Below are 113542 nucleotides of genomic sequence, written 5' to 3' on the forward strand. Positions count from 1 at the left end.
CACCCGGTGGATCGAGACCGAGTGGGACAACCAGGTGCCGCCGTACTCGGCCGCGCCGGCCGAGGGGGATGAGCCGCAGGAGCGGCAGACCGTCGTCGTCGAGGTCGGCGGGCGCCGGCTCGAGGTCTCCCTGCCCGCGGGCCTCGCCCTGGGTGGTGGCGCTCCGGCCCCGGCCGGTGGTGGCGCGAAGCCGCGCAAGCGCGGCGGCGGGCACGGCGGCTCGGCTGCGTCGGGCGACTCCCTCACCTCGCCGATGCAGGGCACGATCGTGAAGGTGGCGGTCGAGGACGGCGCGACCGTCGAGGCCGGCGACCTGGTCGTCGTCCTCGAGGCCATGAAGATGGAGCAGCCGATCACCGCCCACAAGGCGGGCACGGTCACCGGCCTGTCTGCGGAGGTCGGCGCCTCCGTCACCAGCGGCGCGGTCCTCTGCACCATCACCGACGCCGAGTAGCTCCCCGCACGCACGAGGGCCCGCCACCGATCGCGGTGGCGGGCCCTCGTGCGTCCGCGTCGGTCAGACGACCAGGCGGCCGCCCTGGAAGTCCTGGGAGCACTGGCGCGAGCAGACCATGGGGCGCACCGGGTAACCCAGCGTCCCGGCCTCCCATCCCTGCGCCGCCCAGCGGCTCCGGATGCCGCCGTAGACGGCGTTCGTCCCGCTGCTCGGCGCCCAGTACACCGAGCCGCCCTGGAAGTGCTGCGCGCAGCCGCCCTGGGCCAGGCCACACACCATCGGGAGCACGGGGTAGCCCAGCGGCCCGGTGTGCCCGCCGGTCGAGGCCCACAGCCCCCGCACCGCACCGCTGGTCCCGAACGCCCCGGACGACGGCGACCAGAACACCGACCCGCCCTGGAAGTGCTGCCCGCAGCCACCCCGAGCCAGACCGCACACCATCGGCGTCGTCGGGTAGCCCAGCCACCCCTCGTGCCCGCCGGTCGAGGCCCACAGCCCCCGCACCGCACCGCTGGTCGCGACGGCCCCGGACGACGGCGACCAGAACACCGACCCGCCCTGGAAGTGCTGCCCGCAGCCACCCCGAGCCAGACCGCACACCATCGGCGTCGTCGGGTAGCCCAGCCACCCCTCGTGGCCACCGGTCGAGGCCCACAGCCCCCGCACCGCGCCACTGGTGCCCACGACACCACTCGAGGGGGACCAGAACACCGACCCGCCCTGGAAGTGCTGTCCGCAGCCACCCTGAGCCAGACCGCACACCATCGGTGTGGTCGGGTAGCCCAGCCAGCCGGTCTCCCAGCCCGTCCCCGCCCACAGCCCGCGGATCCCACCACCGGTCGCGACCGCCCCCGTGGCGGGCGTCCAGTGCACCGAGCCCCACTGGAACAGCTGCCCGCAACCGCCCTGGGCCAGTCCGCACACCACGCCACCCAGCGGGTTCCCGAGGGATCCACCGGCCCCGCCCGAGGCCTGCCAGGCGGCGTCGATCGCGGTGGGCCCGAGGGAACCGAGCCGGGCGACGGTCACCGCCGCGGTCCCGCCGACGCTGGTGACCGTGACCTGGAAGGTCCCCCCGACGACCAGGGAGGAGCCGGCGGGCACCGGCTGCGTGCGGTCCGACGCCCAGCCGGAGGAGGGTGTCGGCGTGGCGTCGACGAGCAGCGAGCTGTCGTCGCCGTCTCCGGGGACCGAGCGGTGCAGGAGCACACCGGGCGTGAGACCGAACGGGCTCCCCGCCAGCCAGGCGTCCCGGCCGGTGGCGGGGCGGTACTCGAGCCAGTAGTCCGCGCCGCCCGGCATCGGCAGGCGCACCGCGCGGGTGCCGGTGGTGCCGGAGACCGGGGAGAGCTGCAGGTCCGCCCGGGGGGTGCCGGCGTCCATGGTCCAGGTCGCCCCTGCCAGGAGCCCCAGCCGGGACGCCTGGGTCACGTTGAGCGTGCCGACGTCGCCCCAGGAGGCGCCCATGACGTCGTACAGGTCCTGGTAGGCCACCGTCCGGCACGACCCGGCGTCCGGGCCGGCGTCGCACTGCCGCAGGGAGGAGTGCCCCAGCCCGAGGTTGTGACCGAATTCGTGGGCGATCACCGAGGTGGCGGTGTCCCGCACGTAGGCCCGGCCGCCGGACCCCAGGCCGTTGCCGATGGTGCCCAGGCCGTAGGAGCAGCCGGGCGAGCCGTCGGGGACGTAGACGAGCAGGTGCTTGCCCGCTCCGGCGGTCCACCCGGCGCGCGTCGCGGCCTCCTGCCACAGCCCGAAGGGGTCGTTGCAGCCGATCGACGAGGTCTGGGCCGGCCAGTCGGTCCCGGCGACCGTGCCGAAGCGGACCGCGCCGGCGGTCTGCTCGTCCCAGAAGTCTGCGACCGGCCCGTCCACCGCGGCGCGGACGTCGGCGAGGGTGGTGCCGTCCTGCACGCTCCCGGCCGGAAGCGCCATGACGACGGTGACGGCGTGGTTCACCGGGCCGGAGGCGGGCGCGGGCGCCGGCTCGGCCGGGACGACCACCTGGGCGTCCAGCGCCTCGCGCGCCGGCTCGACCCCCTGTTCGGCGGCCTCGTCCCGCACGGTGTCGCCCAGCTCGACCTCGACCGTGGCGCCGGCCTCGACGTCGGCGAGGTCCTCCGTCGGCACCCGGACCGTCTCCCCCGGCGCCGTCTCGATCCAGCTGAGCAGTCCGCTGTCCTCGTGCGCCGGATGCCCCCCGGTGTCCGGCTCCGGGTCGGCGAAGCCCTGCACCAGCTCGCCGACGACCGTGTCACCCGCAGCGGGCGCACCCTCCTGGTCGGCGAGCGCGGGGGGCGCGACGAGGACCGCCAGCGCCACGGCGGCGACGACGGGGAGAACGGGCGACCGCAGGGGCCGCGACCGGAGCACGGTGCGCACGGGAACTCCAGGGGAAGGGATCGTCCTGTGCATCGGCGGGCGCGCCGCGATGTTGAGCAGAGGGCGGCGTCAGCCGCGGGCGGCGCGGCGCCGGAGCACGGCCCGTCCCGCGACGAGGGCCGTCCCGGTGACGACGAGTCCGGTCAGCAGCGGCCACAGCGTCGAGCTGCTCCGCGCCTGCGTCTCCAGCGCCGGGGCGGGGTCCGCCGGTACGGCAGCGCCGGAGGGCCCAGGGGCGTCAGCGGGAGCGGCGACGACCGCCGGGGTGACGGGGTCGGGCGTGGACGGCGGGGTGCCGGGCTGGACACGCGGAGCGGGACCGGCGCCCGTCCCGGCAGCCGGCGCCGGGGCGGGGACGGCGACCGGCTGCACGAGCACGGTGGCGCCGGCCGGGGTGACCGCCTGCACGGTGACGGTGAAGCTGCCCCCGACCGGGACGGCGCCGCCCACCGGGAGGGCGGCCCGCAGGTCGGCGTCCCACCCGGCGGCCGCGCTGGGCGTCCCGTCGAGCAGCAGCGACGTGTCGGTGTGCTCGCCGGCCCGGCGCAGCAGGACCCCGGAGTCCAGGCCGAAGCGGTTGGTCGCGCCGGCCAACCAGCCGTCCTGCCCACCGGCCGCGCGGTACTCCAGCCAGTAGGTGGCGCCGTCGGCGGCGGTCAGCCGCAGCGCCCGGGGGCCGGCGGTCCCGCCGAGCGGTGCCAGCGCGACGGTCGCCGGCGCAGCCCCGGCGGCGATCTGCTGCTGAGCGCTCGCCGGCAGGACCCCGAGCCGGGCGGCCTGCGCGGCGTTGAGCGAGCCGAGCTGCTCCCAGGAGGCGCCCATGACGTCGTAGTAGTCGCGGTAGCCGGCGGTCCGGCAGGTGCCGGTCTCGACCGCCGCGTCGCACTGGCGGCCGGAGGAGTGCCCGAGGCCGAGGTTGTGCCCCAGCTCGTGGGCGACGAGGGCGGGCAGCAGCGAACGGACGTAGGCCCGGCCACCGGCGCCGGGGCCGGCCCCGACCTCGCCGAGCGCGACGGCGCAGCCGGGGAGGTCCGCGGGCAGGCTGCTGACGTGGACGAGCAGGTGCCGGCCGGGCCCGGGCTGGAACCCGGCAGCGGCCGCGGCCTCGTCCCACATGCCCGCGGGGTCGTCGCAACCGGCGCGCGTGTGCACCACGTCGGGCACCGAGGCGGTGACCCCGAAGCGCAGGGCGCCGCCGGTCTGATCGGCCCAGAACCGGGCCACCGGACCGTCGACCACGTCGGCCAGTGCTGCGATGGTGGTGCCGTCCTCCTGGCCTCCCGCCGGGACGACGCGGACGACGGTCACGCCGTTGCTCGGAGTGGCCGCCGCGGCGGGAGCGGCCGCGCGGACCTCGCCGTCCAGGACCCACCGGGTCTCACCGTGGCCGGCGGCGACGTCGTCCTCGGCGTGCCCGGGCTCCGGATCGCCGACGGGCGCGCCCAGGGTGAGCTCGACGGTGGCACCCACGGGGAGCCCGGCGACGCCCTCGGTCGCGACCGGCACGACGTCGCCCGCGGCCGTCTCCACCCAGGTCAGCGGCTGCTCGTCTGCGCCGTGCGCGTGCGCACCGGCCAACCCGGTCTCCGGCCACGCCTGGACGAGCTGGCCGACGACGGTCTCGGCGACGGCGTCGTCCGCGGCCGCGGCAGCCGGCAGCACGAACGGCGCCAGGACGGCGGCCGCGACCGCGAGCAGCGGGCGCAGACGTCGCGGGCGGGAACCGGCGGCGGGGAGAGGAGGCATCCCCTGCTCCATCGGCGGTCCGCGCGCGCGTCGGCACCGGATCGGCGGTGTTGAGCCGAATCCGCCGTCACACGGGACGCACTGGACGACCTGGACCCCGGTGGCCCCTCTGCAGGGCCCGCCGCGAGCTCGCGAGCGGTGGGGGGCAGAGAGGGGTCCTTCGTCAGGCCAGCGCGTCGGCCCCCATCAGCCGCCGGCCGGCCTCGGTGATCGAGCCGGACAGCGACGGGTAGATCGCGAAGGTCTGCGCGAGGTCGGAGACGGTCAGCCCGTGCGTGACCGCCAGGGCGATCGGCAGCACCAGCTCCGAGGCGCCCGGAGCAACGACCACGCCACCGACGACGACGCCGGTGGACTTCCGCGCGAACAGCTTCACGAAGCCGTCCTGCATGTCGGCCATCTTGGCGCGGGCGTTGGTGGCCAGCGGCAGGCGGACGACGTCGATCGGCGCACCCTCCGGCAGCGACCCCTCCTGGATGCCGACGGTGGCGATCTCGGGGTGGGTGAAGACGTTGGCGGCGACGGTCTTGAGCCGGATCGGCTGCACGGCCTCCCCCAGCGCGTGCCACATGGCGATCCGGCCCTGCATCGCCGCCACGCTGGCGAGCTGGAAGACGCCGGTCACGTCGCCGGCGGCGTAGATGCCGGGCACCGAGGTCCGCGACACCCGGTCCACGACGACGTGCCCGCTCTCGGCCAGCCGGACCCCGCACTGCTCCAGGTTGAGCCCGGCGGTGTTCGGCACGGTGCCGACGGTCATCAGCGCGTGCGACCCCTCCACGGTCCGCCCGTCGGTGAGCGTGACCAGCACACCCTTCTCGGTGCGCTCCACGGTGGCGGCGCGGCCGCGCTGGGTGATCCGCCCACCACGGGACTGGAACACCTGCTCGAGGACCTCGGCGGCGTCGGCGTCCTCCCCGGGCAGCACGCGGTCGCGGGAGGAGACCAGCGTGACCGGCACCCCGGCCTCCAGGTAGCCGGAGGCGAACTCCGCACCGGTGACGCCCGAGCCGACGACGACGAGGTGCTCGGGCATCTCCTCGAGCTCGTAGACGTCGCGCCAGTCGAGGATCCGATCGTGGTCCGGCTCGGCACCGGGGATGACCCGCGGGTCGGCGCCGGTGGCGATGAGGACGACGTCGCACTCGAGCACCTCGGCGACCTCACCGGCACGGTCGAGGACCTCGACCCGGTGCTCGACCAGACCGCGGACGTCGTCGGCCAGGCGCCCCTGCCCACCCACGATCCGGACGCCCTCCGCGCTGAGCCGGGCGTGGATGTCGGCCGACTGGGCGACCGCCAGGCCCTTCACCCGGTGGTTGACCGCGGCGAGGTCCATGCCGGCGGCGCGCAGGTCGCTGCCCAGCACCCCGAGGGCCGCGGAGTCGCGCACGCTCGTCATCGCCCCGGCCGAGGCGATGAACGCCTTCGAGGGCACGCAGTCCGTGAGGACGCTGGCCCCGCCGACGCCGTCCCGCTCGACGACGGTGACCTCCGCACCCAGGGAGGCGCCGACCAGGGCGGCCTCGTAGCCGGCCGGGCCACCGCCGATGATGACGATGCGGGTCATGGGTGCGCTCCTGTGCGTTGCTCGTGGACGTGCCGGGGCCATTGTCCCCGCTGGGGCGCGCGGGTGTCGGCATCCTCACGGGTCGGGCCCGCCACAGCCGCCGTAGGCTCGGCGGCGATGGGCCTCTACGCGGCGTACGGCTCCAACATGGACCCGGCGCAGATGCTGCGCCGCTGCCCCTCCTCCCCGCACACCGGCACCGGCTGGATCCGCGGCTGGCGGCTGACCTTCGGCGCGGAGGAGCTGGGCTGGGAGGGGGCGCTGGCCACCCTGGTCCCGGCCGACGACCGGGAGGCGCCCGGCGTCTTCGTGGCCCTCTACGACCTCACCGAGGCCGACGAGGCGGCGCTGGACGCCTGGGAGGGCGCGGACCTCGGGCTGTACCGCAAGCTCAACCTGCGGGTGCACACGCTGGCCGGTGACGTGGTGGCCTACGTCTACGCCCTCGACGCCTTCGAGGGCGGCCTGCCGTCGGCGCGGTACCTCGGCGTCCTGGCCGACGGCGCGCAGGCCGCGGGCGCCCCCGACGACTACGTCGCCGAGTTGCGTGCCCGGGAGTGCCGCTCCACGGGGGTCTGAGCCCACACGGTCCGGCGCGCGCGCAGCCAGAGCGCCGCCGCTCCGGCGGCGACGAGCACGACCAGCACGAGGGCGTCGGCCAGCGGGCGTCCCAGCCGCTGCAGGGTCGCCTGGCCGCCGGGCAGCACGAGGAACGACCCCGCCGCGGACGCGACGATGGCCAGCCAGCGGTCCACGCGGATGCCGGTGAGGGCGAGCAGGAGGACCGGCCACATCAGGTACCACGGCCACACGGCGCTGCCGGTCAGCACGATGGTCACGAGGATCCAGGCCGTCGGCCGCAGCACGCCCCACTGCGGCACGCGGGTGAGCAAGGCCAGGCAGACGAGCGCCCCCACGGCGAGCGCCGCCGTCCGCACCGGGTCCAGCGGCGGGTCGTCGGCGTCGATCAACACGGCGAGCGCCGTCGGCGGGGACAGCGGCTCGATGGCCAGGCCGGGCACGTCGATGTTGCCCACCCATGCCCAGCCCAGTCCGCACGCCGACGCGGCGGCCACGAAGACCGCCAGGCCCGTGCCCCCGACCTGCACGAGGACCCGGATCCGGTCCGCGAGGCGGGCGTGCCGCCAGGCGGCGTCGACCGCGATGACGGCGACCCCGGCCAGCGCCATCACCTTCACCCCCGCCCCGAGCGCGCAGAGCGCCACCGCCAGGTAGGGCCGGCGCAGCAGCGCCAGCCAGACGCCGGCGAGCAGGAAGACCAGCATGAGCACGTCGTTGTGGACGCCGGAGACGCCGTGCAGCAGGAAGAGGGGGTTGGCGACGACCAGCCACAGCGTGCGCGCCGGGTCGAAGCCGGACAACCGCGCGATCCGCACCACGAGGACCGCCAGCCCGATCCAGGCCAGGACGGTCAGCACCCGCAGGGCGACCACGATCGCGCGCACGTCCTCGTCGAACACCCGGGCGAGCAGGTCGAGGAGGCGCAGGAACGGCGGGCTGTACGGCGAGGGGTTCTCGAGCCAGATCTCCTCGCCGCCCCGGATGCCGGGGACGTCGCCGGCCGCCTGGGCGCCCTCGGTGTACGGGTCCACGCCGTGCTGCATGCTCACGCCGACCGCCGTGTAGATGTAGGCGTCGGGGCTGAACAGCGGGATGCCGATCGTCAGCGGCAGCGACCAGAGCCCACCCAGCACCGCGACGGCCCGCGTCCCGGCGCCGTGCCGCACGGCCCAGCCGAGGCACAGCCAGGCACCGGTCAGCAGCACCAGCGCGACGCCGAGCAGCAGCAGCGCCGGGCGCCCGCCCAGCTCGCTGCGGGTGATCGCCTCCACCTGGAAGAACCACAGGTCGCGGGCCGCGACGTTGCGACCCACGCCCGTGCCCGCCAGGGCCAGGTAGGTCGTGGCCAGCGTCCCGGCCACCGCGGCGCCGACCAGGGCGCGGGTCCGCTGTCGCGGGTCGACCGCGACCGGCGCCTCCCCGCCCTCGACCAGGGTCCACAGGCGGCGTGCCGCGCTCCGCACGTCCGGCGTCATCGGGACTCGGGGTCGGTGAGGAAGAGGTCGAGGAGCTCCCGTGCCGCCAGCGCCGGGGTGACCTCGCCGGCGAGCACCGCCCGCTCGAGCTCCGGCGCCCGCTCCCGCACCCCGGGGTGGGCCCGCAGCCGGTGCTCCAGCCCGCTGCGCACCAGCTGCCAGGTCCAGCGGACCTGCTGGGTGCGCCGGCGCTCGTCGAAGGCGCCCGAGGCCCTCGCCCGCTCCTGGTGCTCGACGAGCTTCGTCCACACCTCGTCGAGGCCCTCGCCGGTGAGCCCGGCGCAGGTGAGCACCGGGACGTCCCAGTCCTCGTCGTGACCGCGCAGCATCCGGATCGCGCCGGCCAGCTCGCGGGCGGCCTTGCGCGCCTCCGCGGCGCCGGGGCCGTCGGCCTTGTTCACGGCGATGACGTCGGCGATCTCGAGGATGCCGCGCTTGATGCCCTGCAGCTGGTCGCCGGTGCGGGCGAGGGTGAGGAAGAGGAAGGAGTCGACCATCTCCGCGACGGTCACCTCGGACTGACCCACGCCGACCGTCTCGACCAGGACGACGTCGTAGCCCGCGGCCTCGACGACGACCATCGACTCGCGCGTCGCCTGGGCCACGCCGCCGAGGGTGCCTGCCGTCGGCGAGGGCCGCACGAAGGCGCGCGGATCGACCGACAGCCGCTGCATCCGGGTCTTGTCGCCGAGGATCGAGCCGCCCGAGCGCGCCGAGGACGGGTCGACGGCCAGGACGGCGACCCGGGACCCGGCGCCGGTGAGGGTCACCCCGAGCTGGTCGATGAAGGTGGACTTGCCGACCCCCGGGACGCCGCTGATCCCGATCCGGCGGGCGTTCCCCGCGTGCGGCAGCAGCTCGACCAGCAGCTCCTGTGCGCGATCGCGGTGGTCGGCCCGCCGGGACTCGACCAGCGTGATGGCGCGCGCCATCGACCGCCGGTCGCCGGCGAGGACCCCCTCGGCGAGCGCCGGGACGTCGGGCCCGCCGCTCAATGACCCAGGCGCGAGGACAGCGTCCGCAGCAGACCCTGGGCCGCCTCGGCGATGACCGTGCCGGGGAGGAAGACCTCGGCGGCGCCCATGTCCTTGAGCGTGGGGACGTCGTCGGGCGGGATCACGCCGCCGACGACGATGACGACGTCGTCGGCCCCGAGCTCGGCCAGCGCCTCCTTGAGCGCGGGCACCAGGGTGAGGTGGCCGGCGGCCAGCGACGAGACGCCGACGACGTGCACGTCGGCCTCGACCGCCTGCCGGGCGACCTCCTCGGGCGTCTGGAACAGCGGGCCGACGTCGACGTCGAAGCCGAGGTCGGCGAACGCGGTCGCGATGACCTTCTGGCCGCGGTCGTGGCCGTCCTGGCCCATCTTGGCGACGAGGATGCGGGGGCGGCGGCCCTCGGCCTCCTCGAACGCCTCGGCCATGCGGCGGGTCTCCTCCACGGGCCCGGAACTCCCTGCCTCGTCGCGGTAGACGCCGGAGATGGTGCGGATCTGCGCCTGGTGCCGGCCGTAGACGGCCTCGAGCGCGTCGGAGATCTCCCCCACCGTGGCCTGGGCGCGGGCGGCGTCGATCGACAGCTTGAGCAGGTTCGAGTCGAGGTCGTTGCCCCGTCGTCCCTCCGCGGCGGCGCGGGCGGCGTCGGTGAGCCGGGACAGCGCCTCGCGGGTGGCCGACTCGTCGCGCTCGGCGCGGAGGCGCTCCAGCTTGGCGGTCTGCTCGGCCAGCACCTGGGCGTTGTCGACCCGCAGCACCTCGATCGCCTCGTCGGCGTCGACCCGGTACTTGTTCACGCCGATCACCGGCTGGCGGCCGGAGTCGATGCGGGCCTGCGTGCGCGCGGCGGCCTCCTCGATGCGCATCTTCGGGATGCCGTCGTCGATGGCCCGGGTCATGCCGCCGTGCTCGCGGACCTCCTCGATGTGCGCCCAGGCGCGGCGGGCGAGGTCGTAGGTCAGCTTCTCGACGTAGGCCGAGCCGCCCCACGGGTCGGCGACGCGCGTGGTGCCCGACTCCTGCTGGAGCACCAGCTGGGTGTTGCGGGCGATGCGGGCGGAGAAGTCGGTGGGCAGCGCCAGCGCCTCGTCCAGGGCGTTGGTGTGCAGCGACTGGGTGTGGCCCTGGGTGGCGGCCATCGCCTCCAGGCAGGTGCGGACGACGTTGTTGTAGACGTCCTGCGCGGTCAGCGACCAGCCCGAGGTCTGGGAGTGGGTGCGCAGCGACAGCGACTTGGGGTTGGTGCCGCCGGCCTGCTTCACGAGCTTGGCCCAGAGCAGGCGCCCGGCCCGCATCTTGGCGACCTCCATGAAGAAGTTCATGCCGATCGCCCAGAAGAAGCTCAGCCGCGGGGCGAACGTGTCGACGTCCATCCCGGCGTCCTGGCCGGCCTTCAGGTACTCCACGCCGTCGGCCAGCGTGTAGGCGAGCTCCAGGTCGGCCGTCGCCCCGGCCTCCTGGATGTGGTAGCCGGAGATCGAGATGGAGTTGAACCGCGGCATCCGCTGCGCGGTGAAGGCGAAGATGTCGCTGATGATCTGCAGCGACGGCGCCGGCGGGTAGATGTAGGTGTTGCGGACCATGAACTCCTTGAGGATGTCGTTCTGGATGGTCCCCGCCAGCTGCTCCGGGCTCACCCCCTGCTCCTCGGCGGCGACGACGTAGAGCGCCAGCACGGGCAGCACCGCGCCGTTCATGGTCATCGAGACCGACATCCTGTCCAGCGGGATGCCGTCGAACAGCTGCCGCATGTCCAGGATCGAGTCGATCGCGACACCGGCCATGCCGACGTCGCCCTTCACCCGCGGGTGGTCGGAGTCGTAGCCGCGGTGGGTGGCCAGGTCGAACGCGACCGACAGGCCCTTCTGCCCCGCGGCGAGGTTGCGCCGGTAGAAGGCGTTGGACTCCGCGGCGGTGGAGAAGCCCGCGTACTGGCGGATCGTCCAGGGCTGCGTCGTGTACATCGTCGGGTAGGGCCCGCGCAGGAACGGCGGGACGCCCGGATACGTCTCGAGGAAGTCCACCCCGGCGAGATCCGCGGGGGTGAACAGCGGCGGGACGTCGATGCCCTCGGGCGTGTGCCACGTGGCGTCGGCGACGGTGCGGCCGGTGACCTCCTCGTAGCGCTTGGCCCAGTCGTCGGCCGACCCCTGCGCGGCCGGCCGGCCGAGCTCCGCGGAGCCGAAGTCGGGGATCGTGCTCATGCCGACACTCCCAGCTGCTCGTGGGCGGTGCGCAGGGTCTCCAGCGCGTCGCACCCGGCGTACACGTACCCGTCGACGCCGTCCACATCGAGGGACGGCTTGCCGGCCAGCCACACCGCGGTGGCCCCGGCGGCGCGCAGGTCGGCGGCGAGTGCGGCGGCCGACTCGGCGTAGTCCTTGTCGGTGCCGCAGATGCAGGCGACCGTCGTCCCCGCCTCGGCGAGCCCGGAGGCGCCGTCGGCGGCCGGGGTCTCCAGGCCGCCGGCCTGGAACAGGTTCGCCGCGAAGGAGGCCCGCGCGGTGTGCCGCGCCTCGGGCCCGATGGTGGCCAGGTAGACCCGCGGCCGGGTGGCCCCACCCGACTGCGCGGCGTCGGCGCGGTCGCGCAGCTCCTCGAAGTCCTGCGCGGCGCGCACCCGCGGCAGCCCGCCCGGACCGCTCGGCAGGACGTCGGCGGCGGGCCTGCGCTGCGGGAGCTTCTCGGTGAGGTTCGGGAACTCGCTGACACCGGTGATCGCGTCGGAGCGCTTCGCCAGGCGCTTCCGCCGGTCCTCCCACGCGGCGGACAGCCGGTCGCGGACCAGGCCGTCGGCCAGCGCCCGGACGATCCCGCCCGCCCGCTCGATCTCGGTGAACCACGCCCAGGCGGCCTGCGCGAGCTCCTCGGTGAGCGACTCGACGTACCAGGATCCGCCGGCCGGGTCGAGGACACGGGCCAGCGACCCCTCCTCGACCAGCAGGCTCTGCGTGTTGCGCGCGATGCGCCGTGAGAACGCGTCGGGCAGGCCCAGCGCGGCGTCGAACGGCTGCACGGTGACGACGTCGGCGCCGCCGACGCCCGCGGCGAAGCACGCGACCGTCGTCCGCAGCATGTTCACCCACGGGTCGCGGCGGGTCGTCATCACCGAGGAGGTGACGGCGTGCTGACGCTGGGCGCGGACCTCGGGCGAGGCGCCGGAGAGCTCACCGACGCGGTCCCACAGCCGGCGGGCGGCGCGCAGCGCGGCGATGGTCGTGAACTGGTCGGCGGTGGCGGCGTAGCGGAACTCCAGCTGGCCGAACGCCTCGTCGACCGAGAGCCCGCCGTCCGTGAGCGCACGCAGGTACGCCGCACCCGCGGCGAGCGAGCAGCCGAGCTCCTCGACGGCGCTGCCACCGGCGTCGGAGAAGACGGTGCCGTCGACGACGACGGTGCGCAGGCCGGTGTGCGCGACCGCGCGGCGGACGACGTCGGCGAGGCCCGACAGGTCCTGCTCCTCCCCCGTCGCCGCCTGCACGCCGATCGGGTCGAGGCCGAGCGAGCCGCCGGGGGCGATGTCGTCGCGGCCCTCGACCAGGTCGAGGAACGCGGTCGCGGCCGGCACGCCCCCCTGCACGGTGACCGGCGCGAGGTCGAGGTAGACGTCGGCGAGGACCTCGCCGAGCGACTCCACCGGGATCGCGCCCTCGCCGACCACCAGCCACAGCGAGGAGACGCCGTTCTCCAGGTCCGCGGCGATCGCCTCGCGGGTGCCGGCGACGTCGGGGTCGGCGTGCCGCTGCCGCACGTCCCAGCCGCCGGGCACGTCGCTGTCGGCGCCGCCGGCCGCGGTCTCCCCCGCCGCGCCGGCGCGGGCGCCGCGCACGAACGGCGGGACGCCCGGGACGCCGACCGCGGTCGGGAGGTCCCCGGCGTCCTCGGCGGTGTAGAGCGGCGCGACGGAGACCCCCGTGGCGACCGCGCGGCGCAGCGCGTCCTCGGCGTGCTCGGGCAGGTCCTCGCGACCGGCCTTGCGCAGCACGCCGGCGACGAGGTCGCGCCACTGCTCGCGGGTGGCCGCGGGGAACTCGCCCGCCAGCACGAGGTCCTCGGGGACCTCGTGCTCCTCGGGGACGTCGGCGTCCGCGGGGGCGGGCTGAGCGGGGTGGTCCATCAGGCGGGCTCCGGTGCTTCAGGCCTCCGGAGAGGCGGTGCGCTGGGCAGTTTCTACCGGCGGTCGCGCGGTGCCGGACGCCCGGGGGCCGGGGACCGCCCTTCCGAGGGAGTCCCGACGTCGGCGACCAGGGCGTGCAGCGCGGTGCGGGCCAGGAGCCGCACCCCCACGCCGATCGCCCTCTCGTCCACGTCGAAGGTGCCGCGGTGCAGGTCCAGCGGCGGGCCGCCCCCGTGGGTGCCCAACCGGGCCAGGGCGATCGGCAGGACGTCGGCGAACCAGCCGAAGTCCTCCCCGCCCATGCTCTGCGGTGACAGCCGGACGCCGTCGGCACCGACGGTCTCCATCGCCGCCGAGCGCAGCAGGGCCACCGCCCGCGGGTCGTTGACCACCGGGGGCACGCCGCGCACGTAGTCGACCTCGACCCCGGCGCCGGTCGGGGCCACGACCTTGCCGACCAGCGAGCGCAGCAGCTCCTCGGCCGACTGCCAGGCGTCGCGGTCCAGCACCCGTACCGTGCCGCGGAGCTGACCGCGCTGCGGGATCGCGTTGGCCGCCACCCCGGCGTTGACCGCACCCCACACCACGGACATGCCGGCGCGGGGGTCGACCTGGCGGGAGAGCAGCCCGGGCAGGTCGGTGATGAGCCGGCCGAGGGCGTCGACCAGGTCGACGGTCATCTGCGGTCGCGCGGTGTGCCCGCCGGGCCCGGTGAGGACGACGTCCATGCGGTCGCAGGCCGCGGTGATCGCGCCGGTCCGCAGCCCGACGGTGCCCACCGGGATCGACGGGTCGCAGTGCAGCGCGAACGCGCGCGAGGCGCCGTCGAGGACGCCCGCGGCGACCACCTCGGTGGCACCGCCGGGCACCGTCTCCTCGGCGGGCTGGAAGACGACGCGCACGCTGCCGGGCAGGTCGTCGAGCTCGGCGAGCGCCAGGGCCGCCCCCAGGACGACGGTCGTGTGTACGTCGTGTCCGCACGCGTGGCACATGCCCTCGCGGGTCGAGGCGTAGGGGACGTCCTTGAGGTCCGACAGCGGCAGGGCGTCGATGTCCCCGCGGAGCACGACCGTCGGCCCACGACCCGAGCCGACCTCGACCACCAGGCCGGTCCCCGCGGGCAGCCGCTTGGGCGCCAGGCCCGCGTCGCGCAGCTTCTGCTCCAGGAAGGAGGTGGTCTCGAACTCGGCGTAGGCCAGCTCGGGGTGGGCGTGCAGGTGCCGGCGGACGGCGACGAGGCGGTCGGCCTTCGCCGCCGTCCACGCGTCGACCGCCGCGCCGGACCGCTCGACGAGCGAGGTCACGGGCGCAGCCCGTCGCGGAACTCGGCCACCAGGGAGTCGACGACGGCGCGCAGGTCCCCGTCGGAGGCGGCGGCCACCGCGCGCTGGCGCTGGTAGGAGGCGCCCGCGGCGAGCACCCGCTCGACGTCGGCGAGCTGCTCGGCGCAGTCCAACCGGCGCGCGGTCGGCTCGAGCTCCTCCGCCAGGTCGAGGAGGGCCTGGCGGACCGGCCGGACGGAGCCCTTCTCGTCCACGACGATGTCGGCGTCCAGCCCGTGGCGGGCGGCCCGCCACTTGTTCTCCCGCAGCACCCAGCTGGGCGGCGTCGGCAGGGTGTAGCCGCGGTCGAGCTGGGTGTCCAGCTGCTCGACCAGGCACTGCGAGAGGGCGGCGACGACGCCGATCTCGTCGAGGGTCGGCAGACCGTCGCAGATCCGCAGCTCCACGGTCCCGAAGTCCGGGTGCGGGCGGATGTCCCACCACACCTCGCGGACGCTCTCGATCGCGCCGGTCGAGATGGAGGTCTCCATGTAGGCCTCGAACTCCGGCCAGCCCGAGAGCTGGTACGGCAGCCCGGCGGTGGGGAGCCCCTCGAAGACCTTGCTGCGGGCCGACGCCAGCCCGGTGTCGGCCCCCTTCCAGTACGGCGAGGAGGCCGACAGCGCGAGGAAGTGCGGCACGTACTGGGTGAGCGCGTTGACGATCGGCATCACCTTCTCCGGCGCCCGGACGCCGACGTGCACGTGGACGCCGAAGATCTGCATCCGGCGGGCCAGCCACTGCATGTTCTCGACCAGCTGGGCGTACCGCTCCTTGGGCGAGATCCGCTGCGTCTGCCAGTCGGTGAACGGGTGCGTGCCGGCGCACATGAGGTCCAGCCCGCGCCGGTCGGCGGCGGCGACGACCTCGGCGACGGTGCCGGCGAGGTCGGCCTGCGCCTCGGCGACGCTCGTGCAGACGCCGGTGATCACCTCCACGGTCGACTGGAGCAGCTCGTGCTTGGCCTTGGCCGGCTCCTCGGCCCCCTCGGGCGTCAGCTCCTGGAGGATCTCGATCGCGCCGGCGGTCAGCTCGCGGGTGTCGCGGTCGATCAGTTGCAGCTCCCACTCGACGCCCAGGCTGGCGCGCTCGGAGGAGTTGAAGGGGATCTGCACCCCGGAAGCCTACGAACGATCACGCTCCCCCACCTTCCGAGCCTCAGGCGGGGGCCTCCTGGAAGGCGCGCACCTCGATCCGGGCCCCGAGGGCCTTCGACGCCTTCGCCGCCCAGTCGACCGCGGCCGCGCTGTCCGGGGCCTCGATCACCCACAGGCCGCCGAGGTACTCCGGCGCCCGCGTGTACGGCTCGTCGCGCAGCACCAGCTCACCGCCGGTGTGGTCGACCGTGACCGCCGTCGACGGCGGGTGCAGCCCGCCCGCGAAGACCAGCGCGCCGGAGGCGGTCAGCTCCTCGATGAAGGCGCCGGCCGCCGCCATGGCGGCCTCCAGCTCCGCGGGGTCCATCGTCGCCATCGTGGGCTCCTCCGCCGAGTCGTGCGGCATGGAGAGCAGGTACTGGGTCATGGGTCCTCCCGGGTCGTCGCGGCACCGTCCGGCCGCAGTCGGAGTGGAGACGAACGGGGTCGCCGGATCTGATCGGTGATCAGGGGCCATGCTCCGCGTCAACCGGCGAGCGAGACCTGTGGACAGGCGCCTGAGCTGGGGATTCGCCGCCGTACTCGGGACTTGCGGCGGTAGAAATCGCACATGTGTTCGAGTTGTGCCGGTGGTGATCCGCACGCGCTGAGCGACGTCGCGCTGCTGGCCGAGGTCGCGGAGCTGGTGGCGGAGCGGAACCGGGTCGAGGCTCGGCTGACCGCTGCCGTGCGGGCCGCGGATGCGCGGTCGGCGTGCGAGGCCGACGGGCTGAAGACGATGCAGTCGTGGCTGCGCACCCACGGCGGACTGCGGCCGTCCTCGGCGGCGGCGCCGGTGCACCGCGGGCGGGCGCTGGACCTGCTGCCGGCCACCGCGGCGGCGTTCGCCGCCGGCGCGATCGGGGTCGACCACGTGACCGAGATCGGCAAGGTCGCCGCCCCGCACCGGGTCGCGGCCGCGGCCGACCAGCGTCGACCTGAGCCAGGTCGACACGGCGCTGGCCACCATCGCCGCCGCACACACCTTCCAGCGCCTGGCCGAGGCGGTGCAGCACTACTTCGCCCGGCTCGACCCCGACGGCCGCGAACCGGCACCGACCGACCAGCGGTCGCTGACCATCACCACCCACCCCGACGGCACGGTGACCGTCCGCGCCGAACTGGACGCCGTGGGCGGGGAGAAGGTCAAAGCCGTGCTCGAGCCGATCGCCGCCACATCGCGCACCGCCGGTGACGAGCACAGCCCCGCCCACATCCGCGGGGATGCGCTGGTGCAGTGGGCCGACAACACCCTCGCCGCCGGGGCGGTGCCGGTCCAGCGGACCCGCGAGCCCGGCATCGCCGCCGTGATCGACGTCGCCGCTGGCCCCGTCCAGGGCACCGCCCTGAGCGTGCGAAGGGTGGGGAGGACGGGGTTCTTCAACCGCCGCCCGCGCCCGGTGGCTGGCCTGCGACGCCACCGTCGCCCGCATCGTGATCGGCCCCGACGGGCAGCCGATCGACCGCGGCCGCGAGGTCCGCATCGTGCCGCCGGCGCTGCGACACCTGCTGGACCTGCGCGACGGCGGCACCGAGATCCTCCTGACCCGACCCGACCTCCTCGTCCCCGTCTGACGGTCGGCCCGGACCGCACCCCGCCCTCCCGGAGCGGGGTGGTTCGGCGTGCTTGTGACGCGGCGCGCTGCGTTACCGTCGCGCGGGTGAGCGACGTGTCCACCGGTCCTGATCCCGCAACCCTGGCCCGGCTGGCCGCCGAGGACCTCGACGCTGCGTTCGGCGGGTCCCACGACGTCGCCGTCGTCATGGGCTCCGGCTGGGCGCCCGCCGGGGAGGCCTTCGGGCGCCCCGAGTCCACCGTCGCCATCGAGGAGCTGCGGGGCTTCGCCGCGCCGACCGTCGCCGGGCACGGCGGCGAGGTGCGCTCGGTGCGCGTCGGCTCCCGCCGCGTGCTGGTCTTCCTGGGCCGCACCCACCTCTACGAGGGCCGTGGCGTCGCCTCCGTCGTCCACGGCGTGCGGGCCGCGGCCGCGCTGGGCGTCCGCACCGTGGTCCTCACCAACGCCGCCGGCGGGCTGGCGCCCGAGCACCGCGTCGGCCAGCCGGTGCTGATCAGCGACCACATCAACCTGACCGCGCGGTCGCCACTGGTCGGCCCGACGTTCGTGGACCTCACCGACCTGTACTCGGCGCGGCTGCGCGAGCTCGCCCGGCAGATCGACCCCTCGCTGACCGAGGGCGTCTACGCAGCGCTGCCCGGTCCGCACTTCGAGACGCCCGCCGAGATCCGCATGCTGCGCACGCTGGGCGCCGACCTCGTCGGCATGTCCACCGCGCTGGAGGCGATCGCCGCGCGGGCGGCCGGCATGGAGGTGTTCGGCCTGTCGCTGGTGACCAACGCCGCGGCCGGGATCACCGGCGAGGCCCTGAACCACCAGGAGGTGCTCGCCGCCGGCCGGGAGGCCGCCGGTCGGATGGGCCACTTCCTGGTCGAGCTGGTGAGCCGGCTGCCGTGAGCCTGCTGGACGACGCGCGGGCCTGGGCAGCGGCCGACCCGCACCCGGGCGACCGCGCCGAGATCGAGGCCCTGGTCGCCGCGGACGACGGCGTCGAGCTCGCCCGCCGCTTCGCCGGCCCGCTCACCTTCGGCACCGCCGGGCTCCGCGGCCCGCTGCGCGCCGGACCGGCCGGGATGAACGCCGCCGTCGTCACCCGCGCCGCCGCGGGGCTCGGCCGGTACCTGCGCGACGCCGGCTCCTCCGGCGGCGGGATCGTGATCGGCTTCGACGCCCGCCGCCGCTCCGACGAGTTCGCCCGCATCTCGGCGGCGGTGCTCTCCGGCGCCGGGTTCGCGGTCCAGGTGCTGCCGCGGCCGCTGCCCACGCCGGTGCTGGCCTTCGCGGTCCGGCACCTCGGGTGCGTCGCCGGGATCATGGTGACCGCCAGCCACAACCCGCCCGACGACAACGGCTACAAGGTCTACCTGGGCGACGGCGCCCAGCTGGTCCCGCCGGCCGACCGGCAGATCGAGGCCGCGATCACCGCGGTGGGCGCCGCGAACGAGGTCCCGCTCTCCGACGACTGGCTCACCTTGGACGACGACGTCGAGGCCGACTACGTCACCGCCCTGCTGGGTGCCCTCCGGCCCGACCGCGTGCCCGCCGCCGACCGCGCCGCACTGCGGATCGCCTACACGGCCATGCACGGCGTCGGCTCGGCCACCACCCGCACCCTCTTCGCCGCAGCCGGGTTCGCCCCTGCCGCCGCCGTGCCCGAGCAGGACAGGCCGGACCCGCGCTTCCCGACCGTCGCCTTCCCCAACCCCGAGGAACCCGGCGCCGTCGACCTCCTGCTCGCCCTCGCCGAGCGCACCGACGCCGACGTCGCCATCGCGCAGGACCCCGACGCCGACCGCTGCTCGGTGGTCTGCGGCGGCCGGCAGCTGACCGGCGACGAGGTGGGCGGACTGCTCGCCGACTGGCTGCTGCGCCGCGGCGTGCGGGGCACCTACGCCGCCTCGCTGGTCAGCGGCTCCCTGCTGCACGCGCTGGCCACCGCCCACGGGGTCCCCGTGGCCGAGACCCCCACCGGCTTCAAGTGGATCATCCGGGCCGGCGACGCCGGGGCTCCGCTGGTCTTCGGCTACGAGGAGGCGCTGGGGTACGCGGTCGCCCCGGACGTCGTCCGCGACAAGGACGGCATCTCCGCCGCCCTCGCGGTGGCGCTGCTGGCCGCCGAGCTGAAGGCCTCGGGACGCACCCTGCTCGACCGGCTCGACGAGCTGGCCCGCGAGCACGGGCTGTTCGCCACCGGCCAGTTGTCGGTGCGGGTGGAGGACCTCACGCTCATCTCCGACGCGATGGCCCGGCTGCGCGCCCGACCCCCGGCCACGCTCCTCGGCCGCCCGGTCACCGCGACCGACCTCGCGCACGAGGACCCGCCGGTCGACGCGGTCCGGCTGCTCGGCGACGGCGTCCGCGTGGTGGTCCGGCCCAGCGGGACCGAGCCGAAGCTCAAGGCCTACCTGGAGACCGTCGTCCCCGTGCACGACGACGCCGGGGTGATCGCCGCCCGCGGCCGGGGTGCCGACGAGCTCGACGCGCTGCGTGCGGAGATGTCCGCCGCACTGGACCTGTGATGGAGGACGTCGCAGCGCTGGTGTTCGACGTCTTCGGCACGGTCGTCGACTGGCGCTCCGGCGTCGCGCGCGAGGTGACCCGGCTGCTCGGCGACCGCGTGGACGCCGAGCGGTTCGCCGACGACTGGCGCAGCCGCTACTCACCCTCGATGGACGAGGTGCGCAGCGGGCGCCGTCCCTACGTGACGCTCGACGTGCTGCACCGCGAGTCGGTCGACGACGTGCTCGCCGCGCAGGGCGCCGACGACGTCCCGGCGGAGCTGCGCGACGAGCTGGTGCTGGCCTGGCACCGGCTCGACCCCTGGCCCGACGTCGTCCCCGGGCTGCGGCGGCTGTCGGCGCGGTACGTGCTCGCCCCGCTCTCCAACGGCGGCGTCGCGCTGCAGGTCGCGCTGGCGCGGCGGTCGGGGCTGCCGTGGGACGCCGTGCTGGGCGCCGAGGTCGTCGGCCACTACAAACCCGACGCCGAGGTGTACGACTCCGCGCCGCGGCTGCTCGGGCTGGAGCCGGCGCAGGTGCTCATGGTCGCGGCGCACACCTCCGACCTCGCCGCGGCCCGCCAGCGCGGGCTGCGCACCGCCTACGTGCACCGGCCGGCGGAGTCCGGCGGTCGCCGCACGCCGCCGGCCACCGATCCGGCCGCGGACCTGACCGTGACCTCGTTCGGCGAGCTGGCCGACCGGCTGGGCGCGACGTGACGGCACCGGAGGCGGCCGGCGGCCGGCGGGGGCTCGTCCAGCAGCTGGTGCGCTTCGCCGCGGTCGGCCTCGTCGGCGCGGTCGTGGACCTGAGCGTCTACAGCCTGGCCCTGCACCTCGGCGGAGGGACGACGGCCTCCCGGGCGCTCAGCTTCATCGCCGGCACCACGACGGCCTACGTCCTCAACCGCCGGTGGGCGTTCCAGGTGGAGGGTGGCGCGCGGCGGGCGACCGGCTTCGCGCTGCTCTACGGGACGACGTTCTTCGTGATCCTCGGCGTCAACGCCCTCGCCCTGGCCGTGCTGCCCGAGAGCAGCTGGCGGGTGACGCTGGCGTGGGCGGTGTCCCAGGGCTTCGGCACCGCCGTGAACTTCGTGATGCTGCGGCTCGTCGTCTTCCGATCGTGAGGGAGCGCGGGACGTGGTTCCGCGCCGCCGTCCTGGCGGTCCTCCTGGGGATCGGCGTGGTGCTCGTCGCGACGGTGGACCTGCCCGCCGTCGACTCGGCCCGGGACTGGCTCGACCGCAGTGGGCCGGCCGGGCCGGTACTGCTCTCCGTCGGGATCGGGGTCGCCCTGCTCGGGCCGGTCCCCCGCACCGCCCTGTCGGTGCTGGCCGGACTCGTCGCCGGCTTCTGGGGCGGCCTGGTGGTCTCGCTGGCCGGCGGGCTGCTCGGCGGGATCGGTGCGTTCGCCCTGGGGAGGGCGCTGGGACGTCCGGCGGTCGCCGCGCTGGCCGGGCCGCGGATCGCGGCGGCCGACCGGGTCCTGGATGCCCGCGGCTTCGGTGCCGTGCTCGCCCTGCGGCTCTTCCCGGCCGCGCCGTTCGCGGTGGTCAGCTACGGCGCGGGGCTGTCCGCCGTCCGTCCGGGCCCGTACCTGGCCGCGACGGCGCTGGGGCTGGTGCCCAGCACCGTGCTGCAGGTGGGGGCCGGGGCGTCGGTGGAGCACCTCGACCGCTGGGCCGAGCTGCTGACCACACCGGCGGCGACAGCGGTCGCGGTCGTCGTCCTGCTGGCGGCCGGTGGGCTGGCGCTGGCGTGGCGCCGGCGCCGCTGACCGGTCAGCTCCCGACGGTCTCCCGGCACCCGGTCGCCAGGGACCGCTCCGCAGCGGCGAGGACGGCGACGACGTCGCGCCCGAAGTGGACGTCGAGCGGGTGGTCCGCGCCGGTCAGCGCGGCGGCTCGCAGCTCGTCGACGGCGACCCCGAAGGCCTCGACCCCGGTCCCCCGCTCGGGCAGCAGCACCAGCCGGCCCGCGTCGCCGTGCACGAAGAACTCCACGCCGGCCGACAACTCCGCCACGGTGTGCGAGACGGTGACCGTGCTGGCGACCCCGCCGCCGTGGTGGAGCACCAGGTGCACGGTGTCCTTGAGGCCCGCGCCCGCCTGCACGGCCACCACCGGTCCGAGCGCGGGCACGAGCAGGGAGAGGGGGTGGGGCCCGACGTCCCACAGCGCTCCGTGCTCCTGCCGCCAGGGCGAGGCGGCCAGGACCGAGGGCGAGGCCGAGCCCAGCCAGCTGCCCGCGCCGCCCGCGAGGCGCATGCGGGCGGCCTGGGTCAGCCAGGTCGCCGTCCCGTCGGTGAAGCGGAAGACGAAGAAGACGACCGAGGCGACCCCGGCCTGGCGCACCACCGCGGCCAGCCGGTCGGCGACGGGGAGGCTCAACCCGGTCGGCTTCTCCAGGAGCAGGTGCTTGCCCGCAGCGGCAGCGCGCTCGGCGAGCGGCGCCTGCACGTCGGGCGGCAGCGCGATCGAGACCGCGTCGACGTCGTCGAGCACCGCGTCGAGGTCGTCGGTGCCCGGCACCTCGAACTCGGCGCCGACCTCGGCGGCCTTGCGACGGTCCCGCCCCCAGACGGCGACCAGCTCGGCGTCGGGGTGTGCGGCCAGCGCGGTGGCGTGCACGCTGCGAGCCCAGGGACCGGTGCCGAGGACGGCGAAACGCACGGTCAGACCGCCCCGAACTGGCGATCCCCGGCGTCGCCGAGCCCCGGCACGATGTAGGCGTGCTCGTTGAGCCCCTCGTCGACGCTGGTGGTGAACACCCGCAGCGGCAGCCCGCTCTCCTCGAGCCGGCGGATGCCCTCGGGGGCGGCCAGCACGCACAGCACCGTGATCTCGGTGGCGCCGCGCTCGGTGAGCAGGCCGCAGCAGTGCACCAGCGAGCCGCCGGTGGCCAGCATCGGGTCGAGCACGAACACGTGCCGGTCGACCAGCGTCTCCGGCAGCGAGGCCATGTACGCCTCGGGCTGGAAGGTCGTCTCGTTGCGGGCCAGGCCGACGAAGCCCATCTGCGACTCGGGCAGCATCCGGTGCGCCTCGTCGGCCATGCCGAGACCCGCACGCAGGACCGGCACGATCAGCGGCGGCGCGGCGATCCGGTAGCCGGTCGTCTCCGTGACAGGGGTCCGGATCGGCTCCTCGGCGACGGCGAGGTCGCGGGTGGCCTCGTAGACCAGGATCTGCGTGAGGTCCTGCAGCGCCGCCCGGAAAGCCGCGTTGTCGGTGCGCTCGTCCCGCATGCGGGAGAGGCGGGCGCGGGCGAGCGGGTGGTCGACGACGGTCAGCTGCACGGCCGCCACCGTAGCGGCCCGGTCCGCCGCGTGATCCCGGCCGCAGGACGGCCCTGCGGCCTGACCCGGTCGGGTGGGCGCGGTCCGGTCGCACCGCCCGCGCAGGGGATGATGACCGCATGACGCACGTGCTCGACCCGGACGCCCTGACGGCGGACACCCCGCCGCGGCGCGAACCGCCGTCGCCGTACGCGGACGTGACCCGTTCCGAGTCGGCCTTCCGCGCCTTCCTGCACGGCCTCCCCGGGGTCGACCAGGTCGGCGCCTCGTCCCGCGTCGCGATGCTCGGCACGCGGTCGATCAAGACGACGTCGAAGGCGTGGGCGATCGACACGGCCATCTCGATGGTCGACCTGACCACGCTCGAGGGCGCCGACACCCCCGGCAAGGTGCGGTCGCTGGCCGCCAAGGCCCGCCGTCCCGACCCCAGCGACCCCGGCTGCCCGCCGGTCGCGGCGGTCTGCGTGTACGGCGACCTCGCCGGCATCGCGAAGGAGGCCCTGACCGGCACCGGCATCAACGTCGCCGCCGTCGCCACCGCGTTCCCGAGCGGCCGGGCGAGCCTGGCCGTCAAGCTGGCCGACGTCCGCGAGGCCGTCGCCAACGGCGCCGACGAGATCGACATGGTCATCGACCGCGGCGCGTTCCTCTCCGGCCGCTACCTCGACGTCTACGACGAGATCGTCGCGGTCAAGGAGGCCTGCGGGGACGCGCACCTCAAGGTCATCCTCGAGACCGGCGAACTGGTCACCCTCGACGCCGTCCGCCGCGCCTCCTGGCTGGCGATGCTGGCCGGCGGCGACTTCATCAAGACCTCCACCGGCAAGGTCTCCCCCGCCGCCACGCTGCCCGTCTGCCTGGTGATGCTCGAGGCGGTCCGCGACTTCCGCGCCGCCACCGGCCGCCAGGTGGGCGTGAAGCCCGCCGGCGGCATCCGGACGACGAAGGACGCGATCAAGCACCTCGTGCTGGTCAACGAGACCGCCGGCCCGGACTGGCTGACCCCCGACTGGTTCCGGCTCGGCGCCTCCAGCCTGCTCAACGACCTGCTCCTGCAGCGCCAGAAGCTCCGCACCGGCCACTACTCCGGCCCCGACCACGTCTCGGTGGACTGACGATGACCCTCACTCCGCCCAGCCCGGCCCAGCCCGCCGCTGTCTTCGAATACGCCCCCGCCCCCGAGTCGCGGTCCATCGTCGACATCGCGCCCAGCTACGGCCTGTTCATCGACGGCGAGTTCGTCGACGGGTCCGGCGAGGCCATGAAGACGGTCAACCCGGCGACCGAGGAGGTCCTCAGCGAGGTCGCGGTCGGGACCGACGCCGACGTCGACCGCGCCGTGAAGGCCGCCCGCCGCGCGTTCACCCGCGTCTGGGGCCCGATGCGCCCGGCCGACCGCGGCAAGTACCTGTTCCGCATCGCCCGGCTGCTGCAGGAGCGCGCGCGGGAGTTCGCCGTCCTGGAGTCGCTGGACAACGGCAAGCCGATCCGGGAGTCCCGCGACGTCGACGTCCCGCTGGCCGCGGCGCACTTCTTCTACCACGCGGGCTGGGCCGACAAGCTGGAGCATGCGGGCCTCGGTCCGGCCCCCCGGCCCCTCGGCGTGGCCGGCCAGGTCATCCCGTGGAACTTCCCGCTGCTGATGCTGGCGTGGAAGGTCGCGCCGGCGCTCGCCACCGGCAACACCGTCGTCCTCAAGCCGGCCGAGACGACCCCCCTGACGGCGCTGCTGTTCGCCGAGGTCTGCCGGCAGGCCGACCTCCCGCCGGGCGTGGTGAACATCGTGACCGGCGCCGGCGACACCGGGCGCGCGGTCGTCGAGCACGACGACGTCGACAAGGTGGCCTTCACCGGCTCCACCGAGGTCGGCCGGTCCATCGCCCGCGCGGTGGCCGGCACCCGGAAGAAGCTGACCCTGGAGCTGGGCGGCAAGGCCGCGAACATCGTCTTCGACGACGCCCCGATCGACCAGGCCGTCGAGGGGATCGTGCAGGGCATCTTCTTCAACCAGGGCCACGTCTGCTGCGCGGGTTCCCGGCTGCTGGTGCAGGAGAACGTCCACGACGAGGTGATCGCGGCCCTGCAGCGCCGGTTGGGCACGCTGCGCGTCGGCGACCCGCTGGACAAGAACACCGACCTCGGCGCGATCAACTCCGCCGAGCAGTTGGCCCGCATCCGCGAGCTCTCCGACATCGGCGAGGCCGAGGGCGCGACCCGGTGGCAGCCGTCGTGCGAGCTGCCCGACCGCGGCTTCTGGTTCCCGCCGACGGTCTTCACCGGCGTCTCCGCCGCCCACCGCATCGCCCGCGACGAGGTCTTCGGCCCGGTGCTGTCGGTGCTCACCTTCCGCACCCCGGACGAGGCGATCGCCAAGGCGAACAACTCCACGTACGGGCTGTCGGCCGGCATCTGGTCGGAGAAGGGTTCCCGGATCCTGGCCATCGCCGACAAGCTGCGCGCCGGCGTGGTGTGGGCCAACACCTTCAACCAGTTCGACCCGACGTCGCCGTTCGGCGGCTACAAGCAGTCCGGCTACGGCCGTGAGGGCGGCCGGCACGGGCTGGCGGCGTACCTGAGGAGCGAGGACCAGTGATCGGCAACGAGCGGCTCGCGGTCCGCAAGACCTACAAGCTGTACCTGGGCGGGGCGTTCCCCCGCTCGGAGTCCGGGCGCACCTACGAGGTGACCGACAGCAAGGGCGCCTTCCTCGCCAACGCCGCGTGGGCCTCCCGCAAGGACGCCCGGGACGCCGTCGTCGCCGCCCGTGGCGCGTTCGCGAAGTGGTCGGGCGCCACCGCCTACAACCGCGGCCAGGTGCTCTACCGGGTCGCCGAGGTGATGGAGGGCCGGCACGTCCAGTTCTGCGAGGAGGTCGCCGCCGGCGAGGGCCTGTCGCAGTCGAAGGCCCGGGCCGCCGTCGACGCCGCCATCGACCGCTGGGTCTGGTACGCGGGGTGGACCGACAAGCTGGCCGCCGTCCTCGGCAGCGCCAACCCGGTCGCCGGTCCGTACTTCGACTTCTCGCTGCCGGAGCCGACGGGCGTCGTCGCGGTGCTCGCGCCGCAGCGCTCGTCGCTGCTCGGCCTGGTGAGCGTGCTGGCGCCGGTGCTCGCGAGCGGCAACACCGCCGTCGTCGTCACCTCCAAGGAGCGGCCGCTGCCGGCGGTGACCCTGGGCGAGGTGCTGGCCACGAGCGACGTCCCCGGCGGCGTGGTCAACCTGCTCACCGGCGACGCCGGCGAGCTCGGGCCGTGGCTGGCCGAGCACGACGACGTCGACGCCATCGACCTGACCGGCGCCCCGCCGGCGCGGGCCATGGAGTTCGAGCGCGAGGCCGCCGGCAGCATCAAGCGGGTCCTCCGCCCGCCGGCCACCGAGCCCGACTGGTCCGCCGACCCCGGTCTCACCCGGATGCGGGCGTTCCTCGAGACCAAGACGGTGTGGCACCCGAAGGGGTTCTAGAACCGGGCAGCGGGCTCCCAGGCGCACCGGGCAGGATGGGCGCGTGGCCAGGCCAAGCATCGTGCCCATCGCGCTCACCCTCGACGACCGGACGGGCTACACCCTCTGGGCTCCTCCGTGGGAGGAGGACGGCGAGGAGTGGCAGGCGTTCCTCGGCACCACGGAGGGCGACACGGCCCGCGTGCACCTCTTCCCCACCCCCGCCGCCCTCGCCTCGTTCTGCCGCACCGCCACCGACCACGACCTGGCCGACCACCCGGTCTGGCCGGTCGTCACCGGGCTCGGCCCGGCCGACCTGACGCCGGACGACGACCACCGCTACGACCTCGACGGCGTGTACGACATCGCCGCGGAGAACCCGGACCGCTGGGCCGTCGAGGAGCTCGCCGCGACGATCGACATCGTCAGCCGGCTGGCCGAGTGCCTGGACACCGCGGACGAGGACGACGACCTCGACGACGACCTGGCCGCCGACGACGAGGACGACGACCGCGGTGTCGACCCGGACGTGGAGCTCGAGACCCGCTCGTCCGGCGCCGACGCCGACCGCGGTGGCGAGTTCGAGGCGCTGGCCGAGCTGGTCGCCCGCCCCGAGGTCGGCTCCCTGGGACTCGGCGTCGACGCGTTCGCCGGCCGGGCCGGTGAGGACGCCTGGGTCGGCATGGGTTCGGCCCTGGACGAGCTGTGGGAGGACGTCGTCGAGGAGCTGTCGGCCCACCTCGACTGGACCGGCGCGGGCACCGTCCGCATCGAGGACTACCCCTCGGCCGCCGAGTCGGTCGAGGAGGACGACCTGATCGACGACGGGGACGACGAACCGGAGGACGAGGACGCCGACGAGGCCCCGGCCGCGGTCGCCGCCGTCCCCGCCACCACCCCCGGCACCAGCACCATCCGCGGCGGCACGCGCGTGGCGGCCGGCCCCGCCGCGGTGGCCGCGGCGGCGGAGTTCTGGGAGGCCGTCGGCATCCTCCCGGTGGAGCTCGTCGTGCCCGAGGGCGCGGGGCTCACCCTGCGCTGCTACGTCGAGGACGAGGCGCGCTTCCTCGGCCGCGACGGGGAGGTCTACCTGTTCCCCAGCCCCGCGGAGCTGTCCCGCTACTGCGCCGGCGACGAGGAGCACGACCTGACCGGGATCGCCTCCTGGCCCGAGGTCGCGGCCACCGACACGGAGCCGCTGCCGGCCGAGCAGGACCGCTACGACCTCACCGAGCTGGCCGAGGTCCTCGCCGAGGTCGCCGACGGCGCCGCCGGCCTGGTGACCCACGAGGCGCTGCTGCAGCCGGTGAAGGGCGTGCGCGACGTCGCCGAGTACGCCGGCCTCACCCGGGTCGCCGAGCTGCTCGCGCCGACGGCACCGCTGGGCCGCGCGGTGGCCCGGGCCGACCGCGAGCCCGCGGCGACGCTGCGCGCCGAGGACGCCGCCGCGCTGCGGACCGACTGGGACGAGGTCGTCCGCCAGGTCGGCGGAGCCCTGGTCTTCCGCGACTGAGCCGACCCGGCGCGGACGCCGGCCGGCCATCTCGGCCCGACCGCGGCCGATAGTGGAGCGTCTGCTCTACTATGGGCCGCAGTCGACGAGTGGTGGAGGACGACGGCCATGCCGCGACCACGCGTGCACGACCCGGACGCGATCCTCGCTGCGGCGGAGGAGCTGCTGGTCGAGCGCGGCCGCGGCCCGCTGACGGTCCGGGCCCTCACCGAGCGGTCCGGCGCCTCGAACGGCACCGTCTACCACGCGTTCGGCTCGCTGGAGACGGTCGTCGCGACCGCCTGGCTGCGCCGCGCACGGCAGTTCCTGACCCTCCAGCGCGACGCCGTGGAGCAGGCGATGGCCGCCGGTGGGCCCCGGCGCGCGGTGCAGGCCGCGGCCGACGCGCCGGCCCGGCTGGCGGAGGCCGACCTGCCCGCGGCCCGGTTGCTGGTCTCCCTGCAGCGCGACGACGTGCTCGGCGACGCCGTCGCCCCCGCCGTCGCCGTGGACCTGCGTGCCCTCGATGCCGCCCTCGCCGGCACGCTCCGCGACCTCGCCCAGGCCCTGTGGGACCGCGGCGACGCCGCCGCGGTCGACGTCGTCACCCTCTGCGTGGTGCGCCTGCCGGCCGCCCTGCTGTTCGACGCGATCCGCGCCGGGCAGGTGCCCGCGCATCCCCGCGCCCAGCTCGCCGCCGCCGTCGGCGCCGTCCTCGACTGCGGCCCGACGCCCTGAACCCCGTCCCACCACCCGGAGGAGCCCCATGCCCACCCTCGAGCGTTCCGGCGACGTCTTCGTCCTCGACCTCGGCGACACCGAGAACCGTTTCTCCCCCGACTGGCTGGCCGCGGTCGGCGCGGCCCTCGACGAGGTGGAGAGCGCCGACGGCCCCCGCGCCCTCGTCACCACCGCCACCGGGAAGTTCTTCTCCAACGGCCTGGACCTGGACTGGCTGGGCGCCCACCCGGACCGGCACGAGGGCTACGTGGCCGACGTCCACGGGCTGTTCGCCCGCGTGCTGGCGCTCCCGCTGATCACCGTGGCCGCGCTCCAGGGCCACACCTTCGCCGCCGGCGCCATGCTCTCCCTCGCCCACGACTTCCGGGTGATGCGCGCCGACCGCGGCTTCTGGTGCCTGCCCGAGGCCGACATCGGCATCCCCTTCACCCGGGGCATGTCCGCGCTGATCCAGGCCCGGCTGGCCCCGCAGACAGCTCACGAGGCGATGACCACCGCCCGGCGCTACGGCGGCGAGGACGCGAGGGCCGCCGGGATCGTCGGCTCCGCGGTCGGCGAGGACGCCGTCCGCTCCACCGCGCAGGACCTCGCGGCCGGGCTGGTCGGCAAGGCCGGCCCCACGCTCGGCACCATCAAGACCCGCATGTACGCGCCGGTCCTCGACCTGCTCGCCGACCGGACCGATCCGCGCGGCTGAGGTCCCTCAGGCCCGAGCGGCGAGCGCCAGGTAGGGACGCCTGTCCCCCTCCTGCGCCCGCTGCAGGCGGTCGACCTCGGCGAGGCCCGTCCGCGCCAGCCGGCGGGCCACCTCCTCCACTGGCCACCGGTACGCCGTCAGCACCTTGTGCTCGAACGGCTCGACCGCGGCGCCCTCGAACATCCCGACCACGAGGACGCCGCCCGGCGTCAGGAGCCGCCGGACCGCGGCCAGGGCGTCGTCCAGCGCGTCGGGCTCGAGGTGGATGAGGGAGAACCAGGCCAGGACCCCGGCCACCGACGCGTCCGGCCGGTCGACGTCCAGCAGGGAGCCGACCTCGAAGCGGGGACCGGGGTGCGTGGCGCGGGCGTGCGCGACGAACTCCGGCACGAGGTCGATCCCGGCGACGTCGACGCCCCGGGAGTGCAGGAAGGCCGTCAGGTGCCCCGGGCCGCAACCCAGGTCGAGCACCGGTCCCGGCACCCCGCCGAGGTGCCCCTCCACGAACGCCAGGTCGCCCGGGTGCACGGCCCCCAGCGAGCCGAGCACCTCGATGTAGACGTCCGCGAGCCCTGAATAGGCACCGCGCACCTTGTCCGACGTCACGCCCGGAGCCTAGGGAACGCCGAACGGCCGGCCCCCGAGGGGACCGGCCGTTCGCGGCCCCGTCCAGAGGCTCGCGCTGAGCCTGCGAGGCGTGAGGGGGACGGGGTCCTTCACCTACTCCGCGACGTGCGAGCCGGGGCGGCGGCCCTGGCCGCGGTAGGAGCTCGACCGGCGCTCGCCGCCGTACGGGCGGTCACCCGAGGGGCGCTCGCCGTAGGGGCGCTCGGAGCGCTGGCCGTAGGGCCGCTCCGACCGCTCGCCCGACGACCGCTCGCCGTAGGGACGACGGGGACGGTCACCGTCGCGACGGGGACGGTCGCCGTCCCGGCGCGGACGACGGCCACCGGGGCCACCGTGCCCGCCGGCGGGCCGGCGGGACTCGCGGACCGGACGCTCGACGGGCTCGACGTGCACGCCCGTGGCGACCAGCTCGGCGATCGGCTCGTCACCGGGGCGGACCCGGCTGACGACCGGGTCGACCTTGGCCGACCGGAAGCGACGCTTGGACTGGCCGACCTGGTCGGGCAGCAGCAGCGAGACCACGACGCCCGCGGCACCGGCGCGCGCGGTGCGGCCGGAGCGGTGCAGGTAGGTCTTGTGGTCGGCCGGCGGGTCGTAGTGGATGACCAGCGAGACGTCGTCGACGTGGATGCCGCGGGCGGCGACGTCGGTGGCGACCAGCACCGGGCTGCGGGCATCGGTGAACGCCTCCAGCGCGCGGCGGCGGGCCGACTGCGGCAGACCACCGTGGATGGCCTCGGCCTTGATGCCGACGGCCTGGAGGTTCTCCGCCAGCCGGTCGGCGCCGAGCTGGGTGCGGACGAACACGATCGTCCGGCCCGGACGGGCGGCCAGCTCCTGGGTCACCGGCACCTTGTCGCGGAACGCGACGCTGTAGGCCAGGTGCTCGGCCGGCGGCGCGTCGTCGCCGGCCCGCTGGACCTCGTGCCGGGCCGGGTCCTTGAGGTAGCGGCGGATCAGCGAGTCGACCTCGCCGTCCAGCGTCGCCGAGAACAGCAGCCGCTGGGCGTCGGGGCGGGTCTGGTCGAGCAGCTCCTTGACCACCGGCAGGAAGCCGAGGTCGGACATGAAGTCGGCCTCGTCGACGATGGAGACCTCGATCTCCTCGAGGGTCACCTCGCCCTGGCTGATCAGGTCCTGCAGGCGGCCCGGGGTCGCGATGACGACGTCGACTCCGCGGCGCATCTGCTGGATCTGCCGGTACATCGACGCACCGCCGTAGACCGCGGCGATCTGCACGCCGACGGCCTGGCCCAGCGGGGCGAGGTTGTCGTGCACCTGCTGGGCGAGCTCGCGGGTCGGCACGAGCACCAGCCCGCGCGGCGACCGGCGGCCCTGGCCGGGCTGCGCACCGAGACGGGCCAGCATGGGCAGGCCGAAGGCCAGCGTCTTGCCGGAGCCGGTGGCGGCCTTGCCGAGCACGTCGCGGCCGGCGAGGGCGTCCGGCAGGGCGGAGGCCTGGATGGCGAACGGGTGGCGGATGCCGCGCCGCTCCAGCGCGGTCACCAGCTGCTGGGGAAGGCCCAGCTGGCCGAAGGTCGGGCCGGTCGGCTCCGCCTCGGCCTCGGGGGTGGTCTCGAGGACGGCCTCGGGAGCGGGGGTGGTGTCAGGGGTGTTCTGGACGTCGACAGAGTCGAACGAGGACAAGCGGGGACTCCGATACAGCTCGGGCGCGTCCCGTGGTGATTGCGCGGACACCGGACCGGCGTCCTCACTGGCGATCGCTCGCGTCGCAGGGGACGACCGGATCTGCACGGATGCGCTCATGCCCGGACGGACCGTCCGGGAGGATGACCGGCTCCTGCCGGTGCACCCAGGTTAGCAGCGGGAACGGCCCGTCTGTTCCCCCGGCCGGGGGTGGCCGTGGTCACCGCCGCAGGTCAGGGAGCCAGTTCCGCGTACCCGGGCCGGACGACGTCGGTCAGCAGCCGGGCCCGCTCGGCCTCGTCGAGGAACGCCGCGGCCAGCGCGCGCTCCGTCACCGTCTGCACGTCCGACCACCCCCACCCGAAGGCGGCGGCGACGTCGGCCAGCTCGCTGGTCACGCTCACGCCGCTCATCAGCCGGTTGTCGGTGTTGACCGTGACGGCGAAGCCCGCGCGGTGCAGCCGGTCCACCGGGTGGTCGGCGAGCGAGGGGTACGCGCCGGTCTGCACGTTGGACGACGGCGCGATCTCCAGCGGGACCTGCTCGTCGCGCACCCGCCGTGCCAGGGGCCCGAGGGTGCCGTCGGCGGCGACCTCGTCGGCGATCCGCACCCCGTGCCCGAGCCGCTCGGCGCGGGCACCGTCGAGGGCAGCGCGGATGCTGTCGACGCCGGCCGCCTCGCCCGCGTGGATGGTGCGGTGCGCCCCGGCGCGGTCGAGCAGGGCGATCGCCGAGGGGAGCCGGTCGGGCGGGAAGCCGATCTCGGGGCCGGCCAGGTCGAAGCCGACCACCCCGGCGTCGCGGTAGCGGACGACGAGGCCGGCCACCTCGTCCCACCGGTCGGCCTGGCGCATGGCGCACAGCAGCGCCCCGACCCGGATCGGCGTCCCGGCCGCGGCGGCCTCGGCGCTGCCTGCGGCGAAGCCGTCGAGGATCGCCTCCACGACCTCCTCGATCGGCGTGCCCTCCGCGGTCCCGAGCTCCGGCGCCATGCGCACCTCGGCGTAGACGACACCGTCGGCGGCGAGATCCAGCGCGCACTCGCGGGCGACCCGCTGCACCGCCTCGGGCCGCTGCATCACCCCGACGGTGTGGGCGAACGTCTCCAGGTAGCGCACCAGCGAGCCCGAGTCGGCGGCCTCGCGGAACCAGGTGCCCAGCGTCTCGGCGTCGCCGGCGGGCAGGTCGCGGTAGCCGGTCTCGTCGGCGAGCTCGAGCACCGTCTGGGGCCGCAGCCCGCCGTCCAGGTGGTCGTGCAGCAGCACCTTGGGCGCGCGGCGCAGCTGCTCGGCGGAGAGCGCGGCCATCAGTCGGTCCCCCGGTCCTGCCAGCGGAAGGTCAGGACGCACAGGACCAGCCCGGCGACGCACCACAACCCCAGCACGATCGCGACGCGGCCCAGCTCCCAGGAGCCGGCCGGCTCGTCGGCGGCGAGGGCGTCGGGCAGGTAGACCGAGCGGAAGCCCTGCGCCATCCACTTCAGCGGGAAGACCGACGCGACCGTCTGCATCCAGGTCGGGATCTGGCTGAACTGGAAGAAGACCCCGGAGATGAACTGCAGCACCAGCGCGATCGGCGTGATCATCGCCGAGGCCGAGCGGCCGGTGCGGGCGAGGCTGGAGACCGCGATGCCCAGCAGCGTGCACGCCGCCGCACCGAGCAGCGCGACCCAGGCGAAGGTCAGCCAGTCGGTGCCGCTGGGCAGCCCCACGCCGTAGAAGACCCGGCCGACCAGCAGCAGGATCACCAGGATGGCGACCGTCGTCGCCAGGACCTGCACGACCTTGCCGACGAAGTAGGCGCTGCGCGGCATCGGCGTGCCCGCGAGGTGCTTCAGCGTCCCGTCGGAGCGTTCGGTGGCGATGCTGATCGCCATGTTCTGCAGGCTGACGCCGAGGATGCCCGCCGCGAGGATCCCGGGCAGGAAGTACTGGGTGAACGGGATCCCGAGACCGATGTCGTAGTCCAGGACCGCCCCGAAGACGACGAGCAGGATCACCGGCAGGGCGAGGCTGAACACCACCGACTCGCGCTGGCGGAAGAACTCCTTGAGCTCGACGCCGGCACGGGTCCGGTAGACCGCGCCCAGCGGGGGGAGGCTCGGCTGCTGCTGCACGGCGGTCACGCGGTGCGCTCCTCGGGGGTCGGCTGGCCGATCATCCGCAGGTACACGTCCTCGAGGGTGGGCCGGGCGACGGCCAGGTCGGGCACCTCGCCGCCGAAGCGGGCGGCCAGCTCCGCGACCAGCGCGGTCGGCGCGTGGGTGTCGTGGGTGCGCCGGACGCCGTCCTCGGTCCAGCTGACCACGGCCGGCGCGCTCCCCCGGCCGCCGAGCGCGGAGGGGACGGCGACCTCGACCAGCCGGCCGCGGGCGATGACCCCCACCCGGTCGGCCAGCGCCTCGGCCTCGTCCAGGTAGTGGGTGGTCAGCAGCATGGTCGTGCCCAGGTCGCGCAGCGAGCGGATGAGCGACCAGAACTGGCGCCGCGCCTCCGGGTCGAAGCCGGTGGTCGGCTCGTCGAGGAAGAGCAGGGTGGGCCGCCCGACGATGCCCAGCGCGACGTCCAGACGGCGCCGCTGACCACCGGACAGCGCCCGGCCGCGGACGCCGGCCTTCTCGGTCAGCCCGACGAGCTCGAGCACCTCGTCCGGGTCGCGCGGGTCCGAGTAGTACGACGCCTGCGAGCGCACCAGCTCCCGGCAGGTCAGCTGGCTGTCCCCGGCGCCGGACTGCAGCACGATGCCCAGCTGCGCCTTCCAGCGCCGGCCACCGGTGGCGGGGTCCTGACCGAGGACCCGCACCTCACCGGCGTCGCGCCGCCGGAAGCCCTCGCAGATCTCCACCGTCGTCGTCTTGCCGGCGCCGTTCGGGCCGAGCAGCGCGAAGATCTCGCCACGGTGGATGTCGAGGTCCAGGCCGTCCACCGCGGTGGACGAGCCGTAGCGGCGCACCAGCCCGCGGACGGAGATGGCGGCCTCGGGGTCCAGCGGGAGGTCGGGACGGGGCGCGGCGCTCGCCGTCGGTACCGCGGTCGGACTGCTCACGAGAGGACAGTCTCCCCCTGGTCCCCGGTCACCCGGTGATGCGGTCCAGGACCAGCGGCAGCGGACGGTCGTCGGTGTCGACGCCGATCGCTCCCTCGAGCGCCTCCAGCGCGCGCGGGATCCGGGCGGCGTCGTCGGTCTGCAGCTCCAGCAGCGGCTGGCCGGCGGTCACCGTCTCCCCCACCGTCGCCGTCCAGGTCACGCCCGCGGCGGCCGACACCGGGTCCTCCTTGCGCGCCCGGCCGGCGCCCAGCCGCCACGCGGCGACGCCGAGGGCGTAGGCGTCCAGGCGGGTGAGGGTGCCGGTGGCCGGCGCGGTCACCACGTGCCGCTCGGCGGGCTGCGGCAACGGCGCGTCCGGGTCCCCGCCCTGGGCGGCGATCATCCGGCGCCACACGTCCATGGCGCGGCCGTCGCGCAGCGCGTCGGCCGGGTCCACCTCGTCCCGTCCGGCGCCGGCGAGCATCTCCCGAGCCAGGGCGAGGGTCAGCTCGACGACGTCGGCCGGCCCGCCCCCGGCGAGCACCTCGACCGACTCGGCCACCTCGACGGCGTTGCCCGCGGCGCGGCCCAGCGGGCGGTCCATCGCGGTCACCAGCGCCACGGTGCGCACCCCGGCGGCCTCCCCCAGCCCGACCATCGTGCGGGCCAGCTCGCGGGAGGCGTCGGGGTCCTTCATGAACGCGCCGGAGCCGGTCTTCACGTCCAGCACCAGCGCGTCGGCGCCCTCGGCGATCTTCTTGCTCATGATCGAGCTGGCGATCAGCGGGATCGACTCCACCGTGCCGGTGACGTCGCGCAGCGCGTACAGCTTCTTGTCCGCCGGGGCGAGGTCGTTGCCCGCCGCGCAGACGACGGCGCCGACGTCGCGCAGCTGCCGGAGGTAGGCCTCCTCGTGCACGTCGGCCCGCCAGCCGGGGATCGCCTCGAGCTTGTCCAGCGTGCCGCCGGTGTGCCCGAGCCCGCGGCCGGACAGCTGGGGCACCGCCACCCCGCAGGCCGCGACCAGCGGCGCGAGCGGCAGAGTGATCTTGTCGCCGACGCCGCCGGTGGAGTGCTTGTCGGCGGTCGGCCGGCCCAGCGAGGACAGGTCCTTGCGCTCGCCGGAGTCGATCATCGCCTGGGTCCAGGCGGCCAGCTCCGCGGGCGTCATGCCGCGGAAGAACACCGCCATCAGCAGCGCGCTGATCTGCTCGTCGGGCACCTGCCCGGCGGTGTAGGCACCGATGACCCAGCGGATCTGGTCCCCGGTGAGCTCGACGCCGTCCCGCTTGGCGCGGATGACGTCGATGGCGTCGAAGGCGCTCACGAGCCCTGTCCCCGCGCCTCGGCCGCGAGCAGGTCGTCCGGCCCGAAGGCATCGGGCAGCACCTCGCGCATCGGCACGATGCCCAGCGAGACGGTCTCGATGAGCATGTCGGCGCCGCCGTGCTCCCACAGCAGCTGCCGGCAGCGCCCGCACGGCATGAGGGGCTGCCCGTCCCCGCCGACGCAGGCCACGGCGACCAGCCGGCCGCCGCCGGTGCGGGCGAGGTCGCTGACCATCCCGCACTCGGCGCACAGCCCCAGGCCGTACGAGGCGTTCTCCACGTTGCAGCCGGTGACCACGCGGCCGTCCTGCACCAGGCCCGCGACCCCCACCGGGAAACGCGAGTACGGGGCGTAGGCGTGGGTCATCGCCTCGCGCGCCGCGCTGCGCAGCGCGTCCCAGTCGATCTCCACTAGTGCTCCCCTCGGCGGTAGACCAGTCCGTCGGCCTTGGGCATGCGTAGTCGCTGGGAGGCCAGCGAGAGCACCAGCAGCGTGATCAGGTGCGGGGTGAACGAGACCAGGCCGGGCGCGAGCTCGTCGATGGTCAGGAAGCCCCACAGCGCCGCCGCGGCGACGACGAGCGCCGCGCCCGCCTGCCAGTACCGAGCCCGCCGCAGCTGCACGACCGCGACGACCGCGAGGCCGATCGCGACCAGCAGGAACAGCGCGACGACGGCGCTGCGGCTGCGCAGCTGCAGGGCGTCGGCGAAGCCGAACAGGCCGGCGCCGGCCGCCAGGCCGCCGGGCCGCCAGTTGCCGAAGATCAGCGCCGCCAGGCCGATGAAGCCACGGCCACCGGTCTGGCCCTCGCGGTAGATCCCGGCGATGAAGACCAGGAACACACCGCCGAGGCCGGCCAGCGCGCCGGAGATGATCACCGCGATGTACTTCAGCCGGTAGACCGGCACCCCGAGGGAGTCCGCCGCGGCCGGGTTCTCGCCGCAGGAGCGCAGCCGCAGACCGAACGCCGTCCGCCACAGGACGACGTAGGAGATCGGCACGAGCAGCACCGCCAGCAGCGTGAGCAGGCCGATGCCGCTGGTGAGTCCGCGCAGCAGGCCGGCCACGTCGCTGACCAGGAACCAGTGCTTGCCCTCCACGTCGCCCAGCCAGTCCGGGCCGGACGACAGCCCGGGCACCGAGAACGTGGGCGGGCCGCCGTCCAGCGACGGCGACTGGGTCGGGCCGCCGCCGGTGTCCTCGGTGTAGATCAGCTCGGAGAGGAAGCGAGCGACGCCGTCGGCCAGCAGGTTGATCGCGACGCCGGAGACCACGTGGTCGACGCCGAAGGTCACGGTGGCCACGGCGTGCAGCAGGCCGCCGAGGGCACCGAACAGCACGCCGCCGATCAGGGCGCCGCCCCAGCCCCAGTGCCAGCCGCCGTAGCCGGCTCCCCAGGTGCCGAGGATCATCATCCCCTCGAGGCCGATGTTCACCACGCCCGCGCGCTCGGAGAACAGGCCGCCCAGGGCGGCGAGCCCGATCGGCACGGCGAGCAGCAGCGCGGCGCCGATCGTCGACGACGAGGTGAGCGCCTCCTCCCCGGAGACGACCCGGACGATCGAGAAGAGCACCACCAGGGCGACCGCCGCCCACAGGAAGCGCCGCTGGCGGCCACCGCCGGTCAGCAGGTCGGTCAGCGGGCCACGGCTGAGCCGCGTCCCCTCCGGTGCCGTCGTCGCGCTCACGGGCGGACCCCCTCGGGCTGACCGGGCACGCCGGTGTAGGTGCGCTGTCCACCGTCGGGGCCGCCCGGGAGGTCCGGTCCGCCACCCCCGCCGCCGTCCCCGGCGTCCGGCGGCGCGCCCGTGGCGGCGGCACCGGCGCGCTCGGCGGAGCGGCGGGCCAGCCGGCGGGCGATCTCATTGCCGACGACGACGGCGAGCACGATGGTCCCCTGGATGATCGTGACCACCGAGGCGGGGATGTCCTCGAACTGCAGCAGCGGCGCGGCCCGGTCCAGGACGCCGAACAGCAGGGCGGCCAGCGCGATGCCGATCGGCGAGTTCCGGCCGAGCAGCGCCACCGCGATGCCCAGGAAGCCCAGCCCGGCGGTGAACTCGGTGCCGTACTCGTAGTCCGAGCCGAGGAGGTCGGGCAGGCCGATCAGGCCGGCGACCGCGCCCGAGATCAGCATGGTGGTGATCACCATGCGGCGGGTGTCGACGCCGCTGGCGGTCGCCGCCGAGGGCGACAGGCCGGTCGCGCGCAGGTCGAAGCCGAACCGGGTCCGCGACAGCAGCACCGAGATCGCGATCCCCACGACCACGGCCACGACGAGGAACCCGAACAGCTCGCTGCGCGGCTCCTCCAGCCCCAGCCCGGTGAGGACGCCGGTGAGGTCGGGGAAGCGGCCCGACTCGGGGATCTCGGCCGTGGTGACGATGCCCGCGCCCTCGGGGCTGCCCTTGAGCGGCCCGGTGAGCAGGTAGCCGGCCAGCCCGAGCGCGACGAAGTTCAGCATGATCGAGCTGATGACCTCGCTGACGCCGCGGGTCACCTTGAGCACCGCGACGATGCCGGCCCAGAAGGCACCGACGAGCATCGCCACGACGATGATGAACAGCACGTGGACCGGCGCCGGCAGGTTGACCGCCGCGCCGACCGCGGCGGACAGGATCGTCGCCAGCCGGTACTGGCCCTCGACGCCGATGTTGAACAGGCCCATCCGGAACGCGACCGAGACCGCCAGACCGGCCAGGAACAGCGGCACGGCCCGGTTGAGGATCACGACGATCGACTGCACCTGCGCGGCCGGGGTGTCCCCGAGGTTCGTGATGACCTCGAGCGCCGCGAACGGGTTCTCGCCGATCGCGGCGATGACCAGGCCCGAGATGACCAGGGCCACCACCAGCGCCAGCGCCGGCCCGAGCAGGGCCAGCCCGATACGTCGCGCTCTCCCCACTCCGCCGGGTCCTGCGGGGCTCATGCCGCACCCGCCGCGGTCCGCGCACCGGTCATGTAGCCACCGAGTTCCTCGGGCGTCACGGCGCCCGGGTCGACCGTCGCGACCAGCCGGCCGCGCAGCATCACGTGCAGGGTGTCCGACAGCCCGATGAGCTCGTCGAGGTCGGCGGAGACCAGCACGATCCCCAGCCCCTCGGCGCGGGCGTCCTTGAGCAGCTCCCAGATGACCGCCTGCGCGCCGACGTCGACGCCGCGGGTCGGGTGGGCGGCCAGCAGCAGCCGCGGCGAGGCGCTCATCTCGCGGCCCACGATCAGCTTCTGCTGGTTGCCGCCGGACAGCGCGACGGCGAGCGTGTCCGGCCCGGGGGCGCGGACGTCGTACTCGCTCATGATCCGCTGCGTGTCGGCGCGGGCGCCCCGGCGGTCGATGAACGGCCCCTTCACCGCCGGCGGGCGGGTCTGGTGGCCGAGGATGCGGTTCTCCCACAGCGGGGCCTCGAGCAGCATGCCCTGGCGGTGCCGGTCCTCCGGGATGAGGCCGATGCCGGCCTCCCGGCGGGCGCGGGTGCTCCAGGCGCTGATGTCGTCGTCGCCGAGGGTGAGCGTGCCGGACGACAGCGGGCGCAGACCCATGATCGCGTCGACCAGCTCGGCCTGGCCGTTGCCCTCGACACCGGCGATGCCGACGACCTCGCCCTCGCGGACGGTCAGGTGCACGTCGTCGACCAGGGCGCGACCGTCGGCGTTGCGCACGGTCGCGCCCTCCATGCGCAGCACCACGGTGGACCGGACGGTGGACTCCCGGGTGGCCGGGGTGGGGAGCTGGGTACCGACCATCAGCTCGGCGAGCTGCTTGACCGTCGTGGTCTTCGGGTCTGCCGTACCGACGGTGGTGCCGCGGCGGATGACGGTGATCGAGTCGGCGACCCGCCGGACCTCGTCGAGCTTGTGCGAGATGAAGATGACCGTCAGGCCCTCGCGCTTGAGCTCGGCGAGGTTGCGGAAGAGCTCGTCGACCTCCTGCGGCACCAGGACCGCGGTGGGCTCGTCGAGGATCAGCGTGCGGGCGCCCCGGTAGAGCACCTTCGCGATCTCGACCCGCTGCCGGTCGCCGACGCCGAGCTCCTCGACCAGCGCGTCGGGCTCCAGGCCGAGGCTGTAGCGCGCGGAGATGCCGTTGATCCGGCGGCGCGCCTCGACCATGTCCAGCCGGCCGCCCCGGGTGGGCTCGCTGCCGAGGACGATGTTCTCCAGGACGGTGAAGTTGTCGGCCAGCATGAAGTGCTGGTGGACCATGCCGATGCCGGCGGCGATCGCATCGGCGGGGCTGCGGAACACCGTCTCGCGGCCGTCGACGACGATCGTCCCCTCGTCGGGGCGGTGCATGCCGTACAGCGTCTTCATCAGCGTCGACTTGCCGGCGCCGTTCTCGCCCACGATGGCGTGCACCTCGCCGCGGCGGACGCTCAGCTCGATGTCGCGGTTGGCCACCACGCCGGGGAAGCGCTTGGTGATCCCGCGCAGCTCCACGGCGAGCTCGCTGCCGGGATGCCCGCCGTCGCCGTCCGCGCCGCCCTGGAGCGGCCGGTCCGACGGCCCGCCTGCTGTGGCCATGGGACGTCTCCCTCGCTGCGGCCCCGCAGGTGTCGGGGCCGGTCGTTCCTGGTCGTCCGGCGTGGGGTCTGCCACGCCGTCGGCGACGGTCCGCCGGTGGCGGCACCGCCGCATGATGTCTCACCCGTGCCCGTCCGCGCCCCACGGGTGCCGCCCGGACACGGCGGCGGGCCCGGGGGTCGTGCTCCCCGGGCCCGCCGTCGGTGCTGTCCCTACCGTGCGAGCGTCAGCTCACGGGGTGGTCGGGACGGTGATCTCACCGCTGATGATGCGGTCGCGGTACTCGCCGATCTGGGTCAGGACGTCGTCGATCTGGCCGCCGCTCTCCGACAGGCCCACGCCCTCGCTCTCGAGGTCGTAGCGCACGTCCGTGCCGCCCTCGATGTCGCCGGCCACGAAGTCGTCCAGGAACGCCTTCACGCCGTTGTCGACCCGCTTGAGCATCGAGGTCATGATCACGGCCTTCTGCGCCGGGTCGTCGACCGTCTCGTACTGGTCGGAGTCGACGCCGATGGCCAGCTGCCCGGCGGCGACCGCCGCCTGGAACACGCCGGTGCCCGAGCCGCCCGCCGCGTGGTAGACGATGTCCGCGCCGCCGTCGTACATGCCCTGGGCCAGGATCTGGCCGCGCGCCGGGTCGTTGAAGCCGGAGAAGTCACCGGCCGGCGAGATGTACTGGCTGTTGATCGCGATGTCCGGGTTGACCGCGCGGGCCCCGGCCTCGAAGCCGGCCTGGAACTTCTGGATCAGCGGCGACTCGACGCCACCGACGAAGCCGATGGACTGGGTCTCGCTCTTCAGCGCGGCGGCGACGCCGGCGAGGAAGGAGCCCTGCTCCTCGGCGAACACGATGCCGGTCAGGTTGTCGATCCCGAGCTCGGTGACCTCGGAGTCGATGATCGCGAAGGTGGTGTCCGGGAAGTCCTCGGCCACCTCGCCGATCGAGTCGCCGTAGGCGAAGCCGACCGCGATGACCGGGTTGTAGCCCTGCTCGGCGAGGGTGGCCAGACCCTCGACGCGGTCGGAACCGCCGTCGTTCGGGCTGAACTCCTGCACCTCGCCGCCGTGCTCGTCGATCGCCGCCTGGACGCCCGCGTAGGCGGAGTCGTTGAACGAGCGGTCGCCGCGGCCGCCGGTGTCGTAGGCGAGGCCGATCTTCAGCTCGTCGCCACCGCCGCCACCGCCACCGCTGCCGCCACTGCTGCCGCCGTCGCCGCCGTCGTCGTCACTGGCACAACCGGCCAGCGCCAGTCCGCCGGCCAGCACGAGCGCCGTGGCTCGGACACCGGCCTTCCTGATCCGCGCTCCGCGCACGCCGTCTCTCCTCTTCCTGGGGGGCCGCTCCGGTGTCGCCGGACCGGCCCGGTGGACTGCCCGCCGCGCGGCGTCCACCCGGCGGTGAGCCGGGTCGGCCACGGACGGCGACTCAGGAAAGCTACTCGCGGGTACCCGGACCGTTTCCCGTCGTCCCCTGGATAGAGACGTATTCGTTGCCAACCGGCGCCCGCGGGGTGGGTTGCGTCACCCCACCGTTCCGGTCGGCGCAGGGGCTAGCGTCGGCGTCCGTGCGACGGGGGACGGGCCGGCGACCGGCCGGCGGAGCGTGCGCGGCGGCGCTGGCGGCGGTGCTGGTGCTGCTGGGCGCGGCCGGCCCCGCGCTCGCGGCGCCGGCCCGGCCCACCGCCGATCCCACGGCGCCGACGCCCACCGCGCCGTACCCGGGCGGCCCGCCGCAGGGCAGCGCCCCGGACGGCAGCACGGTCGGGGGCGAGGGCCTCGACACCCGCGGGCTCGTCGTCGGCGACGGGACACCGCCGCTGCCGGACGGGATCGCCGCGCAGGGCTGGCTGGTCGCCGACGCGCTCTCCGGCGAGATCCTGGCGGCGCGGGACCCGCACGGCCGCTACTACCCGGCCAGCACCCTCAAGACGCTGACCCTGCTGACGCTCGCGCCGCGGCTGGACCCCGCCCAGGTGGTGGAGGGCACCGTCGAGGACGAGCAGGTGGAGGGCAGCCGGGTCGGGCTCGTCGCCGGGGGGCGGTACCCGGTGTCGCTGCTGTTCCAGGCCCTGGTCCTGCAGTCGGGCAACGACGCGGCCAACGCGCTGGCCCGCGCCGGCGGCGGTCTGGAGGCGACCGTGGCCGCAATGAATGCGACGGCGGCCGAGATCGGCGCCTTCGACACCGTCGCCGGCACGCCGTCGGGCCTGGACGTCGCCGGCCAGTCCTCGTCCCCCTACGACCTGGCGCTGGTGTTCCGCCGGCTCGTCGCCGACCCGGGGACGGCGGCCGTGCTGGCGACGCCGACCGCGCAGATGCCGCCGGTGGAGGGCCGCTCCCCCGGCTACCAGATCCAGAACCAGAACCCCCTGGCCGGCTACCCCGGGGGCCTCGGCGGCAAGACCGGGTTCACCGACGCCGCCCGGCACACCTTCGTCACCGCGGCCGAGCGGGACGGCCGTCGCCTGGTCGTCAGCGTGATGGACACCGAGAACGTGCCGCTGCGCGCCGCCGACCAGGCCGGGCTGCTGCTCGACTGGGGCTTCGCCACAGACCCGTCCACCGAGGGCGTGGGCCGGCTGGTCGCCTCCGGCGCCGAGGCCCTCGCCGCTCCCGACCCGACGACCACACCGACGACCACACCGACGACCGCACCGCCGAGCGCGGCTCCCCCGGCCGGGCACACCGCACCGGTGGCCGCGCCCCGGGAGGAGGCCTCCGGGTCGGCGGTCGCCGGCGTCGTGCTGGCGGTGCTCGCCGGGATCGTCGTCGTCGCCACCGTCGTCGGCCGGCGGCGCGCGGTCATCCGTCCGCCGGGGCGAAGCGACGCAGGGTCGCCGTCCACGCCGCCGTGAAGAAGGCGAACCGGAAGACGACGTTGATCCAGACCAGGATGCCGACGGCGCCGCCCAGGGCCGACGACGTCACGCTGTCGTCGATCAGCGAGAGGTAGTAGCTGCCCACCACCTTCATGACCTCGAAGCCGACCGCACCGAACAGCGCGCCGAGCCACAGGTCGCGCAGCCGGTGCCGGTTGCCGGGGACCACCCGCAGCAGCCACAGGAAGACGACGACGTCGGTGGCCAGCGCCAGCAGCAGGCCCAGGAGCGTCATCAGCAGGGACATCCCGGCGACGTCGTCGAGCCCGAGCAGCTCCAGGGTCCAGGAGGTGGCCGTGGTCGCGGCGCCGGTGAGGGCGAGGCTCACGAGCCCCACGGCGCCGAGCAGCACGAGCGCCAGGAGGTCCTGGAGGTTGTCCCGCCAGAACTCCGGCTCGTCGACGCGGCCCTTCCAGATCTGCTCCATGCCGACGCGGAGCTTGTCCATCGCCCGGAGCCCGGCGTACAGGAAGCCGACCAGGCCGATCAGCCCGGTGAGGCCCGCCGCGCCGACGGCGCCGCGCAGTTCGTCGACGATGCCGCGGCCGGTCGCCCCGGGGAACGCCTCGCGGACCGTGTCGTACAGCTCCCGCTGCAGGAGCGCGTCACCGGCCAGCACCAGGCCGATCACCGACGCCGCGAGCAGCAGGACGGGGAACAGTCCGAGGAACGCGAAGTAGGTGACGCCCGCGGCCAGCAGGTCACCCTGGTTGCGCTGGTAGCGGCCGCCGGCGCGGGCCAGGTGGTCGAACCAGCGCCAGCGGCGCCGCAGGGCGGCGATCCTCTCGGTGCCCCGCTGCCAGGTGCGGTCGACCCACGCCAGACGTCCCGCTCCCCCGGCCGGAGCGGCCTCCTCGGGACGGGCACGGGTGGCGCTCATCGGACGGTGGTCCCTCGGCTATCTGGGCGGACCGCTGAGCGGGTACTCCCGCGCCACGACCCAGGCGCCCGACGGCGCCTGCTCGTACTCCGTGAAGTGGTCGACGCGGAACTCCGCCGACAGCTCCGCGAGCGCCGTGTAGGCCAGGTCGAGCATGTCCGGGGAGACGTCGTGGGCGACGGTGACGTGCGGGTGGTACGGATAGGCCAGCGACCGGGCCAGGGGGCCACCGCGGACGTCGTTGGCCAGCAGCTCGCAGGAGCCGATCCCCCGCGCCACCGCCACGAAGACCACCTCCGACACCGGCGAGAAGGTGCCGGTGCCCGACAGGTGCATGTCGAAGGGCGGGTGCTGGCGGGCGACCGCGGCCAGGTGCTCGGTGACCACCGTGCGGTCGGCGACACGCACCTCGGTGGGGGGCAGCAGCGTCACGTGCGGCGGCACCAGGCCGGCCTGCGGGTCGCCGCACTTGGCCCGCCAGTCGGTGAGCAGCTGCGCCCAGGGCTCGGGAACGGCGACCACGATGCCCACGACCGCGGTCTCCGCCCGTGCCCCCCGGCTGCGCGGCACGAACGTGTCGTCGTTCAGGGGCTGGTGCGTCATGCTCCGGAGCCCGCCGGAGCGAGGAAGCCGACGCGGTCGTACACCGCGTCGAGCGTCGGTGCGGCCACCTCGCGGGCCCGCGCCGCGCCGGCGGCGAGCACCCGCTCCAGCTCGGCGCGGTCGTCCAGCAGCTCGTGGGTGCGTTCGCGGACCGGCGTCACGAAGTCCACGACCAGCTCGGCGAGCTCCTTCTTCAGGTCGCCGTAGCCGCGACCGGCGAAGTGCTCCTCCAGGTCGGGCACCGAGCGCCCGGAGAGCGCGCTGTGGATGGTCAGCAGGTTGGTGACGCCCGGCTTGTTCTCGCGGTCGGCGACCACCTCGCGGCCGGTGTCGGTGACCGCGGAGCGGATCTTCTTCGCCGTCACCTTGGGGTCGTCGAGCAGCAGCACGCAGCCGGCCGGCGGCAGGCTCTTGCTCATCTTCTTCTCGGGCGACTGCAGGTCCATCACCCGCGCGCCACCCTCGGGGATGAGCCCGGCGGGCACCGTGAACGTGTCACCGAAGCGGCCGTTGAAGCGGATGGCGAGGTCGCGGGTCAGTTCGACGTGCTGCCGCTGGTCGTCACCGACCGGGACCTGGTCGGTGCGGTACAGCAGGATGTCGGCGGCCATGAGCACCGGGTAGGTGAACAGGCCGACCGACGAGCCCGCCGCGCCGTCCTTCTGGCTCTTGTCCTTGAACTGCGTCATCCGGCTGGCCTCGCCGAACCGGGCGATGTTCTCCAGGACCCAGGACAGCTGCACGTGCTGCGGCACGTGGCTCTGCACGAACAGCGTGCTGCGCTCGGGGTCGACGCCGAGCGCGAGCAGCTGCGCGGCGGACACGAGGGTGTTGCGCCGCAGCTCGGCCGGGTCCCAGTCCATCGTGATCGCGTGCAGGTCGACGACGCAGTAGAAGGCCTCGGCGGTGTCCTGCAGCGCCACCCACTGCCGGAGCGCGCCGAGGTGGTTGCCGAGGTGGAACGAACCCGCTGTCGGCTGGATGCCGGAGAAGACACGGGGGGGAAGAGGCACGTCGGCCATCAAACCAGCCCGCGGCCGGGGCCGGAGCGCCCGTCCCGGCCCGGTCCGCGAACGGCGAGGCCGCGACGGGCGAGGCACGTCACGGGGTCGGCGTGGCGGCGGCGATCTCGTCCAGCGCCGCCAGGAGGACGTCGTCCTCGTCGGGAGCGCCGACGGTGACGCGGACGCCCTCCCCGGGGAACGGGCGGGTGATGACCCCCCGGGCCTCCAGCGCCGCCGCGAGCTCCGCCGTCCGCTCCCCCGTCGGCAGCCAGACGAAGTTCGCCTGGCTGTCGGCGACGTCGAACCCGCGCCCGCGCAGCGCCGCGGTGAGCCGGTCCCGCTCGGCGACCACGGCGGCCACGCGTCGGCGGACCTCGTCCTCGCTGGCCAGCGCCGCGACCGCGGCCGCCTGGGCGAGCATCGAGACGCTGAACGGCACGTGCGTGCGGCGGACGGCGTCGGCGACGGCCGGGTCCTCCGCGACCAGGTAGCCCACCCGCAGACCGGCCAGCCCCCAGGCCTTGGAGAACGTCCGCAGGACCACGACGTTCGGCCGGCCGCGCATCAGCTCGATGCCGTCCGGGACGTCGGGGTCGGTGACGAACTCCCGGTAGGCCTCGTCGAGCACGACCAGGGTCTGCGCCGGCACGGCGTCGAGGAACCGCTCCAGCTCCGGGCGGCGGACGGCGGTGCCGGTCGGGTTGTTCGGGTTGCAGACGAAGACCAGCCGGGTGCTCTCGTCGACCGCGGCGGCCAGCGCGTCGAGGTCGTGGGTGTCGGCCGCTCCCCCGGCCCGGCCGGGCACCAGGGGCACGGTGATCGAGCGGGCGCCGGCGACCTGGGCCAGGAGGGGGTACATCTCGAAGCTGCGCCAGGCGAAGGCGATCGCGGTGCCCGGGTCGTTGAACGACTGGGCCAGCTGCTGGCAGAGCATCACGGCGCCGCAACCGGGGACGACCTGCGCCGGGTCGACGCCGTAGCGCGCGGAGAGCGCCCCGGTCAGCGCGACCGCCCCGTTGTCCGGGTATCGGTTGGTCTCCGCGGCCGCCGTGGCCAGCGCCTCGACGACGGCGGGCAGCGGCGGGAAGGCCACCTCGTTGCTGGCCAGCTTCACCGCGCGGGCGACGCCGAGCTCGCGGGCCAGGTCGGCCGGGTTGCGGCCGGGTCGGTAGGCGGGCAGCGCCTGCACCGCCGGGCGTGCGCTGACCACGTCGTCGTCCTCCCCGGGGCCGCCTGCCCGCGAGGCCCCCGGGTCGATCCCGGCGGACGTCCCTAGGGTGGGCCCATGCGCGTTCTCGTCGCCGGCGGCGCCGGCTACATCGGCAGCGTAGTCACGGCCGCCCTGGTGGAGGCCGGGCACGAGGTGACGGTCCTCGACGACCTGTCCACCGGGCACGCCGACGCCGTCAGCGAGGGCGCCCGGTTCGTGCAGACGTCGCTGCAGGAGTCCGCGCCGGTGCTGGCGGAGGTGCGGCCGGAGGCGGTGCTGCACTTCGCCGCGAAGAGCCTGGTCGGCGAGTCCCAGGTCGAGCCGGAGCTGTACTGGGAGCACAACGTCGGCGGCTCGCTGGCGCTCCTGGAGGCCATGCGGGCGGTGGACTGCCGGCGGATCGTCTTCTCCTCCACCGCCGCCACCTACGGCGAGCCGGAGCAGGTGCCGATCCGCGAGGACGCGCCCACGAAGCCGACTAACACCTACGGCGCCACCAAGCTCGCCGTCGACGCGATGCTCACCTCGTACGCGACCGCGTACGACTTCGCCGCGGTCAGCCTGCGGTACTTCAACGTCGCCGGCGCCGCCTACGGCCTGGGCGAGCGGCACACCACCGAGACGCACCTCATCCCGATCGCGCTGCAGGTCGCGGCCGGGCAGCGCGAGGCGATGACCGTGTACGGCGAGGACTACCCGACGCCCGACGGCACCTGCATCCGCGACTACATCCACGTGCAGGACCTCTCCGACGCCCACCTGCTGGCGTTGGACGCGCCGCGGCCCGGTGAGCACCGGATCTACAACCTGGGCAACGGCACCGGGTTCTCGGTGCAGCAGGTGGTCGACGCCGTCCGGGAGGTCACCGGGCACCCGGTGCCGGTGGAGGTCGGTCAGCGGCGGGCAGGCGACCCGGCGCAGCTGGTGGCTGCCAGCGACCGCATCCGGGCCGACCTGGGGTGGACGCCGCGGCACACCGACCTGGCCGGCATCGTGCGCGACGCCTGGGAGACCGCGCAGAGGCGCGCCTGACGAGGCATGGGAAGCGACACCCCCGTGTAGCGCCACAGGACGTGGGGTTCGCTTCCCATGCCTGGACTACGACGAGCCGATCGTGGGGGTCGAGATGTCCGCCGGGTCGGCCTCCGGCGGTGGCTCGGGGCGGGTGACCGCCAGCCGCGCGATCCGCCGGCCGTCCAGCTCCAGCACGGTCAGCCGGCGACCCTCCACCACCACGACGTCCCCCACCTGTGGCAGCCGGCCGAGCTCGGCGAGGACATACCCGGCGACGGTCTCGTAGGGCCCCTCAGGCAGGTGGAGGCCGGTCACCTCGGCGAAGTCGTCGAGGTTGAGCAGTCCGTCGACGTCCTGCGGGCCGCCGGGCACGTCCTCCGGCTCGGGCGTGACGTCGTCGTCGTACTCGTCGTAGATCTCGCCGATGACCTCCTCGATGAGGTCCTCGAGCGTGACGATCCCGTCGGTGCCGCCGTACTCGTCGACGACGATCGCCAGGTGCTGGTTCTCCCGGCGCATCTCCGACAGGGCGGTGAGCACGCCCGCGGTGCCGGGCAGCCGCTTCACCTCGCGGGCCAGGTCGCCGACGGTCGCGGCGCGGCCGGCCGGGTGGTTGGGCAGCAGCAGGTCGCGGATGTGCACGAAGCCGATGACGTCGTCCTGGTCGCGCCCGACGACCGGGTAGCGGGAGCGGCTGGAGTCGGCCACCTGGCGGGCGGCTCGGCTGGCGGTCAGGGAGGCGTCGAGGAAGTCGACCTCCGTGCGTGGTGTCATCACCTCGCGGACCTCGCGGTCACCGGCGCGGAAGACCTCCCCGATGAGCTGGCGCTCGTCGCTGCTCAGGGACTCGTGCGCGGCGACCAGGTCGCGCAGCTCCTCCTGGCTGATCTGCTCGCCGCTGGCCTTGGGGTCACCGCCCAGCAGCCGGACCAGGATGTTGGTCGACCGCGACAGCAGCCAGATGACCGGGCGGGCGGCCTTGGCGATGCCGTTGAGCGGTGCGGCGACCAGCAGCGAGAACCCCTCCGCCCGCTGCAGCGCCAGCCGCTTGGGCGTCAGCTCGCCGACCACGAGGGACAGGTAGCTGATCGCGATCGTGACCAGGACCAGGGCCAGCGTGGAGGCCAGCCCCTCCGACATGCCGCGCTCGGCGAACACGTCGGCGAGCGGGGCCGACAGCGTGCTGGCGCCGAAGGCGGCGGAGAAGAACCCGGCGAGCGTGACGCCGACCTGCACGGCGGCGAGGAAGCGGTTGGGGTCGCTGAGCAGCTTGGACACCGCACGGCCGCGGCGTCCCTCGTTCTCGGCCATCGCGCGGACCTGCGACTCGCGCAGGGACACCAGGGCGATCTCCGCTCCCGAGAAGGCGCCGCCGATCAGGACGAAGACGACGACCATGACGATGTTGAGCCAGACGTCGCTCACCGGCGGCGTGCTCCTGTCGGTTCGGGTGCAGGGGGTCGAGGGCTGGGGCCTGTGACCATGCTGCCCGTCGCGCGGCCCGCTGCCCACCGGGCGGTCCCTCGAACTGATCACAGGCGGGACACCCCGGCGACGCTCTGCTGCCGGTAGCCTGGTGTGACGGATCGGTCACGGCCGGTTCGGACTCTTCCCCGTTCCTCTGCGAGGTCCCCGCGTGCACCACCTCCCGGTCGGCCCCTCCCCGATCGCCCGCCTGGCCGCCGCCCTGCGCCGGAGGTCGGGGCTCCTGACGGCCGCCGCCGCGTGCGCCGTCGTCGCCGCCCTCGTGCTGACGGCCGTGCTGCTGACCGGAGGAGCCGGGTCCCCCGAGGACCCGGCGACCGCGGGTGCGTCGTCCCCCGCGCCGTCCCCGGAGGGTGCCGAGACGGCGCCGGCCGCCCCGCCGTCGACCGCTGCCGGGGCTCCGGACACGAGCACGGCGCCGCCGCCCCCGGATCCCGCACCGGCCAGCACCGTCGCCGAAGCGCCTCCGGCGGCCTCCACGGCCGGCACCCCGGAGGCCGGTCCCGCCGACCCGGTGCCGCCGCGACCGGCACCGCGCCCCGCCCCGCAGGCCGCCCCGGCGCCGCCGCCGGTGGCCGCCCGGCCCGCTCCGGCGGCTCCGGCCGCGGCGCCGCCGAACGGACCGGTGGAGGCGCAGGTGCTGGCACTGGTCAACCAGCAGCGGGCCGCCGCCGGGTGCGCGGCCGTCACCGCCGACGCCGGGCTCGCCGCCGTCGCGCGGGCACACAGCGCCGACATGCGCGACCGCGGCTTCTTCGACCACACCAACCCCGACCGGCAGGACCCGTTCGACCGGGCCGCCGCGGCCGGGTCCTCCGCCCGGGCGGAGAACATCGCCCGCGGCCAGGCCGACGCCGCCGCCGTCATGCAGGCCTGGATGACCAGCCCGGGACACCGGGCCAACATCCTGAACTGCGGGCTCACCCGGCTCGGGGTTGGCGTCGCCGACGGCCCGGGCGGCCCGTGGTGGACCCAGCTCTTCGGCTGACCACCCCCGGACACACGTCGGCCCCCTCACCCACAGGCGAGGGGGCCGACGTCAGGACGGGGTCCTCTTTCAGGCCATGGCCTTCTGCAGGTTGGTGTCGATGGCCGCCAGGAAGTCCTGGGTGGTCAGCCACGGCTGGTCCTTGGAGATCAGCAGCGCGAGGTCCTTGGTCATCTGGCCGCTCTCGACGGTGTCGATGCAGACCTTCTCCAGGGTCTCCGCGAAGCGGGTCACCTCGGGGGTGTTGTCCAGCTTGCCGCGGTGGGCCAGGCCCCGGGTCCAGGCGAAGATCGACGCGATCGGGTTGGTCGAGGTCTCCTTGCCCTGCTGGTGCTGGCGGTAGTGCCGGGTCACCGTGCCGTGGGCGGCCTCGGCCTCGACCGTGCGGCCGTCCGGGGTGGCGAGCACCGAGGTCATGAGGCCGAGCGAGCCGAAGCCCTGGGCCACGGTGTCGGACTGCACGTCACCGTCGTAGTTCTTGCAGGCCCAGACGTAGCCGCCCTCCCACTTGAGCGAGGCGGCGACCATGTCGTCGATGAGCCGGTGCTCGTAGGTGATGCCGGCCTCGGCGAACTTGTCCTTGAACTCGGCCTCGAACGTCTCCTCGAAGATGTCCTTGAACCGGCCGTCGTAGGCCTTGAGGATCGTGTTCTTCGTGGACAGGTAGACCGGGTACTTGCGGGCCAGGCCGTAGTTCAGCGACGCGCGGGCGAAGTCGCGGATCGAGTCGTCGAGGTTGTACATCGACAGCGAGACGCCGGCGCCGGGCGCCTGGAAGACCTCGTGCTCGATGGGCTGCGAGCCGTCGTCCGGGGTGAACGTGACGGTGAGCCTGCCCGCCGACGGGAACTTGAAGTCGGTGGCGCGGTACTGGTCGCCGTAGGCGTGACGGCCGACGATGATCGGCTTCGTCCAGCCCGGCACCAGGCGCGGCACGTTCTGCATGATGATCGGCTCGCGGAAGATGACGCCGCCGAGGATGTTGCGGATGGTCCCGTTCGGGGAGCGCCACATCTTCTTGAGGCCGAACTCCTCGACCCGCGCCTCGTCCGGCGTGATGGTGGCGCACTTGACGCCGACGCCGTGCTTCTTGATGGCGTTGGCGGAGTCGACGGTCACCTGGTCGTCGGTGGCGTCCCGGTGCTCGATGCCCAGGTCGTAGTACTCGAGGTTCACGTCGAGGTACGGGAGGATCAGCTGGTCCTTGATGAACTGCCAGATGATCCGGGTCATCTCGTCGCCGTCGAGCTCGACGACGGTGCCCTCGACCTTGATCTTGCTCATGGTTCCCTCTCTACAGCTCCGACCGGTGATGGTCGGAGGTCGGTTCACGGATCAGCTGTCACAGATCGGCGACGTCCGCCTGCTTGGCGCGCACGGCCTCGGCCGCCTCGCGCAACCCGGACAGCTCGCTCTCGGTCAGATCCCCCTGGACGACGCGCCGCACACCCTCGCGCCCGATCTCGGCCTCCACGCCGAGGTAGACGCCGGAGATGCCGTACTCGCCGTCCACCCAGGCACACACCGGCATGACGGCGCCGGAGTCCTCGATCACGGCCTTGGCCATCCGGGCCGCGGCCGCCGAGGGGGCGTAGTAGGCCGAACCGGTCTTCAGCAGCGCGACCACCTCGGCCCCGCCGTTGCGGGTGCGGGTCACGAGCTCCTCGATGCGCCCGGCGGGCAGCACGTCGGCGAGCGGCTTGCCGTCGACGGTGCACCGCGAGGGCACCGGCACCATCGTGTCGCCGTGCGAGCCCAGCGTCAGGGTCTGCACGGAGGCGACCGGGACGCCGCACTCCTCGGCCACGAAGTGGCTGAAGCGGGCGGTGTCGAGCATCCCGGCCTGGCCCATGACCCGGCCCTTCGGGAAGCCCGTGGCGATCTGGGCGAGCGCGGTCATCTCGTCGAGCGGGTTGGACACGACGATCACCACCGCGTCGGGCGAGGTGCGGGCGATGTTCTCGGCGACCTGCCGGACGATCCCGGCGTTGGTCTCGATGAGGTCCATCCGGCTCATGCCGGGCTTGCGCGGCAGACCGGCGGTGACGACGACGACGTCGGACCCCTCGGTGCCCTCGTAGGAGCCGCCCCCCACTCCGACGACCTTCGTCTCGAAGCCCTCGATCGGGCGGGACTGGTTGATGTCGAGGGCCAGGCCCTCGGGCTTGCCCTCGACGATGTCGGTGAGGACGACGGTCTCGAAGACGTCGTACTCCGCGAGACGCAGGGCGGTGGTCGAGCCGTAGAAGCCGGCACCGACGACGGTGACCTTGCCGTTCCGAGGCTGCTCTGCCATGGCGGCCAACCTAGCGTCAGAACGCACCCGCGCGCCTCAGCGGGTGCCGGGCTGGATCACGGGCACCTCGGCCTCGGCGGGGACGGCGAGCGCGACGGCGACGAGCACCATCCCCATCCCGGCCAGCAGGACGACGTCCACCGTCCGGCTCCGGACGGCGAGGAGCCCCACCCGGCGGACCGGCAGCAGCAGCCGCAGCAGCGCCGCGGCCACCAGGGCGCACCCGATGACCACCAGCCCGGAGCGCCACCGCTCGAGCGCGACCATGCCCAGCCCCACCGCGACCGCGACCAGCACCGCCAGCAGCGGCAACTGACGCAGCAGCCCGGCCAGGAACGGTCGGCGGGTGTAGAGCGGCGGGCGGGCCATCAGGCGGTCAGCACCTCGACCCCGGCCGCCCGCTCGGCCGCGAGCACCACGTTCTGCAGCAGCATCGCCCGGGTCATCGGCCCGACGCCGCCCGGGTTGGGCGCGACGTGGCCGGCGACCTCGACGACGTCCTTGGCGACGTCGCCGGCGATCTTGCCGTCGACGCGGCTCACGCCGACGTCGAGGACCGCCGCCCCCGGCTTGACCAGCTCCTTCGTGACCAGGCCCGGTACGCCGGCGGCGGCCACGACGACATCGGCGGCGCGCAGGTGCGTGGCCAGGTCACGGGTGCCGGTGTGGCACAGGGTCACGGTGGCGTTCTCGGTGCGCCGGGTGAGCAGCAGCCCCAGCGGGCGGCCCACGGTGATCCCGCGGCCGACGACGACGACCTCGGCGCCGGCGATCGGCACGTCGTGGCGGCGCAGCAGCTCGACGATCCCGACGGGCGTGCAGGGCAGCGGGCCGTCGACCCCGAGCACCAGCCGGCCGAGGTTCGTCGGGTGCAGGCCGTCGGCGTCCTTGGCGGGGTCCATCGCCTCGAGGACGGCGTACTCGTCGACCTGGCGGGGCAGCGGGAGCTGGACGATGTAGCCGGTGCACGCCGGGTCGGCGTTGAGCTCCGCCACGACCGCGAGCACGTCGGTCAGCGTGGCGGTGGCCGGCAGCTCGCGCTGGATGCTGGCGATCCCGACCTGGGCGCAGTCGGAGTGCTTGGCGTTGACGTACCAGCGGCTACCCGGGTCGTCGCCGACCAGGAGCGTGCCGAGTCCGGGACGGTGGCCGGCGGCGGTCAGCGCGGCCACCCGCGTGGTCAGTTCGGTCCGGATGGCGGCGGCGGTGGCCTTGCCGTCGAGGGTCTGCGCGGGCACGGCCGAGAGTGTGCCTGATCGCGGTCGAGCCCATCGACCGACTGCCCGAGGGGGCTGCGGTCGGGCCGCCGTGGCCCCGGAGTGGCCCTAGGGTGGCCCGGAGCGGGCGTCTCCCCGCGCCCGTGCGACCCGCGAGGAGAGCCATGACCGAGCGCGACCCGTCCTCCGCAGGCCCGCGACCGGAGCCGACGCCCCAGCCGCACCCGCAGTGGGAGAGCGACACGACGCCCGGCGTGCACGCGGCGGGTCGCGACCCCCACGCCGCCACGGCGGGCCACCCGGGCACCGCGGCCCCGGGCGCAGGCGCCTGGTCCGGGACCGGGGCCAGCGCGGTCGGCGCCGGCTGGGCGGGCGGTTCCGGCACCGGCTACAGCTCCGACTCCGGCTACGGCTACGGCTCCGACTCCGGCGACACCCGCACCTACCCCCGGCACGGTCAGCACGAACAGGTCGACGACGGCGACCGGCACACCGCGCCGGAGTACTCGACCGCGCCGGTCCGCGTGCGCCGCCCCGACGTCCTGGCGGGCCTGCTGCTGCTCCTGGCCGGCATCGCCGCCGGGATCAGCCTCCTGCTGGACTGGGCGAGCGGCATCCGCGGCTGGGACTTCGTGGAGGACGGCCTGCGCGACTTCGACACCGGCTCGTGGCAGCCGCCGGTGACCGTCCTCGCCGGCGGGGTGCTCCTGGTGCTCGGTCTGCTGGTGCTCCTGCCGGCGCGGACCCACCGGACCCTCGGCGTCCTGGCGCTGCTGGCCAGCATCGCGGCCCTGGTCGCCGTCGTCGTCGTGCTGAACGAGTCGCGCTGGACCTGGGACTTCTTCGAGGTCGGCTTCTGGGTCGCCGCCGCGGTGCCCGTCCTGGGCCTGCTGGGCAGCCTGAAGGCGATGCTGACCGGCCCCCGGGAGCGGTGAGTCAGGCGGCGCGGCGCCGGCGGTCGGCCTGCATGAGGTGGACGACGATCCCCTGGTAGCCGCCGGCCACGTAGTCGGAGATGTCGGAGCAGGTGATGCGGCCGGCCAGCGGGGCGCGGTCCTCCCGGGGCAGGACCGGCTTGCGCGACCGCGGCAGGAACGACCGCAGGGTGCGCCGGGTGGCCGCCGTCGCCTCGCGGGCGTACTCGGCCCGGCCGACCGAGCCGTCGCTGCGCTGGGCGACCAGGTCCTTCCAGACGGCGAGGGAGCAACCGATCATCAGGACGAGGACGAGACCCGCGAGCATGCCCACATCATCGGCATCCGAAACCCGTGACGGAAGGGTCCGGTCCTCACCGGTCACAGCAGTCTCAGTCGGCCACCAGCGCCCCGTGGGCCCGCGCGAACTGCACCGCCTGCGTCAGGTCCAGGCGCACCCCGGTGAGGTCCAGCGCACGCCAGTTGACCGCTGAGGTGTCGGCGCCCCGCAGGTCGCTGCCGCGCAGCTGGGTGCCCTGCATCCGCGCGTGGGCGAGGTGCGCGCCGCTCAGGTCGCACTCGCGCAGGTCGGCGTCGGTCAGGTCGGCCTCGGTGAACCGCTGCCCCGACAGGTCCGACCCCGACAGGTCGACGCCGCGCAACGAGGTCCAGCTCCAGTCGCTGTCGGTCGAGGTCAGCGGTCGCAGCGTCGCGCCGAGGAAGTGCGAGCCGGTGAGCTTGCAGCCGTCCCACACCGCGTCGAACAACCGCGCCCGGTCGAAGCGGCAGGAGAGGAACGCCGTCCCGGAGTGCCGCGACCCGGCCATGCGCGCGCCGGTCAGCACGCAGTCGGTGAAGACGCAGCGCCGGGTGACGAGCTCGGTCAGGTCGGCGTCCTCGAAGCGGCAGCGCGTGAAGGTGACCTCCGCCAGCTCCGCGCCCCACCAGTCGACGCGGGCCAGGTCGGCGTCCTCCAGGACCTCCCCCGGCCCCGGCGGCTGGACGTGTGGCCGGGTCCCCCGCATCAGTGGGCGAAGTGCCGGGTCCCGGTGAGGTACATGGCGACCCCGGCCGCGGCGGCGGCCACGACGACCTCCTCGTCACGGACGGAACCGCCCGGCTGCACGATCGCGCGCACGCCGGCGTCGACGAGGACCTGCAGGCCGTCGGCGAAGGGGAAGAACGCGTCGGAGGCGGCGACCGAGCCCGCCGCCCGCTCCCCCGCCCGGGCGACGGCCAGCCGTGCGGAGTCGACCCGGTTGACCTGGCCCATGCCGACCCCGACCGTCGCCTTGTCGTGGGCGAGCAGGATCGCGTTGCTCTTCACCGCGCGCACGCTGCGCCAGGCGAACACCAGGTTGTCCAGCTCCGCGGCGTCCAGCGGCTCGCCGGTGGCCAGCGTCCAGGTGGTCGGGTCGTCGCCGGCCGCGTCGATGCGGTCCACCGACTGCAGCAGCACGCCGCCGCTGATCGGCCGGAACTCCACGCCACCGCGGGCGTCGGCGGGCAGCCGCAGCAGCCGGATGTTCTTCTTCCCGGTCAGGACCTGGATCGCGTCCTCGGTGAACGACGGCGCGGCCACCACCTCGGTGAAGACGTCGGCCACCTGCTCGGCCATCGCCAGGTCGACCTCGCGGTTGGCCGCGATCACGCCGCCGAAGGCCGACACCGGGTCGCAGGCGTGCGCCTTGCGGTGGGCCGACGCGATGTCGGGGCCGACGGCGATCCCGCACGGGTTGGCGTGCTTGATGATGGCCACGCAGGGGTCGCGGTGGTCGTGCGCGGCCCGCCAGGCGGCGTCGGTGTCGACGTAGTTGTTGTAGGACATCTGCTTGCCGTGCAGCTGCTCGGCGTGGGCCAGGCCCGGCTGGCCGCCGCGGTACAGCGCGGCGCCCTGGTGCGGGTTCTCGCCGTAGCGCAGGACGTCGGCCCGCTCCCAGCCGGCGCCGACCCACGCGGGGAACACCGACTCCTCGTCGGGGGCGAGCACGCTGCCCATCCAGGAGGCGACGGCGATGTCGTACGAGGCCGTGTGCCGGAACGCCGCGGCGGCCAGCCGCTGGCGCTCGGCGAGGGTGAACCCCCCGGCCCGGACGGCGGCGAGGACGTCGTCGTAGCGCGCCGGGTCGACGACGACGGCGACCGACGGGTGGTTCTTCGCCGACGCGCGCACCATCGCGGGGCCGCCGATGTCGATCTGCTCGACGCACTCGTCAGGAGCCGCGCCGGAGGCCACGGTCTCGGTGAACGGGTAGAGGTTGACCACGACGAGGTCGAAGGCCGCGATGCCGAGGTCCTCGAGCTGGGCGACGTGCTCGGGCCTGCGCCGGTCGGCCAGGATCCCGGCGTGCACCGCGGGGTGCAGCGTCTTCACCCGGCCGTCGAGGCACTCGGGGAAGCCGGTGACCTCCTCGACCGGCGTGACCGGCACACCCGCGTCGGCGATCCGGCGGGCGGTGGCGCCGGTGCTGACCAGCTCGACCCCGGCGTCGGCGAGGCCGCGGGCCAGCTCCTCGATCCCCGACTTGTCGTACACCCCGAGCAGGGCCCGGCGGATGGGGGTGCGGTCGCTCATCGGGGGTTCTCCTCCGGGGTGGGTCGGGTCGGCGGAGCGGCGGCGACCCGCGCCACCGTCTCCACCAGGAGCGTCCGCTCCACGGCCTTGATCCGTTCGTGCAGCTCGTCCTCGTCGTCGCCGGGCAGCACCGGCACCTCGCGCTGCGCGATCACCGGACCGGTGTCGACACCCGCGTCGACCCAGTGGACGGTGCTCCCGGTGACCTCCACCCCGGCCGCCAGGGCGTCGCGGACCGCGTGCGCCCCGGGGAAGGCGGGCAGCAGCGCCGGGTGGGTGTTGAGCAGGCGCCCGCCGAAGGCCGCCAGCACCGACGGGCCGACGATCTTCATGAACCCGGCCGACACCACCAGGTCCGGGCGGTGCTCGGTGATCGCGTCGGCCAGCGCGCGGTCCCAGTCGGCCCGGTCCGCGTGGTCGCCGAGCCGGCAGACGAACGTGGGCAGGTCGCGGCGGCGCGCGTGCTCGAGCCCGGGGGCGTCCCGGTCGGCGCCGACCGCGACGACGTCCGCGGGGTAGGTCGGGTCGTCCGCGGCGTCCAGCAGCGCCGCGCAGAGCGATCCGGTGCCGGAGACCAGCACGACGACCCGGGCGCGCCGGGTCGGTTCGGCGGTCGGCACACCGGTGATCCTAGAAGGACCCCGGCGCCCCCCTTCGCTCGCACGCTCGCGACCGGCCCCTGCACCGGGGCCGGGTTCAGCCGCGGACTCGCCAACGCGTGAGAGCGGCACCCACGGCCCCGGCGATGCCGGCCTGGGCGGCCACGGCGATCCCGGTGGCCAGCGGCGGCGCGCCGACCTCGGCCAGCCCGCCGTCCCCGAGGACGCCGCCGCCGGCCCAGGCCACCACGGCGGCGCCCACGCCCACCAGCAGCCCCGAGCCCAGGCCGGCGAGACCGGCGACGACCGAACCGCCGCCGCTGCCCAGCCGCCGGCCGACGGCGGTGCCGGCGACGAGCCCGGCGACCACCGGGATTGCCTGGGACACCCAGGCGATCAGCGGCACGGCCTGGGTGTCGGGCAGTGCGGCGAGCAGCGGCAGCGCGGGCAGGGGCCCCAGGGAGACGCCGTGCACGGAGACCAGCGTGCCGGCGCCGACGGAGAACCCGGGCCCGGCGGCCAGGCCCAGGACGGCGGCCGCGGCGTTGGGCAGGAGCAGCAGGGCGAGACCCAGGGAGCCGACGGTCCCGGCGCCCGAACCGCCGAGGTCGGCCGACAACCGGGCGTACCCCTGCGCGTCGGCGGCGACGGCGATCGCGACCACGGCGGTGCACAGGGCCAGCGCGGTGAGCAGACCCGCGGCCGCACCGCGCAGCGCCGGGCGCACGGGGGCCGGCAGCCGGTCCAGGACGTCGTCCAGCAGGCCGCTCTCCCGCGCCGCACCCCAGCCGGTGGTCAGGACCGCCAGGACGGCGGCGCCCGCGACGGCCTGCAGCAGCCCGCGGCCCGGGGCACCGATCGCGACGGCCACCAGCAGCACCAGCAGCGTGTGCACGGCGACGACGACGGCGACGACCTCGGCGACGACCTCGGCGGCCGCCCGCCCGGCCGTGATCCCACCGACGGCCACGACCCCGCGGCCCAGCCGGCTCAGGGCCCAGCCGACGCCGATCGTGAGCAGCAGCGGCGCCACCGCCAGCGGACCCGAGTCGAGCTCGAGGCGGCCGCCGTGGGCCAGCAGCCACAGCCGCCCGGCCAGAGACGCGGACCCGCTCACGGGCAGGCCGCCGGTGGGGTCGAGCGTCTGGACCACGACGAGGGCGAGCCCGAGCCCGACGAGACCGAGGGCGGACAGTGCGCCGGCCGCGGCGGCGGCCCACCAGACGGGGTGTCCCGGGGTCCGGCGTCCGGGCGACGTCAGACGGGAGAGCAGCGGGACCACGCCCCCACTGTCCCAAGTGCGGCGCCCGCGCGGGGTGCGCACGCGCCGGAGAACGCCACGAGGGCCGGCGACGGGGAGTCGCCGGCCCTCGTGGGGCGTGCCGGGTGCTGGCGTCCCTGAGGGGACGCCGGCGGTCAGAAGCCGCCGGAGGGCTGCCCCGGGTTGGTGCCCTGACCGGGCTGGGCCGGCGGCGGGGGCGGCGGGAAGGACTGCTGCTGCGTCTGCTGGCCGTACTGCGGCTGCTGCGGGGGCTGCGGCTGCCCGTACTGCTGCTGCGGGGGCTGCGGCTGGCCGTACTGCTGCTGCGGCACCTGCGGCTGCCCGTACTGCTGCTGGGGCTGGCCGTACTGCTGCTGCGGCTGGCCGTAGCCACCGCCGAAGCCCCCACCGGAGCCGGCGCCGTGGCCGGCGGCCTTGCGGGCCTTGAGCTCCGGCAGCAGCCGGAGGACGGCGAACGCCGTGATCGCCAGCGCGGTGAGCAGCGCGAGGAAGGCGATGAGGCTGAACGGGGCGTCGTCGATCGTCAGGACCTGGATCCAGGCGATCAGCATGAACAGCAGACCGAGGCCGGCCAGGCCGACCGTGACGAAGCTGCGCGGGAAGGGCAGCTTCAGCTGCACGAACGCGGGCAGGATCGCCCAGACCGCGGCGGCCAGGAAGAGGATCCACGACAGGATCGACAGCGCCGAGGAGTAGTCGAGGTCGAAGCTGCCGAACGGGGTGTCGACCGAGTTGCTGAAGCCGTTGACCGAGTCGTCGATCCCGTCCTCGTCCTCGGAGAACCCGAACCAGGGCAGGATCATGAACAGGGTCAGCAGCGCCCAGCCGCCGACCATCAGCCAGTCGAAGAGGTGGACCCGCTTCATGTCCACCGAACTGCCGCCCTGGCTGCCGCCGAACGCGGGCTGCTGGCCGTAGCCGTGCTGCGGCTGGCCGTACTGGTGCGGAGCCGGGGGCTGCTGGCCGTAGGCCGGCTGCTGCTGCGGCTGACCGTAGGGCGAGGAGCCGGCCGGCTGCTGGCCGTAGCCCGGCTGCTGGCCCGGTGCGGGCTGCCCGAACCCTCCGGGCTGCTGGGGCGGCTGACTGCTGGTCATCTGGTCGGTTCTCCTCTGTGGTGGCGACTGGCGGGCGTCGGCCCGCCGGTGGTGCGGAGCGCGCGGAGGCGCGCCGGCTCAGAACCCGCCGGTCGGCTGACCGGGGGTGGGACCGGAGCCGGGCGGTGCCGGCGGCGGCGAGGACGGCTGCTGCGGCGCGCCGTACTGCTGCTGCCCGTAGGGCTGGTGCGGAGCCTGCGGGTGGGACCCGAAGCCGGGCGCCTGCTGGTTGGCCCACTGCGCGGCGTTGGCGATGCCGCCGGGCAGGCCCGGGCGGTTCTTCAGCTCGGGCAGCAGCCGGAGGACCGCGAAGGCCGTGATGGCGACGGCGGTCAGGAAGGTCAGCAGCGCGAAGAAGCTGAAGTCGGGCAGGTCGAACGAGTCGATCCAGCCGATGAGGGTGAGCAGCAGGCCCAGGCCGGCCAGGCCGACGGTGACCAGGCTCCGCGGGAACGGCAGCTTCACGTCGGTGACCGCGGGGAGCAGCGCCCACGCCCCGGCGAGCAGGAAGAGGATGAACGCCGTCGTGATGGTGCCGAGGTCGAAGCCGTTCACCGAGACGCTGGCGCCGAAGCCGAAGTCCTCGGAGTACCAGGGGATGATCGCGAAGACCAGGAAGAGGATCGCTCCGGCCGCGACGGCGTAGTCGGCCATCTTCAGCCGCTTGACGTCGAAGGACACGCTGCCGCCGCTACCGGCCGGCTGCGTGTACGGGTTGTGACCGGGGCCGGGCTGCTGGCCGTACGGCTGACCGGCAGGCGGCTGCTGGCCGTAGTGCGACTGCTGGGGCGGCTGACTGCTGGTCATCGGTCGGTTCTCCTCGGTGAGGGCGCTGGCTCAGGCGATGCTGGCGCGTTGATGTTGACGCATGCAACCGCGCCACGCCTAGGGGTCCCCCGACCGGGTCGTTTTCGTGACCGCCCCGCAACCTGCCCCGATCAGTCGAACTCGTCCGCGCAGGTGCCGTAGTACTCCTCGGACGTCCGTCCGCCGCAGGTGCTCCCGTACTCCTCGTACTCGCTGTCGATGGGCGTCCCGTAGTAGAGCGTGTCGCACGCGTCGAGGTCGCCCGCCCGGCACTCCTCGGCCTGCTCGTCGAAGGACCGGTCGTACTCGGGATCCGACTCGTCCACCGGGACGGGCTCACCCGGGACCGCGGTGTCGATGCCGGGCCCGGAGTCCGGGTCCGGGCCGAAGGGGTCGTCGGGCTCGAACGGGTCGTCCGGCCCGGCCCCCGGGGAGTACCCCGCGGGGCCGAAGACGCCGCCGTCGTCGTCGCCGTCCGCGGAGACCCCGCCGGCGACGAGCGCCGCCGCTCCCACGGTCGCCACCGCGAACAGCGCGGCGCCGATCGCCCAGCCGGGGCCGCGGCCGGCGACCTGGTCCCGGCCGGGCCCCGTGCCGGCCAGCACGCCGGCGACCACCCGCTCGGCGGCCCGCCGCTCCCCCGTCCGGTACCAGGCCGTCGAGGGCGCGAGCACGGCCAGGACCGCGAGGGCGATCCCGACCAGCGCCGTCGCCACGGCCAGGCCGAAGCGCACGCCCTCCTCGCCGACGCCGTCGACGACCGCGGTACCGACGGCCACGGCGCCGGCGACGACCGCGAGCGCGGCGCCCGCGGTGAGCAGCAGCCCACCGCCGCGGCCGGCCAGCGCACCGACCGTCCCGCCGACCAGCGCGGCCACCAGGGCCACGGCGAGCAGCGCCGCGACGGCGTCCGCGTCGGTGGTGAGCCAGTCGGTGCCGGTCAGCACCGCCGCCGCGCCCCCGGTGGCGGCCCCGACGACGACGGCCACGACGCCGAGCAGCGCCAGGACCGCCGCGACGACGAGCGGAGCGGGCGGGGTGGGCGGCGGAGACGTGGCCGGCGGGGACGCGGGCGGCGGTCCGGGCGGGCTCGCGCCCCAGCCGGCGGCCGGCGACGGCCAGCCCGGGGCGGCGGGCTCGTTCGGCGCGGTCACCGGACACCTCCGAGCGCGGCACGGGCGCGGGCGGCGTCGAGCACCGGCGCGAGGACGAGGGGGACGACGGCGGCCAGCGCCGTCCACAGCGCGATCTGCAGCAGCACGGTGCCCCCACCGGTGCGGAGGACCTCGGGGAAGCCCTCCACGGCCGAGCCGTTCTCGCGCAGCGTCGCGTCGAGGTCGGCGACGTAGTCGCCGACCATCCAGCCGACGGCGAGGGCGCCACCGGCGGCGGCCGCGGCCATCGCCGCGGCCGCACCGCGCACCCGGGCCGACCAGCGGGAGACGACGACGAGGACGCCGCCGACGAGCAGGACCACCGCGACGGCGGCCATCGGGATGCCCCAGCGGACCGGGGTGGGGTAGCGCTCCCCGCTGTCGCTCCAGGCCGTCGCCTCGAAGGGCGGATCGCCGAAGTCGTTCTCGATCTCGAAGACCGTCAGGGTGCAGGCGATCGCCACGAGCAGGCCCGCGGCGACCAGCAGGGCACCGGCCACCAGGCGCAGCACCGCGCCGACGTCCACCGGGGCGCGGGGCGGGCCGGGCAGCGGCGGCGGGGCCACGCCGCCGGCCCACGCGACCGGTCCCCCGGACGTGGGGAACGGCGGGGCCGGGGGGTGGAAGCCCTGCGGGGCCGGCTGCGGGAACGCCTGCGGGGACGGCGACCAGGGCGCCGAGGGGCCGGTCACGACGCCTCCCCGGCGCCGATGGTGGCGAGCACGGTGGCGGAGCCGCGCCGGGCCGTGAGCGTCGCGGCGAGGGCGAGCACGGCGGCGATCGCGAGGGCCAGCGGTGCGGGCCCCCAGCGGGTGACCACTCCCTCGCCGACGCGGTACGCCGACACGTCGGAGACGCCGAAGACCACGACGACCCCGGTGACACCCGCGAGGAGCCCCGTCGCACCGGCGGCCAGCTGCTGCGCGGCGGCGCCCCACGGGCCGGGCCGGTCGGACCGCGCGGCGAGCACGGCGCCGACGGCGGCACCCCCGAGCAGCACGACGGCCAGGACGGTGGGACCGGCCCAGGCCAGGGTGTCGAGGCTGAAGCCGCCCTCCCCGAGCACCTCGCCCGAGGCGATGCGGGTGACGACCTCGAGCTCCTCGCCCTCGTAGAAGAACCGCGTGGTGTCCAGGCTGAGCGCCAGGGAGAGCAGTCCGGCGACCGCGGCGGCCACCGCGAGCCCGGCCGACACCTGCCGCACGCGTACGGGCCGCAGCACCCGCACCTGTCCCGGGCCCGGTGGCCGTGCCGTGGTCGTCGCGCTCACTGGTGGTGCTCCCCCGTCCGCCGCGCCGGTGCGCGGGCGCGACATTCCTACGCGAACGGGCCGCCGCTGTGCCGGTGGCTCGCCGCGGGACGCCGCTGCCCCGGCCCTCCGGAGAGGAGCCGGGGCAGCGGGTGGGACGGGGTGCGCGGTGCCTTACGCGCCGACGAGCTCCCGCATGAGGCGCGCGGTCTCCGACGGGGTCTTGCCGACCCGCACACCGGCGGCCTCGAGGGCCTCCTTCTTTGCCTGGGCGGTGCCGGCCGAGCCGGACACGATGGCGCCGGCGTGGCCCATCGTCTTGCCCTCGGGGGCGGTGAAGCCGGCGACGTAGCCGACGACCGGCTTGGTGACGTTGGCCTTGATGAAGTCGGCCGCGCGCTCCTCGGCGTCGCCACCGATCTCACCGATCATCACGATGGCCTCGGTCTCCGGGTCGTCCTGGAAGGCCTGCAGGCAGTCGATGTGCGTGGTGCCGATGACCGGGTCGCCACCGATGCCGACGCAGGTGGAGAAACCGATGTCCCGGAGCTCGTACATCATCTGGTAGGTCAGGGTGCCCGACTTGCTGACCAGGCCGATCTTGCCCTGCTTGGTGATGTTGGCCGGGATGATGCCGGCGTTCGAGCGCCCGGGGCTGATCAGGCCGGGGCAGTTCGGGCCGATGATCCGGGTCGCGCCGCCCTGGGCGTGCGCCCACACGTAGGTGGAGTCGTGCACCGGGATGCCCTCGGTGATCACGACCGCCAGCCCGATCTGGGCGTCGACGGCCTCGATGGCGGCGGCCTTGGCGAACGGCGGCGGCACGAAGATGACGCTGACGTCGGCGCCGGTCTCCTTCATGGCGTCGGCGACCGAGCCGAACACCGGCACGGTGGCACCGTCGAAGTCGACGCTGGTGCCGGCCTTGCGCGGGTTCACGCCGCCCACGATCGCGGTGCCCGAGGCCAGCATGCGCTGGGTGTGCTTGCTGCCCTCGGAGCCGGTCATGCCCTGGACGATGACCTTGCTGTTCTCGTTGAGGAAGATCGACATCTCTGAGTCCTGTCTGGTGTTCGGGGCGATCAGGCGGCGGCGAGCTCGGCGGCCCGGCGCGCGGCGCCGTCCATCGTGTCCACCACGGTCACCAGGGGGTGGTCGGCCTCGGCGAGGATCCGCCGGCCCTCGTCCACGTTGTTGCCGTCCAGCCGGACGACCAGCGGCTTGGTCGCCTCGTCGCCCAGGATGCCGAGGGCGCTGACGATGCCGTTCGCGACGGCGTCGCAGGCGGTGATCCCGCCGAAGACGTTGACGAAGACGCTCTTCACGGCCGGGTCGGAGAGGATGATCTCCAGGCCGTTGGCCATGACCTCCGCCGAGGCGCCACCGCCGATGTCGAGGAAGTTGGCCGGCTTGACGCCGCCGAACTCCTCGCCGGCGTAGGCGACGACGTCCAGGGTGCTCATCACGAGCCCGGCGCCGTTGCCGATGATGCCGACCTCGCCCTCGAGCTTGACGTAGTTGAGGTCCTTCTCCTTGGCGCGCGCCTCGAGCGGGTCGGCCGCGGCCTTGTCCTCCAGGGCGGCGTGGCCCTCCTGACGGAAGGAGGCGTTCTCGTCGAGCGTGATCTTCGCGTCCAGGGCCAGGACGGTGCCGTCCGGCGCCTTGGCCAGCGGGTTCACCTCGACCAGGGTGGCGTCCTCCTTGCTGAAGACGTCCCACAGCTGGACGGCGATCGCGATGACCTGGTCGCGCACCTCGGCGGGGAAGTTCGCGGCGTCCACGATCTCGGCCGCCTTCTGGGCGTCCACGCCGACGGAGGCGTCGACCGGGATGCGGGCCAGCGCCTCGGGGCGCTCGACGGCGAGCTGCTCGATCTCCATGCCGCCCTCCTTCGAGGCCATCGCCAGGAAGGTGCGGTTGGAGCGGTCGAGGAGGTAGGAGAAGTAGTACTCCTCGGCGATGTCGGACGCCTGGGCGACCATCACCTTGTGCGTGATGTGCCCCTTGATGTCCAGGCCGAGGATGTCCTGGGCGCGGGCGCGCGCCTCGTCGGCGTCGGCGGCCAGCTTGACGCCGCCGGCCTTGCCGCGGCCGCCCACCTTCACCTGTGCCTTGACGACGACCTGCTGCCCGATCTCGCGGGCGATCGCCTCCGCCTGCTCGGGCGTCTCCGCCACACCACCGGGGAGCACGGGGACGCCGTGCGAGGCCAACAGGTCACGGGCCTGGTACTCGAAGAGATCCACGAGCAGGCACCGTAGCCCGCCCGTAACCCCGTCGTCTCGTCGGCGTTGGAGGGGGTGGGCGGCATCACAGGCCCTCTCCCCCCTTCGAGGTCCCCGACGACATCCCCGACGACATCCCCGACGACGAGGAGCCCGGCGTGCGCCGTCCTGCCACCGTCCTGCTGACCGCCCTGCTCACGGCGGGGGCCGGCACCGCGCTGGCCTCCCCCGCCGCCGCGACCGGCATCACCCCGCGCGACCTGACCATCACCGTCACGGGTCTCGGGACCGAGCAGCGCACCTGCACGATCGACGCCGACCTGTACCTGCCGCCGGGCGCCTCGCACGCCCGGCCGGTCCCGGCGGTCCTGGCCACCAACGGCTTCGGCGGCACCAAGGCCGACCAGGCCGACCTGGCGCTGGGCATGGCCGAGCAGGGGTACGCGACGCTCTCCTACACCGGCCTGGGGTTCGTCGACGGCGACCTGTGCCCGATCACCCTCGACGACCGGGAGCACGACGGGGAGGCCGCCAGCCAGCTGCTGCGCTTCCTCGGCGGCGACCCGTCGATCACCGCGGTGGACGACGCGACCGGCGAGACCGTCGTCGTCGACCAGGTCGTCCGCGAGGACTCCCGCACCGGGACCCCGCACGACCCGGCGGTGGGCATGGTGGGCGGGAGCTACGGCGGCCAGATCCAGTTCGCGGCGGCGGCCGTGGAGCACGCCGCCGGCACCGACCGGCTGGACGCCATCGTCCCGATGATCACGTGGAACGACCTCTCGTACTCGCTGAACCCGGACAACAGCGCCCTGCCCGGCGGGACGGCGGCCAGCGGCTCGGTGAGCTCGACGCAGTCGGGTGTCTTCAAGTACCAGTGGGCGGCGCTGTTCACCGTCCTCGGCGTCGCCTCGGGTCTGCAGGACCTGCAGGCGCTGGCCGACCCCGTGCAGTGGCGCACCGTCGTCCAGGACAACTGCGCGAACTTCGACCCCGGCGTCTGCGCGGCCCTCCTCGAGGTCGGCACCCAGGGGTTCGCCAGCGCCGCCTCCGTCGAGTTCCTCCGCTCGAACTCGGTGGCGAGCTACATCGAGGACGTCCGGGTCCCCACCCTGCTGGCGCAGGGCCAGGCCGACACGCTGTTCAACCTGCAGGAGTCGGTCGCCACCTACACGGCGCTGCGCGCGCAGGGAACGCCGGTCTCGCTGGTGTGGCACTCCTGGGGCCACAGCGGCCTGGACCCGCTACCCGGCGAGTGGGACCCCCGCCACCCGGCCGACACCTACCAGGGCCGGCAGGTCCTGCAGTGGTTCGACGCCCACGTGCGGGACCGGGGCCGGGCTCCCGAGGGCTTCGCGTACTTCCGCGACTGGGTGTACGAGGCCACCGGCGACGTCGAGGCGGCGTACGCCGAGCAGCGGTCCTTCCCGGTCGGCGGCGAGCGGACGCTGTACCTGTCCGGCGGCGGCCCGGCCGGGGGCGACCTCGTGGCCGACCCGGCCGCGGTGGTCCCCGGCCTGTCGGCCTACGGCAGCGTCGCGCCGGTCGGCCCCAACTACACCGAGACCTCGTTCCTCGACCAGTCGCTGCCGGTGACCGACCCGCCCGGCACCGCGGTCCGGTTCAGCACCGCCCCGCTGACCGCTCCGCTGGACGTCGTCGGCTCCGCGCAGCTGACCGTGCAGCTCGACGCGCCGGCCGTGGCGGGCACCCAGCTGCTGGGCACCGGCGGTCAGCTGGTCGTCGTCGCCAAGCTGTACGACGTCGGCCCCGACGGCGCCGTCGAGCTCCCGTCGCGGCTCGTCTCCCCCGCGCGGATCGCCGACGTCACGCAGCCGGTGACGATCGAGCTGCCGGGGATCGTGCACCGCTTCCAGCCGGGCCACCGGCTGGCGGTCGTGCTGGCCGGCGGGGACACCGCCTACCGCGGGTCCACCGTCCCGCAGCAGGTGGCGCTGGCCACCGGCGGCGGGCACGTGCAGCAGCTGGTCCTGCCGGTCACTCCCTGACCGGGGGCTGCGGGCCGCCGCCGGCGGTCCGCAGCCAGGCGACCACCTCGTCCGGCGGCGTGCCGGGGCCGAAGGCGCGAGCGCCGTCGGGCAGCCCGTCGTCGGCCGCCGACCCGAGCAGGAACCCGGCGACGTCGTCGGCGCCCTGCTCGGCCGCGCGGGCGAGCACCTCGCCGAGGAGGTCCGCGGACCCGCCCGCGAGACCGAGGGCGTCGGCGTCCTCCTGCACCAGCGTGGCCGCGAGCTGCGCCGGGGAACCCCCTCCCCCGGTGTGCACGACCTCTGCACCGGCGTCGCGCAGCGCCCGTGCCAGCGCGACCCCCTCCGGCGCCTCGCCCGCCGGTGCGCCGGCGTCGGGTTCGGCGACCACCACCCGCAGCCGTTCCACGTCCACGACCGGCAGCGTAGGAGCAGGGGTCAGCCGGGGGGCACCGGCCGCCGGCGCACCCGCCAGACCAGCAGGGTCAGTCCGGCGTAGGCCACCCCCGTGACGAGCAGGCCGGCACCGGGCAGGGACCACTCGAGCTCGGGCGTGCCGGCCGCCCGGACCCCGGTCAGCGCGGCCGACAGGACGACGGCGGTGATGGCCAGCAGCCCGCCGACGGCGGCCAGCCTCGGGCGCAGCGAGGGCGCCAGGACCGAGCACAGCAGCAGCGCCCCGGCGAGGAGCAGACCGCCGAGCAGCGCCCAGCCGGGCCGCTCGTACAGCGCCTGCGGCCCCTGCTGCTCGACGACGATCTGCTCCAGCGTGCGGGGGTTGGTGACCAGCAGCTCCGGCAGGTCGGCCGCGGGCTGCGCCAGGCACAGCACGGTGCCCGCGCCGAGCAGCACCGCCAGGCCGGCGAGGCCCGGGCGCGCCGGGTCGAGGGCGCCGTCGTCCTCCATGACCGTGCGGCCCCACGCGGCGACCGCGCAGACCGCCGCGAGCACGAGACAACCGAGGGACGCGACGTTCAGCCACCACCCCGCGCCCCGGTCCACCGACGTGGTGAGCAGCCACTGACCGCCCAGCACCTCGCGGCCGGCGCGCTGCACGGACTGGCTGCCGTTGTGCAGCTCGATGAGCAACGAGCCCAGCGCCAGGGCGCCGGCCACGCCCGCGTGGGCGAGGCCGAACTTCGGAAGCCGCCCGGCCACCAGGGACGCGCCGACGGCGAGCGAGGTCAGCGGCACCAGCAGCGCGGCCAGCACACCGACCGGGCCGTCGGCCAGGCCGACCGGCCGCCCGGTCAGGACGAGGTAGGTGGGTACCAGCGCCGCGACGCCCAGCAGCCCGGCCAGCACGAGCAGCCCGCCGGTGATCCGTGCGGCGAGCGGCGTCGTCCCGACGACGACGGAGTACCCGACCGTCGGCTCCGGAGCGCGGCGTCCACTCCCGGGTCGGGACGTCCGCGACGTCGCCGCCGTCCGGCCCCGGACCGGGGGCTCACCCCTCCGGCCGGCGGCCGGACGGGCACCCGACCGGCGGGCAGCGGCGGTCCCGGTCTCGCGGGCCGGGCGTTGGCGGGCGGACACGGTTCCCCCTTCGTCCGGATGTCACGAACCGGTGTCGATCGCGGCCGGCCCGGCGTCCGATGTGTGACGTGCAACACGCGGCGGTATTACCGTCGGGTGAACGGAGCACATGAGGTGCTCGGTCCGCACACGAGCAGGTAGCCGGTCCCGCGGGACCCACGGGGGAGGGAGTGCCGATGCGGCCGTCCACCGACCCGGGGTCGGACCCAGCGTCGCACACGGCGGCCGCCGCGGCGGGAGCGCCACGGGGTGTCCTGCGCGCCTTGGCCCGCCCCGCCACGCTGACCGGCGGCATCACCGAGCTCGCTCTCGTCGGCGCCCACGTCCTCATGTACCCGCTGGGCGCCCGCACGGAGATCCTGCGCCCGGACGCCAGCCGCCGCCCGGCGCCCGCCCCGCCCAGCGCGCGGGCCCTCTTCGCCGCCGATCCGCTCGCCGCGCGCGTCCCGGTACTGCTCGTGCACGGCCTGGTGGACAACCGGTCGATCTTCACGGCGATGCGTCGCGGGCTCCGCCGGCGGGGCTTCGCCTCGGTCTGCACCTGGAACTACAGCCCCATGCTGGGCGACGCGGCCCGCGGCGCGGCCGAGCTGGGGCAGGAGATCGACCGGATCTGCGCGCAGACCGGGCACGACCGGATCCACGTCGTCGGGCACAGCCTGGGCGGCCTCATCGCCCGGTACCACCTGCAGCGGCAGGACGGCGCCCGCCGCATCCAGAGCCTCGTCACCCTCGGCACCCCGCACCAGGGGTCGGTGCTGGCCCACCTGCTGCCGACGCCGCTGGTCAAGCAGCTGCGTCCCGGTTCCCCGCTGCTGCAGGAGCTCGACGAGCCCGCGCCGGGCTTCGACACCCCGGTCACCGCGGTGTACAGCGACCTCGACCAGCTGGTGCTGCCCACCAACGCGGCACGGTGCGAGCACCCCGACATCAACGCCCGCAACGTCCTCGTCCGGGGCGTGGGCCACATGTCGCTGCCCTTCTCGCGGTCGGTGGTCGACGAGGTCGCCGCCACCCTGGCGGGCCTGCGCGGCGCGCCCGCGGCTCCTGCCGCCGCCGTCGCCTGACGCAGCCTCCGACGGGCCCGCACGTCGTCGCGTCTCGACATGGCGACACGCAGGGTCGCCTCCGTGGTCGCGGCCTGACTGAGGGTTACGGTCCGATCACGGCACCGGGACCTTCCCCGGGCGGGCGTCGCAACCGGATGCCTCCGCCGTCGTCGCTCCCCCGACGGGTGTCCTCCGGGCGCTCCGCCGGAGGTGCCCTCCGGGAAGGTGCCACGTGTCTCGCTCAGCCGGTCCCGAGCTCCTGGAGCGTTCGGAGACCCCGCGCGAGCTTGCCGAGCCCGCCCAGGTGCCCGGACGCTTCGCCCGCCGCTCCGGCGCCGCGCGCCGCACCGCCGCCGGCGACGCCACGACGAGCACCGAGCTCCCCGGAGCCGCCGCCGCGGACGGCGACCCCGACGCCACGACGGACGCGCCGCAGACCTCCGCCCCCACGGACCCGCAGACCGACGCCGCCCCCGCGGCGGGTCGCGCCGCCGGCCTGCGCCGTCGCCTCCGCCGTCCTCCCGGCCGTCGCGCGCCGCTGTGGCTGGCCGCCCTCGTCGTCGGCGCCCTGGCCGCGGGCACCCCCGGGCTGCTCGGCGGGGAGACCGCCGCGCCGCAGGCCGTCAGCGCCGCCGACTACGGCCTCGGCGACGCCGAGACGAACTACACCGGGGACCTGGAGGACGCCGGCGTCCGTCAGGGCATCAGCGCCGCGGAGGCCGAGGCCCGCCTCACCGAGCTCGCCGCCTCCCGGGCGGCGCGGACGCCGACCACGGCCAACCCCGTCCCCGGCGCCCGCATGACCACCTGCTTCTGCATGCGCTGGGGCTCCATGCACTGGGGCGTCGACCTCGCCGCCCCGCTCGGCACCCCGATCTACGCCACCACCGACGGGGTCGTGCTCCGCGCCGGCCGCGCCTCCGGCTACGGCAACGCGATCTACATCCAGGACGCCGACGGCGACGTGCACGTCTACGGCCACATGCGCTACTACGACGTCGACGAGGGCCAGATCGTGCACGCCGGCGACGAGATCGCCCAGGTCGGCAGCGAGGGCCAGTCCACCGGTCCGCACCTGCACTACGAGGTGCACCGCGGCGGCGAGGACGGCCGGCGGATCGACCCCGAGGACTACCTCGCCGAGCGCGGCGTCGAGATCTAGGAGCGGCGAGCCGCCCTGCGAGGGTCGTGCCCGAGTGGGGCCCGGAGGGCTCCGCGATGGGTGCGACGGACCGGCTCATCGAGAGCCGGGACGGCACGTGGTCGAGGTGTCGTCCGGTAGGACGACGGTGTCACAGCTTGACGAGCGGCGCGTAGCGCAGGACGAGGCGCTTGGTCCCGCCGCTGCCGAAGTCGACCGTCGCCTGGGCCTTGTCGCCCACGCCGTTGACCTCGACGACGGTCCCCATGCCGAACGCGTCGTGGCTGACCCGGTCCCCCACCTCCACGGAGATGACCGCCCGGTTGCCCGCGCCGCCGCGCAGCCCGCCGGTCGCGAGCCCGGTGGCCGCCACGCGCGTCTGCGCCGACGAGTAGCCCCTGCTGTAGCCGGTGCTCGGCGCGGGCGTCGGGGTGAGGTTCGCCCAGTGCACGGTGTCGGCGGGCAGCTCGTCGAGGAACCGCGACGGCGGGTTGTACGCCGGCTGCCCCCAGCTGGTGCGCACCGTGGCCCGCGACAGGAACAGCCGCTGCTGCGCCCGCGTGATGCCGACGTAGGCCAGCCGCCGCTCCTCCTCCAGCTCCTTGGGGTCACCCAGCGCGCGCAGGTGCGGGAAGACGCCGTCCTCCAGCGCGGTGAGGAACACGACCGGGAACTCCAGGCCCTTGGCCGTGTGCAGGGTCATCAGCGTGACGACGCCGGCCTCGTCACCGGCCACCGGGATCTGGTCGGCGTCGGCGACCAGCGACACCTGCTCGAGGAAGTCGGTGACCGTGCCCTCGGGGTGGGCGGCCTCGAACTCCGCCGCGACCGAGATGAGCTCGTTGAGGTTGTCGACCCGCCCCTCGTCCTGCGGGTCGGTGCTGGCCGACAGCTCGGTCAGGTAGCCGGTCCGGTCGAGGATGCTCTCCAGCAGCGCCGCCGGCCCGGAGCCGGTCTCCACCAGCTGCTCGAACTCCTCCAGCAGCGCCACGAACTCCTGGATCGCCTTGAGCGACCGGGGCGCCAGCGTGGTGACCTCCGAGCACAGCCGCAGCGCCGAGGCGAACGGGATCCGCTCACGGTCGGCGTACTGCTCGATGCAGGCCTCGGCGCGCTCGCCGATGCCGCGCTTGGGGGTGTTGAGGACCCGCCGCAGGCTCACCACGTCGGCCGGGTTGGCGACCACCTTGAGGTAGGCCAGCGCGTCCCGGACCTCCTTGCGCTCGTAGAAGCGCACCCCGCCGACGACCTTGTAGGGCATGCCGACGCGGATGAACACCTCCTCGAACACACGGGAGGCGTTGTTGGTCCGGTAGAAGACCGCGATCTCCTTGGGCTGCGCCGCGCCCTCGTCGACGAGCGCATCGATCTGCTCGGCCACCCAGGCGGCCTCGTCGTGCTCGTTCTCCGCGACGTAGCCCTGGATCAGCTCGCCGTCGCCGGCGTCGGTCCACAGGTTCTTCGGCCGGCGGGAGGTGTTCTTGGCGATCACCGTGTTGGCCGCCCGCAGGATGCGCTGCGTCGAGCGGTAGTTCTGCTCGAGCAGGATCGTCGTCGCCTGCGGGTAGTCCCGCTCAAACTCGTCGATGTTGCGGATGGTGGCGCCGCGGAACGCGTAGATCGACTGGTCCGCGTCGCCGACGACGCACAGCTCGGCCGGCGGGACCGGGCCACCCTCGGTGCCCACCAGCTCCCGGACCAGCACGTACTGGGCGTGGTTGGTGTCCTGGTACTCGTCGACCAGCACGTGCCGGAAGCGCCGGCGGTAGTGCTCGGCGACGTCCGGGAACGCCTGCAGCAGGTGCACCGTGGTCATGATCAGGTCGTCGAAGTCCAGCGCGTGCGCCTGGCGCAGCCGCTGCTGGTAGAGCGTGTAGGCGTCGGCGAGGACCTTCTCCGGCGCCGTCTGCGGGGTGAAGCTCTCCTCGTCGACCAGCTCGTTCTTCAGGTTCGACACCTGGTTCGCGAGACTGCGACCGGGATAGCGCTTGGCGTCGAGGTCCAGGTCGCGGGCCACCATCGACATCAGGCGCACCGAGTCGCCCTGGTCGTAGATCGTGAACGACGACTTCAGGCCGAGCTTCGCCGCCTCCGCGCGCAGGATGCGCACGCACATGGAGTGGAAGGTCGACACCCACATGGCCCGGGCGCGCGGGCCGACGAGGGCGGCGACGCGCTCCTTCATCTCGCCCGCGGCCTTGTTGGTGAACGTGATCGCGAGGATCTCGCCGGGCTGCACGTCCCGGGCGCCCAGCAGGTAGGCGATGCGGTGGGTGAGCACGCGGGTCTTGCCCGACCCGGCACCGGCGACGATGAGCAGCGGACCGCCCTCGTGGACCGTCGCGTCGCGCTGCGGGCCGTTCAGCCCGGCGAGCATGCGGTCGAGCTCCCGACCCGTCTGACCGCGGGCGTGCCGCTGGAGGGTGGCCGTACCGGGGAGGGCCTGCTGGACGCTGCTCATAGCCACACCACTGTAGTTCGGACGGGTGACACTCCCGCCGCCGTCGGCACCTGTGGCAGACTCCTCCCCGTGCTCGCCACGGTCGGCTTTTACTACGGCCACCGGGATCCGGTGTCCGTCACCGCTGGCTGAGCAACCGCCGCAACAGACGCCCCGGGCCCGAGGAGCCCGGGGCGTTTCTCGTTCCCGGGGTCCGACGGCCGAGAGCCCGACCCGCAGGAGGACCCGATGAGCACCACCGCCGCCACCACCGCCGACGCCGACGTCGACCGCATCGGCGAGCTGCGCCAGGAGATCGATGCCTGCGACGCGCAGATCATCGAGCTGGTGCAGCGCCGCCTCGCCGTCTCGCACGAGATCGGCGCCCTGCGGGCCGCCTCCGGCGGCACCCGGCTCTCCCTCTCCCGGGAGTCGCAGGTCCTGACCCGCTTCCGCTCCGCCCTGGGGGACGACGGCGCGACGCTGGCGCTCATGCTGCTCCGGCAGGGCCGCGGCCGCCTCTGAGCCTGGGACGGCCGGGGCTCAAGAGCCGGCCGGGTGGAGTCGATACACCTCGTGTGTCCGCGTCCCCGCCCGTGCGTGGCACCGCCCTGCTGCGGTGGCTGTGCGGCGGTCCCACCGACCGGCTGCGCTACGCGGACATGGCACGACGCTTCCGCAGCGCCCCCTGGTTCGGTGCGGCCATCGGCAGCGCCAAGGTCCTGGCGTCCCTCTGGTACGGCCCCGTGCTGCTCGTCATGCTCGCCCTCGCCGTCGCCACGATGCACGTCGCCGTCCGCCGGCACCCGCGGAGCAGGAACCCCGAGGTGGTCGGCGCGGTCGCGTTCACCGCGCTGCAGGTCAACCTCGCGGTCTGCGTCGCCCTCACCGGCGGTGCCGGGAGCGTGCTGCTCCCGCTGATGTGCGTGCCGGTCTTCAGCCAGGCCGTGTGCTTCCGCCCGCCCGTCTTCCGCGCCGGCGTGGTCGGCTCCGCGGTGCTCGCCGCGGGCGCGGTGCTGGCCGGCGAGCTGCTGCCCCCGGTCGACCGCCCGCCGGCGGTCGTCGGGCTGGTCACCGTGCTGGCCCTGCTGGGCTGCCTCGGACTGGCCGCCCACTTCCTCGCCGCCGCCGACCTGCACTCCCGCGACGAGGCCGTCGTCGACCCCATGACCGGGCTGTACAACCGCCTGACGCTCGCCGCGCGCTTCGCCGAGGTGCGCCGCGAGGCCGCGCAGGACGGCGGCACGGTCGCCGTCGTCATGTGCGACGTCGACCACTTCAAGCGGGTCAACGACACCCACGGCCACGACCGGGGCGACGAGGTGCTCGTCGAGCTGGCCGTGCGGCTGCGCGCCACGCTGCGCGCGTCCGACCTCGCCTTCCGGGTGGGCGGCGAGGAGTTCGTGCTGCTCCTCCCCGGCCGGGACGGCGACGAGGCGGTCTCGGTCGCCGAGCGCGTCCGGCGCGTCGTCGCGGCCTCGCCGGTCGCCGGGCTCCCGCTCACCGTCTCCGCCGGCGTGAGCTGCCGCCCGGCCGACGGGGCGACGCTGCCCGACCTGCTCCGGGAGGCCGACCGCGCGCTGTACGCCGCCAAGGCCGCCGGGCGGAACCGGGTCCTGGCACATGGCGCCGTCCCGCGCGTCGGTGAGGTCCCCCTCCCCCGCTGAGGACGTGTCACGTCCGGCGCCGCCGCACCGTCTCCATGGGCACCACCCCACGGAGAGGACGTCCGACATGGCCCGCATCCCGCTCGACCCGCCGCGCACGATCGTGAACCGCGTGGCCCGGTGGTACTCGCGTCGCAGCTACGGCGCCGAGCTCGACCCGGCCGCGGCGATGGGGCACCACCCCGGGATCCTGCTGAGCTCGGCGCTCCAGGAGGGCGTCCTGGCCCGGTGCCACCGCCTCGACCCGACGCTCGAGGCGCTGGCCGTGATGTCGTCGGCGGTCGCGATCGGCTGCTCCTGGTGCGTGGACTTCGGCCACTGGACCAGCACCGAGGAGGGCATCGACCCGGCGAAGCTGCGGGCGGTGCCGCGGTGGCGGGACAGCGACGTCTTCACCGACCTGGAGCGGCGGGTGCTCGAGTACGCCGAGGCCATGAGCGCCACCCCGCCGGCGGTGACCGACGAGATGGTCGCCGGCCTGCGGCGCGATCTCGACGACGCGGGGCTCGTGGAGCTCACCATGATGGTCGCCGTGGAGAACTCCCGGTCGCGCTTCAACGCCGCCCTGGGGCTGACCAGCCAGGGCTTCCGCGACCGCTGCGAGGTGCCGGCGGCATGACCGGGGTGCTGGAGGCCTTCGACGGGCACCGGCGGCTGCTGTTCACCGTGGCCTACCAGATGCTCGGCAGCGTCGCCGACGCCGAGGACGTCGTCCAGGACGCCTGGCTGCGCTGGTCGGCGGCCGACCGCGAGGACGTCGCCGATCCGCGCGCCTACCTGGTCCGGATCACCACGCGGCTGGCCCTGGACCGGCTGCGGGCCGCCCGCACCCGCCGGGAGACCTACGTCGGCCCGTGGCTGCCCGAGCCGCTGCTCACCGGGACCGCACCGGACCCGGCCGAGGAGGTCGAGGTCGGCGAGCAGGTGTCGCTGGCGCTGCTCGTCGTCCTCGAGACCCTCTCCCCGCTGGAGCGCGCGGTCTTCGTGCTGCGCGAGGTGTTCGGCGTCCCGGCCGCGGAGGTGGCCTCGGTCCTCGGGCGCTCGGAGGCCGCCGTCCGCCAGGTGGCCCACCGGGCCCGCGAGCACGTGGCCGCGCGACGTCCCCGGTTCGACGCCGACCGCGCCGCGCAGCGGGAGGTGACCGAGCGGTTCCTGGCCGCGGCCGTCGGCGGGGACGTCGACGCGCTGCTCGACGTCCTGGCGCCCGGGGCCGTGCTGCTCACCGACGGGGGCGGCAGGGCCAAGGCCGCGCTGCGCCCGATCACGAGTGCGGGCAAGGTGGCCCGGTTCCTGGCCGCCGTCGGCCCCGGGGGAGCCGCCATGCCGGGGGTCCGGCTGGAGTTCGCCGAGGTCAACGGGGAGCCCGGCATCGTGGCGTGGACCGCCGAGGGGCCCCTCATGGCGACGACCCTGGTCGTCTCCGGCGGCCGGGTGGAGCAGGTGCTCGTCTTCCGCAACCCGGACAAGCTGGCCGGCCTCCGCACGGCCGCCTCCTAGGCTCGCGGGGTGACGACTCCGCCGCCCTCCGCCCCTGCCGAGCACGTCGAGCGCGTGCTGTGCGTGCTCGCCCACCCCGACGACGTCGACTTCGGCAGCGCCGGCACCGTCGCGACCTGGACGTCGGCCGGCACCGAGGTCACGTACTGCATCGTCACCGACGGCGACGCCGGGGGCTTCGACGAGACGCCCCGGCACCTCATGGGCCCCCTGCGCCAGGAGGAGCAGCGGGCGGCCGCCGCCGCGGTCGGCGTGACCGACGTCCGGTTCCTCGGCTACCCGGACGGCCGGCTGGAGCCGACCCTCGAGCTGCGCCGCGACATCTCCCGCGTCATCCGGCAGGTCCGCCCGCAGCGGGTGCTCACCAGCTCGCCGGAGCGGTGGTTCGAGCGGATCGGGGCCAGCCACCCGGACCACATGATCACCGGCGAGTCGACGCTGCGGGCGGTCTACCCCGACGCCCGCAACCCGTTCGCGTTCCCGGAACTGCTGGCCGACGAGGGCCTGGAGGCGTGGACGGTGTCGGAGGTGTGGCTGGGTGCCAGCCCGCGGGCCGACCACGCCGTCGACGTGACCGACGTGGTCGAGCTGAAGTTCGCCGCGCTCAAGGCGCACGTCAGCCAGGTGGGCCACCGCGACGACCTCGAGCAGTTCGTCACCGGCTGGATGGAGCAGGTCGGCCGCACGTTCGGTCTGCCCGCCGGCCGGCTCGCCGAGGCCTTCCACGTCGTGCACACCGCGTGATCTGCTCCCCCGCATGGCGGACGACGCGTGGGACGACCTGGTCGAGCGCACGGTCGACGGCGACGTCACCGCGGGGTCGATGTTCGGCTGCCGGGGACTGCGGACCGGCCGGCGGTTCTTCGCGATCTGGTGGCACGAGCAACTGGTGGTGAAGCTGCCCGCCGACCGGCTGCAGGGCCTGGTCGGCGCGGGGGCGGCGGTCGCCTTCGAGCCGATGGAGGGCCGGCGGATGAACGGCTGGGCCGTGCTCGGCGACGGCGTCGCGTGGGACCCCGTGGTGGCCGAGGCCCGCGCCTGGACCGAGTCCCAGCGGTAGTCAGAGGAGGCGGTTGGTCGCCGCCCACCTCGTCAGCTCGTTGCGGTTGGAGAGCTGCAGCTTGCGCAGCACGTTCGAGGCGTGCGACTCCACCGTCTTGACCGAGATGAACAGCCGCGAGCCGATCTCCCGGTAGGTGTAGCCGCGGGCCAGCAGCTGCATGACCTCGCGCTCCCGCGCCGACAGCAGGTCCAGCCCCGGGTCGGTCGCCGGGTCCTCCGACGGGGGCGCCGCGGCGGCACCACCCGCGGCGAACGCGTCGAGCACGAAGCCGGCCAGCCTCGGGCTGAACACCACGTCGCCGTCGGCCACCCGCTGCACCGCCGCCCGCAGGTCGGGCCCGGAGATCGTCTTGGTCACGTAGCCGCGGGCGCCGGCACGGATGACGGCGATGACGTCCTCCGCGGCGTCGGACACCGACAGCGCCAGGTAGCGCACGGTGGGCAGCTCGGCCCGCAGCGCCTCCAGCACCGCCCGGCCGCCACCGCCGGGGAGGTGCACGTCGAGGAGCACCACGTCGGGCACGGTGGCACGGATGCCGGCGATCGCGGCGTCGGCGTCCTCGGCCTCCCCGACCACCTGCACCGCGTCCCCGAGCTCGGCGCGCACCCCGGCCCGCACCATGCCGTGGTCGTCGACGACGAACACCCGCGGGGCCGTCCCGGTCGCCTCCGTCACGCGCCCTCCCTGGGCAGCAGCAGCTCCACCTCGGTCCCCTCCCCCGGTGCCGAACGCACCGTCGCCGTCCCCCCGAACCGGGTCAGCCGGCCGGCCACCGAGTCGCGCAGGCCCCGGCGGTCGGCCGGGACGGCGGCGGGGTCGAAGCCCTGCCCGCGGTCGCGGACGAACACCGACACGGAGTCGGGGGTCACCTCGGTGTACAGGTCGGCCGACGCCGCGCCCGAGTGCTTCGCGGCGTTCACCAGAGCCTCCCGCGTGGCGGCGCCGAGGGCGGCCAGGGCGTCGTCGACCGGCGCGTCCCCCACCACGACGGGGTCGACGGTGAGCGCGTGGTCGGCCTCGATCCCCGCGACCATCGCGGACACGAGCCCGGCCCACGTGCCCTCGGACGCCTTCTCCGGCTCGTACAGCCAGGTCCGCAGCTCGCGCTCCTGGCTGCGGGCCAGCCGCGCCACGGCCTGCTGGTCGCCGGCGTGCCGCTGGATCAGCGCCAGGGTCTGCAGCACGGAGTCGTGCAGGTGCGCGGCCAGTGCGGCGCGCTCCTCGGAACGGATCCGTGCGGTGCGCTCCATCTCGCGGGAGGTCAGCAGCCGCCGCCAGATCGGAGCCGTGGCCAGGACGACCCCGACCAGGATCACCAGCGTCGCCGCGAAGCCGTTGCGGGCGTTGGCCAGCTGGCCGGTCGTGGCCAGGAGGAGCACCAGGCCGGTCACCCCGAGGGCGACGCCGCCGGCGAGCACCCAGCGGACGCTGGGCCGCTTCAGGGTGCGGTCGGTGTCGAGCTGCCGCCAGATGGTGGCCAGCCCCGCCCCGACGAGCAGCAGCGGCACGGTCACGTCGCCGTCGCCCCAGCTGGCCAGGTTGGTCACCAGGACGAGCGCGCCGATGCCGAGCAGCACCAGGCCGACGGTCTGCCGGCGGCTTGGGCGGTCCCCCTCCGGGACGGCCGGCGCCTCGGTGGTGTCCGACAGCGGCATGAACAGCCACAACAGCCCGTAGACGACGACGCCGATGCCGGTGACGGCGAGCGCGACCATCGCCACCCGCACCACGAGCGGGTCGGTGCGCAGGTGCGCGGCCGTGCCGGCGGAGACCCCCGCCAGCATCCGTCCCGAGCGCGGGCGCACGAGGGGCGGGCGGGCGAGCGCCCCGGGCGCCGCCGTCCCCGTCCCGGTCGTGCTGTCCACGGTCACGCCGTCGATCGTCGCACCGGCGGGGTGCCGGGGGCACCGGTGATCACCCCGGGGAGCGGGACCAGGGTCGGATGGGGGCCTTCCCTGATGTACCGGACGGCCACCGGCGCGCAGGCTCTCGGCATGACCGCAGCTCCGCCCCCGGCGCCTCCCACGGTGGACCCGCCGGGCGCCACCTGGCCTCCCCCGCCTCCGCCGTCCGGGCCGCCGGCCCGCCCGGCGCTGCGCCGTTCGCGCACCGACAAGATGGTCCACGGCGTCGCCGGGGGCCTCGCCGAGTACAGCGGCATCGACGTGCTGCTGTGGCGCGTCGGCTTCGTCGCGCTCACGCTCGCCGGCGGCACCGGGATCATCGTCTACCTGCTGCTGTGCCTGGTGATGCCCGCCGGGCCGCGGCCGAGCGGCGAGGGCTGGCACGGCTCCGTCGCGGGCCGGTGGACCCGTGGCCACACCGGCCCGACGCTGCCCCGCTCCCCGGTCGGCCGGATCACCCTCGCCGGGGTGCTCATCGCGGTGGGGCTGCTGGCGCTGGCGACGCAGCTCGGCGACTGGGAACCGGGTCCCCGCCCGTTCCTCGCGGTCGCGCTGCTCGTGGTGGGGCTGGGCCTGGTCGCGGCGGCCTTCCTCCCGGGCCGCACCGCCCGCGGCGGGCTCATCGTGCTCGGCGTCGTCCTCTCGCTGGCCCTGGTGCTGGCCTCCTCCGTGCCGTGGTCGCACTCCGCCGGGGTCGGCGACCGCGACTACCGCCCCACGAGCGTCGCGGAGGTCCGCGACCGCTACGAGCTGGGCGCCGGTGACATGACCGTCGACCTCAGCCGGATCGACGTCGACGACATCCGCTCCCCGCTGCGCATCGAGGTCGACCACGGCGTCGGTGACCTGGACGTGGTCCTCCCCCGCGAGGCCGACGTCGAGCTGGAGCTGGACACCGGGATCGGCTCGACCCAGGTCTTCGACGGCGGGACGTCCGACGGGGGCTTCTACCCCGGCACCGGCTCCGGCCCGGACGTCGACGACGGCGAAGCCGAGTTCGTGATCACCATCGACCACGGCGTGGGCGACACGGAGGTGTCCCGTGGCTGACTACAGCGAGTTCCCGACGACGCCCACCGCGTGGCAGGAGCAGGCGCTGCGCGAGCTGACGGCCGGTGACCCGGCCACTCCTGCGGTCCCCGCGCCGCAGCCGGCGCCCGAGGTGCTGCGCCGCCGTCCCGACGTGGTCGCGCTCGTCGCGGGCCTGGTCTTCGTCTTCCTGGCGCTGGTGGGTCTGAGCCCCACCGAGATCCCGCTGGGGGTGTTCGACGGCGGGGTCCTCTGGGTGGGGCTGGTCGTCGCCGGCATCGCGTTGCTGGTGAGCGAGGTCCGACGGGCCCGTCGACGCGGCTGAGCACGGCACCGACGCGCCGGCCGGTGGAACCCCTCCACCGGCCGGCGCGTTCGTCGCGTGTGCGCCGTGCCGGGCTCCTCCTCGCCGCCCTGGCGCTGCTGGCTGCCTGCGGCACCGCCGGCGCGGGCGCTCCCGCCGCCTCGCCCCTCGTCGGGGAGTGGGAACTGCGGGAGGGGACGGTCGACGGCGCGCCCCTGCCGATGCCCACGACCGCGACGCTCGTCGTCTCCCCGGACCGGGTGACCGGGCGGGCCTTCTGCAACTCCTACGACGCCGGCTACGACTCGGCCGGCGAGGCGTTCTCGCTCGCCGACCTCTCGATGACCGAGGCCGCCTGCCTGGACGCCGGGGCCATGGCCGCCGAGCAGACCTACGTCCGGGCCCTCACCACGGTGAGCGCGGCCCGGGTGGGCGAGGACCTGCTGGTGCTGACCGGACCGGACGTCGAGCTGCGCTTCGGCCGGGCCGAGGAGGTGCCCGACCGCGAGCTGACCGGCACGCGCTGGGTGCTCGACACGCTCGTCGACGGGCAGACGGCGAGCTCGACGGTCGCCGGCACGACCGCCGTCCTGGTGCTCGCGGCCGACGGCACGCTCACCGGCTCCACCGGCTGCCGCGACCTGGCCGGCTCGTGGGCGGCCGACGGCGACGAGCTGCGGATCACCGGGCTGCCGACCGACGGCTGCGCGGGTCCGGCCGCGGCGCAGGACGGTGCCGTGCTCGCCGTCCTCGCCGCCGGACCGGTGGCCACGGTCGACGAGGACCGGCTGAGGGTCACCGCCCCCGACGGCCGCGGCCTGGGTTACCGGGCGGGCTGACTCACTCCCACTCGATGGTGCCCGGGGGCTTGCTCGTCACGTCGAGGACGACGCGGTTGACCTCGGCGACCTCGTTGGTGATGCGGGTGGAGATCTTCGCCAGCAGGTCGTAGGGCAGCCGGGTCCAGTCGGCGGTCATCGCGTCCTCGCTGGACACCGGGCGCAGCACGATCGGGTGCCCGTAGGTGCGCCCGTCGCCCTGCACGCCGACCGAGCGGACGTCGGCCAGCAGCACGACCGGGCACTGCCAGATCTCGGTGTCCAGCTGCGCGGCCGACAGCTCCGCGCGCACGATCGCGTCGGCCCGGCGGAGCACGTCGAGCCGCTCCTGCGTCACCTCGCCGACGATGCGGATGCCCAGCCCCGGGCCCGGGAACGGCTGCCGCTGCACGAGCGTGTCGGGCAGGCCCAGCTGCCGGCCGACCTCGCGCACCTCGTCCTTGAACAGCGTGCGCAGCGGCTCGACCAGCGTGAAGGTGAGGTCCTCGGGGAGCCCGCCGACGTTGTGGTGGCTCTTGATGTTCGCCGTCCCGGTGCCGCCGCCGGACTCGACGACGTCGGGGTACAGCGTCCCCTGCACGAGGAAGTCGACGGTCTCGCCGTGGGCCTGGGCGTCGGCGACGACGTCGAGGGCGGCCTGCTCGAAGACGCGGATGAACTCCCGGCCGATGATCTTGCGCTTCTCCTCGGGGTCGCTCACGCCGGCCAGCGCGCCGAGGAACCGCTCGCTGGCGTCGACCACCCGCAGGTCCGCGCCGGTGACGGCGACGAAGTCGCGCTCGATCTGCTCGGTCTCGCCCTCGCGCATCAGCCCGTGGTCGACGTAGACGCAGGTGAGCCGGTCGCCGATAGCCCGCTGCACGAGCGCGGCGGCGACCGCGGAGTCCACGCCGCCGGAGAGTCCGCAGATGGCCCGCCGGTCGCCGATCTGGTCCCGGATCGCGGCGACCTGCTCCTCGACGACGTTGGCCATCGTCCAGCTGGGCTCCAGCCCGGCGATGTCGAACAGGAAGTGCTCGAGCACGGTCTGCCCGTGCGAGGTGTGGCGGACCTCGGGGTGGAACTGGACCCCGGCCAGCCGCCGGTCGACGTCCTCGAACGCCGCGACCGGGGCGCCGGTGGAGGTGGCGGTCACGGTGAACCCGGGCGGGGCCTCGGAGACGGCGTCCCCGTGGCTCATCCACACCGACTGCAGGGCCGGGAGGTCCCCGAACAGCCGGCCGCCCGTGGTGACCGTCAGCGGGGTGCCGCCGTACTCCCGGTCGCCGGTCCGGGCCACGGTGCCGCCGAGGGAGGCGGCCATCGCCTGGAAGCCGTAGCAGATGCCGAAGGCCGGGACCCCGGACTCGAAGAGCGTCGGGTCGACCTGCGGAGCGCCCTCGGCGTAGACGCTGGACGGGCCGCCGGACAGCACGATCGCCGCCGGCTTGCGCGCCACGATCTCCTCGGCCGGCACCGACGAGGGCACGATCTCGGAGTAGACGCCGGCCTCGCGGATCCGCCGGGCGATGAGCTGCGCGTACTGGGCGCCGAAGTCGACGACCAGGACGGTCGGGAAGTCCATCAGTCCCGGCCGCCGCTCACGACCAGCTCCACCCGCTGGAACTCCTTGAGGTCCCGGTAGCCGGTCTTGGCCATCGTCCGGCGCAGCGCGCCGAAGAGGTTGGTCCGGCCGTCGGCGGCGTGCGCCTCGCCGAGCAGCACGTCGGCCAGGGAACCGGCCGGCTCGATCGGCGCCGACGTCCCGCCGCGCGGCAGGCGCGGGTGCGCGGCCACCGAGTCCCACCAGATGCCGCCCGCCGGGGCCTCGGAGGCCGCGCGCAGCGGCTCGCCGAGCTGCACCGCGTCGGCCCCGCAGGCCAGCGCGCGGGCGATGGCGCCGCTGGTCTCGATCCGGCCGTTGGCGATGACGTGCACGTACCGGCCGCCGGTCTCGTCGAGGTAGTCGCGGCGGGCCGCGGCGGCGTCGGCGATCGCGCTGGCCAGCGGCACGCGGATGCCCATGACGGCGTCGCCGGTGGAGTAGCTGTCGGCGCCGACGCCGACGATCACGCCGGCCGCGCCGGTGCGCATCAGGTGCAGCGCGGTCTGGTAGTTCGCCGCGCCGCCGACGATCACCGGGACGTCGAAGTCGGCGATGAACTCCTTGAGGTTGAGCGCCTCACCGGTCGAGGTGACGTGCTCGGCCGAGACGATCGTGCCCTGGATGACCAGCAGGTCCACGCCGGCGGCGAGCACGGCGGGCGCGAGCTGGAGCGTGTGCTGCGGGGAGATCCGCACCGCGGTGGTGACCCCGGCGGCGCTCATCTCCTTGATCCGCGCGGTGACCAGGTCGGGCTTCACCGGCTCGGCGTAGACCTCCTGCAGCACCGAGACCGGCGGCGGGCCACCGGCGGCGGCGTCCCGGATGCGGGCATAGGCCGGCGCCGGGTCGTCGTAGCGGGTCCACAGGCCCTCGGCGTTCAGCACGCCCAGTCCGCCGGCTTCCCCGACGGCGACCGCGGTGGCGGGGCTGACAACGGCGTCCGAGGCGCTGGTGACCAGCGGGATCTCGAACCGGAAGGCGTCGATCTGCCAGGCGGTGGAGACGTCGTCGGTGTCCCGCGTGCGGCGGGAGGGGACGATCGACACCTCGTCGAGGTCGTACCCCCGGCGGGCGAAGCGGTTGAGGCCGATCTCGACGGAGTCGCGTGCGGGCATCAGACGGTCACCGGGCTCGGTAGTTGGGGGCTTCGACGGTCATCTGGATGTCATGGGGGTGGCTCTCGGTCAGCCCCGCGGAGGTGATCCGGGTCAGCTGGCCGCGGTCCTGGAGGTCGGCGATGGTCGCCGCACCCGCGTAGCCCATCGACGCGCGGAGGCCGCCGACGAGCTGGTGGGCCACCGTGGACAGCGCGCCGCGGTAGGGCACCTGGCCCTCGATGCCCTCGGGGACGAGCTTGTCGTCGGAGAGGACGTCGTCGGCGAAGTACCGGTCGCGGCTGTAGGACTGGTTGCCGCGCTTCTGCATCGCGCCCAGCGACCCCATGCCGCGGTAGGTCTTGAACTGCTTGCCGTTCATGAAGACGAGCTCGCCCGGCGCCTCCTCGACGCCGGCGAAGAGGCCGCCGATCATCACGGTGTCGGCGCCGGCGACCAGGGCCTTGGCGATGTCGCCGGAGTACTGCAGGCCGCCGTCGGCGATGACCGGCACGCCGGCCGGCTTCGCGGCCAGCGAGGCCTCGTAGATGGCGGTGATCTGCGGGACGCCGACACCGGCGACCACCCGGGTGGTGCAGATCGAGCCCGGGCCGACGCCGACCTTGACGGCGTCCACCCCGGCGTCGATCAGGGCCTGCGCGCCAGCGCGGGTGGCGACGTTCCCGCCGACGACCTGGACGCCGGTGAAGTCGGCCTTCACCCGGGCGACCATGTCGAGGACGGCGCGCTGGTGGCCGTGCGCGGTGTCGACGACGACGACGTCCACCCCGGCGTCGACCAGCAGGCCGGCCCGCTTGTAGGAGTCCTCGCCCACGCCGACCGCGGCGGCCACGACCAGGCGGCCGTCGGCGTCCTTGGTGGAGAGGGGGTACTGGTCGCGCTTGACGAAGTCCTTGACCGTGATCAGCCCGCGCAGCCGCCCCGCCTCGTCGACGATCGGCAGCTTCTCGATCTTGTGCTTGGACAGCAGCTGGAGCGCGGTGTCGGCGTCGACCCCCACCGGCGCGGTGACCAGCGGCATCGGCGTCATCACGTCGCGGACGAGCCGGTTCTGGTCGGTCTCGAAGCGCATGTCGCGGTTCGTGCAGATGCCGACGAGGACGCCGTCGGCGTCGACGACCGGGGCACCGGAGATCCGGTAGCGGGCGGAGAGGGCGTCGACCTCGGCGAGGGTGTTGTCCGGGGAGACGGTCACCGGGTTGGTGACCATGCCGGCCTCGGACCGCTTCACGAGGTCGACCTGACCGGCCTGCTCCTCGGCGGCGAGGTTGCGGTGCAGGACGCCGACGCCGCCGACGCGGGCCATGGCGATGGCCATCCGCGCCTCGGTCACCGTGTCCATCGCGCTGGACAGCAGCGGGACGGCGAGCCGGATGCCGCGGGTCAGGCGACTGCTGGTGTCGACCTCGGCCGGGACGACGTCGGAGGCGCCCGGGATGAGCAGGACGTCGTCGTAGGTCAGGCCGAGCGGGGCGAACTTCGCCGGCAGCTCGGGTACGAACTCATCGGGCTGCATGCGTGCCGCCACCCCTCCGGGATCGGTCTGCCGCCCTGCTGGGCGCGCGGGGAACCACCCCGATCGTAGGCGGCGGGCCTCGGGGGGCGGACCGTCGCCTGCCGGACGGCTACCGTAGGAACGTGAACTTCGACGACGCGACCGGTCCGGACTTCGGGCCCGCCGACCCGTCGGGTCCGCCGCCGCTGACGATGGAGGAGCGGGCCGGCGTCCTCGACGACCTGGCCGAGCTCGAGATCTTCCGCACGCTGCTGGAGCCGAGCGGGATCAAGGGGATCGTCGTCGACTGCCCGGACTGCGACGAGGAACACCACGTCGACTGGGCGCTGATGCAGGCGAACCTCCGGCAGTTGCTGGAGGAGGGGCAGACCGGCCGGCACGAGCCGCCGTTCGACCCCGACCCCGACGACTACGTCAGCTGGGACTACGCCAGCGGGTACGCCGACGGCGTCGCCGCGGTCGCCGACCGCGAGGAACCCGGCGACGGCCGCGGCGGCAGGCACGCCCGCGAGGACTGAACGACGAGAGAGGCCCCGGTGCACGAGCACCGGGGCCTCTCTGTCCCTGTCGTCCGGAGGACGACGGAGTCACTGCATCATGCCCCGGCGGAATCCGGTGGCGACCGCCTCGGCGCGATCCTTGGCGCCGAGCTTGCGGAACAGCCGGCGGGCGTGGGTCTTGATGGTGTCCTCGGACAGGTAGAGCTCGCGGCCGATCTGGGCGTTGCTCTTGCCCTGGCTCATGCCGGTCAGCACCTGCATCTCGCGCATGGACAGGCTCACGGCCGGCGCCTGGGCGACGGCGGCGCGCACCGTGGTCGGCGCGGAGCCGGCCAGCGGGCTGGCGCCGTTCCACGCCGGGGCCGGAGCCGCGGAGTGGGCCCCGACGCTGGCGAGCGGCACGGGGTGGCCGTTGGCCGGCTGCGGCGTCCGCCCGTCGACCCGCAGGCCGACCCGGGAGAGGCCGAGGCCCATCTCGAGGGCGGTGGCGTCCCAGCGCAGGTACCCGCGGGCACCGACGGCGACGGCGGCGCGGACGGTCTCCGCGTCGTCGGAGGACCCGAGCACCAGCACGGGCAGCCGCGGGTGGGCCCGCAGCGCCTGGGTGGCGACGGTGAGCCCGGAGTCCATGGCCCGCTGCGTCCCGATCAGCAGGACGTCGGGGTGGCGGGTCGCCAGCCGCGACATGAGGGCCGCGGCGTCACCGACGGCCTCGACCCGGCCGACGAAGGGCAGCGCGACCAGACGGGAGGCGATGTCCTCCCGGACCCGCCGCCGCTCGTCGTAGACCCACACCGTCGTCGTCCCGCTGCCGGGTCCGCGCATCCTGTCGTCGATCACGCCTTGCTCCTTCGCTCCCGGCACGGTGTCCGGGCGAATCCCCCGCCGACCTCGGACGGGGCTCTCCCCGCCGGTTTCGGCACGACCGAGATCCACCTTGATCGGCTCCGGGGGCAGGGGACAGATGCCCTCACCCAGCGGGGTGAGCGAACAGGCGGCAAAATGCGGCGACCCCTCGTGTTTGACCCACGTGGGCCTCGGGCACCGGGCCCTTGCAGCCGGACCGCCCCCTCCGGCTCGCATCGAGCCGAGGAGGACCGACATGGCTGACATCCGCCGCCTTCCCACCCCCGTCGCCGAGGTCTGGGACTGGCAGCTGCACGGCGCCTGCCGTGGCGAGAGCACGGCCCTGTTCTTCCACCCCGATGGCGAGCGCGGCCCCGCGCGGGCCCGCCGGCAGAACGCGGCCAAGGCCGTGTGCGCCCAGTGCCCGGTGGTCGAGGCCTGCCTCAAGCACGCGCTGGCCGTCCGCGAGCCCTACGGCGTGTGGGGTGGCATGAGCGAGGAGGAGCGGGCCCGGCTGATCGCCGCGGAGCCCGCCGCGGTCGCCGCGGGGGTCTGAGTAAGGACCCCGTCCCTCTCACCCCTCGCACGCTGGGGGCGAGCCTCCGGACGGGGCCGAGAACGCCGAGAGGGCCGGTCCAGCACACGCTGGACCGGCCCTCTCTGTCTCTTCAGGCCCTCAGGCCCCGTCCAGAGGCTCGCGCCGAGCGGAGCGAGGCGTGAGGAGGACGGGGTCCTTCATCAGTGGGCGTGACCGTGGCCGTGCGAGTGGCCGTGGGTGTGGTGCCCACCGGCGTGCTCGTCCTCCTCGACCGGGGCCTCGACCACGGCCGAGTCGGTGGTGAGCACCATCGCCGCGATGGAGGCGGCGTTGCCGAGCGCGGCCTTGGTGACCTTGACCGGGTCGATGACGCCCTCGGCGGCCAGGTCGCCGTACTCGCCGGTGGCGGCGTTGAAGCCGGTGCCGACGCCGGCCTCGCGGACCTTGCTCACCACGACGCGACCCTCGAAGCCCGCGTTCTCGGCGATGCGGTGCAGCGGGGCGTCCAGCGCCTTGCGCACCGCGCGGGCACCGGTCAGCTCGTCACCGGTGAGGTCGAGGGCGTCCACCGCGGCCGCGGCGTGCACCAGCGCGGAGCCACCCCCGGGGACGACGCCCTCCTCCACCGCGGCGCGGGTGGCGGCGATGGCGTCCTCGATGCGGTGCTTCTTCTCCTTCATCTCGACCTCGGTGGCCGCGCCGACGCGGATGACACCGATGCCGCCGGCCAGCTTCGCGAGCCGCTCCTGCAGCTTCTCGCGGTCCCAGTCGGAGTCGGTGGCCTCGATCTCGCGGCGGATCTGCGCGACCCGGTCCTCGATGGCCTCGGCGGTACCGCCGCCGTCGACGATCGTCGTCTCGTCCTTGGTGACGACGACGCGGCGGACGGTGCCCAGCACCTCGGGGCCGACCGAGTCGAGCTTCAGGCCGACGTCCTCGCTGACGACCTGACCGCCGGTGACGATCGCGAGGTCGGTCATGAACGCCTTGCGCCGGTCGCCGAAGAAGGGCGACTTCACGGCGACGACCTTGATGGTCTTGCGGATCGAGTTCACCACGAGCGTCGACAGGGCCTCGCCCTCGACGTCCTCGGCGACGATGAGCAGCGGGCGGCCGCCGGAGGACAGCACCTTCTCCAGCAGCGGCAGCAGGTCGGCGAGGGCGCCGATCTTGCCCTGCACGAGGAGGACGAGCGCGTCCTCGAGGACGGCCTCCATCGCCTCGGTGTCGGTCACGAAGTACGGCGACAGGTAGCCCTTGTCGAATTGCAGACCCTCGGTCACGTCGAGCTCGGTGGAGAGGGTGTTGCTCTCCTCGACGGTGATGACGCCGTCCTTGCCGACCTTCTCCATGGCCTCGCCGATGAGGGCGCCGACCTCGGCGTCCTGGGCGGAGATCGTGGCGACGCCGGCGATGGCGGCCTGGTCCTCGACCGGGATGGCGACCTCGTCGAGGGCCGTGTGCACGGCGTCGACGGCGGCGCGCATGCCGCGGCCCAGACCCATCGGGTTGGCGCCGGCGGCGACGTTGCGCATGCCCTCGTGGACCAGCGCCTGGGCCAGCACGGTGGCGGTGGTGGTGCCGTCACCGGCGACGTCGTTGGTCTTGGTGGCGACGTTCTTGGCCAACTGGGCGCCGAGGTTCTCGTACGGGTCCTCGAGGTCGACCTCGCGGGCGATGGTGACGCCGTCGTTGGTGATCGTCGGGGCGCCGAACTTCTTGTCGAGGACGACGTTGCGGCCGCGCGGGCCGAGCGTCACCTTCACCGCGTCGGCGAGCTTGTCGACGCCGCGCTCGAGCGCCCGGCGGGCGTCCTCGTTGAACTTGATGATCTTGGCCATGGGGCCGACTCCTCGATCAGTGCGTCAGGGGGCAGACGACGACCGCCCCGGGACCCGGTGTCTCGGGTCGCCGGGGCGGTTGAAGGACCCCGTCCTCCTCACCCCTCGCAAGCTCGGGGCGAGCCTCTGGACGGGGCCGATGGTGTGCGGTTCGGCCTGTCGGTTACTTCTCGACGACGGCGAGCAGGTCGCGCGCGGACAGCACGAGGTAGTCCTCGCCGCCGTAGCGCACCTCGGTGCCGCCGTACTTCGAGTAGATGACGACGTCGCCGACGTTCACGTCGAGCGGGACGCGGTTGCCGTTGTCGTCGACGCGACCGGGGCCAACGGCGATGACCGTGCCCTCCTGCGGCTTCTCCTTGGCGGTGTCCGGGATGACCAGGCCGGAGGCGGTGGTGGTCTCGGCCTCGTTGGCCTGGACCACGACGCGGTCCTCCAGCGGCTTGATGCTGACCTTGGTAGCGGTCGTCACGTCGGTGACGCCCCCTTCGGGATCGGACGGACTGGGGGATGGTGCTGATGCTGTGGCACGGACCTGCACACCTGCCGTCGCGGGGGTCAGGCGGCTGCCGTGTCGTCTGGCACTCTACCCACGAGAGTGCCAGCCCCTCAAGCGGGTCCCCCGTCGGTGTGCTGGACCGGTGCGTCACGCTGTCGCCGTGCCCGCCGACACGTCCGGACCCCATCCGGAGGGGGCTCTCGAGCAGCTCGCCCTGCTCCGCACCGCCGAGGGCGCCGCGGCCCTCGAGCTCGCCACCTCGCTGCACACCGCGGGGGTCGACGTCCTGGCCGGGCTCGACCGGCTGCGCGCCACCGTCGGCGCGGAGCTGGCCGGACCCGCCTGGGGGTACGCCCGCCTGCGCGTCCGGGCCCGGCCGGTCTTCGGCGCGGACGCCGACCGGCTGTTCCTGACCACCGACACCCTGGAGCAGGCCGGCCGGCCGGAGCTCGCCGCGCGGCGGGCCGCCCGGCTGCTGGCCGCCGGCGGGGACGAGGTCGACTCGGTCGCCGACCTCGGCTGCGCCGCCGGCACCGACACCATCGCCCTCGCGCGGGCCGGCGCGAGCGTGCTCGCCGTCGACGTCGACCCGCTGGCGCGGGAGCTGACCGCGGCCAACGTCGAGGCCCTGGGCCTGGCCGACCGGGTGTGGGTGGTGGCCGGCGACGCCGTCGAGCTCGTCGCGGCGGCGCGGGGCGGCGAGGTGGCCAACTGCGCGGCCGCCGTCCTCGACCCCGCCCGGCGGGCCGGCGGACGGCGGCTGCTGGACCCCGACCGCTGGTCCCCGCCCTGGTCGACCGTGGTCGACCTCCTCGACCGGGTGCCGGTCACCGCGGTCAAGGTCGCGCCCGGCCTGGACCACGACCGGGTGCCCGAGGGCGTGGAGGCCGAGTGGGTCTCGGTGCGGGGGTCGATCGTGGAGGCCCTGCTGTGGGGCCGGGCGGTCTCGTCGGTCTGGCGGCGGGCGACCGTCGTGCAGGACGGCCCTGCCGGTCGCACGGCGCACGAGCTCACCGCCGACGCCGACCCCGGGCACGCGCCGACCGGACCGGTGCGCGGCTGGCTGCACGAGCCGGACCCGGCGGTCATCCGCTCGGGTCTGGTGTCGCTGGCGGCCGCCGAGCTCGAGGCGACGCTGGTGGACCCGACGATCGCCTACCTGACCTCCGACGCGCCGGCGGACTCCCCCTGGGTGACCTCGTACCGCGTCGACGAGGTGCTGCCGTTCAACCTCAAGAAGCTCAAGGCGCTGCTGCGGTCCCGTGGCGTCGGCCGGGTGACGGTCAAGAAGCGCGGTTCGGCGATCGAGCCGGAGGAGCTGGCCCGGCAGCTGCGGGGACCGGGCGAGTCGTCCGCCACCGTCGTCGTCACCCGGGTCGCCGGAAAGCCCACCGCACTCGTCTGCGGCCTCCCATGAGCCTTTCGCGCGCGGGAGGCTCCTAGGGGCGGACGACGTCGATGGGCAGCGAGCTGTCCGCGCCCAGGTCGGGCGCCGAGGGGGCGACCCCGGCCGCGACCAGCCGGGAGCCGAGGGCGGCGACCATCGCACCGTTGTCGGTGCACAGCCGGGGGCTGGGCACCCGCAACACGATGCCGGCCGCCGCGCACCGCTCCTCGGCCAGCGCGCGCAGCCGCGAGTTCGCCGCCACTCCGCCGCCGAGGACGAGGTGGTCCACGCCGTGGTCGCGGCAGGCCCGCACCGCCTTGGCGGTGAGCACGTCGGCGACCGCCTCCTGGAACGACGCGGCGACGTCGGCCACCGGGACCGGCTCGCCGGCCCGCTCGCGGGCCTCCACCCAGCGGGCGACGGCGGTCTTCAGCCCGGAGAACGAGAAGTCGTAGGGGGCGTCGCGGGGCCCGGTCAGCCCACGCGGGAACGCGATGGCCGAGCCGTCGCCCTCGCGCGCCGCCCGGTCGATCGGCGGACCGCCCGGGAAGGGCATGCCCAGCACGCGGGCCACCTTGTCGAACGCCTCCCCCGCCGCGTCGTCCACCGTGCGGCCCAGGGACACGACGTCGCGGGAGAGGTCCGGCACCAGCAGCAGCGAGCTGTGCCCGCCGGAGACCAGCAGCGCCATCGACGGCTCCTCGAGCGCGCCGTGCTGCAGCTCGTCGACGGCGACGTGGGCGGCCAGGTGGTTGACCCCGTACAGCGGCACGTCGAGCGCCAGTGCGTACGCCTTGGCCGCGGCCAGACCGACCAGCAGCGCGCCGGTCAGCCCCGGCCCCGCGGTCACCGCGACGGCGTCGACGTCGGAGGCCTGCACGCCGGCCTCGGCCAGCGCGCGGTGCACGGTCGGGACCATCGCCTCCAGGTGCGCGCGCGAGGCGATCTCCGGGACCACGCCACCGAAGCGCTCGTGCTCGGCCATCGACGTGGCGAGCGCGTCGGAGAGCAGCGTGCGGCCCCGCACCAGCCCGACGCCGGTCTCGTCGCACGAGGTCTCGAACCCGAGCACCAGTGGCTCCGTCACAGCTTCTCCCGTCTCATCACCACGGCGTCGGTGCCGCTGGGCTGGTAGTAGCCGCGGCGCCGGCCGATCTCGGCGAACCCGCGGCGGCGGTAGAGCCCCTGGGCCACCTCGTTGTCCGCCCGGACCTCCAGCAGGACGACGGGGCTGCGCCGGTCGGCCTCGGCCAGCAGGGCGTCGAGCAGGAGCGCGCCGATCCCCTGCCCCTGCCGCGTGCCGCTGACGCCGATGGTCGCCACGTGGGCCTCGTCGTCGTAGGCGATCAGCCCGGCGTAGCCGACGACGGCGTCGTCCCCGCCGGGGCCCTCCGCCACGGCCACCAGGTAGTGCCGGGTGTCGGTGCGGGAGAGCTCGTCGCGGTACATCGACACGGTCCACGTGTCGGGCGCGAACAGCTCCTCCTCCAGCTCCATGACCCGGGGCAGGTCGGCCAGCCGCATCGGCCGCAGGCGGACGTCGCTCACGACGTGGTCACCGGCTTGAACGACGTCGGCGGGGTGGCGTCGGGACGGCGCAGGTAGAGCGGCACCAGCGGGGCGGCGGCCGCCGGGTCGTCGAGCTGACCGGCCGCCGCGCGCAGCAGCCCCGTCGTCGTCACCTCGGCCGCCTCCACCGGCGCGCCGAGGCGGGCGGCGAACGCCGGGTCGCCGACGAACGGTCCGGGCAGCTCCGCGCCCTCCGGCCGGACGACGTCGGGGCCCTGGACCCGCGCGCCGGAGGCGTCGTAGGCGGCCCAGTAGACCTCCTTGCGGCGGGCGTCGGTGACCACCGTCCGCGCCCCGTCGCCGACGGCGTCCAGCGAGCAGACGCCGACCACCGGCAGTCCGCGGGCGTCGGCGATCGCCGCGGCGGTGACGATCCCGACCCGCAGGCCGGTGAAGGGGCCCGGCCCCAGACCGGTCACCACCGCGCCGATGTCGCCGAGCGTCGCCCCCGCCTCGGCGAGGACGTCGCGGATGGCGGGCGTCAGCAGCTCGGCGTGCCGGGTGCCGGAGGGGACGGCGCGCTCGGCGAGCACCTCGACCGCGCCGTCGGCGGAGCGGCGCGCCACCCCCGCGAGCAGGGTCGGGGTCGCGGTGTCGAGGGCCAGTACCAGCACGAGGAACCAGCCTACTGACGCGTCCCGTCAGGGCTGGTCGCCGAGCCGCTGCTCCCAGCCGGGGCCGTGCGGGACGAGGACGGCGGTGCGCACGTCGTCGTCGCGGCGGTCCAGGCGCACCTCGAGGTGCTCGTCGGCGAGCTGCTCGACCAGCCCCTGCCCCCACTCGACGACCGTGACCGACTCGGCGGTCGAGGCATCGAGGTCGAGGTCGTCCACGTCGGCGACCCCGCCCAGCCGGTAGGCGTCGACGTGCACCAGGGGCAGCCGGCCGCCGCGGTGCACCCGGGCGATGACGAAGGTCGGCGAGGTGACCGGCTCGCGCACGCCGAGCGCTGCGCCGATCCCCTGGGTGAGCGCGGTCTTGCCGGCACCGAGCGGACCGACCAGCACGACGAGGTCACCGGGGCGGACGATCCCGGCCAGGGCGGCCCCCAGCGCCCGGGTGTCCTCCGGCGTCGGCAGCACGTGCTCCCGCTTCACGACGCCTCCCCGACCGCCTGCGCCACCCGGCGCAGGTCGGTGGCGAGCGCGGCCCGCGGTGCCCCGTTCGGGCCGAACCGGATGGCCGCCGACGGGTGGTAGGTCACGAACAGCTCCCGGCCCTCCCAGGTCACCGGCCCCTCCTCGCGGGCACGGGCCAGCACGGTCCTCGGGCCCAGGAACCACTTGGCGCTGGACAGGCCCAGCGCGACGACGACCGGCGGGTCCAGCAGCTCGAGCTGCCGGCGCAGCCAGCCGCTGCAGCGGGCCACCTCCGGCGCCTTCGGCGTGCGGTTGCCCGGCGGACGGCACTTCACGATGTTGACGACCGCCACCTCCCGGCGGTCCAGACCGGCCTCGCCCAGCAGCTGGTCGAGCAGGGCACCGCTCTTCCCCACGAACGGACGGCCGGTCTCGTCCTCGGTCGCTCCGGGGGCCTCGCCGACGACGAGCACGCGCGGTCGGCCGGACCCCGGCACGTCCCCGACGACGACGTGCTGGCGGGTGGCGGCCAGCTCGGGGCAGGCGACGCAGCCGCGGGCCGAGGTGGCGAGCGACTCCCAGTCGGGCGCGGCCGCGGCGGTGCGGGCGACCTCCTCGGCCGCGGCGTCGAACCGGGGCGGACGGGGGGCGGCCACGAAGCCGACCCTATTTCACGCGGGGACGACGGTCCGCTCGGCGGTGACCCGGCGGATGAGGGCCGACAGCGCCGCGGTGACCTCGGCCGGCTTCTCCAGCGGCACCATGTGGCCGGCGTCGGCGACGACCTCGTGCTCCACCCGGTCGGCGTCCGGCCCGCCGAGGAGCTCGACCAGCTTCTCGCTGTGCGTCGGCGGGATGAGGGTGTCGCTGTCGCCGGTGAGCACCAGCGTGGGGACGGCGCGCAGCGGCACCAGCGACCCGGTCTCGTCCAGGCCGGCCAGCGCCGGGTAGAACTCCGCGATCACGTCGACCGGGGTGCCGGCGATCATCGAGTCGACGTAGCGGCCGAGCCGCGGGTCGACGTCGCGCGAGGCGAACGACAGCGACCAGGTGGCCGCCGACACCACCGACGCGGCCAGCCGGCGGGTCCGCTCGGCGAACCCGGGCCGGCGGCGCATCGTCCACGCGGCGACCGGGATGACGGCGGCCCGCAGCCGGGTGAGCAGCTCGGGCAGACCGAAGGACAGGTCGGCGAGGTTGCCGCTGGAGGTGGACATCAGCGCGACGCCGACGACCCGGGTGCCGAAGAGCTCGGGGTGGAGGTCGGCCAGGGCCATCACGGTCATGCCGCCCATCGAGTGCCCGACCAGGACCACGGGACCGCGCGGCACCCGGGTCTCGATCACGGCGGCGAGGTCGCGGCCGAGCTGCTCCATCGTCGAGTGCTCGGCCGGGCCACGGCCGGAACCGCCGTGCCCGCGCTGGTCGTAGAAGACCAGCCGCGCCTTCGGCCGGGAGCCGTTGGCCGTCGCCAGTTCGGCGCCCAGGGAGCGGCGCTGGTAGGTCCAGGAGTTCATCGACAGCGTGTAGCCGTGCACGAAGACGACGGTCAGCGGCGCGTCCGGGGGGCCGACCTCCTCCACCGCCAGCAGCACGCCGTCGTCGGCCTGCACCAGCGCGGTGCGGTCCGCGCGGCGGGACGCCGGCCCGAGCGGGTCGTCCTCGCGCAGCTCGGCGTCGGTGGCCTCGGCCGGCAGCCCGGCCGCGGAGCCGAGGCGCTCGGCGTCGACCCGGCGGGCGGCGTGCCGGTGCACGGCCACCCCGACCGCGGTGCCGGCCGCGGCCAGGCCCGCCACACCCGCGACGACGCCGGCGGTGTGGTGCGGCCCGTGGGAGGTGGACTTCTTCCGCGTGGCCATCAGACCGTCCCCGCCGTGCCGACGTGGCGCCGGGTGAACCGGCCACCGATCCGGGCCACGAGCTCGTAGTGGATGGTGTCGGCGGCGTCGGCCCACTGCTGGGCGGTCGGCTCGCCGTCGGTACCCGGCCCCCACAGCACGACGCGGTCACCGGCGCGGACCGGGGCGTCCCCGACGTCGAGCACGAACTGGTCCATGCAGACGCGGCCGGCGATCGGCCGCTGCGCCCCGCCGGCGAGGACGGGGGCGCGGTTGCTGGCCGCGCGCGGGATGCCGTCGGCGTAGCCGACCGGGACGACGGCCAGGGTCGTCTCCGTCGACGGCGAGTAGGTGTGGCCGTAGGAGACCCCGACGCCGGCCGGCACCCGCTTGGTGAGCATCACCCGCGCCTCGACGGTCATGGCCGGGCGCAGCCCGTACGCGGCCGGGTCGCCGCCGAGGGGGTCCAGCCCGTAGATCGCGATGCCGGGGCGGACCAGGTCGTACCAGGTCTCCGGCAGCGCGACGGTCGCGGCGGAGTTGGCCAGGTGCCGGCGGGCGTCGCGCAGGCCGGCGTCGCGGGCCACCGTGACCGCCTCCTCGAACACCGCCTTCTGCCGGCCGATGGTGGGGTGGGTGGGCGCGTCGGCGTAGGCCAGGTGGCTCCACAGGCCGACCACCTCGACGGCGCCGTCGGCCTGGGCCCCCGCCGCCGCGGCGACGAGGGCCGGCCACTCGTCGGGGGTCGCCCCGCCGCGGGAGAGGCCGGTGTCGACCTTGAGGTGCAGCCGGGCGGTGCGGCCGGTGGTCCGGGCGGCGGCGACGACCTCCTCGACGCCCCAGACGGCGTTGGCCGACACCTCGACGTCGGCGGTCAGCGCGGCGACGTAGTCCTCGCCGGGGGCGTTGAGCCAGGCCAGCAGCGGCGCGGTCACGCCGGCGGCGCGCAGGGCGAGGGCCTCCTCGACGACCGCCACGCCCAGCGCGTCGGCACCGCCGGCCAGGGCCGCGCGGGCGGAGGGGACCAGCCCGTGGCCGTAGGCGTCGGCCTTGACCACGGCCATCAGCGGCCGGTCCACGCGCTCGCGCAGGGCCGCGGTGTTGGCCGCGATCGCGTCGAGGTCCACGACCAGTTCGGCGCGGGCGGGTGCACTGCTCATCCGCTCATCCTCCCAGGCCGGGGCCTCCGCCCCGGCGCAGGCGGGCGAGAGTCGCGGGGAGCCGGCGCACCAGGTCCCCCGCGATCAGCGGTCCCTCCTGGGCGGCGACCTGGCCGGCGCGGCCGTGCACGTGGGCGGCGGCGGCGGCCGCCTCGGCCGCGGGCAGACCGGTGGCCAGCAGCGCGCCGGCGATGCCGGAGAGGACGTCGCCGGTGCCGGCGGTGGCCAGCCACGGCGTGCCCGTGCCGTTGACGAATGCCGCACCCTCGGGTGCCGCCACGACGGTGGCCGCCCCCTTCAGCAGCACGACGGCGCCGAGGTCGGCGGCCAGCCGGCGGGCCGCGCCGATCCGGTCGGTGCCGACCTCGCTGCCGAACCGGGCGTACTCGCGGTCGTGCGGGGTCAGCACCGTGGGCGCCTCCCGGTCGCGGACGAGGTCCGGCCGGCGGGCGGCCAGGGTCAGCGCGTCGGCGTCGAGCAGCACCGGCAGGTCGGTGGCCAGCACCTCGGCGACGACGTCGGCCGCGGCGTCGTCGATGCCCATGCCGGGGCCCACCACCCAGGCCTGCACCCGGCCGGCGTCGGCGGGGCGACCCTCGGTGACGATCGCCTCGGGCCAGGCGGCCCGCACGCCCGCGGCCGCCGTCCCGGCGTAGCGGACCAGCCCCGGGCGGGTGCGCAGCGCGGCACCGGTGCAGAGGACGGCGGCCCCCGGGTAGGTCGAGGAGCCGGCGACCACGCCGACGACCCCGCGGGAGTACTTGTCGTCGTCGTCGGTCGGCGGGTCGAGCCGGGCCGCGACGTCGTCGTCGGTGAGCCGGACGGCGCCCGCGGGGGGCAGCGCCAGGCCGATGTCGACGAGGTGCACCTCCCCGGCGTGGGCGCGCCCCTCCCCCACGACCAGCCCGGGCTTCACCGCACCGAAGGTCACCGTGTGCTGGGCGGGGAATGCCTCCCCCTCGACCGCGCCGGTGTCGGGGTCGACCCCGCTGGGCAGGTCGACGGCGACCATGAGCCCCGGCCCGGCCGCCGCCTCCGCCACGAGCCGCGCCGCGCCCGGGCGCAGTCCGCCACGGGCGCCGAGGCCGACGATCCCGTCGAGCACGAGGTCGGCGCGGTCGAGCCCGGTCGCTGCATCTGGACCGACCACCCGGCCACCGGCCCGGCGCAGCGCCGCCAGCCCCGCCGGATGCGTGCGGTCGGGGTCGAGCAGGACGGCGGTCACCCGCACACCACGGCCGGCCAGGCGCGCACCGGCGAAGAGCGCGTCGCCGCCGTTGTTCCCCCCGCCGACCAGCGCGGTGACCCGGGTGCCGTGGGCGCGGCCGAGCAGCCGCAGGCAGACCGTGGCCAGGCCGGTCGCGGCCCGCTGCATCAGCGCACCCTCGGGGCCGGCCGCGAGCAGCGGCTCCTCGGCCGCCCGGACCTCGTCCGCGGTGTACAGCCCGATCACGGTGTCTCCTCGCTGGCGCTCGTCGCCCCCGTGATCGGTCGCGATGCTCTGCCCATGCGTGACCTCGCGAGCTCGGTCACGGCGCCTCCTCGATGCGGGGGATCCCCTCGGCGAGCACGAACGCGGAGGCGATCCCGCCGTCGTGGCTCAGCGACAGGTGCCAGGACGTGACGCCCAGCTGGTGGGCCCGCCGGGCGACCGAGCCGCGCACGCTCAGCTGCGGACGGCCGTGCTCGCCCACGGTCACCTCCGCGTCGTGCCAGTGCAGGTCCCCGGGCGCGCCGAGGGCCTTGGCCAGCGCCTCCTTGGCCGCGAACCGTGCCGCCAGCGACTCACCGGTGCGCGGCGCCCCCGACGGAGTGCGCTGCTCCTCGGCGGTGAACAGCCGGTCCCGCAGACCGGCGGTGCGCGCCAGCGAAGCGGCGAAGCGGTCGACGGGGACGACGTCGATGCCGATCCCGATGATCACCGGGTCAGTCTCCCCCGGGGGACTTTCGCGTGCGAAGTGCTCCTCGCCGGGGCGCGGCTCAGACCGGGCGGTCCAGCTCCTCGAGGAAGGCGTCGACGGCGCTGGTGAAGTCGTCGTTGTCGTCCCCGGCCACCATGTGCCCGGCCTCGGCGACGTCCACCACGCGGGCGGTGGGGACGGCGGCCAGGAACTCCTCGATGCCCTGGTCGTCGACGACGTCGGAGCGGCCACCGCGGACGACCAGCACCGGCAGCGTCACGGTGCGGGCGAGATCCATCAACGGTTCCGGCTGGACCCCGGGGCGGGGCTCGTCGTCCGGGACGATCGACATCATCGCGGGGTCCCAGTGCCAGTACCAGCGACCGTCCTCGCGCTGCCGGACGTTCTTCTTCAACCCCTCGGGGTTGTTCCGCCGCGGGCGCTGCGTGTAGGCCGCGACCGCGTCGGCGACCTGGTCGAGGTCGTCGAACCCGTCGAGGTGGGCGCGCATGAAGTCGCCGATCCGCTTCACGCCCTCGGGCGCCGTGCGCGGCACGATGTCGACGAGGACCAGCGCCCGCGCGGCGTCGGCGTCCCGGCCGGCGACGGTCAGCGAGGTGAGCCCGCCGAGCGAGGCGCCCACCAGGACCACGCCGCGGCCGAGCCGCGCGACCACCTGCACGATGTCGCCGGCGTAGCGGTCCATGCCGTACGTGCCGTCCGGCGACCAGTCGCTGTCGCCGTGCCCGCGCAGGTCCAGGGTCGTGGTGGTCCAGCCCCGTGCGGCGAGCTCGCGGGCGGCGCCACCCCAGGAGTGCCGGGTCTGGCCCCCACCGTGCAGGAACAGCACCTCGCCGCGGGCCCCGCCGGACCAGCGGTCCCCGCGCAGGACGACGTCCCCGCAGTCGTAGGAGACCGGTGCCGGCGCGTCGGTGGTGGTCATCCTTCGGACAGTAGGGTGCTTGCCTTCCGCAACCACACCCGGCCTCGCTGCAGGCCCGCGACGAGCCTGCGAGGCGCGGGGGCAGCGAGGTCCTTCACTCGACCGTGACGCTCTTGGCCAGGTTCCGCGGCTGGTCGACGTCGTAGCCGCGGGTGTCGGCGATCTCGCACGCCAGCACCTGGAGCGGGACGGTGGTCACGACCGGCGCCAGGAGCGTCGGCGTGCGCGGCACCCGGATCACGTGGTCGGCGTAGGGGACGACGTCCTCGTCGCCCTCCTCCGCGATCACGATCGTGCGCGCCCCGCGGGCCCGGACCTCCTGGATGTTGGAGACGACCTTGCCGTGCACCGACTCCCGGCTGCGCGGGGACGGCACGACGACGATCACAGGCGTGCCCTGGTCGATCAGCGCGATGGGGCCGTGCTTGAGCTCACCGGCCGCGAACCCCTCGGCGTGGATGTAGGCGAGCTCCTTGAGCTTGAGCGCACCCTCCAGGGCCACGGGGAAGGCCACGTGCCGGCCGAGGAACAGGATCGTGTTCGCGTCGGCCAGCGACCGGCCGAGCGCGCGCACCGGCTCCATCTGCTCGAGCACCTCGGCGACCTTGTCCGGCAGCGCGCGGAGGTCCTCGACGATGGCCGCGACCTCGTCCTCGTACTTTAGCCCGCGCACCTGCGCCAGGAACAGGCCGACGAGGTAGCAGGCCACGACCTGGGTGGTGAAGCCCTTGGTCGAGGCGACGGCCACCTCGGGCCCGGCGTGCGTGTAGAGGACGGCGTCGGACTCCCGCGGGATGGTCGAGCCGTTGGCGTTGCAGATCGCGAGGACACGGGCCTTCTGGTCCTTGGCGTGGCGCAGGGCCATGAGCGTGTCCATCGTCTCGCCGGACTGGCTGATGACGACGACGAGCGTGGACCGGTCGAGGACCGGGTCGCGGTAGCGGAACTCGCTGGCCACCTCGACCTCGACGGGGATGCGGGTCCAGTGCTCGATCGCGTACTTCGCGATCAGGCCGGCGTGGTAGGCCGTGCCGCAGGCGACGACGAACACCTTGTCGATGTCGCGCAGTTCCTGGTCGGACAGCCGCACCTCGTCGAGGACCAGCTCCCCGTGCTCACCGAGGCGGCCGAGCAGGGTGTCGGCGACGGCGCGGGGCTGCTCGGCGATCTCCTTGAGCATGAACCAGTCGTAGCCGCCCTTCTCGGCGGCCGCGGCGTCCCAGTCGACGGTGTAGGCCTTGGGCTCGGCGGGTGCGCCGGAGAAGTCGGTGACCGTCAGCCCGCGGGCGCGGTCGATCTCGACGACCTGGTCCTGACCCAGTTCGCGCGCCTCGCGGGTGTGCGCGATGAACGCGGCGACGTCGGAGCCGAGGAAGTACTCGGGCGTGCCGTCGGCGGTCTCGCCGACGCCCACCACCAGGGGGCTGTTCCGGCGGGCGGCGACCACCGTGTCGGGTTCGTCGGCATGGGTCGCCACGAGGGTGAAGGCGCCCTCCAGACGCCGGCAGACGGCCCGCATGGCCTCGGCGAACCGGTCGACCCCGGCGGGCGCCTCGTCGTAGGCGGCGGCCAGCAGGTGTGCGACGACCTCGGTGTCGGTCTCGGAGGAGAACTCGATCCCGCGCTTCTCGCACTCGGTCCGCAGCGCCGCGAAGTTCTCGATGATGCCGTTGTGGATGACGGCGACGCGTCCGTCGGCCGACAGGTGCGGGTGCGCGTTGCGGTCGGTCGGCCCGCCGTGCGTGGCCCAGCGGGTGTGCCCGATGCCGATGGTGGAGGACGGGAGGGGCTGGTCGGCCAGCACCTTCTCCAGGTTGGCCAGCTTGCCGGCCTTCTTCGCCGAGGCCAGCTCGCCGCTCGCGCCGTTGCCGACCCGGACCGCCACGCCCGCGGAGTCGTAGCCCCGGTACTCGAGCCGGCGCAGACCCTCCAGGACGACGTCCAGCGCGTCCTGCGGACCGACGTAACCCACGATGCCGCACATTCGACCGAGGGTACCGGCGGGAGCCGGTCACCTGACGGCGGCGACGACCTCCGCGAGGCGGCGGGCGACCTCGTCGGCCTGCGCCTGGGTGGGCGCCTCGATCATGACGCGGACGAGCTGCTCGGTGCCCGAGGGCCGCAGCAGCACCCGGCCGTCCTCCCCGAGCTCGGCCTCGGCGGCGTTGACCGCGTCCGCGACGGCGTCGCTCTCCACGACGGCGATCCGGTCGCGCACCGGCACGTTCACCAGCACCTGGGGCAGCCGCTCGACGACGGACGCCAGCTCGGCCAGCGAGGCGCCGGTGGACTTCATCCGCCCGAGCAGCGCCAGCGCCGTCAGCAGCCCGTCACCGGTCGTCGCGTGGTCGAGGAACACGAGGTGACCGCTCTGCTCGCCGCCGAGGCTGAGCTCCCCCCGACGCAGCGCCTCGAGCACGTAGCGGTCGCCGACCGCGGTGGTCTGCACGGCGATGCCGGCCCGGCGCATCGTGTGGTGGAAGCCGAGGTTGCTCATCACCGTGGCGACGACGGTGTCCTCGCGCAGGGCGCCGCGCTCCTTGAGCCCGAGCGCGCAGACCGCGAGGATCGCGTCGCCGTCCACCTGCTCGCCATCGGCGGCCACGGCGAGGCAGCGGTCCGCGTCGCCGTCGTGGGCGATGCCCAGGTCCGCGCCGTGCGCGTGCACCGCCTCGATCAGCGGGCCGAGGTGGGTGGACCCGATGCCGTCGTTGATGTTCCAGCCGTCGGGCTCGCCACCGATGACGTGCACCGTCGCGCCCGCGCGCCGGTAGACCTCGGGGGCGATCCCCGCGGCGGCGCCGTGGGCGCAGTCGACGACGACGGTGAGCCCGGTCAGGGGCTGGTCGACCGTGCTCAGCAGGTGCTCGGCGTAGCGGGCACCGCCGTCGGTCAGGTCGCGGACGCGGCCGATCTCCGTCCCGGTGGGCCGGTGGCCGTCGGTACGGCGGCGCTGCGTGGTGATCGTGTGCTCGATCGCCGCCTCGACGGCGTCGGGGAGCTTGTGGCCGCCGCGCGAGAACAACTTGATGCCGTTGTCGGGCATCGGGTTGTGGCTAGCGGAGATCATCACGCCGAGGTCGGCGCCGGTGTCCGCGGTGAGGAAGGCGACCGCCGGCGTGGGCTGCACGCCCACGCGCAGCACCTCGGCACCGACGCTCGACAGACCCGCGACCACCGCGGCCTCGAGCATCTCCCCGCTGGCGCGGGGATCGCGCCCGACGACCGCGACGGGACGCGAGGTCCCGTCGCGGTCGGCGAGCACGCCTGCGGCGGCACGTGCCACCGCGAGGGCCAACTCCGGCGTGAGGTCGTCGTTCGCCCGACCTCGAACGCCGTCGGTCCCGAACAGGCGACCCACGACGCGGGTCAGCGCTTGCTGTACTGCGGCGCCTTGCGGGCCTTCTTCAGGCCGTACTTCTTGCGCTCGGTGACGCGGGCGTCACGGGTCAGGAAGCCGGCCTTCTTGAGGGCCGGACGGTCCTCGGGCTCGACCTCGATGAGCGCCCGGGCGATCGCCAGGCGCAGCGCGCCGGCCTGGCCCGAGACGCCGCCACCGTGCAGCAGGCCGACGACGTCGTACTGCTCGCCCTTCTCCAGGATGGTGAGGGGCTCGCGGATGAGCTGCTGGTGCACCTTGTTCGGGAAGTAGTCCTCGATGGTGCGGCCGTTCAGCCGGAACTGGCCGGTGCCGGGCAGCAGCCGCACGCGGACCACGGCCTCCTTGCGCCGGCCGACGGTCTGGATCGGACGCCCGTCGGCGTCGGTCACGGTCAGCGAGCTGGTCACTGGGCCACCTGCTTGATCTCGAAGGTCTGGGGCTGCTGGGCGGTGTGCGGGTGCTCGGCACCGGCGTACACCTTCAGCTTCTTGAGCATCTGACGGCCCAGGCTGTTGTGCGGCAGCATGCCCTTGACCGCGCGCTCGATGACGCGGTCGGGGTGCGTGCGCAGCTGGTCGCCGACGTTGATCGTCTTGAGGCCGCCCGGGTAGCCGGAGTGGCGGTAGGCGACCTTCTCGTCCCGCTTGGAACCGGTCAGGGCCACCTTGCCCGCGTTCACGACGACGACGAAGTCACCGACGTCGAGGTGCGGAGCGAACTGGGGCTTGTGCTTGCCGCGGAGCAGGATCGCGACCTGGCTGGCGAGTCGACCGAGCACCACGTCGGTGGCGTCGATGACGTGCCAGGTCCGGGCGATCTCGCCGGGCTTGGGGGTGTACGTGCGCACGGCGCTCGTGTCCTCCGTCGTCGTCGGGATGGCTGGTGGAACCGCCTCACCGAGCACGGGAGACGTTGCGGCGCGCGGGCACCAGCCGGCGGTCGCGCACCAGCCGACGACGATACCAGCCTGGGAACCGGGGGCCGAAGGCGCTACCCGACCCCGGAACGGCCCCCGTGCAGGGTCCCGCCGCGAGCCTGCGAGCGGTGGGGGGGCACGGGGTCCTCCGTCAGTCGTCGATCAGGTCGCGTTGCGCCGGGAGCAGCTCGTTCATCCGCGCGTAGTCGTCGGGCGCGGTGAGCCCGCCGACGTCGACGCTGGCCAGCTGGGTCCGGAACCCCACGTAGCACCGCTGGTAGAAGCCCGCGCTGCCGGCGTCGAACACGAAGCACGGCGCCTCGGGGATGGCCGGCAGCACGAACGGCGTCCCGCCGAAGGCCGTGCTCTCCAGCTCGGCGAAGCCGTCGTAGACGGCGTTGGTCTGGTCGATCGAGCCGAACCGGTAGACCGCGACCGCGAACAGCGTGCTGCCGTCGTCGGACTGCTTGGCGTAGAACCCGGCGAACCCGTTGCCGCCGAGCAGCTCCCGCTCCCGCGCCGGGTCGATCGCGATCCGCAGGTAGCCCTCGAAGTCGTAGGGGCCGGAGAAGTCGTTGAACTCCCCGGGCGGGTCCAGCGTCAGGTCCTGCAGGCCGTCGGGATCGGTCGGCAGCGCCGGCACGTCGGCCTGCGGTGTCGGCGTGAACCCCTCGAGCAGTCCCACCTGGTCGGTGAGCAGCCGGGTGAGGTCGTCGCCGGCCGCCGCGGCGGGGCCCTCGTGGAAGACGTAGGCGACCATGCGGCCGACCGGCACGAACGCCTGCACCGTGGCGTCGCTGCCCTGCGTCAGCAGCAGCGCCCCACCGTCGGCGTCGATCGGCACCTCCTCGTAGCCGTCCACGGCCTGCGCGGCGACCAGCTCCTCGGCGGCCCGGGCGGCCGACTCGGGGTCGGAGAGCTCCATGACCAGCGTGATCGTTCCGTAGGTGCCGTCAGCGGTCTGGTTGCACTGACCCCAGGCGGTGACGAAGCCCCAGCGCTCGACGATCTCGGACGCGGTGCCCGCCGTGAAGTACGTGCCCTCCAGCCCGCCGGGGCTGGTGGTGGGCCCGGCGGGGAAGCACGTCTCGGTGCGGTCCGGGAAGCTCGTCTCGACCAGCGCGGTCACCGAGGCGATCCGGTGCGCCTCGAGCAGCAGCCCCACCCCGCGCGGGGGCGGCGGGGTGACGTCGATGTTCGGCTCGGTCGTGTCCGGCGCGGCGGTGGTGCTGGGCGACGGCTCGGGCGTGGTCGCGGGACTCGCCGCCCCCTCCACGCTGCTCGTGCACGCGGCGAGCACCGCCAGCGGCAGGACCGCCGTCGCGAGCGCCCGCGCGCGACGGGTCACGGACCGACCTGGCGCAGCCGTCCGGTGGCGACGTCGTAGACGGTGCCGCAGACGTCCTTGGAGAGCAGGTACGGGCTCTCCTGCAGCAGCCGGATCGACTCCCGGACGTCGGCGTCGACGTCGGTGAAGGTCCGCGCCGCCCACGGCGGCCGGTGCCCGGTCGCCTGCTCGACGAGGTCGGCGAAGGAGGCGTCGTCGGTCTTCTGCAGGCCGCAGTCGGTGTGGTGGACGAGCACGATCTCGCGGGTGCCGAGCACGTGCTGGGAGATCGTGAGCGAGCGGATCGTGTCCTCGGTGATCACGCCCCCGGCGTTGCGGATGACGTGGGCGTCGCCGACGGCGAGGCCGAGCAGCGGGAACAGCGGCATGCGCGAGTCCATGCAGGCGACGACCGCGACCTTGCGGGCGGGGGCGACCGGGAGGCCTCCGGAGAAGGACCGCGCCCACTCCTCGTTCGCTGCCAGCATCTGCTCGTACTCGGCCATCGACCAGCCTCCTGTGGGTTCCGCCAGGGCGGATAGAGGTTAACGGCGGCGCGTCGGCCAGGATGGCGGGGTGCGGACGGTCGAGGAACACCGGGCAGTGGTCACCGGCCTGCTGCCGCCGATGCCGGCGGAGCGGGTGCCGCTGGAGCAGGCCCACGGTCGGGTGCTCGCGGCCGACCTGGCGGCGCTGGTCGCCCTGCCGGGCTTCGACAACTCGGCGATGGACGGGTACGCCGCCCGCGCCGCCGAGCTGGCGCAGCTGCCCGCACGGCTGCCGGTGGCCGACGACATCCCGGCCGGCCGGACCGACGTCCGCCCCCTGGCGCCGGGCACGGTGCAGCGGATCATGACCGGGGCGCCGCTGCCCGCCGGCACCGACGTGGTCGTGCCGGTGGAGCAGACCGACGGCGGCACGGACGTCGTGGAGATCCGCGCCTGCCCGGCGGCCGGCACCCATCTGCGGCGGGCCGGGGAGGACATCGCGGCCGGCACCGTCGCGCTGACCGCGGGCACCCCGCTCGGCGCCGCACAGCTCGGGCTGGCCGCCGCGGTCGGGCACTCCGAGCTGCCGGTGGCCCGTCGGCCGCGGGTGCTGGTGCTCTCCACGGGCAGCGAGCTCGTGGAGCCCGGCGCGGAGCTGCTCCCGGGGCAGATCTACGAGTCGAACTCCGCGCTGCTCGCGGCCGCCGTGACCGACGCCGGCGGGACCGCCCGGCGGCTGCACTTCGTCCCCGACGACGTCGACCAGTTCCTCGCCACGGTCCGCGCCGAGCTGGGCGGGCGGGACGGGGACGGAGCCGACCTGCTGATCACCAGCGGCGGGGTCAGCGCCGGCGCCTACGAGGTGGTCAAGGACGCCTTCGCCGGCCTCGGCACGGTCGAGTTCGTCAAGGTGGCCATGCAACCCGGCGGCCCCCAGGGCGCGGGCACCGTGGACGGCGTCCCCGTGGTCACCCTCCCCGGCAACCCGGTGAGCTCCTTCGTCTCGTTCGAGGTGTTCGTGCGCCCCGCGCTGCGCCGGGCCCTCGGGCACGCCTCGCCCGACCGGCTGCGCGCCCCGGCGACGCTCACCGACCCGCTGCGTTCCCCGCCGGGCCGCCGCCAGTTCCTCCGCGGCCGCTACGACGGCGGACAGGTGTCGCAGGTCGGCGGCCCCGGCTCGCACCTCGTCGCGCACCTGGCCCGCGCCAACTGCCTGGTCGTCGTCCCCGAGGACGTCACCGAACTGCCCGCCGGCGCCGCCGTGGACGTCGTGCTGATCGAGGGAGCCATCCAGTGACAGAACCGCGACTGACGCACGTCGACGAGTCGGGTGCGGCCCGGATGGTCGACGTCTCGGCGAAGGCCGTCACCGCGCGGGAGGCGACCGCCGGCGGCCGGGTGCTGGTCAGCCCCGAGGTCGTCGCGCTGCTCCGCGGGGAGGGGGTCCCCAAGGGCGACGCGATCGCGGTGGCCCGCATCGCCGGCATCGCGGGGGCCAAGCGGACTCCGGACCTGATCCCGCTGTGCCACCCGATCGCGCTGCACGGCGTCACCGTCGAGCTCGAGGTCACCGACGAGGCCGTCGAGATCACCGCGACGGCGCGCACCGCCGACCGCACGGGGATCGAGATGGAGGCGCTGACCTCGGTCGCCGTCGCCGGGCTGACGGTGATCGACATGGTCAAGGCGGTCGACCCACGGGCCTCGATCACCGACGTGCGGCTGCTGGCCAAGACCGGCGGCAAGAGCGGGGAGTGGCGGCGGTGACGCTGCCGGAGGGGGCGCGGGCCGTGGTGGTCACCGCCTCCAACCGCGCCTCGGCGGGCGTCTACTCCGACCGCAGCGGGCAGGCGGTCGCGGAGGGGCTGCGGGAGCTCGGCTTCGCCGTGGAGGGTCCGCACGTGCTGCCCGACGACCGTGCGGCGCTCGCCGGCGCGCTGCGGGACGCGGTGGCGTCGGGCGCGGACGTCGTCGTCACGACCGGTGGGACCGGCCTCGCCCCCACCGACGTCACCCCCGAGGCGACCCGCGACGTGCTGGAGCGCGAGGCGCCGGGGATCGCCGACGCCGTGCGCCGGTACGGGGCGCCGCAGGTGCCCACCGCGGTCCTCTCCCGCGGGTTGGCCGGCACGGCGGGGCGGACGCTGATCGTCAACCTGCCCGGCTCCACCGGCGGGGTGCGCGACGGCCTCGCCGTCCTCGGGCCGCTGTTCCCCCACGCCGTCAGCCAGCTCCGCGGCGGCGACCACTAGAGCGCGATGCGCTCCGTGCGCGTGTAGACGTTGCAGCCGTCGCCGCGGAGGAAGCCGACCAGCGTGATGCCGACGTCGGCGGCGAGCTCCACGGCCAGCGACGACGGCGCGGACACCGCGGCCAGTACCGGGATCCCGGCCATCGCCGCCTTCTGGGTCAGCTCGAAGCTGGCCCGGCCGCTGACCATGAGCACGCGCCCGGCCAGCGGCAGCCGCCCGGCGCGCAGGGCGTCGCCCACCACCTTGTCGACGGCGTTGTGCCGGCCGACGTCCTCGCGCAGCGCCACCAGCTCGCCGTCGGCGGTGAACAGACCGGCCGCGTGCAGCCCACCGGTCTTCTCGAACACCTGCTGGGCGGCCCGCAGCCGGTCGGGCAGGGCGAGCAGCGTCTCCAGCGGGAGGCGCAGGCCGTCGGCGGCCACGTCGTGCCGGGTCCGGGTGCGGATCGCGTCGATGCTGGCCTTGCCGCAGACGCCGCAGGAGCTGGAGGTCAGGAAGTTGCGGTCCAGCGCGGTGTCCGGCGCCTCGACCCCGGGGGCCAGGTCGACGTCGACCACGTTGTAGGTGTTGCGGCCCTCGGCGTCGACGGAGTCGCAGTAGCGCAGCGCCAGCACGTCGGCGTCGGAGGCGATGACGCCCTCGGTGGCGAGGAACCCGTGCACGAGGTCGAAGTCGTCGCCCGGGGTCCGCATGGTGACCGCGAGCGGCGTCCCCGACAGCCGGATCTCCAGCGGCTCCTCGGCCGCCACGGTGTCCGGGCGGGTGGTGCGGTGCTCCCCGCGGATGCGCAGCACCGGTGTCCGGCTCGTCACTCGTCCCACGTCGGGCGACGGTACCCACGCCACGGCCGTACGGTTCCCTCGTGCCCGCGCTGCCGCCCTTCGCCGCCGTCGTCCTCGCCGGTGGACGGGCGGCCCGTCTGGGCGGTCAGGCCAAGCCCCAGCTCGAGGTCGGCGGCCGCTCGATGCTCGCCGCCGTCCTCGCCGCCGTCGCCGACGCCGACCCCCGCGTCGTCGTCGGCCCGCCGCAACCGGTGCCCGACGGCGTCGTCGTGCTCCGCGAGCAGCCGCCCGGGGGTGGGCCGGTCGCGGCGATGCGTGCCGGCCTCGCGCGGGTCGACGCCGACGTCGTCGCCGTCCTCGCCGGGGACCTGCCGTTCCTGAGCGCGGCGGTCGTCACCCAGCTGCGGGAACGACTGACCGACGACGGCGTCCTGGCCGTCGACGACGCCGGCCGCGACCAGTTCCTCCTCGGCGTCTGGCGGACGGCGGCGCTGCGCCGGGCACTCGCCGGCGCCCCGGCCCACGCCCCCGTGCGGCGGGTCGTCGCGAGGCTCGCGGTGACCCGCTGGCGACCGCCCGTCGAGCCGGGCACCCCCGCACCCTGGACGGACTGCGACACCCCCGCGGACCTGGCCCGTGCCCGCGCCGCGGCGGGGAGTGCCTCCACCAGCGCCGGGTAGGGCCCGGTCATGCGCATCGCCATCGCCGGAGCCCACGGCCAGATCGCCCGCCGTCTCGGCCGCCTGCTCTCCGCCCGCGGGGACACCGTCGTCGGCATCGTGCGGAACCCCGCGCACCAGGACGACCTCAGCGCCGACGGCGTGGAGCCGACGGTGCTGGACCTGGAGAGCGCGTCGGTCGACGACGTCGCCGCGGTGGTCCGGGGCGCCGACGCGGTCGTCTTCGCAGCCGGCGCGGGGCCGGGCAGCGGGATCCCGCGCAAGGACACCGTCGACCGCGCCGCCGCCGTCCTCCTCGCCGACGCGGCCGAGCAGGCGGGGGTCCGGACCTACCTGCTCGTCTCCTCCATGGGCGCCGACCTGGTCGCCGACGGCGCGACCCCCGACGGCGTCGACGAGGTCTTCACCGCCTACCTGCGGGCCAAGCTGGCCGCCGAGCAGGACGTCCTGGGCCGGTCCCGGCTCTCCGCGACGGTGCTGCGGCCCGGCGGGCTCACCGACGACCCGGGCACCGGCCGGGTGACGCTGGCCCGCTCGGTCGAGCGCGGCTCGGTCCCCCGTGACGACGTCGCCGCCGTGCTCGTCGCGCTCCTCGACGCCCCGACCGACGGCGCCGTGCTCGAACTCGTCGCGGGTCCGACGCCGATCGGCGAGGCGGTCAGGTCGGCCTGATCGCCCGCGTCCTCTCGGCACGGGCGGCCAATTCGTCGTCCGGCGGGTAGTCGACCGCGATGAGCGTCAAGCCGCCCGGCGGCACCACGGGGACCTCGCTGGATCGCCCGGTGGCGGTCAGGAGAGCGGCCGGCCACTCCGGAGGGCGCCTGCCCTCCCCCACGGCCGTCAGCGCGCCCACGAGGCTGCGCACCATCGAGTGGCAGAACGCATCCGCGGAGGCGAAGACACGGATCAGGTCGCCGTCCCGCTCCACCCGGAGGTCCAGCAGGGTGCGGATGGTGGTGGCGCCCTCGCGGCGGCGGCAGAAGGCCGCGAAGTCCCTGAGCCCGAGCAGCGGCGCGGCGGCCGTGGCCATGGCGTCGGCGTCGAGGCGCCGCGGCCAGCCGACGGTGTCGGCGCGGCGCAGGGGCTCTGGGCCGGCATCGGTGTCGGTCAGCCGGTAGACGTAGTGGCGCGCCAGCGCCCCGAACCGGGCGTCGAACTCCGCCGGCACCTCCCGGACGGCACGGACGGCGATGTCGGCCGGCAGCACGCCGCGCAGCCGGCGGACCAGCTTCGCCCGCTGCTCCTCCCACACCGGCCCTGGCACGTCCGCGTGGGCGACCTGCCCGGTGGCGTGGACGCCGGCGTCCGTGCGGCCGGCCACGGTCAGGGACACCGGCCGGCGCAGCACCCGCGCCAGCCCCTCCTCGAGGTCGGCCTGGACGGTGCGCCCGTGCCCCACCGGCTGACGGGCCCAGCCGTGCAGCGCCGTCCCGTCGTAGGCGACGTCGAACCGGAGACGGACGAGCCCGCCACCGGAGTCGGTGGCGGGCTCGTCGTCGTGCTGAGCGCTCAGCGGTGTCAGGCGGGGTCCGGGGCGGAGTCGCCGCCCTCGTACTGCTGGCTGGCGGTCGCGGCATCGCCGAGCTCGGCGGCCTCGATCTCCGCGGCAGCGGCGTCGGCGACCTCCGGCGAGAGCGCCGGGTCCTCGACGATCGAGACGTTCTGCCGGTGCGGCTGCGGCGTCACGGCGCTGTCGTCCTGACGGTCGCCGTCGGGGTTGAAGACGTCGGTGACGATCTCCTGCGCCTCGGGGTCGACGTCGCCGGAGACCACGGCCGGCGACGTGTCGCCGCCGGGGCCGGTGGTCTCGCCGTCGAGCGTCGCGCCCTGGTCGCCGCCGCCGACGGAGACGCCGGAGGCGCCGGGGCTACCCGGCTCGCTCACTTGGCGCCGTCCGCGTCGGCGTCCGTGTCGCTGTCGGCACCGTCGGTCGGCCGGTCGGCGGCCTCTGCAGCCGTCTCGGTGGCCTCGGCGGTCTCGGCAGCCGTCTCGTCCACGACGTCCGCGGTCTCGTCGACCTCGGGCTCGGTGCCGCTCTCCAGCGCGCCCGCGGTGACCTCACCGGCGGCGGCGGCAGCGCCGGCACCGGCGGCGAAACGGGTGCCCCGGGCACGCTCGGCCTCGCCGACGGCCTGCTGACCCACGGTCAGGGCCTCGACCAGCTCGATGACCGCCATCGGGGCGTTGTCGCCCTTGCGCGGGCCGACCTTGGTGATGCGGGTGTATCCACCGGGACGGTTCTCGTAGCGAGGACCGATCTCGGCGAAGAGGTGGTGGACGACGTCCTTGTCACGGATCGTCGTCATGACCTGACGACGGGCGTGCAGGTCACCGTGCTTGGCGAAGGTCACCAGCTTCTCGGCCAGCGGGCGCAGCCGCTTGGCCTTCGCCTCGGTGGTGGTGATCCGGCCGTGCTCGAACAGCGAGGTGGCGAGGTTCGCCAGCATCAGCCGCTCGTGCGACGGGGATCCGCCGAGACGGGGGCCCTTGGTGGGGGTGGGCATGTCGGTCCTTCCTCAGGCGGCCGGGCGGACGTGCCGGCTGCGTCAAGCGGTCGTGGTGCCAAGCGTGGTGGTGCCAAGTGTGGAGGTGCGGTGCGGCCTCGGCGACCAGTGTGGCTGTCACCGAGGCGGCGCCGGACGGCGGGGCTGACCCACCGTCCGGCGCCGGAGCGCTCAGAGCTGCTCGGTCTCCTGGTACACGGCGTCGCCGTAGTCCCCGCCGTCGGCGTACCCGGTGGTCTGGTACGCGTCGGTCTCGTAGCCCTCGTCGTAGCTCTCGATCGAGCTG

General features: G+C 74.9%; 113 protein-coding genes and 3 pseudogenes (2 of these 116 only partly in view). 40 read left to right on the forward strand and 76 right to left on the reverse strand.

Annotation, left to right across the window (positions count from 1 at the left end; translation table 11 throughout):
* Positions 1-454 carry the final stretch of an acetyl/propionyl/methylcrotonyl-CoA carboxylase subunit alpha gene (locus DQ240_RS02860; protein ID WP_199589002.1) on the forward strand. 1310 nt of this gene lie to the left of the window's left edge, so only the last 454 of its 1764 coding nucleotides appear in the window; the start codon falls outside the window, past its left edge; the stop codon is at positions 452-454.
* A 63-nt stretch (positions 455-517) separates the two neighbouring features.
* Here the strand turns inward: DQ240_RS02860 and DQ240_RS02865 are convergent, their stop codons facing one another.
* The 3 genes from DQ240_RS02865 to DQ240_RS02875 form a co-directional block, all read right to left on the reverse strand.
* Positions 518-2839: a hypothetical protein gene (locus DQ240_RS02865; protein ID WP_113838138.1), complete on the reverse strand. Its 2322-nt coding sequence runs from the start codon at positions 2837-2839 to the stop codon at positions 518-520.
* Positions 2840-2908: 69 nt separating this feature from the next.
* Positions 2909-4585 (reverse strand): hypothetical protein, encoded by a 1677-nt coding sequence (locus DQ240_RS02870; RefSeq protein ID WP_147261927.1) that lies wholly within the window; start codon positions 4583-4585, stop codon positions 2909-2911.
* Positions 4586-4748: 163 nt separating this feature from the next.
* Entirely contained in the window at positions 4749-6155 is a 1407-nt protein-coding gene (locus tag DQ240_RS02875; protein WP_113838140.1) for an NAD(P)H-quinone dehydrogenase, read from the reverse strand.
* 117 nt (positions 6156-6272) lie between these two features.
* Here DQ240_RS02875 and DQ240_RS02880 point away from each other — a divergent pair, with 117 nt between their 5' ends.
* Entirely contained in the window at positions 6273-6734 is a 462-nt protein-coding gene (locus tag DQ240_RS02880) for a gamma-glutamylcyclotransferase (protein WP_113838141.1), read from the forward strand.
* On the opposite strand, the gene mptB is transcribed toward DQ240_RS02880, so the two are convergent.
* From mptB to DQ240_RS02915, 7 genes are read right to left on the reverse strand one after another with little or no spacing between them, the layout of a single operon-like run.
* Positions 6686-8200, reverse strand: coding sequence for a polyprenol phosphomannose-dependent alpha 1,6 mannosyltransferase MptB (gene mptB / locus DQ240_RS02885; RefSeq protein ID WP_147261928.1), 1515 nt, complete (start codon positions 8198-8200; stop codon positions 6686-6688). The genes DQ240_RS02880 and mptB overlap by 49 nt on opposite strands.
* A gap of 8 nt (positions 8201-8208) precedes the next feature.
* Positions 8209-9207 (reverse strand): methylmalonyl Co-A mutase-associated GTPase MeaB, encoded by a 999-nt coding sequence (gene meaB / locus DQ240_RS02890; RefSeq protein WP_113838143.1) that lies wholly within the window; start codon positions 9205-9207, stop codon positions 8209-8211.
* The gene (gene scpA / locus DQ240_RS02895) at positions 9204-11411 is read right to left on the reverse strand and encodes a methylmalonyl-CoA mutase (RefSeq protein WP_113838144.1); all 2208 of its coding nucleotides are present in this window, start codon (positions 11409-11411) and stop codon (positions 9204-9206) included. Before scpA ends, meaB begins: the two co-directional genes overlap by 4 nt.
* Entirely contained in the window at positions 11408-13324 is a 1917-nt protein-coding gene (locus tag DQ240_RS02900; RefSeq protein ID WP_113838145.1) for a methylmalonyl-CoA mutase subunit beta, read from the reverse strand. The genes scpA and DQ240_RS02900 overlap by 4 nt, the downstream gene beginning before the upstream one ends.
* 53 nt (positions 13325-13377) lie before the next feature.
* Positions 13378-14628, reverse strand: a complete 1251-nt coding sequence (locus DQ240_RS02905; protein ID WP_113838146.1) for an amidohydrolase — start codon at positions 14626-14628, stop codon at positions 13378-13380.
* On the reverse strand, positions 14625-15761 hold the full coding sequence (locus DQ240_RS02910; protein WP_113838147.1) for a glutamate--cysteine ligase: 1137 nt from the start codon (positions 15759-15761) through the stop codon (positions 14625-14627). Before DQ240_RS02910 ends, DQ240_RS02905 begins: the two co-directional genes overlap by 4 nt.
* Positions 15762-15804: 43 nt before the next feature.
* Positions 15805-16170: a YciI family protein gene (locus DQ240_RS02915; protein ID WP_113838148.1), complete on the reverse strand. Its 366-nt coding sequence runs from the start codon at positions 16168-16170 to the stop codon at positions 15805-15807.
* A gap of 183 nt (positions 16171-16353) precedes the next feature.
* On the opposite strand from DQ240_RS02915, the pseudogene DQ240_RS24475 reads away from it, so the two are divergent.
* From DQ240_RS24475 to DQ240_RS02945, 8 genes and pseudogenes are all read left to right on the forward strand, one after another.
* A pseudogene (locus tag DQ240_RS24475) lies at positions 16354-16668 on the forward strand (DUF222 domain-containing protein); the annotation flags it as partial.
* A 52-nt stretch (positions 16669-16720) separates the two neighbouring features.
* Positions 16721-17089 (forward strand): annotated as a pseudogene (locus DQ240_RS24480) (DUF222 domain-containing protein); the annotation flags it as partial.
* 73 nt (positions 17090-17162) lie between these two features.
* Positions 17163-17357 (forward strand): annotated as a pseudogene (locus DQ240_RS24200) (DUF222 domain-containing protein); the annotation flags it as partial.
* Between the two features lie 86 nt (positions 17358-17443).
* Positions 17444-18256 (forward strand): purine-nucleoside phosphorylase, encoded by an 813-nt coding sequence (locus DQ240_RS23090; protein ID WP_147261930.1) that lies wholly within the window; start codon positions 17444-17446, stop codon positions 18254-18256.
* Positions 18253-19878 carry a phospho-sugar mutase gene (locus DQ240_RS02930; RefSeq protein WP_113838151.1) on the forward strand — a complete coding sequence of 542 codons (1626 nt, stop codon included), beginning with the start codon at positions 18253-18255 and terminating at the stop codon, positions 19876-19878. The genes DQ240_RS23090 and DQ240_RS02930 overlap by 4 nt, the downstream gene beginning before the upstream one ends.
* Entirely contained in the window at positions 19878-20576 is a 699-nt protein-coding gene (locus DQ240_RS02935; protein WP_113838152.1) for a haloacid dehalogenase type II, read from the forward strand. Before DQ240_RS02930 ends, DQ240_RS02935 begins: the two co-directional genes overlap by 1 nt.
* Positions 20573-20983 carry a GtrA family protein gene (locus tag DQ240_RS02940; protein ID WP_113838153.1) on the forward strand — a complete coding sequence of 137 codons (411 nt, stop codon included), beginning with the start codon at positions 20573-20575 and terminating at the stop codon, positions 20981-20983. The genes DQ240_RS02935 and DQ240_RS02940 overlap by 4 nt, the downstream gene beginning before the upstream one ends.
* Positions 20980-21633, forward strand: coding sequence for a TVP38/TMEM64 family protein (locus DQ240_RS02945; RefSeq protein ID WP_158548500.1), 654 nt, complete (start codon positions 20980-20982; stop codon positions 21631-21633). Before DQ240_RS02940 ends, DQ240_RS02945 begins: the two co-directional genes overlap by 4 nt.
* 4 nt (positions 21634-21637) lie before the next feature.
* Here the strand turns inward: DQ240_RS02945 and DQ240_RS02950 are convergent, their stop codons facing one another.
* The gene (locus DQ240_RS02950; RefSeq protein ID WP_113838155.1) at positions 21638-22528 is read right to left on the reverse strand and encodes a Gfo/Idh/MocA family protein; all 891 of its coding nucleotides are present in this window, start codon (positions 22526-22528) and stop codon (positions 21638-21640) included.
* Positions 22529-22530: 2 nt separating this feature from the next.
* Positions 22531-23154, reverse strand: coding sequence for a uracil phosphoribosyltransferase (gene upp / locus DQ240_RS02955; protein ID WP_113838300.1), 624 nt, complete (start codon positions 23152-23154; stop codon positions 22531-22533).
* 119 nt (positions 23155-23273) lie between these two features.
* Here upp and deoC point away from each other — a divergent pair, with 119 nt between their 5' ends.
* The 6 genes from deoC (at position 23274) to DQ240_RS02985 (ending at position 29525) form a co-directional block, all read left to right on the forward strand.
* On the forward strand, positions 23274-24269 hold the full coding sequence (deoC, locus tag DQ240_RS02960; RefSeq protein WP_199589003.1) for a deoxyribose-phosphate aldolase: 996 nt from the start codon (positions 23274-23276) through the stop codon (positions 24267-24269).
* 2 nt (positions 24270-24271) lie between these two features.
* Positions 24272-25747 (forward strand): aldehyde dehydrogenase family protein, encoded by a 1476-nt coding sequence (locus tag DQ240_RS02965; RefSeq protein ID WP_113838156.1) that lies wholly within the window; start codon positions 24272-24274, stop codon positions 25745-25747.
* Positions 25744-26616: an aldehyde dehydrogenase family protein gene (locus DQ240_RS02970; RefSeq protein WP_233498450.1), complete on the forward strand. Its 873-nt coding sequence runs from the start codon at positions 25744-25746 to the stop codon at positions 26614-26616. Before DQ240_RS02965 ends, DQ240_RS02970 begins: the two co-directional genes overlap by 4 nt.
* Positions 26617-26659: 43 nt before the next feature.
* Positions 26660-28108, forward strand: a complete 1449-nt coding sequence (locus DQ240_RS02975; protein WP_113838157.1) for a hypothetical protein — start codon at positions 26660-26662, stop codon at positions 28106-28108.
* 108 nt (positions 28109-28216) lie between these two features.
* Entirely contained in the window at positions 28217-28825 is a 609-nt protein-coding gene (locus tag DQ240_RS02980) for a TetR/AcrR family transcriptional regulator (protein ID WP_113838158.1), read from the forward strand.
* A 28-nt stretch (positions 28826-28853) separates the two neighbouring features.
* Positions 28854-29525: an enoyl-CoA hydratase-related protein gene (locus DQ240_RS02985; protein ID WP_113838159.1), complete on the forward strand. Its 672-nt coding sequence runs from the start codon at positions 28854-28856 to the stop codon at positions 29523-29525.
* A 6-nt stretch (positions 29526-29531) separates the two neighbouring features.
* On the opposite strand, the gene DQ240_RS02990 is transcribed toward DQ240_RS02985, so the two are convergent.
* The 11 genes from DQ240_RS02990 to DQ240_RS03040 all read right to left on the reverse strand — a co-directional run bounded on the left by DQ240_RS02990 (position 29532) and on the right by DQ240_RS03040 (position 41990).
* On the reverse strand, positions 29532-30131 hold the full coding sequence (locus tag DQ240_RS02990) for a class I SAM-dependent methyltransferase (protein ID WP_113838160.1): 600 nt from the start codon (positions 30129-30131) through the stop codon (positions 29532-29534).
* 114 nt (positions 30132-30245) lie between these two features.
* Entirely contained in the window at positions 30246-31799 is a 1554-nt protein-coding gene (locus DQ240_RS02995) for a DEAD/DEAH box helicase (RefSeq protein ID WP_113838161.1), read from the reverse strand.
* A 233-nt stretch (positions 31800-32032) separates the two neighbouring features.
* Positions 32033-33106, reverse strand: a complete 1074-nt coding sequence (locus tag DQ240_RS03000; RefSeq protein ID WP_113838162.1) for an adenosine deaminase — start codon at positions 33104-33106, stop codon at positions 32033-32035.
* Positions 33106-33924: an ABC transporter permease gene (locus DQ240_RS03005; protein ID WP_113838163.1), complete on the reverse strand. Its 819-nt coding sequence runs from the start codon at positions 33922-33924 to the stop codon at positions 33106-33108. Before DQ240_RS03005 ends, DQ240_RS03000 begins: the two co-directional genes overlap by 1 nt.
* On the reverse strand, positions 33921-34844 hold the full coding sequence (locus tag DQ240_RS03010) for an ABC transporter ATP-binding protein (RefSeq protein ID WP_199589005.1): 924 nt from the start codon (positions 34842-34844) through the stop codon (positions 33921-33923). The genes DQ240_RS03005 and DQ240_RS03010 overlap by 4 nt, the downstream gene beginning before the upstream one ends.
* A 28-nt stretch (positions 34845-34872) precedes the next feature.
* Positions 34873-36153 carry a thymidine phosphorylase gene (locus tag DQ240_RS03015; protein WP_113838164.1) on the reverse strand — a complete coding sequence of 427 codons (1281 nt, stop codon included), beginning with the start codon at positions 36151-36153 and terminating at the stop codon, positions 34873-34875.
* Positions 36150-36566 (reverse strand): cytidine deaminase, encoded by a 417-nt coding sequence (locus DQ240_RS03020; RefSeq protein ID WP_113838165.1) that lies wholly within the window; start codon positions 36564-36566, stop codon positions 36150-36152. Before DQ240_RS03020 ends, DQ240_RS03015 begins: the two co-directional genes overlap by 4 nt.
* Complete coding sequence (locus tag DQ240_RS03025; RefSeq protein ID WP_113838166.1) at positions 36566-37843, reverse strand: ABC transporter permease; 1278 nt, start codon at positions 37841-37843, stop codon at positions 36566-36568. The genes DQ240_RS03020 and DQ240_RS03025 overlap by 1 nt, the downstream gene beginning before the upstream one ends.
* The gene (locus DQ240_RS03030) at positions 37840-39060 is read right to left on the reverse strand and encodes an ABC transporter permease (RefSeq protein WP_199589007.1); all 1221 of its coding nucleotides are present in this window, start codon (positions 39058-39060) and stop codon (positions 37840-37842) included. Before DQ240_RS03030 ends, DQ240_RS03025 begins: the two co-directional genes overlap by 4 nt.
* A gap of 20 nt (positions 39061-39080) precedes the next feature.
* Positions 39081-40676 carry an ABC transporter ATP-binding protein gene (locus DQ240_RS03035; protein ID WP_113838168.1) on the reverse strand — a complete coding sequence of 532 codons (1596 nt, stop codon included), beginning with the start codon at positions 40674-40676 and terminating at the stop codon, positions 39081-39083.
* A 231-nt stretch (positions 40677-40907) separates the two neighbouring features.
* Positions 40908-41990 carry a BMP family protein gene (locus DQ240_RS03040; protein WP_113838169.1) on the reverse strand — a complete coding sequence of 361 codons (1083 nt, stop codon included), beginning with the start codon at positions 41988-41990 and terminating at the stop codon, positions 40908-40910.
* A 251-nt stretch (positions 41991-42241) separates the two neighbouring features.
* On the opposite strand from DQ240_RS03040, the gene DQ240_RS03045 reads away from it, so the two are divergent.
* Positions 42242-43531, forward strand: coding sequence for a D-alanyl-D-alanine carboxypeptidase family protein (locus DQ240_RS03045; RefSeq protein ID WP_113838170.1), 1290 nt, complete (start codon positions 42242-42244; stop codon positions 43529-43531).
* Here DQ240_RS03045 and DQ240_RS03050 read toward each other — a convergent pair.
* The 4 genes from DQ240_RS03050 to hisC all read right to left on the reverse strand — a co-directional run bounded on the left by DQ240_RS03050 (position 43479) and on the right by hisC (position 47252).
* Positions 43479-44435, reverse strand: coding sequence for a YihY/virulence factor BrkB family protein (locus tag DQ240_RS03050; protein WP_113838171.1), 957 nt, complete (start codon positions 44433-44435; stop codon positions 43479-43481). The two genes, DQ240_RS03045 and DQ240_RS03050, sit on opposite strands and share 53 nt — an antisense overlap.
* 18 nt (positions 44436-44453) lie before the next feature.
* Positions 44454-45038 carry a 2'-5' RNA ligase family protein gene (locus DQ240_RS03055; protein WP_233498451.1) on the reverse strand — a complete coding sequence of 195 codons (585 nt, stop codon included), beginning with the start codon at positions 45036-45038 and terminating at the stop codon, positions 44454-44456.
* The gene (gene trpS / locus DQ240_RS03060; RefSeq protein WP_369831993.1) at positions 45035-46051 is read right to left on the reverse strand and encodes a tryptophan--tRNA ligase; all 1017 of its coding nucleotides are present in this window, start codon (positions 46049-46051) and stop codon (positions 45035-45037) included. Before trpS ends, DQ240_RS03055 begins: the two co-directional genes overlap by 4 nt.
* Before the next feature lie 88 nt (positions 46052-46139).
* Entirely contained in the window at positions 46140-47252 is a 1113-nt protein-coding gene (gene hisC / locus DQ240_RS03065) for a histidinol-phosphate transaminase (RefSeq protein WP_113838173.1), read from the reverse strand.
* A 75-nt stretch (positions 47253-47327) separates the two neighbouring features.
* On the opposite strand from hisC, the gene galE reads away from it, so the two are divergent.
* Positions 47328-48284, forward strand: coding sequence for a UDP-glucose 4-epimerase GalE (galE, locus tag DQ240_RS03070; protein WP_113838174.1), 957 nt, complete (start codon positions 47328-47330; stop codon positions 48282-48284).
* A 66-nt stretch (positions 48285-48350) separates the two neighbouring features.
* Here galE and DQ240_RS03075 read toward each other — a convergent pair whose 3' ends face one another.
* Positions 48351-49691 (reverse strand): hemolysin family protein, encoded by a 1341-nt coding sequence (locus tag DQ240_RS03075; protein ID WP_113838175.1) that lies wholly within the window; start codon positions 49689-49691, stop codon positions 48351-48353.
* A gap of 211 nt (positions 49692-49902) precedes the next feature.
* On the opposite strand from DQ240_RS03075, the gene DQ240_RS23860 reads away from it, so the two are divergent.
* On the forward strand, positions 49903-50739 hold the full coding sequence (locus DQ240_RS23860) for a CAP domain-containing protein (RefSeq protein WP_233498452.1): 837 nt from the start codon (positions 49903-49905) through the stop codon (positions 50737-50739).
* A 69-nt stretch (positions 50740-50808) separates the two neighbouring features.
* Here the strand turns inward: DQ240_RS23860 and DQ240_RS03085 are convergent, their stop codons facing one another.
* The 4 genes from DQ240_RS03085 to DQ240_RS03100 are packed head-to-tail and all read right to left on the reverse strand — an operon-like array spanning position 50809 to position 54273.
* The gene (locus tag DQ240_RS03085; RefSeq protein ID WP_113838177.1) at positions 50809-52023 is read right to left on the reverse strand and encodes an NADP-dependent isocitrate dehydrogenase; all 1215 of its coding nucleotides are present in this window, start codon (positions 52021-52023) and stop codon (positions 50809-50811) included.
* A gap of 58 nt (positions 52024-52081) precedes the next feature.
* On the reverse strand, positions 52082-53035 hold the full coding sequence (mdh, locus tag DQ240_RS03090; RefSeq protein ID WP_113838178.1) for a malate dehydrogenase: 954 nt from the start codon (positions 53033-53035) through the stop codon (positions 52082-52084).
* Positions 53036-53071: 36 nt separating this feature from the next.
* The gene (locus DQ240_RS03095) at positions 53072-53404 is read right to left on the reverse strand and encodes a DUF3017 domain-containing protein (RefSeq protein WP_113838179.1); all 333 of its coding nucleotides are present in this window, start codon (positions 53402-53404) and stop codon (positions 53072-53074) included.
* On the reverse strand, positions 53404-54273 hold the full coding sequence (locus DQ240_RS03100; RefSeq protein ID WP_113838180.1) for a bifunctional methylenetetrahydrofolate dehydrogenase/methenyltetrahydrofolate cyclohydrolase: 870 nt from the start codon (positions 54271-54273) through the stop codon (positions 53404-53406). The genes DQ240_RS03095 and DQ240_RS03100 overlap by 1 nt, the downstream gene beginning before the upstream one ends.
* 143 nt (positions 54274-54416) lie before the next feature.
* Between DQ240_RS03100 and DQ240_RS23535 the strand changes: the two genes are divergently transcribed.
* Positions 54417-55187 carry a hypothetical protein gene (locus DQ240_RS23535; RefSeq protein WP_199589009.1) on the forward strand — a complete coding sequence of 257 codons (771 nt, stop codon included), beginning with the start codon at positions 54417-54419 and terminating at the stop codon, positions 55185-55187.
* Position 55188: 1 nt separating this feature from the next.
* Here DQ240_RS23535 and DQ240_RS03110 read toward each other — a convergent pair whose 3' ends face one another.
* The 12 genes from DQ240_RS03110 to sucC form a co-directional block, all read right to left on the reverse strand.
* A complete protein-coding gene (locus DQ240_RS03110; protein ID WP_113838181.1) occupies positions 55189-55494 on the reverse strand; it encodes a hypothetical protein in 306 nt (101 codons plus the stop codon).
* A 64-nt stretch (positions 55495-55558) separates the two neighbouring features.
* Positions 55559-56191: a pentapeptide repeat-containing protein gene (locus DQ240_RS03115; RefSeq protein ID WP_113838182.1), complete on the reverse strand. Its 633-nt coding sequence runs from the start codon at positions 56189-56191 to the stop codon at positions 55559-55561.
* Positions 56191-57741: a bifunctional phosphoribosylaminoimidazolecarboxamide formyltransferase/IMP cyclohydrolase gene (purH, locus tag DQ240_RS03120; RefSeq protein WP_113838183.1), complete on the reverse strand. Its 1551-nt coding sequence runs from the start codon at positions 57739-57741 to the stop codon at positions 56191-56193. The genes DQ240_RS03115 and purH overlap by 1 nt, the downstream gene beginning before the upstream one ends.
* On the reverse strand, positions 57738-58361 hold the full coding sequence (purN, locus tag DQ240_RS03125; protein WP_113838184.1) for a phosphoribosylglycinamide formyltransferase: 624 nt from the start codon (positions 58359-58361) through the stop codon (positions 57738-57740). Before purN ends, purH begins: the two co-directional genes overlap by 4 nt.
* 76 nt (positions 58362-58437) lie before the next feature.
* Entirely contained in the window at positions 58438-59622 is a 1185-nt protein-coding gene (locus DQ240_RS03130) for a DUF6350 family protein (protein ID WP_113838185.1), read from the reverse strand.
* A gap of 134 nt (positions 59623-59756) precedes the next feature.
* Positions 59757-60716 carry a hypothetical protein gene (locus tag DQ240_RS03135; RefSeq protein ID WP_113838186.1) on the reverse strand — a complete coding sequence of 320 codons (960 nt, stop codon included), beginning with the start codon at positions 60714-60716 and terminating at the stop codon, positions 59757-59759.
* A 78-nt stretch (positions 60717-60794) separates the two neighbouring features.
* Positions 60795-61523 (reverse strand): hypothetical protein, encoded by a 729-nt coding sequence (locus DQ240_RS03140; protein WP_113838187.1) that lies wholly within the window; start codon positions 61521-61523, stop codon positions 60795-60797.
* A 131-nt stretch (positions 61524-61654) separates the two neighbouring features.
* The gene (locus tag DQ240_RS03145) at positions 61655-62677 is read right to left on the reverse strand and encodes a hypothetical protein (RefSeq protein WP_113838188.1); all 1023 of its coding nucleotides are present in this window, start codon (positions 62675-62677) and stop codon (positions 61655-61657) included.
* The gene (locus tag DQ240_RS03150; protein ID WP_113838189.1) at positions 62674-63369 is read right to left on the reverse strand and encodes a hypothetical protein; all 696 of its coding nucleotides are present in this window, start codon (positions 63367-63369) and stop codon (positions 62674-62676) included. Before DQ240_RS03150 ends, DQ240_RS03145 begins: the two co-directional genes overlap by 4 nt.
* Positions 63366-63947, reverse strand: coding sequence for a hypothetical protein (locus tag DQ240_RS03155; protein WP_147261931.1), 582 nt, complete (start codon positions 63945-63947; stop codon positions 63366-63368). Before DQ240_RS03155 ends, DQ240_RS03150 begins: the two co-directional genes overlap by 4 nt.
* A gap of 153 nt (positions 63948-64100) precedes the next feature.
* Positions 64101-64979, reverse strand: coding sequence for a succinate--CoA ligase subunit alpha (gene sucD, locus DQ240_RS03160; RefSeq protein WP_113838191.1), 879 nt, complete (start codon positions 64977-64979; stop codon positions 64101-64103).
* A gap of 29 nt (positions 64980-65008) precedes the next feature.
* A complete protein-coding gene (gene sucC, locus DQ240_RS03165; protein WP_113838192.1) occupies positions 65009-66172 on the reverse strand; it encodes an ADP-forming succinate--CoA ligase subunit beta in 1164 nt (387 codons plus the stop codon).
* Positions 66173-66309: 137 nt separating this feature from the next.
* On the opposite strand from sucC, the gene DQ240_RS03170 reads away from it, so the two are divergent.
* The gene (locus tag DQ240_RS03170) at positions 66310-68160 is read left to right on the forward strand and encodes a CocE/NonD family hydrolase (protein WP_113838193.1); all 1851 of its coding nucleotides are present in this window, start codon (positions 66310-66312) and stop codon (positions 68158-68160) included.
* On the opposite strand, the gene DQ240_RS03175 is transcribed toward DQ240_RS03170, so the two are convergent.
* Positions 68150-68554, reverse strand: coding sequence for a methylmalonyl-CoA mutase (locus DQ240_RS03175; RefSeq protein ID WP_113838194.1), 405 nt, complete (start codon positions 68552-68554; stop codon positions 68150-68152). The genes DQ240_RS03170 and DQ240_RS03175 overlap by 11 nt on opposite strands.
* Before the next feature lie 23 nt (positions 68555-68577).
* Positions 68578-69675 carry a hypothetical protein gene (locus DQ240_RS03180; RefSeq protein ID WP_233498453.1) on the reverse strand — a complete coding sequence of 366 codons (1098 nt, stop codon included), beginning with the start codon at positions 69673-69675 and terminating at the stop codon, positions 68578-68580.
* Between the two features lie 263 nt (positions 69676-69938).
* On the opposite strand from DQ240_RS03180, the gene DQ240_RS03185 reads away from it, so the two are divergent.
* Both DQ240_RS03185 and DQ240_RS03190 read left to right on the forward strand, forming a co-directional pair.
* Positions 69939-70742, forward strand: a complete 804-nt coding sequence (locus DQ240_RS03185) for an alpha/beta fold hydrolase (RefSeq protein WP_233498454.1) — start codon at positions 69939-69941, stop codon at positions 70740-70742.
* A gap of 214 nt (positions 70743-70956) precedes the next feature.
* Positions 70957-71886, forward strand: coding sequence for a M23 family metallopeptidase (locus DQ240_RS03190; RefSeq protein ID WP_233498455.1), 930 nt, complete (start codon positions 70957-70959; stop codon positions 71884-71886).
* 130 nt (positions 71887-72016) lie between these two features.
* On the opposite strand, the gene pcrA is transcribed toward DQ240_RS03190, so the two are convergent.
* Positions 72017-74326 (reverse strand): DNA helicase PcrA, encoded by a 2310-nt coding sequence (pcrA, locus tag DQ240_RS03195; RefSeq protein WP_113838195.1) that lies wholly within the window; start codon positions 74324-74326, stop codon positions 72017-72019.
* A 228-nt stretch (positions 74327-74554) separates the two neighbouring features.
* Here pcrA and DQ240_RS03200 point away from each other — a divergent pair, with 228 nt between their 5' ends.
* The 6 genes from DQ240_RS03200 to DQ240_RS03225 all read left to right on the forward strand — a co-directional run bounded on the left by DQ240_RS03200 (position 74555) and on the right by DQ240_RS03225 (position 78529).
* The gene (locus DQ240_RS03200; protein ID WP_113838196.1) at positions 74555-74830 is read left to right on the forward strand and encodes a chorismate mutase; all 276 of its coding nucleotides are present in this window, start codon (positions 74555-74557) and stop codon (positions 74828-74830) included.
* 71 nt (positions 74831-74901) lie between these two features.
* Entirely contained in the window at positions 74902-75972 is a 1071-nt protein-coding gene (locus tag DQ240_RS03205; RefSeq protein ID WP_113838197.1) for a diguanylate cyclase, read from the forward strand.
* Positions 75973-76039: 67 nt separating this feature from the next.
* On the forward strand, positions 76040-76591 hold the full coding sequence (locus DQ240_RS03210) for a carboxymuconolactone decarboxylase family protein (RefSeq protein WP_113838198.1): 552 nt from the start codon (positions 76040-76042) through the stop codon (positions 76589-76591).
* On the forward strand, positions 76588-77469 hold the full coding sequence (locus DQ240_RS03215; RefSeq protein ID WP_113838199.1) for an RNA polymerase sigma-70 factor: 882 nt from the start codon (positions 76588-76590) through the stop codon (positions 77467-77469). Before DQ240_RS03210 ends, DQ240_RS03215 begins: the two co-directional genes overlap by 4 nt.
* Before the next feature lie 9 nt (positions 77470-77478).
* Positions 77479-78213 carry a PIG-L deacetylase family protein gene (locus tag DQ240_RS03220; protein ID WP_113838200.1) on the forward strand — a complete coding sequence of 245 codons (735 nt, stop codon included), beginning with the start codon at positions 77479-77481 and terminating at the stop codon, positions 78211-78213.
* Between the two features lie 13 nt (positions 78214-78226).
* Positions 78227-78529, forward strand: coding sequence for a hypothetical protein (locus DQ240_RS03225; protein ID WP_113838201.1), 303 nt, complete (start codon positions 78227-78229; stop codon positions 78527-78529).
* Here the strand turns inward: DQ240_RS03225 and DQ240_RS03230 are convergent, their stop codons facing one another.
* Positions 78530-79207 carry a response regulator transcription factor gene (locus DQ240_RS03230; protein ID WP_113838202.1) on the reverse strand — a complete coding sequence of 226 codons (678 nt, stop codon included), beginning with the start codon at positions 79205-79207 and terminating at the stop codon, positions 78530-78532.
* A complete protein-coding gene (locus DQ240_RS03235; RefSeq protein ID WP_233498456.1) occupies positions 79204-80403 on the reverse strand; it encodes an ATP-binding protein in 1200 nt (399 codons plus the stop codon). Before DQ240_RS03235 ends, DQ240_RS03230 begins: the two co-directional genes overlap by 4 nt.
* Before the next feature lie 123 nt (positions 80404-80526).
* On the opposite strand from DQ240_RS03235, the gene DQ240_RS03240 reads away from it, so the two are divergent.
* The 3 genes from DQ240_RS03240 to DQ240_RS03250 are packed head-to-tail and all read left to right on the forward strand — an operon-like array spanning position 80527 to position 82608.
* Positions 80527-81486 (forward strand): PspC domain-containing protein, encoded by a 960-nt coding sequence (locus tag DQ240_RS03240; RefSeq protein ID WP_113838309.1) that lies wholly within the window; start codon positions 80527-80529, stop codon positions 81484-81486.
* Positions 81479-81790, forward strand: coding sequence for a hypothetical protein (locus DQ240_RS03245; RefSeq protein WP_113838203.1), 312 nt, complete (start codon positions 81479-81481; stop codon positions 81788-81790). The genes DQ240_RS03240 and DQ240_RS03245 overlap by 8 nt, the downstream gene beginning before the upstream one ends.
* A 59-nt stretch (positions 81791-81849) precedes the next feature.
* Complete coding sequence (locus DQ240_RS03250; RefSeq protein WP_147261932.1) at positions 81850-82608, forward strand: META domain-containing protein; 759 nt, start codon at positions 81850-81852, stop codon at positions 82606-82608.
* Between the two features lies 1 nt (position 82609).
* On the opposite strand, the gene guaA is transcribed toward DQ240_RS03250, so the two are convergent.
* Genes guaA through guaB form a run of 3 tightly spaced genes read right to left on the reverse strand, consistent with a single transcriptional unit; the run spans position 82610 to position 86824 of the window.
* Positions 82610-84172: a glutamine-hydrolyzing GMP synthase gene (gene guaA / locus DQ240_RS03255; RefSeq protein ID WP_113838205.1), complete on the reverse strand. Its 1563-nt coding sequence runs from the start codon at positions 84170-84172 to the stop codon at positions 82610-82612.
* Entirely contained in the window at positions 84172-85308 is a 1137-nt protein-coding gene (locus tag DQ240_RS03260) for a GuaB3 family IMP dehydrogenase-related protein (RefSeq protein ID WP_113838206.1), read from the reverse strand. The genes guaA and DQ240_RS03260 overlap by 1 nt, the downstream gene beginning before the upstream one ends.
* A gap of 7 nt (positions 85309-85315) precedes the next feature.
* Complete coding sequence (gene guaB / locus DQ240_RS03265; RefSeq protein ID WP_113838207.1) at positions 85316-86824, reverse strand: IMP dehydrogenase; 1509 nt, start codon at positions 86822-86824, stop codon at positions 85316-85318.
* Between the two features lie 122 nt (positions 86825-86946).
* Between guaB and DQ240_RS03270 the strand changes: the two genes are divergently transcribed.
* On the forward strand, positions 86947-87342 hold the full coding sequence (locus DQ240_RS03270) for a DUF5319 family protein (RefSeq protein ID WP_113838208.1): 396 nt from the start codon (positions 86947-86949) through the stop codon (positions 87340-87342).
* A gap of 69 nt (positions 87343-87411) precedes the next feature.
* On the opposite strand, the gene DQ240_RS03275 is transcribed toward DQ240_RS03270, so the two are convergent.
* The gene (locus DQ240_RS03275) at positions 87412-88149 is read right to left on the reverse strand and encodes a response regulator transcription factor (protein ID WP_199589042.1); all 738 of its coding nucleotides are present in this window, start codon (positions 88147-88149) and stop codon (positions 87412-87414) included.
* Between the two features lie 277 nt (positions 88150-88426).
* Between DQ240_RS03275 and DQ240_RS03280 the strand changes: the two genes are divergently transcribed.
* Positions 88427-88726, forward strand: coding sequence for a WhiB family transcriptional regulator (locus tag DQ240_RS03280; RefSeq protein WP_113838210.1), 300 nt, complete (start codon positions 88427-88429; stop codon positions 88724-88726).
* 182 nt (positions 88727-88908) lie between these two features.
* Here the strand turns inward: DQ240_RS03280 and groL are convergent, their stop codons facing one another.
* Together groL and groES are read right to left on the reverse strand one after the other, a co-directional pair.
* Positions 88909-90549, reverse strand: coding sequence for a chaperonin GroEL (gene groL, locus DQ240_RS03285; protein ID WP_113838211.1), 1641 nt, complete (start codon positions 90547-90549; stop codon positions 88909-88911).
* Positions 90550-90712: 163 nt separating this feature from the next.
* Positions 90713-91021, reverse strand: a complete 309-nt coding sequence (groES, locus tag DQ240_RS03290) for a co-chaperone GroES (protein WP_029433407.1) — start codon at positions 91019-91021, stop codon at positions 90713-90715.
* Positions 91022-91208: 187 nt separating this feature from the next.
* Between groES and DQ240_RS03295 the strand changes: the two genes are divergently transcribed.
* Positions 91209-92465 (forward strand): class I SAM-dependent methyltransferase, encoded by a 1257-nt coding sequence (locus DQ240_RS03295; protein WP_113838212.1) that lies wholly within the window; start codon positions 91209-91211, stop codon positions 92463-92465.
* Positions 92466-92487: 22 nt separating this feature from the next.
* Here DQ240_RS03295 and tsaD read toward each other — a convergent pair whose 3' ends face one another.
* The 16 genes from tsaD to DQ240_RS03375 form a co-directional block, all read right to left on the reverse strand.
* Positions 92488-93522, reverse strand: coding sequence for a tRNA (adenosine(37)-N6)-threonylcarbamoyltransferase complex transferase subunit TsaD (gene tsaD / locus DQ240_RS03300; RefSeq protein ID WP_113838213.1), 1035 nt, complete (start codon positions 93520-93522; stop codon positions 92488-92490).
* A complete protein-coding gene (rimI, locus tag DQ240_RS03305; RefSeq protein WP_233498457.1) occupies positions 93519-93983 on the reverse strand; it encodes a ribosomal protein S18-alanine N-acetyltransferase in 465 nt (154 codons plus the stop codon). Before rimI ends, tsaD begins: the two co-directional genes overlap by 4 nt.
* Positions 93980-94618 (reverse strand): tRNA (adenosine(37)-N6)-threonylcarbamoyltransferase complex dimerization subunit type 1 TsaB, encoded by a 639-nt coding sequence (gene tsaB / locus DQ240_RS03310; protein WP_113838214.1) that lies wholly within the window; start codon positions 94616-94618, stop codon positions 93980-93982. The genes rimI and tsaB overlap by 4 nt, the downstream gene beginning before the upstream one ends.
* 27 nt (positions 94619-94645) lie before the next feature.
* A complete protein-coding gene (gene tsaE, locus DQ240_RS03315; protein ID WP_113838215.1) occupies positions 94646-95101 on the reverse strand; it encodes a tRNA (adenosine(37)-N6)-threonylcarbamoyltransferase complex ATPase subunit type 1 TsaE in 456 nt (151 codons plus the stop codon).
* The gene (locus DQ240_RS03320; protein ID WP_113838216.1) at positions 95098-95739 is read right to left on the reverse strand and encodes a uracil-DNA glycosylase; all 642 of its coding nucleotides are present in this window, start codon (positions 95737-95739) and stop codon (positions 95098-95100) included. Before DQ240_RS03320 ends, tsaE begins: the two co-directional genes overlap by 4 nt.
* Before the next feature lie 15 nt (positions 95740-95754).
* Positions 95755-96942 carry an alpha/beta fold hydrolase gene (locus DQ240_RS03325; RefSeq protein WP_113838217.1) on the reverse strand — a complete coding sequence of 396 codons (1188 nt, stop codon included), beginning with the start codon at positions 96940-96942 and terminating at the stop codon, positions 95755-95757.
* A complete protein-coding gene (gene alr, locus DQ240_RS03330) occupies positions 96942-98081 on the reverse strand; it encodes an alanine racemase (RefSeq protein ID WP_113838218.1) in 1140 nt (379 codons plus the stop codon). The genes DQ240_RS03325 and alr overlap by 1 nt, the downstream gene beginning before the upstream one ends.
* Before the next feature lie 4 nt (positions 98082-98085).
* The gene (locus tag DQ240_RS03335) at positions 98086-99534 is read right to left on the reverse strand and encodes an NAD(P)H-hydrate dehydratase (RefSeq protein WP_199589011.1); all 1449 of its coding nucleotides are present in this window, start codon (positions 99532-99534) and stop codon (positions 98086-98088) included.
* A 76-nt stretch (positions 99535-99610) separates the two neighbouring features.
* Complete coding sequence (locus DQ240_RS03340) at positions 99611-100003, reverse strand: holo-ACP synthase (RefSeq protein WP_113838219.1); 393 nt, start codon at positions 100001-100003, stop codon at positions 99611-99613.
* A gap of 58 nt (positions 100004-100061) precedes the next feature.
* Positions 100062-100925, reverse strand: a complete 864-nt coding sequence (locus tag DQ240_RS03345) for an alpha/beta fold hydrolase (protein WP_113838220.1) — start codon at positions 100923-100925, stop codon at positions 100062-100064.
* Positions 100926-101019: 94 nt separating this feature from the next.
* Positions 101020-102909 (reverse strand): glutamine--fructose-6-phosphate transaminase (isomerizing), encoded by a 1890-nt coding sequence (gene glmS, locus DQ240_RS03350; protein ID WP_113838221.1) that lies wholly within the window; start codon positions 102907-102909, stop codon positions 101020-101022.
* 27 nt (positions 102910-102936) lie between these two features.
* Positions 102937-104286, reverse strand: coding sequence for a phosphoglucosamine mutase (glmM, locus tag DQ240_RS03355; RefSeq protein WP_113838222.1), 1350 nt, complete (start codon positions 104284-104286; stop codon positions 102937-102939).
* Positions 104287-104294: 8 nt separating this feature from the next.
* Positions 104295-104714, reverse strand: coding sequence for a 30S ribosomal protein S9 (gene rpsI / locus DQ240_RS03360; RefSeq protein ID WP_113838223.1), 420 nt, complete (start codon positions 104712-104714; stop codon positions 104295-104297).
* Positions 104711-105154 carry a 50S ribosomal protein L13 gene (gene rplM, locus DQ240_RS03365; RefSeq protein ID WP_113838224.1) on the reverse strand — a complete coding sequence of 148 codons (444 nt, stop codon included), beginning with the start codon at positions 105152-105154 and terminating at the stop codon, positions 104711-104713. Before rplM ends, rpsI begins: the two co-directional genes overlap by 4 nt.
* A 220-nt stretch (positions 105155-105374) precedes the next feature.
* Positions 105375-106571, reverse strand: a complete 1197-nt coding sequence (locus DQ240_RS23190) for a hypothetical protein (protein ID WP_158548502.1) — start codon at positions 106569-106571, stop codon at positions 105375-105377.
* Positions 106568-107056, reverse strand: a complete 489-nt coding sequence (locus DQ240_RS03375) for a carbonic anhydrase (protein ID WP_113838225.1) — start codon at positions 107054-107056, stop codon at positions 106568-106570. Before DQ240_RS03375 ends, DQ240_RS23190 begins: the two co-directional genes overlap by 4 nt.
* A gap of 70 nt (positions 107057-107126) precedes the next feature.
* Between DQ240_RS03375 and glp the strand changes: the two genes are divergently transcribed.
* From glp to DQ240_RS03390, 3 genes are read left to right on the forward strand one after another with little or no spacing between them, the layout of a single operon-like run.
* A complete protein-coding gene (gene glp / locus DQ240_RS03380) occupies positions 107127-108335 on the forward strand; it encodes a gephyrin-like molybdotransferase Glp (RefSeq protein ID WP_113838226.1) in 1209 nt (402 codons plus the stop codon).
* The gene (gene moaC, locus DQ240_RS03385) at positions 108332-108805 is read left to right on the forward strand and encodes a cyclic pyranopterin monophosphate synthase MoaC (RefSeq protein ID WP_113838227.1); all 474 of its coding nucleotides are present in this window, start codon (positions 108332-108334) and stop codon (positions 108803-108805) included. Before glp ends, moaC begins: the two co-directional genes overlap by 4 nt.
* Positions 108802-109290, forward strand: coding sequence for a molybdenum cofactor biosynthesis protein B (locus DQ240_RS03390; RefSeq protein WP_199589013.1), 489 nt, complete (start codon positions 108802-108804; stop codon positions 109288-109290). The genes moaC and DQ240_RS03390 overlap by 4 nt, the downstream gene beginning before the upstream one ends.
* On the opposite strand, the gene fdhD is transcribed toward DQ240_RS03390, so the two are convergent.
* A complete protein-coding gene (fdhD, locus tag DQ240_RS03395) occupies positions 109287-110111 on the reverse strand; it encodes a formate dehydrogenase accessory sulfurtransferase FdhD (RefSeq protein WP_113838312.1) in 825 nt (274 codons plus the stop codon). The two genes, DQ240_RS03390 and fdhD, sit on opposite strands and share 4 nt — an antisense overlap.
* A 41-nt stretch (positions 110112-110152) precedes the next feature.
* Here fdhD and DQ240_RS03400 point away from each other — a divergent pair, with 41 nt between their 5' ends.
* Together DQ240_RS03400 and DQ240_RS03405 are read left to right on the forward strand one after the other, a co-directional pair.
* Positions 110153-110752, forward strand: coding sequence for a molybdenum cofactor guanylyltransferase (locus DQ240_RS03400; protein ID WP_113838229.1), 600 nt, complete (start codon positions 110153-110155; stop codon positions 110750-110752).
* A gap of 9 nt (positions 110753-110761) precedes the next feature.
* Positions 110762-111424 carry an NAD(P)H-binding protein gene (locus DQ240_RS03405; protein ID WP_113838230.1) on the forward strand — a complete coding sequence of 221 codons (663 nt, stop codon included), beginning with the start codon at positions 110762-110764 and terminating at the stop codon, positions 111422-111424.
* On the opposite strand, the gene truA is transcribed toward DQ240_RS03405, so the two are convergent.
* From truA to DQ240_RS03425, 4 genes are all read right to left on the reverse strand, one after another.
* Complete coding sequence (truA, locus tag DQ240_RS03410) at positions 111411-112274, reverse strand: tRNA pseudouridine(38-40) synthase TruA (RefSeq protein WP_255410866.1); 864 nt, start codon at positions 112272-112274, stop codon at positions 111411-111413. The two genes, DQ240_RS03405 and truA, sit on opposite strands and share 14 nt — an antisense overlap.
* Positions 112271-112636 carry a hypothetical protein gene (locus tag DQ240_RS03415; RefSeq protein WP_113838232.1) on the reverse strand — a complete coding sequence of 122 codons (366 nt, stop codon included), beginning with the start codon at positions 112634-112636 and terminating at the stop codon, positions 112271-112273. Before DQ240_RS03415 ends, truA begins: the two co-directional genes overlap by 4 nt.
* A complete protein-coding gene (gene rplQ, locus DQ240_RS24365; RefSeq protein ID WP_113838233.1) occupies positions 112633-113256 on the reverse strand; it encodes a 50S ribosomal protein L17 in 624 nt (207 codons plus the stop codon). Before rplQ ends, DQ240_RS03415 begins: the two co-directional genes overlap by 4 nt.
* 171 nt (positions 113257-113427) lie before the next feature.
* Positions 113428-113542, reverse strand: partial view of a DNA-directed RNA polymerase subunit alpha gene (locus DQ240_RS03425; protein ID WP_113838234.1) — the 3' end only. The gene runs 950 nt beyond the window's last position; the window shows 115 of its 1065 coding nt (coding positions 951-1065); its start codon lies off the right edge, out of view; the stop codon is at positions 113428-113430.

The sequence above is a fragment of the Blastococcus sp. TF02A-26 genome (assembly GCF_003319125.1).
Classification (GTDB): Bacteria; Actinomycetota; Actinomycetes; order Mycobacteriales; family Geodermatophilaceae; genus Trujillonella.

Excerpts from the sequence above, each read along its gene's own strand:
- DQ240_RS02870 (WP_147261927.1), bottom strand. The coding sequence starts at position 4,585 with ATGCCTCCTCTCCCCGCCGCCGGTTCCCGCCCGCGACGTCTGCGCCCG.
- DQ240_RS02875 (WP_113838140.1), bottom strand. The coding sequence starts at position 6,155 with ATGACCCGCATCGTCATCATCGGCGGTGGCCCGGCCGGCTACGAGGCC.
- DQ240_RS02880 (WP_113838141.1), top strand. The coding sequence starts at position 6,273 with ATGGGCCTCTACGCGGCGTACGGCTCCAACATGGACCCGGCGCAGATG.
- scpA (WP_113838144.1), bottom strand. The coding sequence starts at position 11,411 with ATGAGCACGATCCCCGACTTCGGCTCCGCGGAGCTCGGCCGGCCGGCC.
- DQ240_RS02900 (WP_113838145.1), bottom strand. The coding sequence starts at position 13,324 with ATGGACCACCCCGCTCAGCCCGCCCCCGCGGACGCCGACGTCCCCGAG.
- DQ240_RS02915 (WP_113838148.1), bottom strand. The coding sequence starts at position 16,170 with ATGACCCAGTACCTGCTCTCCATGCCGCACGACTCGGCGGAGGAGCCC.
- DQ240_RS02935 (WP_113838152.1), top strand. The coding sequence starts at position 19,878 with ATGGAGGACGTCGCAGCGCTGGTGTTCGACGTCTTCGGCACGGTCGTC.
- deoC (WP_199589003.1), top strand. The coding sequence starts at position 23,274 with ATGACGCACGTGCTCGACCCGGACGCCCTGACGGCGGACACCCCGCCG.
- DQ240_RS02965 (WP_113838156.1), top strand. The coding sequence starts at position 24,272 with ATGACCCTCACTCCGCCCAGCCCGGCCCAGCCCGCCGCTGTCTTCGAA.
- DQ240_RS02980 (WP_113838158.1), top strand. The coding sequence starts at position 28,217 with ATGCCGCGACCACGCGTGCACGACCCGGACGCGATCCTCGCTGCGGCG.
- DQ240_RS02985 (WP_113838159.1), top strand. The coding sequence starts at position 28,854 with ATGCCCACCCTCGAGCGTTCCGGCGACGTCTTCGTCCTCGACCTCGGC.
- DQ240_RS03000 (WP_113838162.1), bottom strand. The coding sequence starts at position 33,106 with ATGGCCGCGCTCTCCGCCGAGCAGCTGCGCCGCGCGCCCAAGGTGCTG.
- DQ240_RS03035 (WP_113838168.1), bottom strand. The coding sequence starts at position 40,676 with ATGGCCACAGCAGGCGGGCCGTCGGACCGGCCGCTCCAGGGCGGCGCG.
- DQ240_RS03050 (WP_113838171.1), bottom strand. The coding sequence starts at position 44,435 with ATGAGCGCCACCCGTGCCCGTCCCGAGGAGGCCGCTCCGGCCGGGGGA.
- DQ240_RS03055 (WP_233498451.1), bottom strand. The coding sequence starts at position 45,038 with ATGACGCACCAGCCCCTGAACGACGACACGTTCGTGCCGCGCAGCCGG.
- galE (WP_113838174.1), top strand. The coding sequence starts at position 47,328 with ATGCGCGTTCTCGTCGCCGGCGGCGCCGGCTACATCGGCAGCGTAGTC.
- DQ240_RS03085 (WP_113838177.1), bottom strand. The coding sequence starts at position 52,023 with ATGAGCAAGATCAAGGTCGAGGGCACCGTCGTCGAGCTCGACGGCGAC.
- mdh (WP_113838178.1), bottom strand. The coding sequence starts at position 53,035 with ATGGCAGAGCAGCCTCGGAACGGCAAGGTCACCGTCGTCGGTGCCGGC.
- DQ240_RS03095 (WP_113838179.1), bottom strand. The coding sequence starts at position 53,404 with ATGGCCCGCCCGCCGCTCTACACCCGCCGACCGTTCCTGGCCGGGCTG.
- DQ240_RS23535 (WP_199589009.1), top strand. The coding sequence starts at position 54,417 with ATGACCGAGCGCGACCCGTCCTCCGCAGGCCCGCGACCGGAGCCGACG.
- DQ240_RS03110 (WP_113838181.1), bottom strand. The coding sequence starts at position 55,494 with ATGCTCGCGGGTCTCGTCCTCGTCCTGATGATCGGTTGCTCCCTCGCC.
- DQ240_RS03115 (WP_113838182.1), bottom strand. The coding sequence starts at position 56,191 with ATGCGGGGGACCCGGCCACACGTCCAGCCGCCGGGGCCGGGGGAGGTC.
- purH (WP_113838183.1), bottom strand. The coding sequence starts at position 57,741 with ATGAGCGACCGCACCCCCATCCGCCGGGCCCTGCTCGGGGTGTACGAC.
- DQ240_RS03135 (WP_113838186.1), bottom strand. The coding sequence starts at position 60,716 with ATGACCAGCAGTCAGCCGCCCCAGCAGCCCGGAGGGTTCGGGCAGCCC.
- DQ240_RS03140 (WP_113838187.1), bottom strand. The coding sequence starts at position 61,523 with ATGACCAGCAGTCAGCCGCCCCAGCAGTCGCACTACGGCCAGCAGCCG.
- sucD (WP_113838191.1), bottom strand. The coding sequence starts at position 64,979 with ATGTCGATCTTCCTCAACGAGAACAGCAAGGTCATCGTCCAGGGCATG.
- pcrA (WP_113838195.1), bottom strand. The coding sequence starts at position 74,326 with ATGAGCAGCGTCCAGCAGGCCCTCCCCGGTACGGCCACCCTCCAGCGG.
- DQ240_RS03200 (WP_113838196.1), top strand. The coding sequence starts at position 74,555 with ATGAGCACCACCGCCGCCACCACCGCCGACGCCGACGTCGACCGCATC.
- DQ240_RS03210 (WP_113838198.1), top strand. The coding sequence starts at position 76,040 with ATGGCCCGCATCCCGCTCGACCCGCCGCGCACGATCGTGAACCGCGTG.
- DQ240_RS03215 (WP_113838199.1), top strand. The coding sequence starts at position 76,588 with ATGACCGGGGTGCTGGAGGCCTTCGACGGGCACCGGCGGCTGCTGTTC.
- DQ240_RS03225 (WP_113838201.1), top strand. The coding sequence starts at position 78,227 with ATGGCGGACGACGCGTGGGACGACCTGGTCGAGCGCACGGTCGACGGC.
- DQ240_RS03240 (WP_113838309.1), top strand. The coding sequence starts at position 80,527 with ATGACCGCAGCTCCGCCCCCGGCGCCTCCCACGGTGGACCCGCCGGGC.
- guaA (WP_113838205.1), bottom strand. The coding sequence starts at position 84,172 with ATGGACTTCCCGACCGTCCTGGTCGTCGACTTCGGCGCCCAGTACGCG.
- DQ240_RS03260 (WP_113838206.1), bottom strand. The coding sequence starts at position 85,308 with ATGCCCGCACGCGACTCCGTCGAGATCGGCCTCAACCGCTTCGCCCGC.
- guaB (WP_113838207.1), bottom strand. The coding sequence starts at position 86,824 with ATGCAGCCCGATGAGTTCGTACCCGAGCTGCCGGCGAAGTTCGCCCCG.
- DQ240_RS03275 (WP_199589042.1), bottom strand. The coding sequence starts at position 88,149 with ATGCGCGGACCCGGCAGCGGGACGACGACGGTGTGGGTCTACGACGAG.
- DQ240_RS03280 (WP_113838210.1), top strand. The coding sequence starts at position 88,427 with ATGGCTGACATCCGCCGCCTTCCCACCCCCGTCGCCGAGGTCTGGGAC.
- groL (WP_113838211.1), bottom strand. The coding sequence starts at position 90,549 with ATGGCCAAGATCATCAAGTTCAACGAGGACGCCCGCCGGGCGCTCGAG.
- DQ240_RS03325 (WP_113838217.1), bottom strand. The coding sequence starts at position 96,942 with ATGGCCACGCGGAAGAAGTCCACCTCCCACGGGCCGCACCACACCGCC.
- alr (WP_113838218.1), bottom strand. The coding sequence starts at position 98,081 with ATGAGCAGTGCACCCGCCCGCGCCGAACTGGTCGTGGACCTCGACGCG.
- DQ240_RS03345 (WP_113838220.1), bottom strand. The coding sequence starts at position 100,925 with ATGACCACCACCGACGCGCCGGCACCGGTCTCCTACGACTGCGGGGAC.
- glmS (WP_113838221.1), bottom strand. The coding sequence starts at position 102,909 with ATGTGCGGCATCGTGGGTTACGTCGGTCCGCAGGACGCGCTGGACGTC.
- DQ240_RS03375 (WP_113838225.1), bottom strand. The coding sequence starts at position 107,056 with ATGGCCGAGTACGAGCAGATGCTGGCAGCGAACGAGGAGTGGGCGCGG.
- DQ240_RS03405 (WP_113838230.1), top strand. The coding sequence starts at position 110,762 with ATGCGCATCGCCATCGCCGGAGCCCACGGCCAGATCGCCCGCCGTCTC.
- rplQ (WP_113838233.1), bottom strand. The coding sequence starts at position 113,256 with ATGCCCACCCCCACCAAGGGCCCCCGTCTCGGCGGATCCCCGTCGCAC.